This is a genomic window from Streptomyces sp. 7N604, assembly GCF_052245475.1.
Lineage (GTDB): Bacteria > Actinomycetota > Actinomycetes > Streptomycetales > Streptomycetaceae > Streptomyces.
Genome location: NZ_JBQQBX010000008.1, coordinates 1 through 114,084, shown reverse-complemented (window position 1 = coordinate 114,084; position 114,084 = coordinate 1). Strand labels below are relative to the sequence as shown.

The 114,084-nt window shown below is 70.8% G+C and carries 99 protein-coding genes, 1 tRNA gene and 8 pseudogenes; 68 read left to right on the top strand and 40 right to left on the bottom strand.

Annotated features, from left to right (window positions below; genetic code table 11):
* Positions 1-604: 604 nt before the first annotated feature.
* The gene (locus ACTWP8_RS11145) at positions 605-1,054 is read right to left on the bottom strand and encodes a nucleoside deaminase (RefSeq protein WP_443321966.1); all 450 of its coding nucleotides are present in this window, start codon (positions 1,052-1,054) and stop codon (positions 605-607) included.
* A gap of 90 nt (positions 1,055-1,144) precedes the next feature.
* On the opposite strand from ACTWP8_RS11145, the gene ACTWP8_RS11140 reads away from it, so the two are divergent.
* Together ACTWP8_RS11140 and ACTWP8_RS11135 are read left to right on the top strand one after the other, a co-directional pair.
* Positions 1,145-1,597, top strand: a complete 453-nt coding sequence (locus tag ACTWP8_RS11140) for a hypothetical protein (RefSeq protein ID WP_443321965.1) — start codon at positions 1,145-1,147, stop codon at positions 1,595-1,597.
* 530 nt (positions 1,598-2,127) lie between these two features.
* A complete protein-coding gene (locus ACTWP8_RS11135; protein ID WP_443322064.1) occupies positions 2,128-2,454 on the top strand; it encodes a GYD domain-containing protein in 327 nt (108 codons plus the stop codon).
* 243 nt (positions 2,455-2,697) lie between these two features.
* On the opposite strand, the gene ACTWP8_RS11130 is transcribed toward ACTWP8_RS11135, so the two are convergent.
* Positions 2,698-3,066: a hypothetical protein gene (locus tag ACTWP8_RS11130; RefSeq protein ID WP_443321964.1), complete on the bottom strand. Its 369-nt coding sequence runs from the start codon at positions 3,064-3,066 to the stop codon at positions 2,698-2,700.
* 278 nt (positions 3,067-3,344) lie between these two features.
* Here ACTWP8_RS11130 and ACTWP8_RS11125 point away from each other — a divergent pair, with 278 nt between their 5' ends.
* Positions 3,345-3,842, top strand: coding sequence for a lamin tail domain-containing protein (locus ACTWP8_RS11125; RefSeq protein WP_443321963.1), 498 nt, complete (start codon positions 3,345-3,347; stop codon positions 3,840-3,842).
* Between the two features lie 187 nt (positions 3,843-4,029).
* On the opposite strand, the pseudogene ACTWP8_RS11120 reads toward ACTWP8_RS11125, so the two are convergent.
* Positions 4,030-4,251: pseudogene (locus ACTWP8_RS11120) on the bottom strand (DUF4158 domain-containing protein); the annotation flags it as partial.
* Positions 4,252-4,580: 329 nt separating this feature from the next.
* Between ACTWP8_RS11120 and ACTWP8_RS11115 the strand changes: the two are divergent.
* From ACTWP8_RS11115 to ACTWP8_RS11105, 3 genes are all read left to right on the top strand, one after another.
* Positions 4,581-5,192: a TetR/AcrR family transcriptional regulator gene (locus ACTWP8_RS11115; protein ID WP_443321962.1), complete on the top strand. Its 612-nt coding sequence runs from the start codon at positions 4,581-4,583 to the stop codon at positions 5,190-5,192.
* A 41-nt stretch (positions 5,193-5,233) separates the two neighbouring features.
* Positions 5,234-5,905, top strand: a complete 672-nt coding sequence (locus ACTWP8_RS11110; RefSeq protein ID WP_443321961.1) for an enoyl-CoA hydratase-related protein — start codon at positions 5,234-5,236, stop codon at positions 5,903-5,905.
* A gap of 175 nt (positions 5,906-6,080) precedes the next feature.
* A complete protein-coding gene (locus ACTWP8_RS11105; RefSeq protein WP_443321960.1) occupies positions 6,081-8,318 on the top strand; it encodes a molybdopterin-dependent oxidoreductase in 2,238 nt (745 codons plus the stop codon).
* A 186-nt stretch (positions 8,319-8,504) separates the two neighbouring features.
* Here the strand turns inward: ACTWP8_RS11105 and ACTWP8_RS11100 are convergent, their stop codons facing one another.
* Both ACTWP8_RS11100 and ACTWP8_RS11095 read right to left on the bottom strand, forming a co-directional pair.
* On the bottom strand, positions 8,505-9,347 hold the full coding sequence (locus ACTWP8_RS11100; RefSeq protein ID WP_443321959.1) for a GNAT family N-acetyltransferase: 843 nt from the start codon (positions 9,345-9,347) through the stop codon (positions 8,505-8,507).
* 93 nt (positions 9,348-9,440) lie between these two features.
* Positions 9,441-10,559, bottom strand: a complete 1,119-nt coding sequence (locus ACTWP8_RS11095; protein WP_443321958.1) for an SMP-30/gluconolactonase/LRE family protein — start codon at positions 10,557-10,559, stop codon at positions 9,441-9,443.
* A gap of 130 nt (positions 10,560-10,689) precedes the next feature.
* On the opposite strand from ACTWP8_RS11095, the gene ACTWP8_RS11090 reads away from it, so the two are divergent.
* Positions 10,690-11,133: a MarR family winged helix-turn-helix transcriptional regulator gene (locus ACTWP8_RS11090; RefSeq protein ID WP_443321957.1), complete on the top strand. Its 444-nt coding sequence runs from the start codon at positions 10,690-10,692 to the stop codon at positions 11,131-11,133.
* Positions 11,134-11,246: 113 nt separating this feature from the next.
* Here the strand turns inward: ACTWP8_RS11090 and ACTWP8_RS11085 are convergent, their stop codons facing one another.
* Positions 11,247-11,534: a hypothetical protein gene (locus tag ACTWP8_RS11085; protein ID WP_443321956.1), complete on the bottom strand. Its 288-nt coding sequence runs from the start codon at positions 11,532-11,534 to the stop codon at positions 11,247-11,249.
* 794 nt (positions 11,535-12,328) lie between these two features.
* Here ACTWP8_RS11085 and ACTWP8_RS11080 point away from each other — a divergent pair.
* Positions 12,329-12,508, top strand: a complete 180-nt coding sequence (locus tag ACTWP8_RS11080; protein ID WP_443321955.1) for a hypothetical protein — start codon at positions 12,329-12,331, stop codon at positions 12,506-12,508.
* On the opposite strand, the gene ACTWP8_RS11075 is transcribed toward ACTWP8_RS11080, so the two are convergent.
* Both ACTWP8_RS11075 and ACTWP8_RS11070 read right to left on the bottom strand, forming a co-directional pair.
* Positions 12,487-13,728, bottom strand: coding sequence for an acyltransferase family protein (locus tag ACTWP8_RS11075; RefSeq protein ID WP_443321954.1), 1,242 nt, complete (start codon positions 13,726-13,728; stop codon positions 12,487-12,489). The genes ACTWP8_RS11080 and ACTWP8_RS11075 overlap by 22 nt on opposite strands.
* On the bottom strand, positions 13,725-16,085 hold the full coding sequence (locus tag ACTWP8_RS11070) for a glycosyltransferase (RefSeq protein WP_443321953.1): 2,361 nt from the start codon (positions 16,083-16,085) through the stop codon (positions 13,725-13,727). Before ACTWP8_RS11070 ends, ACTWP8_RS11075 begins: the two co-directional genes overlap by 4 nt.
* Before the next feature lie 1,493 nt (positions 16,086-17,578).
* Here ACTWP8_RS11070 and recQ point away from each other — a divergent pair.
* Positions 17,579-19,426 carry a DNA helicase RecQ gene (recQ, locus tag ACTWP8_RS11065; RefSeq protein ID WP_443322063.1) on the top strand — a complete coding sequence of 616 codons (1,848 nt, stop codon included), beginning with the start codon at positions 17,579-17,581 and terminating at the stop codon, positions 19,424-19,426.
* Positions 19,427-19,549: 123 nt separating this feature from the next.
* Here recQ and ACTWP8_RS11060 read toward each other — a convergent pair whose 3' ends face one another.
* Entirely contained in the window at positions 19,550-20,050 is a 501-nt protein-coding gene (locus tag ACTWP8_RS11060) for a MarR family winged helix-turn-helix transcriptional regulator (RefSeq protein WP_443321952.1), read from the bottom strand.
* 108 nt (positions 20,051-20,158) lie between these two features.
* On the opposite strand from ACTWP8_RS11060, the gene ACTWP8_RS11055 reads away from it, so the two are divergent.
* The gene (locus ACTWP8_RS11055; protein WP_443321951.1) at positions 20,159-20,962 is read left to right on the top strand and encodes a dioxygenase family protein; all 804 of its coding nucleotides are present in this window, start codon (positions 20,159-20,161) and stop codon (positions 20,960-20,962) included.
* Between the two features lie 158 nt (positions 20,963-21,120).
* Here the strand turns inward: ACTWP8_RS11055 and ACTWP8_RS11050 are convergent, their stop codons facing one another.
* A complete protein-coding gene (locus ACTWP8_RS11050; protein WP_443321950.1) occupies positions 21,121-21,693 on the bottom strand; it encodes a GNAT family N-acetyltransferase in 573 nt (190 codons plus the stop codon).
* Between the two features lie 131 nt (positions 21,694-21,824).
* Here ACTWP8_RS11050 and ACTWP8_RS11045 point away from each other — a divergent pair, with 131 nt between their 5' ends.
* The 4 genes from ACTWP8_RS11045 to ACTWP8_RS11030 all read left to right on the top strand — a co-directional run bounded on the left by ACTWP8_RS11045 (position 21,825) and on the right by ACTWP8_RS11030 (position 27,053).
* A complete protein-coding gene (locus tag ACTWP8_RS11045; protein ID WP_443321949.1) occupies positions 21,825-22,832 on the top strand; it encodes a sigma-70 family RNA polymerase sigma factor in 1,008 nt (335 codons plus the stop codon).
* A 289-nt stretch (positions 22,833-23,121) separates the two neighbouring features.
* Positions 23,122-23,883, top strand: a complete 762-nt coding sequence (locus tag ACTWP8_RS11040; RefSeq protein ID WP_443321948.1) for a DeoR/GlpR family DNA-binding transcription regulator — start codon at positions 23,122-23,124, stop codon at positions 23,881-23,883.
* The gene (pfkB, locus tag ACTWP8_RS11035) at positions 23,880-24,827 is read left to right on the top strand and encodes a 1-phosphofructokinase (RefSeq protein ID WP_443321947.1); all 948 of its coding nucleotides are present in this window, start codon (positions 23,880-23,882) and stop codon (positions 24,825-24,827) included. Before ACTWP8_RS11040 ends, pfkB begins: the two co-directional genes overlap by 4 nt.
* Positions 24,828-24,983: 156 nt before the next feature.
* Positions 24,984-27,053, top strand: a complete 2,070-nt coding sequence (locus tag ACTWP8_RS11030; RefSeq protein WP_443321946.1) for a PTS fructose transporter subunit IIABC — start codon at positions 24,984-24,986, stop codon at positions 27,051-27,053.
* Between the two features lie 120 nt (positions 27,054-27,173).
* On the opposite strand, the gene ACTWP8_RS11025 is transcribed toward ACTWP8_RS11030, so the two are convergent.
* A complete protein-coding gene (locus ACTWP8_RS11025; protein ID WP_443321945.1) occupies positions 27,174-28,184 on the bottom strand; it encodes a GNAT family N-acetyltransferase in 1,011 nt (336 codons plus the stop codon).
* Positions 28,185-28,466: 282 nt separating this feature from the next.
* On the opposite strand from ACTWP8_RS11025, the gene ACTWP8_RS11020 reads away from it, so the two are divergent.
* The 6 genes and pseudogenes from ACTWP8_RS11020 (at position 28,467) to ACTWP8_RS10995 (ending at position 33,440) form a co-directional block, all read left to right on the top strand.
* On the top strand, positions 28,467-29,531 hold the full coding sequence (locus ACTWP8_RS11020) for an MFS transporter (RefSeq protein ID WP_443321944.1): 1,065 nt from the start codon (positions 28,467-28,469) through the stop codon (positions 29,529-29,531).
* 14 nt (positions 29,532-29,545) lie between these two features.
* Positions 29,546-31,720: pseudogene (locus ACTWP8_RS11015) on the top strand (molybdopterin oxidoreductase family protein); the annotation flags it as partial.
* Between the two features lie 7 nt (positions 31,721-31,727).
* Positions 31,728-32,327, top strand: a complete 600-nt coding sequence (locus ACTWP8_RS11010) for a 4Fe-4S dicluster domain-containing protein (protein ID WP_443321943.1) — start codon at positions 31,728-31,730, stop codon at positions 32,325-32,327.
* Positions 32,324-32,950 carry a Rieske (2Fe-2S) protein gene (locus tag ACTWP8_RS11005; RefSeq protein WP_443321942.1) on the top strand — a complete coding sequence of 209 codons (627 nt, stop codon included), beginning with the start codon at positions 32,324-32,326 and terminating at the stop codon, positions 32,948-32,950. Before ACTWP8_RS11010 ends, ACTWP8_RS11005 begins: the two co-directional genes overlap by 4 nt.
* Positions 32,944-33,204 (top strand): annotated as a pseudogene (locus ACTWP8_RS11000) (hypothetical protein); the annotation flags it as partial. The gene ACTWP8_RS11005 and the pseudogene ACTWP8_RS11000, both read left to right, overlap by 7 nt.
* A 35-nt stretch (positions 33,205-33,239) precedes the next feature.
* Entirely contained in the window at positions 33,240-33,440 is a 201-nt protein-coding gene (locus ACTWP8_RS10995; protein ID WP_443314186.1) for a hypothetical protein, read from the top strand.
* Positions 33,441-33,576: 136 nt separating this feature from the next.
* Here ACTWP8_RS10995 and mscL read toward each other — a convergent pair whose 3' ends face one another.
* The 5 genes from mscL to ACTWP8_RS10970 form a co-directional block, all read right to left on the bottom strand.
* Complete coding sequence (gene mscL / locus ACTWP8_RS10990; protein WP_443322062.1) at positions 33,577-34,017, bottom strand: large conductance mechanosensitive channel protein MscL; 441 nt, start codon at positions 34,015-34,017, stop codon at positions 33,577-33,579.
* Between the two features lie 572 nt (positions 34,018-34,589).
* On the bottom strand, positions 34,590-35,438 hold the full coding sequence (locus ACTWP8_RS10985) for an S-methyl-5'-thioadenosine phosphorylase (RefSeq protein ID WP_443321941.1): 849 nt from the start codon (positions 35,436-35,438) through the stop codon (positions 34,590-34,592).
* Between the two features lie 122 nt (positions 35,439-35,560).
* Complete coding sequence (locus ACTWP8_RS10980) at positions 35,561-35,941, bottom strand: FmdB family zinc ribbon protein (protein ID WP_443321940.1); 381 nt, start codon at positions 35,939-35,941, stop codon at positions 35,561-35,563.
* A gap of 66 nt (positions 35,942-36,007) precedes the next feature.
* Entirely contained in the window at positions 36,008-37,342 is a 1,335-nt protein-coding gene (locus tag ACTWP8_RS10975; protein WP_443321939.1) for an MFS transporter, read from the bottom strand.
* A gap of 461 nt (positions 37,343-37,803) precedes the next feature.
* Positions 37,804-39,303 (bottom strand): potassium/proton antiporter, encoded by a 1,500-nt coding sequence (locus ACTWP8_RS10970; RefSeq protein WP_443322061.1) that lies wholly within the window; start codon positions 39,301-39,303, stop codon positions 37,804-37,806.
* Between the two features lie 194 nt (positions 39,304-39,497).
* Between ACTWP8_RS10970 and ACTWP8_RS10965 the strand changes: the two genes are divergently transcribed.
* A complete protein-coding gene (locus ACTWP8_RS10965) occupies positions 39,498-42,260 on the top strand; it encodes a penicillin acylase family protein (protein ID WP_443321938.1) in 2,763 nt (920 codons plus the stop codon).
* A gap of 9 nt (positions 42,261-42,269) precedes the next feature.
* Here the strand turns inward: ACTWP8_RS10965 and ACTWP8_RS10960 are convergent, their stop codons facing one another.
* Positions 42,270-42,869 carry a 5-formyltetrahydrofolate cyclo-ligase gene (locus ACTWP8_RS10960; protein ID WP_443321937.1) on the bottom strand — a complete coding sequence of 200 codons (600 nt, stop codon included), beginning with the start codon at positions 42,867-42,869 and terminating at the stop codon, positions 42,270-42,272.
* A gap of 82 nt (positions 42,870-42,951) precedes the next feature.
* On the opposite strand from ACTWP8_RS10960, the gene galU reads away from it, so the two are divergent.
* The 7 genes and pseudogenes from galU to ACTWP8_RS10925 all read left to right on the top strand — a co-directional run bounded on the left by galU (position 42,952) and on the right by ACTWP8_RS10925 (position 48,535).
* A complete protein-coding gene (gene galU / locus ACTWP8_RS10955) occupies positions 42,952-43,854 on the top strand; it encodes a UTP--glucose-1-phosphate uridylyltransferase GalU (protein ID WP_443321936.1) in 903 nt (300 codons plus the stop codon).
* A gap of 42 nt (positions 43,855-43,896) precedes the next feature.
* On the top strand, positions 43,897-45,264 hold the full coding sequence (glp, locus tag ACTWP8_RS10950; RefSeq protein WP_443322060.1) for a molybdotransferase-like divisome protein Glp: 1,368 nt from the start codon (positions 43,897-43,899) through the stop codon (positions 45,262-45,264).
* Between the two features lie 54 nt (positions 45,265-45,318).
* Positions 45,319-45,798: pseudogene (gene moaC / locus ACTWP8_RS10945) on the top strand (cyclic pyranopterin monophosphate synthase MoaC); the annotation flags it as partial.
* Between the two features lie 131 nt (positions 45,799-45,929).
* Positions 45,930-46,424, top strand: a complete 495-nt coding sequence (locus tag ACTWP8_RS10940; RefSeq protein ID WP_443321935.1) for a MogA/MoaB family molybdenum cofactor biosynthesis protein — start codon at positions 45,930-45,932, stop codon at positions 46,422-46,424.
* A gap of 2 nt (positions 46,425-46,426) precedes the next feature.
* Positions 46,427-47,050: a GNAT family N-acetyltransferase gene (locus tag ACTWP8_RS10935; RefSeq protein WP_443314209.1), complete on the top strand. Its 624-nt coding sequence runs from the start codon at positions 46,427-46,429 to the stop codon at positions 47,048-47,050.
* Positions 47,051-47,201: 151 nt separating this feature from the next.
* The gene (gene sepX, locus ACTWP8_RS10930; protein WP_443321934.1) at positions 47,202-48,356 is read left to right on the top strand and encodes a divisome protein SepX/GlpR; all 1,155 of its coding nucleotides are present in this window, start codon (positions 47,202-47,204) and stop codon (positions 48,354-48,356) included.
* 105 nt (positions 48,357-48,461) lie between these two features.
* Positions 48,462-48,535: transfer RNA gene (locus ACTWP8_RS10925), tRNA-Ala, on the top strand.
* Here ACTWP8_RS10925 and ACTWP8_RS10920 read toward each other — a convergent pair.
* The 5 genes and pseudogenes from ACTWP8_RS10920 to ACTWP8_RS10900 all read right to left on the bottom strand — a co-directional run.
* The gene (locus ACTWP8_RS10920) at positions 48,527-48,898 is read right to left on the bottom strand and encodes a hypothetical protein (protein ID WP_443321933.1); all 372 of its coding nucleotides are present in this window, start codon (positions 48,896-48,898) and stop codon (positions 48,527-48,529) included. The genes ACTWP8_RS10925 and ACTWP8_RS10920 overlap by 9 nt on opposite strands.
* Before the next feature lie 102 nt (positions 48,899-49,000).
* On the bottom strand, positions 49,001-49,408 hold the full coding sequence (locus ACTWP8_RS10915) for a hypothetical protein (protein WP_443321932.1): 408 nt from the start codon (positions 49,406-49,408) through the stop codon (positions 49,001-49,003).
* A gap of 104 nt (positions 49,409-49,512) precedes the next feature.
* Complete coding sequence (locus ACTWP8_RS10910) at positions 49,513-49,755, bottom strand: hypothetical protein (protein ID WP_443321931.1); 243 nt, start codon at positions 49,753-49,755, stop codon at positions 49,513-49,515.
* Entirely contained in the window at positions 49,752-49,931 is a 180-nt protein-coding gene (locus ACTWP8_RS10905; protein WP_443321930.1) for a DNA-binding protein, read from the bottom strand. Before ACTWP8_RS10905 ends, ACTWP8_RS10910 begins: the two co-directional genes overlap by 4 nt.
* Positions 49,928-50,530: pseudogene (locus ACTWP8_RS10900) on the bottom strand (replication initiator); the annotation flags it as partial. The gene ACTWP8_RS10905 and the pseudogene ACTWP8_RS10900, both read right to left, overlap by 4 nt.
* A gap of 789 nt (positions 50,531-51,319) precedes the next feature.
* Here ACTWP8_RS10900 and ACTWP8_RS10895 point away from each other — a divergent pair.
* From ACTWP8_RS10895 to ACTWP8_RS10870, 6 genes and pseudogenes are all read left to right on the top strand, one after another.
* Complete coding sequence (locus tag ACTWP8_RS10895; protein ID WP_443321929.1) at positions 51,320-53,665, top strand: N-6 DNA methylase; 2,346 nt, start codon at positions 51,320-51,322, stop codon at positions 53,663-53,665.
* Between the two features lie 120 nt (positions 53,666-53,785).
* Positions 53,786-54,019: a hypothetical protein gene (locus ACTWP8_RS10890; protein ID WP_443321928.1), complete on the top strand. Its 234-nt coding sequence runs from the start codon at positions 53,786-53,788 to the stop codon at positions 54,017-54,019.
* Between the two features lie 291 nt (positions 54,020-54,310).
* Positions 54,311-58,867 (top strand): RHS repeat-associated core domain-containing protein, encoded by a 4,557-nt coding sequence (locus tag ACTWP8_RS10885; protein WP_443321927.1) that lies wholly within the window; start codon positions 54,311-54,313, stop codon positions 58,865-58,867.
* On the top strand, positions 58,848-59,252 hold the full coding sequence (locus ACTWP8_RS10880; protein WP_443321926.1) for a hypothetical protein: 405 nt from the start codon (positions 58,848-58,850) through the stop codon (positions 59,250-59,252). Before ACTWP8_RS10885 ends, ACTWP8_RS10880 begins: the two co-directional genes overlap by 20 nt.
* A 276-nt stretch (positions 59,253-59,528) precedes the next feature.
* Positions 59,529-60,707, top strand: a pseudogene (locus ACTWP8_RS10875) (PIN-like domain-containing protein).
* Positions 60,708-60,857: 150 nt separating this feature from the next.
* On the top strand, positions 60,858-61,832 hold the full coding sequence (locus tag ACTWP8_RS10870) for an adhesin (protein WP_443321925.1): 975 nt from the start codon (positions 60,858-60,860) through the stop codon (positions 61,830-61,832).
* Positions 61,833-62,003: 171 nt separating this feature from the next.
* On the opposite strand, the gene ACTWP8_RS10865 is transcribed toward ACTWP8_RS10870, so the two are convergent.
* On the bottom strand, positions 62,004-62,219 hold the full coding sequence (locus tag ACTWP8_RS10865; protein ID WP_443321924.1) for an acyl-CoA carboxylase epsilon subunit: 216 nt from the start codon (positions 62,217-62,219) through the stop codon (positions 62,004-62,006).
* Positions 62,216-63,868, bottom strand: a complete 1,653-nt coding sequence (locus ACTWP8_RS10860; RefSeq protein ID WP_443321923.1) for an acyl-CoA carboxylase subunit beta — start codon at positions 63,866-63,868, stop codon at positions 62,216-62,218. The genes ACTWP8_RS10865 and ACTWP8_RS10860 overlap by 4 nt, the downstream gene beginning before the upstream one ends.
* Positions 63,869-63,976: 108 nt before the next feature.
* On the opposite strand from ACTWP8_RS10860, the gene ACTWP8_RS10855 reads away from it, so the two are divergent.
* Positions 63,977-65,017, top strand: a complete 1,041-nt coding sequence (locus ACTWP8_RS10855; protein ID WP_443321922.1) for an acyltransferase domain-containing protein — start codon at positions 63,977-63,979, stop codon at positions 65,015-65,017.
* On the opposite strand, the gene ACTWP8_RS10850 is transcribed toward ACTWP8_RS10855, so the two are convergent.
* Complete coding sequence (locus tag ACTWP8_RS10850) at positions 64,978-67,389, bottom strand: multicopper oxidase domain-containing protein (protein WP_443321921.1); 2,412 nt, start codon at positions 67,387-67,389, stop codon at positions 64,978-64,980. The genes ACTWP8_RS10855 and ACTWP8_RS10850 overlap by 40 nt on opposite strands.
* Positions 67,390-67,744: 355 nt before the next feature.
* Here ACTWP8_RS10850 and fabG point away from each other — a divergent pair, with 355 nt between their 5' ends.
* The 10 genes from fabG to ACTWP8_RS10800 all read left to right on the top strand — a co-directional run bounded on the left by fabG (position 67,745) and on the right by ACTWP8_RS10800 (position 75,125).
* A complete protein-coding gene (fabG, locus tag ACTWP8_RS10845; protein WP_443321920.1) occupies positions 67,745-68,491 on the top strand; it encodes a 3-oxoacyl-ACP reductase FabG in 747 nt (248 codons plus the stop codon).
* A gap of 10 nt (positions 68,492-68,501) precedes the next feature.
* Positions 68,502-70,019, top strand: a complete 1,518-nt coding sequence (locus tag ACTWP8_RS10840; protein WP_443321919.1) for a peptide MFS transporter — start codon at positions 68,502-68,504, stop codon at positions 70,017-70,019.
* Between the two features lie 157 nt (positions 70,020-70,176).
* On the top strand, positions 70,177-70,497 hold the full coding sequence (locus ACTWP8_RS10835; RefSeq protein WP_443314148.1) for a TcmI family type II polyketide cyclase: 321 nt from the start codon (positions 70,177-70,179) through the stop codon (positions 70,495-70,497).
* A 148-nt stretch (positions 70,498-70,645) separates the two neighbouring features.
* Positions 70,646-71,071 (top strand): cupin domain-containing protein, encoded by a 426-nt coding sequence (locus ACTWP8_RS10830; protein ID WP_443314147.1) that lies wholly within the window; start codon positions 70,646-70,648, stop codon positions 71,069-71,071.
* Positions 71,068-72,345 (top strand): beta-ketoacyl-[acyl-carrier-protein] synthase family protein, encoded by a 1,278-nt coding sequence (locus ACTWP8_RS10825; RefSeq protein ID WP_443321918.1) that lies wholly within the window; start codon positions 71,068-71,070, stop codon positions 72,343-72,345. The genes ACTWP8_RS10830 and ACTWP8_RS10825 overlap by 4 nt, the downstream gene beginning before the upstream one ends.
* Positions 72,342-73,553: a ketosynthase chain-length factor gene (locus ACTWP8_RS10820; RefSeq protein ID WP_443321917.1), complete on the top strand. Its 1,212-nt coding sequence runs from the start codon at positions 72,342-72,344 to the stop codon at positions 73,551-73,553. Before ACTWP8_RS10825 ends, ACTWP8_RS10820 begins: the two co-directional genes overlap by 4 nt.
* Positions 73,554-73,629: 76 nt before the next feature.
* Complete coding sequence (locus ACTWP8_RS10815; RefSeq protein ID WP_443321916.1) at positions 73,630-73,884, top strand: acyl carrier protein; 255 nt, start codon at positions 73,630-73,632, stop codon at positions 73,882-73,884.
* Between the two features lies 1 nt (position 73,885).
* Positions 73,886-74,353 carry an SRPBCC family protein gene (locus ACTWP8_RS10810; protein WP_443321915.1) on the top strand — a complete coding sequence of 156 codons (468 nt, stop codon included), beginning with the start codon at positions 73,886-73,888 and terminating at the stop codon, positions 74,351-74,353.
* On the top strand, positions 74,350-74,673 hold the full coding sequence (locus tag ACTWP8_RS10805; protein ID WP_443314142.1) for an antibiotic biosynthesis monooxygenase family protein: 324 nt from the start codon (positions 74,350-74,352) through the stop codon (positions 74,671-74,673). The genes ACTWP8_RS10810 and ACTWP8_RS10805 overlap by 4 nt, the downstream gene beginning before the upstream one ends.
* Positions 74,674-74,690: 17 nt before the next feature.
* Positions 74,691-75,125, top strand: coding sequence for an SCP2 sterol-binding domain-containing protein (locus tag ACTWP8_RS10800; protein ID WP_443314141.1), 435 nt, complete (start codon positions 74,691-74,693; stop codon positions 75,123-75,125).
* Positions 75,126-75,208: 83 nt separating this feature from the next.
* Here ACTWP8_RS10800 and ACTWP8_RS10795 read toward each other — a convergent pair whose 3' ends face one another.
* Together ACTWP8_RS10795 and ACTWP8_RS10790 are read right to left on the bottom strand one after the other, a co-directional pair.
* The gene (locus ACTWP8_RS10795; RefSeq protein WP_443321914.1) at positions 75,209-75,949 is read right to left on the bottom strand and encodes a SchA/CurD-like domain-containing protein; all 741 of its coding nucleotides are present in this window, start codon (positions 75,947-75,949) and stop codon (positions 75,209-75,211) included.
* Positions 75,950-76,008: 59 nt separating this feature from the next.
* Entirely contained in the window at positions 76,009-76,455 is a 447-nt protein-coding gene (locus tag ACTWP8_RS10790; RefSeq protein ID WP_443314139.1) for an anthrone oxygenase family protein, read from the bottom strand.
* Positions 76,456-76,680: 225 nt separating this feature from the next.
* On the opposite strand from ACTWP8_RS10790, the gene ACTWP8_RS10785 reads away from it, so the two are divergent.
* The 5 genes from ACTWP8_RS10785 (at position 76,681) to ACTWP8_RS10765 (ending at position 79,743) form a co-directional block, all read left to right on the top strand.
* Positions 76,681-77,148 (top strand): anthrone oxygenase family protein, encoded by a 468-nt coding sequence (locus ACTWP8_RS10785; RefSeq protein ID WP_443314138.1) that lies wholly within the window; start codon positions 76,681-76,683, stop codon positions 77,146-77,148.
* Between the two features lie 45 nt (positions 77,149-77,193).
* Positions 77,194-78,246, top strand: coding sequence for a methyltransferase (locus ACTWP8_RS10780; protein WP_443322059.1), 1,053 nt, complete (start codon positions 77,194-77,196; stop codon positions 78,244-78,246).
* A gap of 117 nt (positions 78,247-78,363) precedes the next feature.
* A complete protein-coding gene (locus ACTWP8_RS10775; RefSeq protein WP_443321913.1) occupies positions 78,364-79,113 on the top strand; it encodes an SDR family NAD(P)-dependent oxidoreductase in 750 nt (249 codons plus the stop codon).
* A gap of 1 nt (position 79,114) precedes the next feature.
* A complete protein-coding gene (locus ACTWP8_RS10770) occupies positions 79,115-79,426 on the top strand; it encodes an antibiotic biosynthesis monooxygenase family protein (RefSeq protein WP_443314136.1) in 312 nt (103 codons plus the stop codon).
* Positions 79,426-79,743 (top strand): antibiotic biosynthesis monooxygenase family protein, encoded by a 318-nt coding sequence (locus ACTWP8_RS10765; protein WP_443321912.1) that lies wholly within the window; start codon positions 79,426-79,428, stop codon positions 79,741-79,743. Before ACTWP8_RS10770 ends, ACTWP8_RS10765 begins: the two co-directional genes overlap by 1 nt.
* A 101-nt stretch (positions 79,744-79,844) precedes the next feature.
* On the opposite strand, the gene ACTWP8_RS10760 is transcribed toward ACTWP8_RS10765, so the two are convergent.
* The 4 genes from ACTWP8_RS10760 to ACTWP8_RS10745 form a co-directional block, all read right to left on the bottom strand.
* Positions 79,845-81,008: a helix-turn-helix transcriptional regulator gene (locus tag ACTWP8_RS10760; protein WP_443321911.1), complete on the bottom strand. Its 1,164-nt coding sequence runs from the start codon at positions 81,006-81,008 to the stop codon at positions 79,845-79,847.
* Positions 81,009-81,948: 940 nt separating this feature from the next.
* Positions 81,949-82,950: a beta-ketoacyl-ACP synthase III gene (locus ACTWP8_RS10755; RefSeq protein ID WP_443321910.1), complete on the bottom strand. Its 1,002-nt coding sequence runs from the start codon at positions 82,948-82,950 to the stop codon at positions 81,949-81,951.
* A 51-nt stretch (positions 82,951-83,001) separates the two neighbouring features.
* Positions 83,002-84,162 (bottom strand): hypothetical protein, encoded by a 1,161-nt coding sequence (locus ACTWP8_RS10750; protein ID WP_443321909.1) that lies wholly within the window; start codon positions 84,160-84,162, stop codon positions 83,002-83,004.
* Between the two features lie 194 nt (positions 84,163-84,356).
* Positions 84,357-84,812: a MarR family winged helix-turn-helix transcriptional regulator gene (locus tag ACTWP8_RS10745; protein WP_443322058.1), complete on the bottom strand. Its 456-nt coding sequence runs from the start codon at positions 84,810-84,812 to the stop codon at positions 84,357-84,359.
* 230 nt (positions 84,813-85,042) lie between these two features.
* Here ACTWP8_RS10745 and ACTWP8_RS10740 point away from each other — a divergent pair, with 230 nt between their 5' ends.
* Complete coding sequence (locus ACTWP8_RS10740) at positions 85,043-85,465, top strand: DUF6069 family protein (RefSeq protein WP_443321908.1); 423 nt, start codon at positions 85,043-85,045, stop codon at positions 85,463-85,465.
* A gap of 271 nt (positions 85,466-85,736) precedes the next feature.
* A complete protein-coding gene (asnB, locus tag ACTWP8_RS10735; RefSeq protein ID WP_443321907.1) occupies positions 85,737-87,560 on the top strand; it encodes an asparagine synthase (glutamine-hydrolyzing) in 1,824 nt (607 codons plus the stop codon).
* A 79-nt stretch (positions 87,561-87,639) separates the two neighbouring features.
* Here asnB and ACTWP8_RS10730 read toward each other — a convergent pair whose 3' ends face one another.
* Positions 87,640-89,457: an AfsR/SARP family transcriptional regulator gene (locus ACTWP8_RS10730; RefSeq protein WP_443321906.1), complete on the bottom strand. Its 1,818-nt coding sequence runs from the start codon at positions 89,455-89,457 to the stop codon at positions 87,640-87,642.
* Positions 89,458-89,727: 270 nt separating this feature from the next.
* Here ACTWP8_RS10730 and ACTWP8_RS10725 point away from each other — a divergent pair, with 270 nt between their 5' ends.
* Together ACTWP8_RS10725 and ACTWP8_RS10720 are read left to right on the top strand one after the other, a co-directional pair.
* The gene (locus tag ACTWP8_RS10725) at positions 89,728-91,368 is read left to right on the top strand and encodes an MDR family MFS transporter (RefSeq protein ID WP_443321905.1); all 1,641 of its coding nucleotides are present in this window, start codon (positions 89,728-89,730) and stop codon (positions 91,366-91,368) included.
* A gap of 199 nt (positions 91,369-91,567) precedes the next feature.
* On the top strand, positions 91,568-91,972 hold the full coding sequence (locus ACTWP8_RS10720; RefSeq protein ID WP_443314207.1) for a holo-ACP synthase: 405 nt from the start codon (positions 91,568-91,570) through the stop codon (positions 91,970-91,972).
* Here ACTWP8_RS10720 and ACTWP8_RS10715 read toward each other — a convergent pair.
* Together ACTWP8_RS10715 and trxA are read right to left on the bottom strand one after the other, a co-directional pair.
* Positions 91,923-92,231 (bottom strand): DUF6059 family protein, encoded by a 309-nt coding sequence (locus tag ACTWP8_RS10715; protein WP_443322057.1) that lies wholly within the window; start codon positions 92,229-92,231, stop codon positions 91,923-91,925. The genes ACTWP8_RS10720 and ACTWP8_RS10715 overlap by 50 nt on opposite strands.
* Positions 92,232-92,603: 372 nt before the next feature.
* Positions 92,604-93,002 (bottom strand): thioredoxin, encoded by a 399-nt coding sequence (gene trxA / locus ACTWP8_RS10710; protein ID WP_443321904.1) that lies wholly within the window; start codon positions 93,000-93,002, stop codon positions 92,604-92,606.
* A gap of 243 nt (positions 93,003-93,245) precedes the next feature.
* On the opposite strand from trxA, the gene ACTWP8_RS10705 reads away from it, so the two are divergent.
* Positions 93,246-94,691, top strand: a complete 1,446-nt coding sequence (locus ACTWP8_RS10705; protein ID WP_443321903.1) for a dihydrolipoyl dehydrogenase family protein — start codon at positions 93,246-93,248, stop codon at positions 94,689-94,691.
* 100 nt (positions 94,692-94,791) lie between these two features.
* Here the strand turns inward: ACTWP8_RS10705 and ACTWP8_RS10700 are convergent, their stop codons facing one another.
* Positions 94,792-95,262, bottom strand: coding sequence for a GNAT family N-acetyltransferase (locus ACTWP8_RS10700; RefSeq protein ID WP_443321902.1), 471 nt, complete (start codon positions 95,260-95,262; stop codon positions 94,792-94,794).
* A gap of 75 nt (positions 95,263-95,337) precedes the next feature.
* On the opposite strand from ACTWP8_RS10700, the gene ACTWP8_RS10695 reads away from it, so the two are divergent.
* From ACTWP8_RS10695 to ACTWP8_RS10685, 3 genes are all read left to right on the top strand, one after another.
* On the top strand, positions 95,338-96,141 hold the full coding sequence (locus ACTWP8_RS10695; protein ID WP_443321901.1) for an exodeoxyribonuclease III: 804 nt from the start codon (positions 95,338-95,340) through the stop codon (positions 96,139-96,141).
* A 37-nt stretch (positions 96,142-96,178) separates the two neighbouring features.
* A complete protein-coding gene (locus tag ACTWP8_RS10690) occupies positions 96,179-96,691 on the top strand; it encodes a DUF309 domain-containing protein (protein ID WP_443321900.1) in 513 nt (170 codons plus the stop codon).
* Between the two features lie 135 nt (positions 96,692-96,826).
* Positions 96,827-97,135 (top strand): antibiotic biosynthesis monooxygenase family protein, encoded by a 309-nt coding sequence (locus ACTWP8_RS10685; RefSeq protein WP_443321899.1) that lies wholly within the window; start codon positions 96,827-96,829, stop codon positions 97,133-97,135.
* A 172-nt stretch (positions 97,136-97,307) separates the two neighbouring features.
* Here the strand turns inward: ACTWP8_RS10685 and ACTWP8_RS10680 are convergent.
* Positions 97,308-97,616 (bottom strand): annotated as a pseudogene (locus tag ACTWP8_RS10680) (MFS transporter); the annotation flags it as partial.
* Between the two features lie 87 nt (positions 97,617-97,703).
* Here ACTWP8_RS10680 and ACTWP8_RS10675 point away from each other — a divergent pair.
* On the top strand, positions 97,704-97,952 hold the full coding sequence (locus tag ACTWP8_RS10675; RefSeq protein ID WP_443321898.1) for a sigma factor-like helix-turn-helix DNA-binding protein: 249 nt from the start codon (positions 97,704-97,706) through the stop codon (positions 97,950-97,952).
* A gap of 39 nt (positions 97,953-97,991) precedes the next feature.
* Positions 97,992-98,421, top strand: a pseudogene (locus ACTWP8_RS10670) (DUF6596 domain-containing protein).
* Positions 98,422-98,473: 52 nt separating this feature from the next.
* On the opposite strand, the gene ACTWP8_RS10665 reads toward ACTWP8_RS10670, so the two are convergent.
* The gene (locus ACTWP8_RS10665; protein ID WP_443322056.1) at positions 98,474-99,409 is read right to left on the bottom strand and encodes an NAD-dependent epimerase/dehydratase family protein; all 936 of its coding nucleotides are present in this window, start codon (positions 99,407-99,409) and stop codon (positions 98,474-98,476) included.
* 273 nt (positions 99,410-99,682) lie between these two features.
* Complete coding sequence (locus tag ACTWP8_RS10660; RefSeq protein ID WP_443321897.1) at positions 99,683-99,910, bottom strand: DUF2277 domain-containing protein; 228 nt, start codon at positions 99,908-99,910, stop codon at positions 99,683-99,685.
* 138 nt (positions 99,911-100,048) lie between these two features.
* Here ACTWP8_RS10660 and ACTWP8_RS10655 point away from each other — a divergent pair, with 138 nt between their 5' ends.
* Together ACTWP8_RS10655 and ACTWP8_RS10650 are read left to right on the top strand one after the other, a co-directional pair.
* A complete protein-coding gene (locus tag ACTWP8_RS10655; RefSeq protein ID WP_443321896.1) occupies positions 100,049-101,260 on the top strand; it encodes a helix-turn-helix domain-containing protein in 1,212 nt (403 codons plus the stop codon).
* A 513-nt stretch (positions 101,261-101,773) separates the two neighbouring features.
* On the top strand, positions 101,774-102,283 hold the full coding sequence (locus tag ACTWP8_RS10650) for a glycine-rich domain-containing protein (RefSeq protein WP_443321895.1): 510 nt from the start codon (positions 101,774-101,776) through the stop codon (positions 102,281-102,283).
* A 269-nt stretch (positions 102,284-102,552) separates the two neighbouring features.
* On the opposite strand, the gene ACTWP8_RS10645 is transcribed toward ACTWP8_RS10650, so the two are convergent.
* Entirely contained in the window at positions 102,553-103,317 is a 765-nt protein-coding gene (locus tag ACTWP8_RS10645; RefSeq protein WP_443321894.1) for a MerR family transcriptional regulator, read from the bottom strand.
* Between the two features lie 162 nt (positions 103,318-103,479).
* Here ACTWP8_RS10645 and ACTWP8_RS10640 point away from each other — a divergent pair, with 162 nt between their 5' ends.
* From ACTWP8_RS10640 to ACTWP8_RS10625, 4 genes are all read left to right on the top strand, one after another.
* On the top strand, positions 103,480-105,126 hold the full coding sequence (locus tag ACTWP8_RS10640) for a flavin-containing monooxygenase (protein ID WP_443321893.1): 1,647 nt from the start codon (positions 103,480-103,482) through the stop codon (positions 105,124-105,126).
* Positions 105,123-106,139, top strand: a complete 1,017-nt coding sequence (locus tag ACTWP8_RS10635; protein WP_443321892.1) for an alpha/beta fold hydrolase — start codon at positions 105,123-105,125, stop codon at positions 106,137-106,139. The genes ACTWP8_RS10640 and ACTWP8_RS10635 overlap by 4 nt, the downstream gene beginning before the upstream one ends.
* Entirely contained in the window at positions 106,136-107,032 is an 897-nt protein-coding gene (locus ACTWP8_RS10630) for an SDR family oxidoreductase (RefSeq protein WP_443321891.1), read from the top strand. The genes ACTWP8_RS10635 and ACTWP8_RS10630 overlap by 4 nt, the downstream gene beginning before the upstream one ends.
* A gap of 135 nt (positions 107,033-107,167) precedes the next feature.
* Positions 107,168-107,422: a hypothetical protein gene (locus tag ACTWP8_RS10625; RefSeq protein WP_443321890.1), complete on the top strand. Its 255-nt coding sequence runs from the start codon at positions 107,168-107,170 to the stop codon at positions 107,420-107,422.
* 112 nt (positions 107,423-107,534) lie between these two features.
* On the opposite strand, the gene ACTWP8_RS10620 is transcribed toward ACTWP8_RS10625, so the two are convergent.
* Positions 107,535-110,852: a S41 family peptidase gene (locus ACTWP8_RS10620; RefSeq protein ID WP_443321889.1), complete on the bottom strand. Its 3,318-nt coding sequence runs from the start codon at positions 110,850-110,852 to the stop codon at positions 107,535-107,537.
* Positions 110,853-111,021: 169 nt separating this feature from the next.
* Here ACTWP8_RS10620 and ACTWP8_RS10615 point away from each other — a divergent pair, with 169 nt between their 5' ends.
* Complete coding sequence (locus ACTWP8_RS10615) at positions 111,022-111,621, top strand: TetR/AcrR family transcriptional regulator (RefSeq protein ID WP_443321888.1); 600 nt, start codon at positions 111,022-111,024, stop codon at positions 111,619-111,621.
* A gap of 185 nt (positions 111,622-111,806) precedes the next feature.
* The coding region (locus ACTWP8_RS10610; RefSeq protein ID WP_443321887.1) for an MMPL family transporter at positions 111,807-114,084 on the top strand (2,278 nt) is incomplete at its 3' end.

Genomic DNA, 114,084 nt, shown 5'->3' with positions numbered 1-114,084 from the left:
ACTTCGGTGGGCTACGTCGAATTGGCCCAGCCCCTGGGAGACCGCACATTGCTGCACGCTTCCGAGACCGACATAGAGGCCCTGCTCCCGCCGGACGCGATAGTGCCGTCGGGCACCGACTCGGAGCGGCCACTCCTGCCGAACGACCGCGGGAGTGTCGGTATTCCGTAACGGCGCACTTTTCCAAAGCCCAGCACGCGGCAGGCACATGGCCGCTGGTTGGGGCCCGGCGCTGGTCCTCCACTCGTTCGCGACGGTGGGGAGATGTGCCGCCGAGGACGCGCTCACCCGGGCAAAAAATGGTCTGAGTGCAGCGCTCTGGGTGGTGAAGCTCGAAGGGCCCTCTGTCATCGCTGACAGTGCTGGGAGTGTGTCCTCACTTACCTACGAACTCAGGCAGGTTCTGGATGCCCAATCCAGTACAGATGACCTTTCCCTCTGACATCCACGGCTGACATCAACGACGCCGGACGGGGGCGTACACGAGCCCTCTGTCTGGCCGCAGCACTGCGAGGCCACGCCGCCATGGCCAGCTCTCGATCGAACTTACAAAGCAGAGGTCGGGGGCCGAGGCCACCAAGCACTCCTCGGCGCGTGCACACGCCTACTCCCCAATGTCTTCGTGCCAGAGTTCCGGACGAGCCTCGATGAAGTCGCGCATCATCGCCACGCACACAGGGTCATCCACCACGACGATCTCGACACCATGGTCGGCAAGCCAGTCTTGCCCACCGCTAAAGGTCTTTGCTTCACCGATGACGACGCGTGAGATGCCGAACTGGCGGATGAGTCCGCAGCAGTACCAGCAGGGAGAAAGCGTCGTGACCATTGTCGTCCCGCGATACGTGCGCTGCCGTCCCGCCGCCCGAAACGCAGCCGTCTCCGCATGCATCGAGGGATCCCCGTCCTGCACGCGCCGGTTGTGCCCCCTCCCGAGCAGGATGCCATCCGCGCCGTACAGCGCCGCCCCGATCGGGATGCCACCTTCCTCCAGCCCGGTCCGGGCCTCCTCCATCGCGACGTCGAGCAGTTCCCGTTCCCGGATCAGATCCATGGCCCCATTGTGGTCTTCGGGGGTTCGGTGCTCAATAGAGGATGCGGCTGGAAGGGGGACAACGCTATGTGGCAGCCGAGCAGGCATCTGGTGTCCTGGCTTCTCCAAGGGACATATCGCGGGAACGACTTACCCCAGCATCTTGCTGCGATCCGACGGCTTGAGCCTCGGAAGGAAGAAGTCTACGAACATGAGTACTTGTATTCGTGCCTCAGCGTCCTCGACGCGAAAGCACAAGTCCTTCTCGGCTACGACGCGCTCCTGATGGCCGCTGCGTCCATCGTGCTCTCCGTTTTTCCGGACGGGGCGCCCCTCGGGAGAGGGCTGATCGTTGCAGCACTCGCCGCAAGTGGCGCCTCCTCCGTGCTCTGCCTCCCAGTCGTATGGGTTCAGTGGACAGACACCACTGAGTTCGAGAGACCAGAGCACTCCTTCAAACGGTTGCTCCTGATCAGGAACAAGCGCACGATCAGTTACCGGGTCGCCTGGGTGATAGCTCACCTCGCGGCCGTGCTCCTGATCGTGGGCGCCCCACTCCAGTAGTCGCCTCACATGTGCGCACTGAGAAGATGGCAAGCGCTGGTCACCCGTGAGGCGATTTCAGAGTGACTGATGTGATCACGGCACCGCAGCCTCAGGCCACTGGTTCGATGGTGAGGTGGACAGGGCTTCCAGGTTGTTCAGGCTCCCAACCTTGGCTCAGTGCGGTACGGATGCCAAGAGCGACGGCCGCCGGCCTGAGCGGGGTTGCGGGCAGGCCCATCCAGTTCCCCGGGTGCGGATGAGGCAAACGAAGCGCCAGGACGGATCTACGAGTTCGAATCTCGTATCCACCGCAGCCGCCCACCAGGGCATAAGCAAAACTCCGACCGTTCACCTGTCGGGGGCCTTCGTCGTGCTCCATCGGAAAGCTTCCGCCCAAAGCCTCTCCACACCGCCTGGGTGGGTCTCTCATCCGCCGACTGTCGCCCTGCCGCTTCATGGTCCCCGGCCGTTTGGGGGATACGCGGGCCGCCGCCGGCGGGTTTCCCGCCCCGCAGGGGCATCCCTTGATGGAACGAAAGGGAGACATGATGCCGCTCTATCTATCGAGGTTCAGCTACACGCCGGAGACTTGGGCGAGGCTGATCGGCCATCCGGAGGACCGCGCACAGGCCGCTCAGTCGTACATCGAGTCCGTCGGCGGGAAGCTCCATGGCTTCTGGTACGCCTTCGGCACGCACGACGGCTACAACCTGTGGGAGGCCCCGGACAACGTGTCCATGGCCGCGGTTGCGCTGGCGATTAGCGGAGGCGGCGCGCTTAGGTCGTTTGAGACGACTGTTCTCCTGACCGTCGATGAAACACTGCAGGCCCTGCACACAGCCGAGCAAGTCCAGTACCGGCTTCCTGGCGCGTAGCGGGAGGCACCCACGGGTGCCCGAGAGGGCGACTGACCTTCCCGGTCAGGGAGAGCGCCGCGGCAGCGCGAGGTGTTTCCCGCGGCGGGGACGCGACGGGCGGCTGGGGATGGGCCGGGGTTCAACTCCGCCCGTTGCCAGCCGCATTGTGCTTCAGGCAGGCCTCGCTGTCCGCCCGTATCCGGTGCCGCTGACGGGGCGAGGGCGTGCCTCTCCGCGCGGCCGTAGGGCCCGGCCACCGGTTCAGTTCACGATCTCGACCGCGAAGGTGTCCGCCACCCCGCACTTACCGATGTCGGTGAGGTGGACGACGCGAGGCGAGATGCCGTAACGCAGCCAGTCCAGGTCGAAGAACCGGGTGGCCAGCGCGGCCCCCAGCGCACCGGCGAGATGGTGGCGCCGCTCGCTCCAGTCGACGCAGTAACGCACCAACGGGCGCCGCCCCCGGGCCAGCTCCCCCATGTCGATGCCGAACGCGGCGAAGCGCTCGGTCCCCGCGGCCGTCAGATCGTACGTGGCCTCCCTGCCGTACGAGCCGGGCTGATCGGACCGGTCCGGCGCGGGTTCGCTCTGACCCCGCCGCAGCAGCCCCTGGTCGAGGAAGGCGCACATGAGCGCCACTCCCAGGGACCCCGCCAAGTGGTCGTAACAGGTGCGCGAGCGACGACGCGGGCCGCTTCCGGGGCAGTCACTCAAGGGCCCTCCGGGAGCCGTGTGCGTCGACGGCAGTCTGGGCAAGGGCGTTGCCGTCACAGGTGCACAGCAGTTGGGGCCTGCATTCCGTAACATGTTGGCAACCCTCCGTATGATTGCTGTTCCTCCCTTTGTAACCTTGGGTCTCCGCCGCGCATAGGGGAGGCGCGGCCCGTTCAAGTAGGGGGGACCCTTCGTTGAAGAAGCGTTTTCGTGTCACCGTCGCGACCGTTGCCGTCGCAGGCGCCGCCGTCCTCGCCGCCACGCCGGCTCAGGCCACCGAGTACCACTCGGCATTGAAAATCCGCGGAGTCCAATACGACGCGCCAGGCCGGGACTCCAACAGCTGCTCCAGCGGCAACACCGACGAGGAATATCTGACGATCAAGAACTACTCGTCCTCGGCGACCATCAACCTCAAGGGCTACCTCGTCAAGGACGCCACTGGCAATCCCTTCACCTTCACCGCCAACCACTACCTCCAGCCCGGTGACTACGTGAAGCTCCGTGGCGGCTACGGCACCGATTCCGACGCGAACAACGTGGTGTACCGCGACAACTGCAACTTCATATGGAACAACGACCGCGACACGATCTACCTGTACAAGCCCTCCGGCAGCGGCTCGGATTCGCACTCCTACACCAAGAGCGGATCTGACCCCGACGGCAACGGCTACATCCGCTTCCACAGCTGAGCCGGATACGCGCGGGCCCCATCTCCTGAACGGAGGTGGGGCCCGTCCGTTGACATCCACGGCTGAACACCAAGTCCGCACGCCGCCGGCGCGGCAGCGTCCGTCAGCAGACCACCGCCCTGACCGACCGGGAGCAGAGCCTCCTGCGGAAGTGGCTCGACCGCATCACCGACCCGCCCCGGTAGACCGTCCCGTCTCTCTCGTCGTACTCCTTCAGGCACGACGCATCAGCGATGCCGAGTTGCTCGGCCAGGTACTCGGTGACCTCCGCCGGAACCTGCCGCGGGTCCGGCATGAACCGGCCCAGATGCCGCACGCTCGTCAGCTGGACGGCGAATCCGAGCCGGTTGTGCGCACGCCGCCTGGCCTGCACCTTCCCCGGGTCCGCGTCGTCCATGAAGGAGTACCGCCACGGCCCGGCCCCCCGGAGATCGACAGCATCGGCCCTCGAAAGGCTTGCCGCACGATCAGTCCAGGTCGAAGCGACGGTCGGAGCAGCGCAGGCTTGGCGTGCGAACCGGCACGGATGTTCCTCAGCCCCGGGCCCGTTCAGAAAACCGTTCAGGAACCCTTGCAAGAAGCCTTGCAGGTTCTATGCCATACAGCCTAAGTTACCGTCTAGTAGTTACCTGTGGGCGCCTCTTGCGCCTGGGTTCGGAGGGCGGCATCCGGTATGTCCGAAGGTTCGAGCCCTGAAGCTGCGGCCGTCTATCGCCCGGTGGTCGAAGTGGTGGGCGCGTGAGCCCGCGCAGGAGCGACAGCCGGAACCGGATGGTCCTCAGCGCCGCGGTGCTGCTGCGGGAGTACGGTGCGAGCGCCACGAGCATCGACCGGGTGCTCGCGCACAGCGGTGCCCCGCGCGGCTCGGTGTATCACCACTTTCCCGGCGGGCGGGCGCAGTTGATCGACGAGGCGGTGGCGCTTGCGGGCGACTTCATTGCCGGTCTGATCGACGCGGCGACGCAGGCCGATGACCCGGTGGAGGCGGTCGACGCGTTCTTCGCGCTGTGGCGTGACCGGCTCGTCGAGAGCGACTTCCGGGCCGGCTGCCCGATTGTGGCGGTGGCGGTGGAGACCAACGACGACGCCCCGCAGCTGGCCCGGTCCGCCGCCGCGGTCTTCGCCCGCTGGCAGGAGGCTCTCGCGGCCCTGTTCGTCCAGCACGGCCTGCCGGAGGAGCGGGGCAAGAGGCTGGCCGCCTTCATCATCGCCGCGGTCGAAGGCGCGGTGATCATGTGCCGGGCCGAGCAGAGCACCGCTCCGCTGGACGCTGCCGCGGCCGAGATCCATGACCTGCTGGTCTACGTGCTGCGTACCCGGCCCGAGACCGGTCCCGGTCCACGACCGTGACCTGCCATCACCCCCGATGCCACCCCATGTGAGGAGCAGCTATGCCCACGCTCGACCGCCAGGACAACGTCTTCGTCCTCGACCTCGGGGACGGCGAGAACCGTTTCCACCCCGACTGGCTCACCTCCGTCAGCGCCGCACTGGACGAGGTGGAGAAGGCGGAAGGGCCGCGGGCCCTGGTGACGGCCGCGACGGGGAAGTTCTACTCCAACGGCCTGGACCTGGAATGGCTGTTCGCCAACGCCGACCAGCACCAGAACTACGTCGTAACCGTCCAAGAGCTCTTCGCGCGCATGCTGTCCCTGCCGGTGATCACCGTGGCAGCGCTGCAGGGGCACACCTTCGCCGCCGGCGCGATGTTCTCCCTCGCCCACGACTTCCGCGTCATGCGAGCCGACCGGGGCTACTGGTGCCTGCCCGAAGCGGACATCAACATCCCCTTCAGCCCAGGCATGGCCGCCCTCATCCAGGCCCGGCTGGCTCCTCAGACCGCGCACGAGGCCATGGTCACCGCCCGCCGCTACGGCGGGTCCGACGCCGCGGCCGCCGGCATCGTCGACCAGGCGGTCGCGGAGGACGCCGTCCGGTCGACCGCCATCGAGATCGCCCAGGCACAGGTGACCAAGGCGGGCGACACCCTCGGCACCATCAAGGCCCGCATGTACGCCCCCTCGCTGGCCACCCTGCGCGACACCACCAACCCCCTGGGCTGAGACCGGCGCGGCAGACGACGACGGGCTGGGACCGGCGCAGTAGACGACGACGCCGAGCCCTCGAGCCTCAGGTGCCCGGGCCCACCGCAGATCCACCCACTGACAGATAGCGCAGATCCACCCACGGACAGATGCCGCGCGCCGGGACGGCGCACACCAGACGGAGGAGCAGCAGATGACAGCCGACGCCACCTGGCACAAGAGCGCGTGCATCCTGTGCGAGAACAACTGCGGCATCCGGATCCAGACCGACGGTCGCGCGTTCGCGAAGATTCGCGGCGACAAGGAGCACGTCGCCACCGCCGGCTACACCTGCAACAAGGCCCTGCGCCTGGACCATTACCAAAACGGCGGCGTCCGGCTGACCACGCCGCTGCGCCGGGAGGCGGACGGGAGCTTCACCCCGATCGACTGGGACTCCGCCATCAGCGAGATCGCCGCCCGGCTGGAGACGGTGCGCGACACCCACGGCGGCAAGTCGATCTTCTTCTACGGCGGCGGCGGGCAGGGCAACCACCTCGGCGGCGCCTACAGCGGCGCCCTGATGCGCGCCCTCGGCGCCCGCTACCGCTCCAACCCTCTCGCTCAGGAGAAGACCGGTGAGGGTTTCGTCGACGCCCACCTGACAGGCGGGCACACCACCGGCGACTTCGAGCACGCCGAGGTCGCCGTCTTCGTCGGCAAGAATCCCTGGCAGTCCCACGGCGTGCCCCGGGCCCGTACGGTCCTGAAGGACATCGCCAAAGACCCGGACCGCGCCGTGATCGTCATCGATCCGGTGCGCACCGAGACCGCCGACCTCGCCGACATCCACCTCCAGGTGCGGCCCGGCACCGACGCCTGGTGCCTGGCCGGCATCCTCGGCGTCCTGGTCCAGGAAGACCTCGTCGACCACGCCTTCCTGACCGACCGCACCACCGGCGCCGAGACCGTGCTGGAGCAGCTGAAGACGGTGGACATCGCCCGCTGCGCGCAGACCTGTGGCCTGGACGAGGAGCAACTGCGCACGGCGGCGCGGCGGATCGGCACCGCATCGAGCGTGTCGACGTATGAGGACCTGGGGGTGCAGCAGGGCCCCAACAGCACGCTGGTGTCCTACCTCAACAAGCTGATCTGGCTCCTGACCGGGAACTTCGCCAAGCGCGGTGCCATGCAGCCGCACTCGTGGATCGCCCCGCTGGCCCACTACTCGACCCGTCCGCGCCGCACCCCGGTCACCGGCGCCCGCATGCCCGGCGGGCTGGTGCCGTGCAACGTCATCGCCGAGGAGATCCTCACCGACCACCCCGACCGGTTCCGCGCGATGGTCATCGAGTCGTCCAATCCTGCGCACTCCCTGGCCGACTCCGCCGCCTTCAGCGAGGCACTGGCCGCGCTTGATGTGGTCGTGGTCATCGACATCGCGCTGACCGAGACCGGCCGTCAGGCCGACTATGTGCTGCCCGCCGCCTCCCAGTTCGAGAAGTGGGAAGCCACCTTCTTCACCTTCGAGTTCCCCCGCAACACCTTCCACCTGCGCGCCCCGGTCCTCGACCCGCTTCCCGGCACCCTGACCGAACCCGAGATCTACGCACGCCTCATCCGCGAACTCCACGCCGTCCCCCACAGCCGCCTGGCGCTGCTGCGCGCCGCGGCCCGCATGGGCCGTACGCCCTACAAGCTCGCCTTCGCCGCCCTGGCCGCCATCGACAAGAGCACGACCGGCATGGCCCCGTACCTGCTGTACGAGACCCTCGGTCCGACCCTGCCGGATGGCGCCCGGTCTGCCGCCGTGCTGTGGGCGCTCGCTCAGCGCATCGCCAAGGAGTACCCCTCCGCCATGCGCCGCGCCGGACATGCCGACGCCGACTCTCTGTTCGCCGCGATGCTGGCCGGCCGCTCCGGCGTCACCTTCACCCAGGATGAGTACGACGACGCCTGGCGGTACGTGTCCCACCCCGGACACCGCATCCCGCTGCCCATCCCCGAACTCCTGGACCTGCTGACCGGTCTGGACACCACCCAGGCCGTGCACACCACCGAGGAGTTCCCCATCGTCCTGGCCGCCGGGCAGCGCCGGGCGTTCACCGCGAACACCATCTTCCGCGACAACACCTGGCGCAAGCGCGACCAGGAGGGCGCCCTGCGCATCAGCCGCCACGATGCCGAGCAACTCGGCCTGGCCGAGGGCGCATTCGCGCAGATCACCACCCAACGCGGCACCGCCCAGGCCACCGTCGAGATCGACGACCGCATGCAGGCGGGCCATGCCGCGCTGCCCAACGGATTCGGCCTCGACCTGCCCACCGCGGACGGCACCGAGCGCACCGGCGTCGCCCTGAACACCCTCACCGACCTGCACTGGCGCGACCCCATCGCCGGCACTCCCTGGCACAAACACGTCCCCGCCCGCATCGAACCCCTCCCGGCCTGACGCACACCCCCGACCCTGCCGCCGGCACCAGCACCACATAGGAGAAGGGCCGCCGCACTGCCACCGCCGAAGGCAAAGCGCTGGAAGGCCAAGGCAAGCCCATCGCCCACGCCACCACCACCTGCTTGAGCTTGTAGCACGCGTTCCCAGCACCACAGAGGCCTCTGGAACCCTGCCCACGAGTCGCTACTCGACGGGTTCGGCGATCAGTGCGGTGGCCACGCGGCGGAAGCCGAGCCGGGCATAGATCCGAGCGACATCGTCGTCGCCCGCGGACAAGAACACCGTCTCGACACCTCGCGACCGGGTGTCGGCCACCAGCACCGCGGTGACCGCGAGCGCAAGGCCACGACGGCGTGCGGTCGGCAGGGTTCCCACCCCGACGATTTCACTCACCTTCCCGACCGGCTGGTGCTGACCGGCGCAAAGCGCCGTTCCGTTCTCCACCGCGGCGGCAACACACGTCAGACCGGCCCGGATGCGTGCCGCCGCGCCGTCCACCGACCCGTCACCGGCGCGGTCCCGCACCGCCCCGCCCAGTTCCGCCACACCGGCCTCACCGACACCGGTTCCGGGATCGGCGAAGGCCAGGTGTGGGACGGCCAGCGCGCTCGGCAGCACGGGATCGTCCGGCCCGACGGTCCGCAGCACCACATCGTCAGCCCGTTCGGGCACGGCGGGGGTCGGTACGTCCGAGCCCAGCACCATCAAGGGGTGCTCGCGCACCGCAAGCCCCGTCTGCTCGACCGCCGCCCTCAGCGCGGGTGTCGTCTCGGCAATCCACTCGAAACTCTCCGGGACGCCCAGTTCCCGCTGTCGGACGCGCACCCGGGTGACATCGGCGGCACTCACCGCTCCGGACCGCCTCAGGGCCGGGCGGGCGTAGAAGGGCCATCCCTGCCCCTCCCGGATGAACAGCGTGAGCGGCCCGAAGTCCTCGGCCCGGGCAACGGATCGGGGAACAGCGTCGTAGTACTGCTCGAGCCGGTCCAGCAGCTCACTGCGATCATCAAGATCCACAGACGTCACACCGCGCATCCAAGCAGCAGGTCGCGAACCGCTGCCACCGCATTACGCCCTGGCACGCGGCTCTGGGGCCGACAGAGTCAGCGGCATCGGGGGCTAGATGCCGTGCACGGACGCGATGGTGAAGGGAATCTGCGGTGTGCCCGGTCCCATCGGGCCGCCCTTGTCGAACTGCGAGCGGACGACGTACAGCGTCCCGTGCCGACGTACCAGCGTGGTCGGCAGCTGCAGCGCCTGGTCGGTGACCCGCCGCTCCGCACGCGCCGCGAAGCCGTCCCGGGTGACGCGCCACCGGCTGATGGCGTGGTCGGTGTTGTGCACCGCCCACAGCCTGCCGTGGCGCAGTTCCAGCCCGTCGGCGTGCAGCATGTCGCCTCCGTGAAGGGCGACTTGGCGGATTCCGCCCGAGGCGAGGTCGAGGCGGTAGAGGTCGCCGCCGGTCATGTCCACAGTGAGCAGATAGCGCCCTGACGGGTCGGCGACGATCCCGTTGAGGCTGTACGCGTCGGGCGCGTGCGGTTCGAGAACCGTGCTCAGGTCGAAGCGGGGGGTGAGCGTCGCGCGCCCGCCGTTCGCTTGGGCCTGCGCCAACTGGTGGGGGGTGACACGGTATACGACGGCGCGGCGGCTGTCGGTGAGGTAGGCGGTGCCGTCCTGGGTAAGGGCGAGGTCGTTGACGAAGATCGCGAGCTGACCAGAGCTCTGACCGGAGCTCTGATCGGAGCTCTGACCGGAGCTCTGACCGGGACGGTGGCCGGGACTCTGACCGGGGACGTCGAAGCGGGCGAGAAGACGGCGGCTGCGCACGTCGTACACGGAGACTCCGGAGGTGGAGTCGATCACCCACAGCCGCCCGGACCGGTCCACCTTCAGCCCGTTGGTGGTCCTGCGCCCGTCCGCGCCCGCGGGCAGGAACTCCTCCGCCACCCGCCGGCCCGGCGTCATCTTGAAGACCGTGCCGTCGGCGTACGACCCGGCGTAGAGGTCTCCGGTTCGCGGGTCGGCGGCGATGCCCTCGGGGTAGACGCGGTCACCGGGCAGTTCGTACGCGGTGGAGATCCGTGCATGTGGTTCGGCGGCTCGAGAGGCTGTCGGCTCGATGGCCTGCGTGGTCTGTGCGGTGGAGGTGAGGGGGACGGCGGCGACGAGGGCCGTGATCGCGGCCGTGACCACTAAGGCGAGGGAAACGGGGCGGTGCTGAGGTACGCGGGGCATGGTGCCTCTCTCTCCGGCGGCTGCTTCTGGGCAATGAGTAGAGCCCTAGCTTTAGATTGAGTACACATACTAGTTAGAACTCTAATATTGGGCAAGGTTCGAATCCTTGTCGGCTCGTTAGCATGCGCAGATGACGTCAATGCCCGTTCACGAGCGCCTGGGTTCTCATCTCAAGCGCGCTGAGCAAGCGCTCAACGCGACCAAGCACGCTGTGCTGAAGCCGTCCGGCCTGACGGTGTCGCAGTACGCGGCCCTGCTGTATCTGTCGGAGAACCCCGGCATCTCGGCCGCCGCACTGGCCAGGGCGTGCGGCGTTACCCCGCCGACGATGAACACCGTGCTGAAGAACCTCCAGGAGCGCCGCCTGATCGAGCGCAGCCCTCACGAGTGGCACAAGAACGTCCTGGAGACACGGCTCACGGGGAAGGGCCGGGAGGTGATGGCCGACGCGGACGCCCGCGCCGTACGCGTCGAGCGGGGGCTCGCCGCCGAGTTCACCGCGGAGGAACGGGAGACGCTGGTCGCCCTGCTGGCCCGCTGCATCGACTTCCTCGACTCCGCCCGGCCGTCCTAGGCGTGTGGCGCACCCTCCACCGCCTGGACATGGGCCGCCTGCCGGCCTCTCAGCGGTATAAGCGCCACGGCCGCAGATGGGGCCGACTCGTCGCTGTGCCGGTCGAGCGTCGCTCAGGAGGACTTTGCCCGCCCGCCCCCGCGACGTCGCTTCGAGGGCGGGGTGGAGCAGGTCGGGCACCAGTAGCCGTCGCCCTGGATGAAGGTCCATCCGAGCTCCTCGATGTGGGGAGCGGCGGTGCTGGCGCTGTGGAGGAGGTGGCCGATGAGATCTTCGTCGATTGACGGCCCCGGGTCGGAGATGACCATGTCGAAGACGGCGCGCACCTCGCAGTCGCGGTGGTCGCACAGCAGGTAGAACCGCACGGGTCCCGGGGGCTTGCCGCTGGTCGTCAGGCTCATGCGACCACTGTGGACCGTACTCATCAGTCGGCATGCGGGTTCCGGCACACATACCCGAAGGGGCGAGAGCAGTTGCGCTCGGCCCGCGTCCCGCAATCCCCACCATGCCTCGCTTTTGAGGCGTTCGCGATCCCCAACTGGCCGAGCCTGGCGGCGTCATCGATGGTGGAGCACACCCACCACTGGGTCTCCGAACGCGGCAGGTCAGGGGTCGAGCCGCTGGAGAGGGTGGCGAGGCCTGTGGCGAGTAGCTTCGCCGTCAACCCGTCGGTGCCACCCGCCTGTTGGAGGGATTCGGTCAGGGCGTCGCGATCGTGGTTGCTGTACCGCACCAGGCGTGCCAACAGGCTCGGGCGCGAGTAGGGCAGGTCGTTGAAGGCGCGCCGTGGCGTCGTCGTTGAGGCCCGTCACCGGGTCGCGGGCGTCGAGACGGGAACTGGACGAAGCACGCCAGGGCGGTGCGCCGGTCCTGGCGCCCGGTCCGGGGAGCGGCCAGCTCACCGCGTACGACCAGTGGCCAGCCGGGGTCGGAGACCAGCCGCCGGTGGCCGGCGCCGCCACTGCCGCCGAGACGCGCCGTGGTGTCGGGCGTCGTCGTGGCGCACGGCGCCGCCCGCCGGGTCTGCGGGCGGGGCTGCGGCCGGGCGGAGGTCCGCCCGGGCTCCGCGGCGGGCGGCGGAGCGCTGCCCTGCCGCGGCCTCGGGATCCGCGACCACGCGGCTGCGGTTCCCGCGACGGCGGCACCGGAAGTGAGCAGGAAATGACGGCGGTTGTCGGCGGACACGGTCCCGGCCATGGGGTCCTCCGGCGCCGTTGCCGGTGTCACCGGCAACGGCGCTGATGCGCTGGTGCCCAAGCGGCCCGAGATCATTGGCTGGTGTGCCGACAGCCAGAAGCCCCTCCGTCCGCTCGGACGGAAGGGCTTCGTGGCTTCGCGGGACGGCGGCAACGCCTACCGCGCCGGCTCCGGGTAGAACTCGCGCGGTTTGCCGGTTTTGTCCTTGAGTCGCCCGAGCATGCTCGACGGATACTCGATCACCCAGTAGCTCGCCACCGCCGCGGGCACCGCCACCGCCAGCACGATCGCCGTGGCCAGCGGATAACCCGCCTGCCCTGTCGGCAGCAGCCCGGACTTGTAGAGCTGGAGCATGATCGGCTCGTGCCAGATGAAGAGGCTGTAGCTGATCAGCCCGATGTAGGTGAGCCAGCGGGCCCGCAGCGCGCGGTGCCACTGCCCCTGCTTGCGTACGTGGATCGTGCTGAACAGCAGCAGCACCCACAGCAGACTGGCCAGCGGGTGGAAGAAGGTGAACAGGGCGTTCTCCGGGGCCGACAGCAGCGACAGCAGGTACAGGCTCACCAGTACGGCCGCCCGCAGCGCCCACGCCGACCCCGTACGCATCCGTCCCCGCTCGCCGAGCCCGACCATCAGCACGGCCAGCCCCATGCCCGCCGCGAACCCGCCGAAGCGGGCCTGCGGGCCGAAGTACACGGGCCAGCTGGTGTGCGGCACCCCGAACGCGTAGTGCGCGAGCGCGATCCAGACGAGCGGCCCCACGAACAGCAGCAGGCAACCCGCGGCGCACACGGCCACCCGCGTGCTCCGCTGCCGCAGCGGTCGGCAGGCACGCACCGCCAGCGGTCCGAGCGCGACGAGCGCCAGGTAGAACATCATCTCCAGCGACAGAGACCAGGTGGGGCCGATGGTGAAGAAGATCTGCTCCCGGTCGAAGACATGGGTGAAGGTGAGATGCTCGACCAGGTCCAGCCAGTTGCCCGGCAGGGTCGGGTTGCGGGTCGCCCAGACGACCAGGACCGCGAGGAAGTACAGCGGTACGATCCGGATCGCCCGGCGGAACAGGAACACCCGGGCGGGCCGTATCGGACCTCCGTCGATCGCCGCGCGCGCATACGTCAGGGTCAGCAGATACGCGGACATCACGAAGAAGAGGTCGATGACCTCGAGGGAGATTGCCGCTCCCACGAACGGGTTGTCCACCGGCGGGTGGGAGCCCCCCGCGTCGTACCGGAAGTACTGCTGCCAGACGTGGAAGATGACCGTGCTCAGCGCGGCGAGACCCCGGTAACCCTCGATCTCACGGGCGCGGCTGCTCGCGGGTGCGCCCTCCGGCGGACGCGGCGAGGGCCCGGCGGCGGACCCGGGCTCCGCAGTACGGGCGGTCGGAGCGCTCACGGCTTGGCCACCGCCTTCTTCGCGGCGGCGGCCCGCGGCGTGACCCGCCACTGCCGGTCTCCCAACGCCTCCTTGAGGAACGCCAGCCGCGCGAGCATGTTCTTGAAGTGGGAGTAGAAGAACGTCGACACCAGCACGTACCGCCAGAACCACCCGCGGCGCCTGCGCAGTTCGGGTACGGCGAGACGCCAGGCGAACGCCGCCTGCACCAGCCCGGCCGACACCGTGAACAGGGTGGCCAGCAGGCAGACCGGCACCGCCCAGTCGAGCTTGGTCAGGCCGCCCGACCGCCAGGCCGAGTACAGCAGGATGGGCAGGATCTGCAGCGTCAGCCAGGGCTGCACCTCGCGCCAGCCGAGCAGCACGAAGAGCCCGAGCTTCTGGCGGGCCGTGAAGACCGGGGAGCGCAGGCTTCGCCACAGGTACTTGAGCGAGACCTGGAGCCAGCCCTGCGCCCACCGCGACCTCTGGTTCCACAGCGACTTCAGCGTCGTGGGCGCCAGCTCGTGGGAGATGAGGGTGCGGTCGACGGCGAACCGTGCGCCCTCGTTCAGGGCGCGCATCGTGGAGTCGATGTCCTCGGTCAGCATCGAGCCGTGCATCCGGGTCCGGGCGAGCAGGTCGGTGCGCCAGAAGCCGTTGGAGCCGCCGAAGACGCCGAATCCGTACAGCCGGGTACGGCCGGGGTGGCTCACCGCGTAGATCGTCTCGAACTCCACCCCCACCAGCCTCGAGACCCAGGTGCTGTCGCCGTTGCGGATCACGCAGTGGCCCTGGACGACGTCGTAGCCGTTCGACAGCCAGTGCCAGGCGTGCTGGAAGGCGCCCGGAGCCGGGTGGTGGTCGGCGTCGAAGATGCCGACCATCTCGCCGCGCACGCGGGTGACCGCGGCGTTGATGTTCTGGGCCTTGGAGGTGCTGCCCTGCACCGGGAGGAGTACGAGACGCGGGTCGCGGCGGGCGATCTCGCGGAGCGTGTCCTCGACGGGCAGCGGGTGCGGCGTGTTGTACGCGAGCACGATCTCCAGGTCGTTCGGGTAGTCCAGGCGCAGGAACGATTCGACGGTGTCGACGATGGTCGCCGCCTCGTTCGGCAGATACGCGGCGATGACCGCGCTCGCGGGTGGATACGGCTGCGCGGGCCGGTCCGGCCGGGGCACCGAATCGAGCGAGAACAGGCACTCCACCACGATGAGCGCCGCGGACGCCAGGAGGCCGCCCACCACCACCCAGTACATGGCCGAGCCGAGGTCCCAGCCCAGCTCGTACATCTGCTGGTACAGCAGGAAGGGCACGCCCACGCCTAACAGGACCACGACAACCGGGGACAGCGCGGACAGCAGGCCGCGGACGGCGGCTCCGAGGGAGGCGAGGGAACCGAGGAAAGGGCGCCGGTGCCGCTGTGGTGAACGCATCCACGGGGCGTACTTGACCGGACGCAGATCGCGGTGACGGGTCGCTTCGGCCGCCGCGTCCCGGGCCTTCTCGACGGCCTGCGTGTGGTCGCCGCAGTCGGCCAGCGGAGTCCATCCGATCGCCGGGGTCAGCCGGACGTTCTCGTCGGCGACGATGAACCGGGTGCCCGCGACCGTGTTCGCGAACTTCTCGAGGCTGCGGCGCGCCGCCTCCTCGTCCACGCCGGGCATCAGCATGAGCAGGCGGCCGTGGTCGTCCCACCCGAGCCGGTCACAGACACTGCCGAGCTTCTCCGCCACTCCGGCCAGCCGCTCGGCGACCTCCCGGCGTACGCGCGGGCCGAGCCGGGATTCCAGGGCGCTCATCTCGGCCACGGCGACCGTCGCCACGACGCCGCCGCGGCGTGCGGGCTCGGGACGCTGCAGTTCCCGGTCGAGTTCGTCGAGGAAGTGCGGCTCGGAGTAGAGGCCGGTACGGGGGTCGAGGAGCAGGTTCTCGACGGGGACGGGGACGCGGCGCAGCTTGGCCTCTATACGGGCGGACAGCTCGACCGGGTCGGAGGCCTCGGGTATGCAGTCGTCGGCACCGTGGCGCAGCATGTCCGCGACATCGGCGGAGGCGGGGTTGGCCGCGACCATGAGCAGCGGCAGCGCGCGGCCGGCGGGGATGGCGCGGACTTCGCGGATCACGTCGAGCCGGTCGGGTCGGCCGGGTGCGCCGGGAGTGCCGGGGGTGCCGGGGGTGCCGTGGGTGCCGTGTCTGCTGGAACTGTCCGGTCCGTGGGGCCCGCTGGATCCGTCAGGGCCGACGGCCCTGCCGGATCCGTCCGGGCCGCCGTCCAGGGCGACGATCGCGTCCAGAGGGGCCTGCTGGACCTCCAGGTTCACCCGGCCGGGCTCGGCATGGCTGACCTCGTGCCCGGTCGACACCAGGGTCTGCATCAGCCGCTCGAGCCTCGGCCCCGGCGGACCGACCGCCAGCACCCGCCCGCGGGTGGGGGCGGGGGCGGGGGCGGGAGCGGCGGGCTCGGATCTGGATGAGTCGGGTCGCGGGCCGGGAGCAGCTACGGATGTATTCGGCGAACCTGGCTGGTGCGAAGTGAGCACCTGAGGATTTCCTTCCTTACAGGAGGGCTTAGGCGGGGGCATGCGACAACCGGTCTGGCCACGAAGAGCGTTGGAGGCTGGACCGGGTTGCGCCGAGCGTCGAAGGGCCTGCGGACTGCGGTCGGTTCAGGACAGCTGTGCTGCCCCTGCGCGGGAGCGAGGCCGGACCGACTGGTGCCGCGGCTTTCGGCGGCTTGGTGCCGGGTCCGCAGGCTGCGCTTGCACTGGTCGGCACGGCGCACGGCCGCCCGCGCGGCGGGCTGCACGGCCGGTCCGGGCGGGACGCTCTATGGGCCGGTTCTTCGGCTGGGTGCGCAGCGCGCGCGGCGTACGGAGAATCCGCGGCAGGGGGACGCGCAGGAAAGCGGCGCTGGGGGAGAGGGGCGACCGTATCGCGGCCGCCCTTCCGATGCGTGTCGTGAAACCATCGGAACGACCGGGGCCGGGCGAACGGCTGAATCCATCCGGCGGTCCGTGGTGTCCGTGGCGCGCCGATGACGCTCCATCAACTTCCCGGCCGGACGGGCGAGTTTACGACGAGAGCGCTGTACGGCCCCCGTGCCCGATAAGGAGATCAATCGGGAGCCGGGTCGACCGCTGGCCGAGGCCGGGGCGCACGGGGCCACCCCGTCCGTGAACCGCCCGAACTCGTCGGTGCACGCGCCGGCGAGGCCCCGAAGCGCGAGAGCGCGCTTCAGTGGATTCTGCATCTATGGGGTCCCATCCTGGTCGGATCGTGGGGGAGGACCGAAATGTCACGACAGCATCTGACCACGCACCTTGACCGTGTGCGTCAGCCTCATCAGCCTCAACGATCACTATGACATCACACCTACATGGGCGTAACGCGATGATTAAGCCCCAAACACGGACTCGACCCAAGGGGACGGACCGTGGCCGATGTGGGCCCTGGCCTCGGCGTCGTCGGAGAAAAGCGAGGAGCTCGAGGCAGGGGTGCAGGTGGTGGCTCCCGGCGTCGTCTGCGCCGCCCCGCTCGGAGGATCCCCCGGCGGACGAGGAGCCGGTCTACGACGAAGGAGACGGTTCCGGTGCTGGCGAGGGTGTGCCGGGTGGGGAACCTGGGCCGGTGAGCGAAATAGCGATCTCGTCTTGATGGGCCGGCGACCTCCATTGCCGGTCCGGGCCGGTCCGTGGAGGCCGTCGTCGGTCGGCGGCCTCCCTCGGAGGCGCGGTTGCTCGGGAACGGCCCATCGAGCGCCGGGAGGTCCTCCTAGGATGGTCGGATGGCAGACCCCGAGACGACCGGTCCCGCGGTGAGCGACGCGAGCGACACGAGCAACGCGAGCGACGCAAGCGGCGTGAGTGACATGAGCGCCACGAGTGACGTCAATGGCGCGAGCCCCGCTCTGCAGGTGCTGCATCGCGTCTTCGGGTACGACGCCTTCCGCGGCGAGCAGCAAGAAATCATCGAGCACGTCGCCGCCGGAGGCGACGCGCTCGTGCTCATGCCGACCGGCGGCGGGAAGTCGCTCTGCTACCAGATCCCCGCGCTCGTACGAAAAGGCGTCGGGGTCGTCGTCTCGCCGCTCATCGCGCTCATGCAGGACCAGGTCGATGCGCTGCGGGCCCTCGGGGTGCGGGCCGGGTTTCTCAACTCCACGCAGGATCCCGACGAGCGGCGGCTCGTCGAGGCCGAATTCCTCGCGGGCGAGCTGGACTTGCTCTACCTGGCGCCGGAGCGGCTGCGCGTCGAGTCGACCGCACGCCTGCTGGACCGCGGTACGGTCTCGCTCTTCGCCATCGACGAGGCCCACTGCGTGGCGCAGTGGGGCCACGACTTCCGGCCCGACTATCTCGCCCTGTCCGAGCTGCATGAGCGCTGGCCCGACATCCCCCGCATCGCGCTGACCGCGACCGCCACGCCCGCCACCCACGCCGAGATCGCGTCCCGGCTCAAGCTGCAGGACGCCCGCCACTTCGTGGCGAGCTTCGACCGGCCCAACATCCAGTACCGGATCGCGCCGAAGGCGGAGCCGAAGAAGCAACTGCTGCGGCTGTTGCGCGACGAGCACCCCGGGGACGCGGGCATCGTCTACTGCCTGTCGCGGGCCTCCGTCGAGAAGACCGCCGAGTTCCTCGTACGGAACGGGATCGAGGCGTTGCCGTACCACGCCGGTCTCGACGCCCGTACCCGCGCCGCGCACCAGGCGCGCTTCCTGCGCGAGGACGGCGTGGTCATCGTCGCCACCATCGCCTTCGGCATGGGCATCGACAAGCCGGACGTACGGTTCGTCGCCCACCTCGACCTGCCCAAGTCCGTCGAGGGCTACTACCAGGAGACGGGGCGCGCGGGCCGCGACGGGCTGCCCTCCACCGCCTGGCTGGCGTACGGCCTCCAGGACGTCGTCCAGCAGCGGAAGATGATCGCCGACTCCGAGGGCGACGAGGCCCACCGCCGCCGCCTCGCCACCCACCTCGACGCCATGCTGGCTCTCTGCGAGACGGTCGAGTGCCGCCGCGTGCAGCTGCTGGCCTACTTCGGGCAGAAGAGCACCGCGTGCGGCAACTGCGATACGTGCCTGGTGCCGCCCGAGTCGTGGGACGGCACGGTCGCCGCCCAGAAGCTGCTCTCGACCGTGGTCCGGCTCAAGCGCGAGCGCGGCCAGAAGTTCGGGGCGGGCCAGATCATCGACATCCTGCTCGGGAAGAAGACGGCGAAGGTCATTCAGTTCGACCACGACGCGCTGAGCGTCTTCGGCATCGGTACGGAGCTGCGCGAGGCCGAGTGGCGGGGCGCGGTGCGGCAGTTGCTGGCCCAGGGGCTCCTCACCGTCGAGGGCGAGTACGGCACGCTCGTGCTGACGGACGAGAGCGCCGACGTGCTGCGCGGCGAGCGCAAGGTCCTGCTGCGGCGCGAGCCCGAGCGGGCCGCGGCGCGAGCCGCGAAGCCCTCGAAGACCGACGCGTCCCGGCGCAGCGCACCCGTGGAACTGCCCGAGGAGGCCGTACCGGTCTTCGAGGAGCTCCGTGCCTGGCGCGCGGCCACGGCGAAGGAACAGGGCGTGCCCGCGTACGTGATCTTCCACGACGCGACGCTGCGGGAGATCGCCACGACCTCACCGTCGACGCTGGCGGAACTCGGAACGGTGGGCGGCGTCGGCGAGAACAAGCTGGCGAAGTACGGCCAGCAGATCCTGGATCTGCTGGCCGCCTAGCGGTTCCGGCGGTTTCGGTCGGTCGGCCATGCGTCCGGCCGGGACGTCGGCGGACCCGAACCCGTACGCCTCAGCGGACCCGTACGCCTCACCGGACCCGTAGCGTCACCGAATCCGTACGCCTCACCGCCGCCAGGGGAGGTCCGCGCCGCGCTCCGGCTGGAGGCCTTCCGCGATGATTCCGCAGATCTCGCCGAGCTGCCGGACCTGCTGCGGGGTGAGGCGGTCGAAGATCGCGCCGCGTACGGCGGCGACATGGCCGGGCGCGGAGTTCTCCAGGACCGCGTAGCCCTCGCCCGTCAGGACCGCCAGCTGGCCGCGCCGGTCGGACGGGCAGTCCTCACGGCGCACCCAGCCGTTCTTCTCCAGGCGCGCGACGGCGTGGGAGAGCCTGGAGCGGGTGATCTTGGCGTTCTGGGCGAGCTCGGTCATCCGCATACGGCGCTCGGGCGCGCGCTCGAGCGTGACCAGCAGGCCGTAGTAGACATGGGGCATGGCCGCATCGCGCTGCAGCTGGCGGTCGAGGTGGTCCTCCAGGAGTGCGGTGGCGTGCAGATACGCCTGCCAGGTGCGCTGTTCCTCGTCGGTGAGCCAGCGCGGCTCGTCGTCGGGTGCCGTCGTCATGTCTCCCACTGTACGGATAGTTCTTGAAACCTAAACAAAAACTTGCTAGCGTCTGCATCGACCATATTTCTTGAATTTTCAAGTTTGTGAAGAACCGAGGGGATGCTCATGTCCGCTCACCCCACCCCCGCCCCCGGCGGGCGTATGCCTGCCCTCTATCTCAGCCACGGCGCCCCGCCGCTCGCCGACGATGCCGTCTGGCCCGGCCAGCTCGCGGCCTGGTCCACCGAACTGCCCCGCCCCGCCGCCGTCTTGGTGGTCTCCGCGCACTGGGAAGAGGCGCCGCTCGCGCTCGGCGCGACCGCAACCGTGCCCCTCGTCTACGACTTCTGGGGCTTCCCCGAGCGCTACTACCGCGTGCGGTACGCGGCCCCGGGCGCCCCGCACCTCGCCGAACGGGTGCGCAAGCTGCTGCGCTCCGCCGGCACCCCGGTCCAGGACGTCCCGGACCGCGGCCTCGACCACGGTGCGTACGTCCCGCTCGTCGAGATGTTTCCGGCAGCCGACATCCCCGTACTCCAGGTGTCGATGCCGACCCTCGAGCCACGGAAGCTGCTCGAGATCGGCCGCAGGCTGGCGCCGCTCCGCGACGAGGGCGTGCTCATCGTCGGCAGTGGCTTCTTCACCCACAACCTGAGCGCGCTGCGGCACGCGGGCGGCGGTACGCCGAGCTGGTCGGCGGAGTTCGACGACTGGGGGCGGGAGGCGCTCGAGGGCCGGGACGTTGACGCGCTGCTCGACTTCGAGCACAAGTCCCCGGCCGGACACCTCGCCCACCCGCGCACCGAGCACTTCGCCCCGCTCTTCGTCACGCTGGGCGCCGCCGATGCCGCGGGCGACCTCGACCGCGGGCGGAGTGTGATCGACGGCTTCTGGATGGGGCTGGCGAAACGATCGGTGCAATTCGCGTGACCGCCTGGTTCGGGTAGCGGGGCCGCTCACGGGGGAGACGGCTTGGGCGCGGCGCAGGTTCTATGGGCACAGGTTCTATGCGGTACCGGTCCGATGCGGCACCGGTTCGATGAGGTCGCGGGCGCGCGGGGCCGCCGATAGCCGCGTGGCCCGCGCTGCTACGCGTCCCCGGCCCGCGCCCCGATCGGCTTCTCGTACCACGCCACATCCCAGTAGCGGCCGAACTTCCGGCCCACCTCCCGGTACGTCCCGACGAGCTCGAAGCCGAAGCGGACGTGCAGCCGGCCCGATGCCTCGTTGGGCAGGGCCACGCCCGCGTACGCCCGGTGCAGGTCCTCGCCCTCCAGCGCCTCGAACAGCGCCTTGTAGAGCAGCGTGCCGATGCCGCGCCCGCCGGCGTCGGGCGCGCAGTAGACACTCGTCTCGACCGAGGTCTCGTAGGCGGGTTTCGGCCGGAACGGGCTGCTTGTCGCGTAGCCGAGAATCCGGCCATTTGCCCGCTCCTGTGCAACCAGAAGGCGGTGCGGGCCGTCTTCGGGGTGGGAGAGCAGCCACGGGCGGCGCTCCTCGGCTGTGAAGGGCCGGGTGTCGAAGGTGATGGCCGTCTCGCGGACGTAGTGGTTGTAGAGGTCCGTCAGGGCCTCGAGGTCGTCCTCCGCGCCTGGCCTGACCTGCACTTCCGATGATGCCGACACTATGTCGCCTCCGTGTGGCGAGACAGGGTACTGCATGATCACAAAAATTGTCGTACGGCTTGGGAATTGTGTCCGGATTCCAGTCGTTGTTCCCATCGGAGCGGGCACCCGAGGCAGGGTGAACGTCCCCCACTGACCCGCGACCGACTCATCGCAAGGGAGCACGCATGGCAACCCGCGCCGTGGCCCGTCGTCAGTCCGACAGCACCACCGCCGAGACCGACCGGGCAAACAGCGCTCGCGCCTTTGGCGGAGAGATCGCCGACCGCGACCTGGTCGGCATGTACCTCGACGAGATAGCGCGTACCCCCCTGCTCGACGCCGCCAAGGAAGTCGAACTTTCCCAGGCCATCGAGGCGGGAGTCTACGCTCAGCAGATTCTCGGCGGCGAGGTCGACGAGGCCCGTGCGGCAGGCGCGACCCGCGAGGAGCTGGTGACGCTGGCGCGCGAGGGCGAGCGAGCGAAGGACGTCTTCATCCGCTCCAACCTCCGTCTTGTCGTCGCTGTGGCCCGTCGTTATCCGCGCAGCGGGCTGCCGCTGCTCGACCTGATCCAGGAGGGCAACGCGGGCCTGGTGCGCGCGGTCGAGAAGTTCGACTACACCAAGGGCTTCAAGTTCTCGACGTACGCGACGTGGTGGATCCGGCAGGCGATCACCCGGTCCATCGCCGACCAGTCCCGTACGATCCGGCTGCCCGTCCACCTGGTGGAGGAGCTGGGCCGGATCCGGCGGGTGCAGCGCGAGTTCAACCGCGAGAACGGCCGGGAGCCGGAGCACGCGGAGATCGCGAAGGAGCTGGGCTCCACGACCGAGCGCGTCGGCGACGTGCTGGACTGGGCGCGCGACCCGGTGAGCCTCAACATGTCGGTGGACGACGAGGGCGAGACCCAGTTCGGCGACCTGCTGGAGGACACCTCCGCGGCCACGCCTGAGCAGTCGGTGCTGGTGATGCTGCGCCGCGAGGGCCTCGACCAGCTGATCGGCAGGCTCGACGACCGGACCGCGTCGATCATCAAGATGCGGTACGGCATCGACGACGGCCGGGAGCGCACGCTGACCGAGGTCGGCAAGCAGCACGGCCTGACGCGCGAGCGGATCCGCCAGATCGAGAAGCACGCGCTGCTCGAGCTGAAGAAGCTCGCCCGTGACACGGGTTTTGATGAGGCGGCGTAATGCCCGCGAGGGCATTGCGCCCTCCTCCTGAGCAGAGCCCCCGGCGCCGGGGCTCCTTTCTGTCCGGTGCCGGTTCCGGTGCCGGTGGCAAGCGCCGTTGGCAGGTGCCGGTTCGGTGGCAGGTTCCGGGGCCGGTCCCGCTCCGTTCCCGGTCGCGTTCCGGTTCCCCGTGCCGGTTGCGTGCCCGGCTCTGCCCGATTCCTTGCCCGGATCTGTTTACTTTGCTCGATCTGCGCCGTAGCGTGGGGGCGGAATCACAGGTTCGGGCATGGAACGGATGTAAACCCACATGTACGCAGCGGAGCGCCAGCAGGAGATCCTCCGCCTCGCACGCGAGAGCGGCCGGGTCGACGTGCTGTCGCTCTCCGAGGAGTTCCAGGTCACGGCCGAGACCGTACGGCGCGACCTGAAGGCCCTCGACCGGGCCGGGCTGCTCCGCCGCGTCCACGGCGGCGCCATCCCCGCAGGCCGTCTCGACTTCGAGCCCGACCTCGCCGAGCGCGACACCGTCGCCGCCGACGAGAAGGAGCGCATCGCGCGCGCCGCGCTCGCCGAGCTACCCGCCGACGGCAGCGTGATCGTCGACGCGGGCACCACGGCCGCCCGGCTCGTCGCGGCCTTCCCGCTCGAATCCGCCCTGACCGTGGTCACCCACGCGCTGCCCGTCGCCGCCCGCCTCGCCGACCACCCGGGCATCTCCCTCCATCTCGTCGGCGGTCGCGTGAGGCACCGCACCCGCGCCGCCGTCGACGCATGGGCGCTGCGCGCGTACGGCGAGATCAAGGCGGACGTCGCCTTCATCGCCACCAACGGCTTCTCGGTCGACGGCGGCCTCACCACACCCGACCTCGCCGAGGCCGCGGTCAAGCGGGCGGCCATCGCGGCCGCCCGCCGGGTCGTCCTGCTCGCCGACTCGTCGAAGTTCGGCAAGGAGCACTTCGCCCGCTTCGGCGATCTCTCCGACGCCGACCTGCTCGTCACCGACACCGGGCTCGGCCCCGAGGACGCCCGCGCCATCGAGCGCCAGGGCACGGAAGTAGTGCGCGCATGATCCTCACCGTCACCCCGAACCCGAGCCTCGACCGGACGTACGAGCTGCCCGCGCTCGAACGGGGCGCGGTGCTGCGCGCGACGGCCGACCGGGTCGACCCGGGCGGCAAGGGCGTCAACGTCTCGCGAGCGGTCGCCGCCGCCGGACACCGTACGGTCGCGGTCGTACCGCTCGGCGGGCCCGAGGGCGCGCTGCTCGCCCGGCTGCTCGGCGAGCACGGCATCGAGGCCGCCGGGGTGCCGGTCGCCGGCTCGACCCGGGTCAACGTCACACTCGTCGAGCCCGGCGGCACGTTGACCAAGGTCAACGCGGCCGGGCCCGAACTGTCGGCGGATGAGGCCGAGGCGCTGCTGGATGCCGTACGGGACTGGTCCGCGGCCGCCGACTGGATCGCCTGCTGCGGCAGCCTGCCGCGCGGCCTTCCGCCCGAGTGGTACGCGGAGCTGGTGGCCCGCGCGCACCGGGCGGGCACCCGGATCGCGCTTGACACGTCGGGGCCCGCGCTGATGGCCGCGCTGCGCGAGCGGCCGGATGTCGTGAAGCCGAACGCGGAGGAGCTGGCCGAGGCGGTCGGGCGGCCGATCGCCACCGTCGGTGACGCGGTCAAGGCGGCGGAGGAGCTGCGCGACCGCGGCGCCCAGGCGGTGCTCGCGAGCCTCGGGGCGGCCGGGCAGCTGCTGGTCGACGGCCTGGGCACGTGCTTCGGCACTGCGCGGGTGGCCGCGGTCCGCAGCAATGTCGGGGCGGGGGACGCGTCCCTCGCGGGTTTCCTGGCGGCGGGTGGCGTCGGCGAGGCCGCGCTGGCCTCGGCCGTGGCCCACGGCTCGGCTGCGGTCCAACTGCCGGGAAGCGCCATGCCGACCCCCGCCGACCTCGCCCCGTCATCGGTCACCACGACCTCGGACATCCCCCTGGATCGCGTACTCGAGGAGCCGACGCCATGACTGCCGTCCCGTTCGCCCCGACGGGTGTGTCTCATCCCACGCTTGCTGTCCCCACGTTTGCGGCCCCCGCACTCCCCGTCCCCGCATTCCCCCCCGACCCCACTCTCCCCTTCCCCTCCGCCCCCTCGGGTGGCGTCGCGAGCAAGGAGCCACGCGATGAGTGAGCTGATCACCGCGGATCTCGTCGACCTCGACCTGTCCGCCGAGACGAAGGAAGCGGCCGCGCGGTCGCTCGCCGAGCGCATGGTCCGTGCGGGCCGCGTCACCGACCTCGACGGCTTTCTCGCGGACGTGGCCGCCCGCGAAGCCCAGATGCCCACTGGCCTCGACGGAGGCATCGGCATTCCGCACTGCCGCAGTGCGCACGTCGCGGAGCCGACCCTCGCCTTCGGCCGCAGCGGCCGGGGCATCGACTTCGGGGCGCCGGACGGCCCGGCGGACCTGATCTTCCTGATAGCCGCCCCCGCCGGTGCCGACGACGACCACCTGACGATTCTGTCGAGCCTCGCCCGTCGGCTGATGGACGGGGGGTTCACGGGTGCCCTGCGGGCGGAGGGCGATGCGGCGCAGGCCGCTGCCCTGGTCCGCGGTGAGGACGTGCCTCCGGCGGAGGACGTGCCTCCGGCTGAGGATGTTCCTCCGGCTGAGGAGGCGGCTTCGGCTGAGGAAGCTGCTTCGGCTGAGGATGCGGCCGCCTCCGATGCGGACGAAGCCCCCACCCCGCCGCCGTTCAAGATCGTCGCTGTGACGTCCTGTCCCACCGGGATCGCGCACACCTATATGGCCGCCGAGTCCCTGCAGAAGGCCGCCGAGTCCGAGGACGTTGAACTCGCCGTCGAGACCCAGGGGTCGGCCGGGTTCAGCAGGCTGGACCCCGCCGTCATCGCCTCCGCCGACGCCGTGGTCCTCGCGCACGACGTGGAGGTACGGGACAAGGCCCGGTTCGCGGGCAAGCCGACCGTCGACGTCGGCGTCAAGGCAGCGATCAACCGGCCCGGCGAGCTCATCACCGAGGCCAGGGACAAGGCCGCGCGCGGCGAGGCCTCCGCACCTGTCGCGGCCGGTGCGCCGATGGACCGCGGCGGTGAGCCCGGCGACGGATACGCCACCCGGCTGCGCAAGTGGCTGATGACCGGCGTCAGTTACATGGTTCCGTTCGTCGCCGCGGGCGGTCTCCTCATCGCGCTCGCCTTCGCCATCGGCGGCTACGAGATCAACGAGGCGAAGTCCGTCGCCGACCACTTCGTCTGGACCGAGGTCGCGAGCTGGGCCGCTCTCCTCTTCCAGATCGGCGGAGTCGCCTTCGGGTTCCTCGTCCCGGTCCTCGCCGGCTACATCGCGTACGGCATGGCAGACCGACCGGGCCTCGTCCCCGGCTTCGTCGGCGGCGCCATCGCCCTCACCATCAACGCCGGTTTCCTCGGCGGCCTCATCGCCGGTCTGATCGCGGGCGCGGTGGTGATGGCGATCCAACGGGTGCGCGTCCCGGCGCCGTTGCGCGGCATCATGCCCGTCGTCGTCATCCCGCTCATCTCGTCGGCCGTCGTCGGCTTCCTGATGTTCCTGGTGGTCGGCAAGCCCGTCGCCTCCCTCCAGTCCGCCCTGACCGACTGGCTGGGTGGCCTCTCCGGCGCCAACGCGATCATCCTCGGGGCCGTCCTCGGCCTGATGATGTGCTTCGACCTCGGCGGCCCGCTCAACAAGGTCGCGTACACCTTCGCCGTCGGCGGCCTGGCCAACCCCAACGAGGGCAGCCTCAAGGTCATGGCCGCGGTGATGGCCGCGGGCATGGTCCCGCCGCTGGCGATGGCGCTGGCCACGACCGTCCGCGGCAGGCTGTTCACCAAGGCCGAGCGCGAGAACGGCAAGGCGGCCTGGGTGCTCGGCGCGTCCTTCATCACCGAGGGTGCCATCCCGTTCGCCGCGGCCGATCCGCTGCGCGTCATCCCCTCCGCGATGGCGGGCGGCGCGGTCACCGGCGCCCTGTCGATGGTCTTCGGCTGCACGCTTCGGGCCCCGCACGGCGGTGTCTTCGTCATCCCGCTGATCGGCCAGCCGCTGCTCTACCTGGTGGCGATCGCGGCCGGTACGGCGGTCACGACGGGCCTCGTCGTCCTCCTCAAGGGCGCCCGTGGGGCGGTATCCGGGGACACGGGGAGCCCGGCGGGGCCGGCGGAGGCGACGACCGGGGCGGACGCCGACCGCAAGGTCCCGGTCGCGGCCTGACCGGCCGAACGGGCCCGACGGGCCGAACCGGCCTGACCGGCCGAACGGGCCTGACCGGCCGAACCGGCCTGACCCGACCTCGCCTCGTCCAACCAGTCCCGAAAGTCGAATGCCAAGCGCTCAGTTGGCTATCAGTACGCCGAGGACCGCGAGCCAGCACAGCGCCACCAGACCCGGCAGGAGCGTCATGATCGCTCCGGTCGGCGAGACCTTCAGATAGCTGTTGCTGGGGTCCGCGGCGTGCCAGGTCACGATCCGCTGGCCGCCGTGCCAGGCCATGTGCTCCTCGAGCTCGGTCACCGCAGCCTTGCGCGCCAGCAGATACCGTCGGCCGAAGCGCAGCATCTGGGAGAAGGCGACCGACACCCCGAAGCCGATGATCGAAATGATCAGGGCCAGGCCCTTTCCCAGAGTGCCGCCCGCGCCCTCCTTGCCAAGCGAGAACGCCGTGGCGGCGGCGAGGCCCGCGGTGATGTAGAAGAAGTTGTTCAGCTTCTGCCAGTTGGTGTTGTCCTCATGCTTGTACAGGTCCACGGAGATCGCGTACTGGGCCTGCAGCATCGCCTCGCGCGGTTTGCGCCACACCCACACCACCCGCAGCCTGCCGTCCGGCGGCGTCAGCCGGGTCAGCTCCTGGAAGCCGAGCTTGTGGTGGAAGCGCGAGGACGCGTGGTTGGGCGGGTCGTCGACCACAGCAGCGATCACGGGGCTCTTCTGCCACCGTTCCAGCACGTGGTAGTAGAGCATCGAAGCGATCCCGCGGCGCGCCGCGTCCCGTGCCACGCAGATCTGCTTGATCACGAGGAAGCTGCCGAGCGTGGTCTTGATCCGGCGGTTCAGCCACTCGTCCGGCTCGACCTGGTCGGAGCTGTAGGCGAGCAGGAACGCGAGGACCTCTCCGCCCTTGACCGCCACGTAGAAGTGCTCGGCGGTCGCCAGCCGCGCACGGTAGTCGGCCTCGGTGTATGCGGAGACCAGAAAGCCGCCGTCCACCGTCGCCGCCCCGTCCGCCCCGCCAGCCCTGCGCGACCCGCTCAGGCTCCGCGACTCGGCGAGCCGGGCGATCTGCTCCAGATGCTCCTCGCGCGTCCGTACGACCTCGACCTGTTCACCCTGCGGCGCCTCGCCCATCCCGCTCCCCCATCCGCACCTTCGGCCGCCCTCGCCCACCCTCCGCTTGTTCAACTTACCCTGGCTGCAAGGGGATTGGAGACCAGCCGACCGGACTCCTCAGCCGCGCCCTACCCCATGTGCGGTGAGCATCGCCTCGCGCGGCCTGGGGCCGCCACCACCGCGATGTCCCGCTCGTGATCAGGGGCCGCGCGCAGTACGGCGACGACATCACGTTGTCACCCCTCACTCGCGCGCCCCGCATATCGGGCTCATCACCTCATAAGCCGTTACGGTGACGGTGTGTCCGAGCCCTCAGCCGCGCCCCCGGCAGCGGCGGCGCGGCCCGCCGCCGCCCTGCGGGCGACGACCGTGGCCACCGCCGTCTCCCTTCTGCTCGTGCTCGCCATCGTGTTCGGCAGCCGCTTCCTGCGGACCTTCGACGCCGCCCTGCTGCCGTACGCCGTCGCGACCGTCTTCCTCGCCTTCGGTGTCGCGTACCGCTGCGCGCTCCGGCTCTCGGCACCCGCCTCCCGCGCCCTCCTCCGCCAGCGCCGCCGGGCCCTGTTCTCCACCGCCGCGATCCGCGCGGCGCCAGCGGCCCTGTCCCGTACTCTCATCACCCACCTCGGCCTCCGGACGCCTCCCGGCGCCCGCTCGCGCGCCCGCTGGATCGCGCACCAACTGATCCTCTGGGGCTGCCTGCTGGCCGTACTGATCACCTTTCCGCTGACTTGGGGATGGGTCACCTTCACCGCAACCGGTGCGGCGGGCCCCGGCTACGAGCTGCGCATCTGGGGCTTCAAGGCGGCCGGCTTCGACTCGCTCTCCTTCCTCGGGTGGGCGGTGTTCCACGGCCTGGACCTGGCCGCCGTGCTGGTCATCGCGGGCGCCGGGTACTTCCTGTGGCGGCGCATGCGGGACCGCGGTTCGGCGACCGGCCAGCGCTTCGCGTACGACATGGTGCCGCTGCTCGGGCTGACCGTGATCGCGGTGACCGGGCTGCTGCTCGCCTTCTCGTCGCTCTTCCTGAACGGCGGCGGCTACGGGTTCCTGGCGGTCCTCCATATGGTCTCGGTGGTCTTTACTCTCATCTGCCTTCCGTTCGGGAAGTTCTTCCATGTCGTGCAGCGGCCCGCGGCGGCCGGCGTGCAGCTGCTGACTGACACGGCCCGGCGGACCGGGCAGGTCGTGGCCTGCCGCCGCTGCGAGGAGCCCATCGGCACGGCCCCCTTGGCCGCCGGTCTCCGAACCACCATGCGGGACCTGGACCTCCGCCTCGAAGAAGCCGCGGGGTACTGCCCGCGTTGCAAGCGGCTGCTGCGCGGCAGCGCGTACCTCACCGAGGTGAAGAAGGGCTTCACGTGACACCGCCCGGCACCGGCGAGACGCTCGTGCCCACCCACTGCTGCTTCTGTGGAGTGCAGTGCGGGATGTATCTGCGGGTGGACCGGCGCGGCAAGGTCTTCGGCATCGAGCCGCGCGACCACGACATCAACCGGAAACGGCTGTGCGCCAAGGGCATTGACGCCTATCAGCAGCTGAGCCACCCCGACCGGCTCACCACCCCACTGATCCGGAGCTCCCGGGAAGCCCCGTTCCGCCGGGCCACTTGGGAAGAGGCCCTGGACTTCACCGCCTCCGAAATGCGACGCATCCAGGGGGCCTACGGGCGTGACGCCTTCGGCGTCCTCGGCGGCGCGAGCCTGTATGCGGAAAGGGCCTATCTCCTCGGGAAGTTCGCCCGGGTCGCACTGAAGACCCGGCACCTGGACGGCAACGGCAGGCTCGGCACGGCCGGTGCCGCCGCGGCCAACAAGCTGGCCTTCGGCATCGACCGGGCCGCGAACCCCTTCTCCGACATCCTCCTCTCCGACTGTCTGCTCCTCGCGGGCTCGAATCTCGGCGAGTGCTTCCCCGTCCTCACGCAGTACGTGTGGGGCGCACGGGATCGCGGCGCGAGCCTGATCGTCGTCGACCCGCGCGAAACGGCCATCGCCCGTACCGCCGACCTTCATGTCGCCCTCCGTCCCGGAACCGACTCGGCCTTCTTCAACGCCCTGCTGCACGTCGTCGTACGCGACGGGCTCACCGACCGGGCCTTCCTCGCCGGGCACACCACAGGCTGGGACGAGGTGAGGCAGACCGTGGAGGCGTACCCGCCGGAGCGGGCGGCCGCGATCTGCGGTATCCCCGTCGCGCAGGTGGAACAGGCCGGCAGGATCTTCGGGCGGGCCCGCAACGCCATGGCTTGGCATGCGCGCGGCATCGAGCAGCACACCCAGGGCGTCGGGAACTGCCTGTCCGTCATCAACCTCTGCGTCGCCACCGGCAACATCGGCCGCCCCGGCGCCGGGTACGGCACCCTCGCCGGGCAGGGCAACGGCCAGGGCGGGCGGGAGCACGGCCAGAGCGCGGACACGCTGCCCGGCGGCCGGTCCATCACCGACCCGGAGCACCGCCGCGAGATGGCCCGCATCTGGGGCATCGAGGAGTCCCAACTGCCCGAAGCAGGCACCTCGATGACCGAAATGGTCCGGCAGATGAGCCGCGGAGAGATCCGCGGGCTTCTCGGTGTGTGCAACAACCCCTTCGTCTCCCTCCCCCATTACGCGGCCGTCAAGGACGGCTACGACGCCCTCGACTTCCACGTCCAGTGCGATGTCTTCCTCTCCGAGACCGCCGCGAACGCCCATGTGGTCCTGCCCGTCACCAGCTGGGCGGAGGACGAGGGCGTCATGGCCAACGCCGAGGCCCGGGTGGTCAAGCACAACAAGGCGCAGGAGCCGCCCCCCGGGGTGCGCACCGACACCTGGGTGCTGTGCCAGCTGGCGCTCCGGCTCGGCTCGGGCGACAAGTTCGCCTTCGCCGGATCCCGCGAGCTCTTCGACGAGCTGCGCGCCGCCTCGGCGGGCACGGCGGTCGACTGCTCGGGCATCACGTACGAACGGCTGGCGGAGACCGGCGGGATCGCCTGGCCCTGCCCCTCCACCGACCACCCCGGCACCCCGCGCCTCTTCGAGGACGGCCGCACCTACCACCCGGACGGCAGGTTCCATCTCCAACCCGTTGAGTGGCACGAGCCCGCCGACCCGTACGACGAGGCCTACCCGCTGTCGCTCACCACGGGCCGTACGGTCGCGCACTTCCTCTCGGGCAACCAGACCCGGCGGCTCGCCGGGCCGTCCGAACAGGCCCCGGCCCCCTGGGTGGAGGTGCACCCCTCGCACGGCTGGCGCACAGGGGATCCGGTACGGGTCCTCACCCGCCGCGGGGCGGCCGTACTGCCCGCCGTGGTCACGGAGGCCATCCGCCCCGACACCGTGTTCGTGCCGTACCACTGGCCGTTCCCGGCGGCGGCGAACGTCCTGACGGCCGACGCACTGGATCCGCGCTCCCAGGTCCCCGCGTACAAGGTGTGCGCGTGCCGGATCGAAGCCGCCGAAGCCCCCGACCACGTGCCTGCCCCGCCTGCCGTGCCCACCGCGCCCCGCGCCGCCCGGCCCGCCCAAGCGCCCGCCGCGCCCCGGGACCCCTCCACCGCCGAGGGGAGCTGAGCCACCGATGATGGGCAGGACGATCTTCATCGACCCCGGCCGCTGCACCGGCTGCCAGGCCTGCGTCTCCGCCTGCCGCCAGTGCGACTCGCACCGCGGTACGTCGCTCATCCATGTCGACCACCCCGACGAGGGTCACAGCGCCGCCTCCCTTCCCACTCTGTGTCTGCACTGCGAGGACCCGGTCGCGCCGTGCGCCCAGGTGTGCCCGGCCGACGCGATCCGCGTCACCCCGGACGGTGTCGTGCGGCAGGCCGACGCCACGCGCTGCATCGGCTGCTCGAACTGCGTGAACGCCTGCCCGTTCGGCGCCACCGAGATCGATCTCCGGACAAGGCTCGCCATGAAGTGCGACCTCTGCCACGACCGAACGACCCAGGACCTGGCCCCTCTGTGCGCCGCCGTCTGCCCGACGGGTGCGCTGTTCTACGGAACGCTCGAGGAGCTGCGGGCCGAGCGCCCCGGAGTCCAGGTCGCCGACTCCTTCGCCTTCGGCGACGCGGTGGTGAAGACCGGCGTGGCGACGGTCGTCCCCGCGGACAAGGTGCAGTGGCCCGTGCCCGGCGGGCTGCCGGTCGTCGAGGTGAACGGAGTGGACGTGGGATGAGCGTGACGGAGGAAGCGGACCGGCGGGCCGCCCCGCCCGCCGGGCCCGGCAGGACCGGCGCGGGCTCCCTGTCCACCCGCCGCGACTATCTGCGCATCGTGACCGTCGTCTCCGGCGGCCTCGCCCTCGGCGGAGCCGGCGTCGCCGGCGGCATGCTGCACCGCGAGGGCGACTCCGAAGGCTCTCCCGGGCCCAAGCGCATCGCCGCCCGGCTTGCGGTCGGCGAGGCCGTGGCCTTCCGGTATCCGGGCGCCGAGGACCGGGCCGTCGCGGTACGCCTCTCCGACGGCTCCCTCGTCGGCTACTCCGCGGTCTGCACCCACATGGCGTGCGCGGTGCTCTGGCGCGAGAACCGGGGCAGCGAGGGCGAGTTGTACTGCCCGTGTCACGAGGGAGTCTTCGACATCCGCACCGGCGAGGTCGCCGCCGGGCCGCCCCCGCGCGGACTGCCGAAGGTGGTGGTCGTCGAGCGCCTCGACGGCAGCGTCTGGGCGATCGGCACCGCCCGCTCCGGCGAGAGTCTCGAGGAAGGGTTGTGCCGCCAACTGCTCAAGGACTACCCGGAGACGGCCCGCGAGATCGGCTGCCCCGGTGCTCCGCCGGTGGGGAGCGAAGAGGCATGACGGACCCGCGGGTTCGGCACAGCGGCCCCGGTCCGGGCTCGGACGCCGAGCGGCAGTCCGGGCGCTCCTCCAAGCTGTCGGGACGGCTCGCCCTGGCCATGGCCGTGGTCGTCGGGCAGATGTGGGCACTGACCGTCGCCGTCGATGCGTGGATGGAGGGGAGCACGCGTACCGCCTGGTGGTGCGCGGGCTTCCTCGGGCTGTCGTTCGCGGTCGTCCTCGTGCTGTGGCTGCTGGATCCGGAGGACCGCTGACACGGCTGGCGGCGCCACCGCCGTACCCTGGACGAATGAGCACAGCCCCGACGCCCGAGCGGCCCGAGTCCGCCGACGGCCCCGCCGACCCGGCCGCCAGGCTGGACTTCGACGATCCCCTCGGCCGGCAGTCCACGGACGACACGGACCGAGGCTGGGGCGAGCGGCCCTCGGCCGGCGACAGCGCTGCCGACCTGGCCCGCTTCCTCGACGAAAAGCCGCCGCACCACATCTGACCCGGCCGCCACCCGGCCACGGCTTCCCGCGGCCGCACGCCTGCCGCCTGCCGCACGCCTGCCGCCTGCCGCACGACTGCCCGCGGTCGTACGGCTCCCGGCGGCCGTACCGCTTCCGGCAGCCGTACGCGTACGCCTACGGCTGCTGCTTCTGCGTCGGCAGGCGTCCAGGCGCCGTCCCGTTCCGCTGAGCCGCCAGCAGATCGCGGATCTCGGCCAGCAGCTCGATCTCGGTCGCCTCGGCAGAGGCGTCCTCTGCAGCGGCCTTGGCCGCCTGCCGTTCCTTGTAGCGGTTCATGGGCAGGATCATGAGGAAGTAGACGACGGCCGCCGTGATCAGGAACGTGATCGTGGCGCTGACGACCGAGCCCCAGAGGAAGTAGAGGCCTTCGGTGACCTCGCCCGCGTCGTTCTTCAGGCACCGGTCGCTGAGACACAGCGTGTAACGGTCGAGGTTCTTCGAACCGAAGGCGCCCACGACCGGGTTGATGACGCCCTTCGCCACGCTGTTCACGATGTTCGTGAACGCTGCGCCGATCACCACGGCGACCGCGAGGTCTATCACGTTCCCGCGCATCAGGAACTGCTTGAAGCCGTGCAGGACGCCCTTGCTCTCCTCGCTCACTCCGGAGCCTCTCTCTGCGCGCACGATGAATGGAACAGACGGCTCCGCAATGTACGGCAGGGTGGGAGAGGGCTGTCCAATCGCCTCCGCCGGGAGTGGCAGCCGCAGCGGCGAAGGCCGCTGCGGTGACGGCGAGGGCGGCCGCCATCGCGCGTCGGCGTCGGCGGACGGTTCTCAGCAGGCGGTAGCGGGCGCTGCCCGGTCGCAACGGGCCGAAGAGAGGGACCTCGCGCGGCGGGGGAGCGGGGAGAGCGTCGCCGGTGTGGCCGACGGTGGGGGAAGGGCGGGGCATGCGGGACATGACGACACCACCTGTCGCGAAGAGCTGAAGCCGGAGTGCGGAGACGCGAGAGCGGATCTGCTCCCGTTTCCGCTCATCACGATGCACGGCTTCGCCCGGCCCCGCTGAGGCCTGTGGACTACTCCCCGGTTGTGGACAAGTCCGTCACCCACACGCGCAGCAAACCTCTCGCCCGCTACCGCAGCAAGCGCCTCCGCCCGCTACCGCACCGCAGCCATGGCAGCTACGGCAGATCCAGCCCGGTGTCCAGCCCGTCCAGCGCCCTCGCGCACAGGCAGTCGCGGTCCGCCGAGTCCGGGAGTCCCGCTACCGCGTCGAAGAGCACCGTCCGCAGCCGCGCCACGTTCTTCCCGAACACCTGCAGAACTTCCTCCATGGAGACGCCCTCGCCGGTCTCCGCTCCCGCGTCCAGGTCCGTGACCAGCGTCAACGACGAGTAGCAGATACCCAGTTCGCGGGCGAGCACCGCCTCCGGGTGCCCCGTCATGCCGACGACCGACCAGCCCTGCGCCGCGTGCCAGCGCGACTCCGCCCGGGTCGAGAAGCGCGGTCCCTCGATCACCACCAGCGTCCCGCCGTCCACCGGCTCCCAGCCGCGCCCGCGCGCCGAGGTCACCGCTGCATCCCGCCCCACCGGGCAGTACGGGTCGGCGAAGGCCACGTGCACGACGTTCGGCACCTTCCCGTCCGGCAGGGCCTCCCCGTCGAAGAAGGTCTGCGTTCGCGCCTTCGTACGGTCCACCAGCTGGTCCGGTACGAGCAGCGTGCCCGGCCCGTACTCCGCCTGCAGACCGCCCACCGCGCACGGCCCCAGCACCTGCCGGACCCCGAGCGAGTACAGCGCCCACATGTTGGCGCGGTAGTTGATGCGGTGCGGCGGGAGGTGGTGCTTGCGGCCGTGCCGGGGCAGGAAGGCGACCCGGCGGCCCGCGACCTCCCCCAGGAACAGCGAGTCGCTCGGCGGCCCGTACGGGGTGTCCACCGCGATCTCGGTCACGTCATCGAGGAAGGAGTAGAACCCCGAACCGCCGATGACTCCGATGTCCGCCTGAGGGCTGCTCGTCTCGACCATGCGGCCACTCTATGCGGGGCCGGGAACGCGCCGGACCCCGTCGCCTCGACTCGGGGCGACGGCGTCCGATGCGCGCGTGTGGCCGCCGGTCTGCGCCCGGCCTGTAAGCGGGGTGATCCCCGTCAGGCCGCGCTGCTCGACGACGGGGAAGACGAAGACGAGGAGGAGCCGCTCGACGACGAAGACGACGAAGACGAGGAGGACGAAGACGACGAGGACGACGTCGACGAGGAGGACGAGGAAGACGAGCCGTTGCTGTCGCTCTTCGACTCCGAGGACGCCCCCGACGACGACTTCGCCGCGCTGCCGGCCGAGCCGGACGCCGAGCTCCGGCTGTCGTTCCGGTAGAAGCCGGAGCCCTTGAAGACGACACCGACCGCCGAGAACACCTTGCGCAGGCGCCCCTCGCAGCTGGGGCACTCGGTGAGCGCCTCGTCGGTGAACTTCTGCACCGCCTCGAGGCCCTCGCCGCACTCGGTGCACTGGTACTGATAGGTCGGCACTTGCTCCTCCTGGCACTCTCACTCAATGAGTGCTAACGACGCACCATAGTGCAGCATTCCTCGGGATCAGTCCACTGCAACGGGCATACGGTGATCGACCCCACGTGCCCCGCGCGCCGCGACGCGCCCCGCGACGCGCCCCGCGACCGGACCCCCGAGATCCCCTGCCGACCGCGGTACGAGCCGCCCGCGCAACGCCACCACCGTCAGCAGCGCCAGCGCCGTCCCGGCCAGCGGCACCGTGAATCCGGCGCTCGCGCCGAAGCCGTCCGCCAGCTGCCCGGCCGCCGTCACCGCCGCGGCCTGCCCCAGCGCGACCGATCCGGTCAGCCAGGTGAAGGCCTCCGTACGGGCGGTCGGCGGGACCAGGGTCTCCACCAGCGTGTAGCCGGTGATCAGCGCGGGGGCGATGCACAGGCCCGCCAGCAGCCCGAGTCCGCCCAGCAACAGCGGCGAGTGCGCTGCCCACAGAACCGAGCAGGCCAGCGCCAGCGCGCCGTACGCGATCAGCAGCCGCCGCCGGACTGGCCTGCGCCAGGCGATGGCGCCGCAGGCCACACCCGCGAGCATGTTGCCCGCGGCGAAGATCCCGTACAGCAGGCCGTTCATGCCCGGCTGCCCGATCTCCTGGGTGAAGGCGGTCAGCGAGACCTGCATGCCGCCGAAGACCGAGCCGATCCCGAGGAAGGCCGCGGCCAGCACGCGTATGCCCGGCACGGCGAGGGCGGAGGTGTGCGGCTCGCGCAGGCCTCGGCGCGCAAGCCGGTTCGCGGGCGGTGCGGTGCGGCGCTGGGCCGCGAACAGCAGGCCGCCCGCCAGGGTCAGCGCGGCCTCCGCGACCAGGCCGGACGCCGGGTGGACCCCGGTGCACAGCGCGGTCGCGAGGACCGGCCCGATGACGAACGTCAGCTCGTCCGTGACGGACTCGAAGGCGGCCGCGGTCGACATGAGCGGGGTGCGGTCCAGCATGGCCGCCCAGCGGGTCCGCACCATGGGGCCGATCTGCGGGACGGAGGCGCCGGTCGGCACTGCGGCGGCGAACAGCGCCCACAGGGGCGCGTGCGCCAGCGCGAGCGCCGTGAGCAGGGCTCCGGACGCCGCGTGGATCAGCACGCCGGGCACCAGGACCGCGCTCTGCCCGAAGCGGTCGGCGAGCTTCCCGCTCTGTGGAGCGAACAGGGCCATGGAGACGCCGGTGACGGCCGCGACCGCGCCAGCGGTGCCGTACGAGCCCGTGGTGTGCCCGACCAGCAGCACGATGCTGATGGTGAGCATCGCGAAGGGCTGCCGGGCGGCGAAACCGGGCAGCAGGAACGTCCATGCGCCGGGTGTGCGCAGCAGCTGTCCGTATCCGGGACGCTGCACGGGAGCGGGAGGTGCGGTGGTGACCGCGGATGCCACGGCCGTTGCCTTTCTGCCGCCTGGTAGCGCACCCGCGTGGGTCCTCACGGAGCGCGCCGAGAGCTGTCCTCTCGCGCTGGACCGGGGTAGATACCGGGGTCCGCACCGATCAGGTGGCAGGGGGACCGCGGCCGCCGAGCGGTCGCGCCAGCTCTGCATCAGGCAGAGTGGGTCGTCGGTTGCTGCTTGATTGTATAGGGAAAATGGGGCCAAGATCCTGTGATTTGCGTGACCGCAGGCCGCTCTTCCCTGTGATTGACCAGCGACGCGGTAACGCCCCACGGGAGTGGACGCCCCGTCGGCCACGCGCGCGCAGGCCGGCGACCCGGCACGCGCGCGTGCACGCCAAGCGGATCCGCCCACGCGCGCGTGCAGGCCCAACGGCCCGCCCACGCGCGCGTGCAGGCCCAACGACCCGCCCACACGCGCGTGCAGGCCCAACGGCCCGCCCACGCGCGCGTTCAGCGCGCCCCGTTGCCGCCGAGGCCCAGCCAGCCCGCCAGCTTGCCGCCCTCCGCCACGGCCCGGAGTCGTTTCTCCGCCGCGTCCCGCACCGGGTCCGTCGCCACGACGAGCAGCTCGTCCCCGCGCCGCAGCACGGTCGTCGGCGATGGTACGAAGCTCTTCCCTTCCCGTACGACCAGGGTGACTGCGGACCCCCTGGGCAGCCGCAGCTCACCGACCTCCACGCCGTGCATCCGGGACTTCTGCGGGACGGAGACCGACAGCAGGTGTCCGCCGAGGCGCTCCAGCGGCGCCGACTCGATCCCCAGGTCCGCCGCCGTCTCGCCGTTGCCCAGCCGCAGCCGCTTGGCGACCCAGGGCAGCGTCGGGCCCTGCACCAGCGTGTAGACGATCACCAGCATGAAGACGATGTTGAAGATGTCCTCGCTGGCGTCCACCTCGTACACCATCGGGATCGTCGCGAGCACGATCGGCACCGCGCCGCGCAGCCCGGCCCAGGACAGCAGCGCCCGCTCCCGCCAGGGCGTACGGAACGGCGTCGTGCTCACCACCACCGACAACGGACGCGCGACCACGGTCAGCACCAGGCCGACGATGACCGCCCGCACGATGTCGTCGCCCAGCTCGTGCGGCGTGACCAGCAGCCCCAGCAGGACGAACATGCCGATCTGGGCGATCCAGCCGATGCCTTCGGCGAAGCCCCGGGTGGCGGGCCAGTGCGGCAGCCTGGCGTTGCCAAGGATCAGGGCCGCGATGTAGACGGCGAGGAATCCGCTGCCGTGCGCGAGCGCGCCCCCCGCGTAGGCACCGACCGCGATGGCCATCACGGCGATCGGGTAGAGGCCGGAGGCGGGCAGCGCCACATGCCGGAGCCCGAAGGCGCCGAGCCATCCCACCGCGAGGCCGACCGCGGCTCCGATCGCCAGCTCCAGGACGATCTTGCCCAGGAGCGCGTACCAGGAGTCGATCGGCCCTGCCGTCGAGAAGGCGACCACCAGGATCACCACGGGTGCGTCGTTGAAGCCCGACTCGGCCTCCAGCGCGCCCGTCAGCCGCGGGGGCAGTGGCACCTTCCGCAGCACCGAGAAGACCGCCGCCGCATCCGTGGAGGACACCACCGCGCCGATGATCAGCGCTTGCCGCCACTCGAGACCTACGAGGTAGTGACCCGCCGCCGCGGTGATCCCCACGCTCACCGCGACGCCCACCGTCGACAGCACCGCCGCAAGCGGCAGCGCCGGCTTGATCTCCCGCCACTTGGTCCCGAGGCCGCCCTCGGCCAGGATCACCACAAGCGCGGCATAACCGAGCACCTGGGTCAACTGGGCGTTGTCGAAGCCGATGCCGATGCCGTCCTCGCCGATGGCGACGCCGATCCCCAGATAGATGAGCAGGCTGGGCAGCCCGCTGCGCGAGGAGATCCGGACCGCCGCCACCGCGACGAGCAGAAGGATCGAGCAGACCAGCAGGAGTTCGTTCAGGTGGTGGACAGTCAGGGGCCGGACCCTTTCTCACGTTATGGCCGGAACGTTCCTGCTCACCGACCGGAAGTTCATTGCCTTACCTAATATTTTACGGGTTCTTGACGCCGGCCATCGTCGCGCCCCGACTCCCCGTACGGGCCGGTCAGGCGCTGCGCCTATGGTTGCTCCAGCACTCCCAGGTCCACCCTGCCCCTCTAAGGACAGCGATGCCCGCCATCAAGACCGGCCCCTCGGGCAAGAAGAAGGGTCGACGTGCCCGCCTCCTCGTGATCGCAGTCGTGCTGCTGCTCGTGGCGGGTTTCGGCTACGGCACGTACTGGAGCGTCAGCACCGTGCGCGCCTCCTTCCCGGAGACCACCGGCTCGCTCAAGCTCAAGGGCCTCTCCGGACCGGTCGAGGTCAAGCGGGACGGCCACGGCATCCCGCAGATCTACGCGGACTTCGACGAGGACCTCTTCCGCGCGCAGGGCTTCGTCCAGGCACAGGACCGGTTCTGGGAGATGGACGTCCGCCGCCACATGACCGCGGGCCGGCTGTCCGAGATGTTCGGGGAAGAGCAGGTCGAGTCCGATGCCTTCCTGCGGACGCTGGGATGGCACAGGGTGGCCAAGCAGGAGTACGACACCAAGCTCTCGGCGCGCACGAAGAAGTACCTCCGGGCGTACTCCGAGGGAGTCAACGCCTACTTGAAGGACCACGAGGGCTCCGCCCTGTCCGTGGAGTACGCGGCGCTGGGCCTGAGCAACGACTACACCCCCGAGAAGTGGACCCCGGTCGACTCGGTCGCCTGGCTCAAGGCCATGGCCTGGGACCTGCGCGGCAACATGCAGGAGGAGATCGACCGTTCGCTGATGTCGAGCCGCCTCACCCCGCAGCAGATCGAGGACCTCTACCCGGACTACCCGTACGACCGCAACCGGCCGATCGTCGGCGCCGGCTCCGTGAGCGGCGCCACCAAGACGTTCGACCCCAAGGGCACCGCCACCCGCTCGCAGAGCGGCGCGGACGCGGACGCGGACACCGCGGCAGGCGTGGCCGCGCAGGGCACCAGGACCCAGCTGTCCTCGCTCTCGAAGACCCTGGAGGACATCCCCGCGCTGCTCGGCCCCAACGGCAACGGCATCGGATCGAACTCCTGGGTCGTCTCCGGCAAGCACACCGCCACCGGCAAGCCGCTGCTGGCCAATGACCCGCACCTGGCGCCGCAGATGCCCTCGCTCTGGTACCAGATGGGGCTGCACTGCCGCAGCGTCAGCGAGTCCTGCCGCTTCGACGTGGCGGGCTACACCTTCTCCGGCATGCCGGGCGTCGTCATCGGCCACAACCAGGACATCGCCTGGGGCTTCACCAACCTGGGCGCTGACGTCTCCGACCTCTACCTGGAGAAGGTCACCAGCGACACCTACCTCTCCGACGACAAGCAGGTCCCGTTCACCACCCGCAAGGAGACGATCAAGGTCGCGGACGGCTCCCCGCGCGAGATCACGGTCCGCTCGACCGGGAACGGGCCCATCGTCTCCGACCGCAACGGCGAGCTGAGCAAGGTCGGACGGCAGGCACCGGTCGGCGACGCCGCGCCCGACCGCGGCAGCGGCTACGCCGTATCGCTGCGCTGGACCGGGCTCGCGCCGAGCAAGTCCATGGACGCGGTCCTCGGACTGAACGCCGCCTCCGACTGGACGAGCTTCCGCAAGGCCGCCCGCGATCTCGCCGTCCCCTCCCAGAACCTCGTCTACGCGGACACCCAGGGCAACATCGGCTACCAGGCGCCGGGCCTGATCCCGGTCCGCGGCAAGGGCGACGGCCGTCACCCGGCCGACGGCCGCTACCCGGCACCCGGCTGGGACTCCCGCTACAAGTGGACGGGGTACGTCCCGCAGTCCGCGCTGCCCTGGGAGTTCAACCCCTCGCGCGGCTACATCGTGACCGCGAACCAGGCCGTCATAGACCAGAGCACCTACCCCTACCTGCTGACCGAGGACTGGGGCTACGGTGCGCGGAGCCAGCGGATCACCGATCTCATCCAGTCGAAGATCAAGGACGGCGGCAAGATCTCGACGGACGACATGCAGACCATGCAGCTGGACAACAGCAGCGAGATCGCCGAGCTGCTCACGCCCTATCTGCTCAAGATCGACGTCAAGGACCCGTACGTCCGTGAGGCGCAGAAGCTGCTGGAGGGCTGGGACTACACCCAGGACGCCGACTCGGCCGCGGCCGCCTACTTCAACGCGGTCTGGCGCAACACCCTGAAGCTGGCGTTCGGCAACAAGTTGCCCAAGGAGCTGCGGGTCGAGGGCCAGTGCCTGCGCGTGCGCCCGGCGGACGACTCGGGCCCGCTGGAGGACCTGGACGGCAACGCGCGGACGGTGCGGGAGTGCGGCGAGCGCGCCCCCGACGAGGCCCAGCCGGACGGCGGCGACCGCTGGTACGAGGTGATCAGGTCGATCCTCAGGGACGAGGACAACGACTGGTGGAAGACCTCCGGCACGGTCCGCAACCCCGGGGACCGCAGCCGTGACGAGCTGCTCGCCCACGCCATGAGCGACGCCCGCTGGGAGCTCACCGCCAAGCTGGGCAAGGACGCCGACACCTGGAGCTGGGGCCGTCTGCACCAGCTGACGCTGAAGAACCAGACGCTGGGCACCGACGGACCCGGCATGGTCCAGCACCTCCTCAACCGGGGGCCGTGGAACCTGGGCGGCGGCGAGGCGGCGGTCAACGCCAGCGGATGGAACGCGGCGGGCGGCTACGACGTGATCTGGGTGCCGTCGATGCGGATGATCGTCAACCTGGGGGATCTGGACAAGTCGCGCTGGATCAACCTCACCGGCGCGTCAGGGCACGCGTACAACGACCACTACAGCGACCAGACCGACAAGTGGGCCAAGGGCGAGCTGCTGCCCTGGGCCTTCAGTGGCCGGAAGGTCGAGGACGCCACGTCCGACACGCTGGCGCTGACACCCTAGCGGCGGCGCTCAGTCCCGGTGCCGGAAGCGCCTGACACCGTCGGGCGTCACCACCGCGTCCACGGGGTGGTCGTGCGGCTCCTCAGGAACCCGGACGACCACCTCGTTCGCATACAGCAGCACCACCAGGGCCGGGTCCGCGCCGGCGGCGGCCAGCCGGGCCAGGACGCGGTCGTAACTGCCCCCGCCGCGGCCAAGCCGCATGCCCCGCTCGTCCACCGCGAGTCCGGGCAGCAGCACCGCGTCCGCGGCCGTGATCGCGCCGGGCCCCAGCCGTGGCCCGTCCGGCTCCAGCAGCCCGCGCCGGGCGGCCACGAGCCGCTCCCGGCCCTCGTACGCGCCCCAGTCGAGGTCGTTGTCCTCGAGCAGCACCGGGAGCAGGACCCGTACGCCACGCGCGCGCAGTGCGTCGAGGAGCGCGCGCGTCCCCGGTTCGCGGCCCACCGAGACGTACGCGCCGACCGTGCGGGCCCCCGCGAGCTCCGGAAGCTCCAGGGCCTGCCGCGCCAGAGCGGCCTCTGTTCCCGAGACGTCATCCACTGTCAACCCGGCTCTTACCGCCAGGAGATCCCGCCGCAACTCGGCTTTCCTAACCTGGCTTCGATTCACAGTGGGTACAAACCTCTCTGTATGAGAACGTATTTACCGGGACCACATCTTCCACTCATACGTACCGGTTATGGTTCTCCGCATGACTGAATCGCGCTCCCGGATCAGCAAGGCTGTCATCCCTGCCGCCGGACTCGGCACCCGTTTCCTGCCGGCCACCAAGGCCACTCCCAAGGAAATGCTGCCAGTGGTCGACAAGCCCGCGATCCAGTACGTCGTCGAGGAAGCCGTCACCGCCGGTCTGCCCGACGTTCTGATGGTCACCGGCCGCAACAAGCGGCCGCTCGAGGACCATTTCGACCGCAACTACGAGCTCGAAGAGGTGCTGCGCCGCAAGGGCGACGACTCCCGCCTCGCCCGCGTCCAGGAGTCCAGCGACCTCGCCACGATCCACTACGTCCGCCAGGGCGACCCCAGGGGCCTGGGCCACGCTGTCCTCTGCGCCGCTCCGCACGTCGGCGAGCAGCCCTTCGCCGTCCTCCTCGGCGACGACCTGATCGACCCCCGTGACCCGCTCCTGGCCCGCATGATCGACGTGCAGGAGCAGCACGGCGGCAGCGTCGTCGCCCTCATGGAGGTCGACCCCGCCCAGATCCACCTCTACGGCTGCGCCGCCGCCCAGCCCACCGGCGAAGACGACGTCGTCCAGGTCACCGACCTCGTGGAGAAGCCCGATCCGTCGGAGGCGCCCAGCAACTACGCCATCATCGGGCGCTACGTGCTGGACGCCGCCGTCTTCGATGTGCTCCGCAAGACCGAGCCGGGCCGCGGCGGCGAGATCCAGCTGACCGACGCGCTCCGCACGCTCGCCGAGACGCCCTCCCTCGGCGGTCCCGTCCACGGCGTCGTCTTCAAGGGCCGCCGCTATGACACCGGCGACCGTGGCGACTACCTGCGTGCCATTGTCAGACTCGCGTGCGAACGTGAAGACCTGGGGCCGGACTTCCGGGCCTGGCTTCGCAGTTATGTCACCGAGGAGATGTAGCGATTGAGCAACACCGCTGACCGGGCCGCCGCGCCGGACGGGCTGGGGGACACACCCCGTACGGGCCCGGACCCCGGTGCGGCGGGGGAGGCGCGGGACGACGACCGCGTCTGGACCGTGACGGAGCATCTGCAGGACATCCTCAGGCACGTCCGGCCGCTCGAGCCGATCGAGCTGCAACTCCTCGACGCCCAGGGGTGCGTCCTGGTGGAGGACGTCACCGTCCCCACCGCCCTGCCGCCCTTCGACAACAGCTCCATGGACGGCTATGCGGTCCGTACGGTCGACGTCACCGGCGCGTCCGAGGAGTACCCGGCCGTCCTGACCGTCATCGGCGACATCGCGGCCGGCTGTGGCGAGCTGCCCGTCGTCGGGCCGGGCGAGGCCGCCCGCATCATGACCGGCGCCCCGATCCCGCCAGGCGCCGAGGCGGTCGTGCCGGTCGAGTGGACCGACGGCGGTACGGGCGGCGGCCCGGCCGCCGGAATGCCGGCCGCGGCCCAGGCGCCCGAGGGCTCAGGTGGGGAGGTCCGGGTCCACCGCTCCGCCGAGGCAGGGGCGCACATCCGCGCCCGCGGCTCGGACGTCACCGTCGGAGAGCTGGCCCTCACGGCCGGTACGGTTCTCGGACCCTCGCAGATCGGCCTGCTCGCCGCCATCGGCAGGGGCTCGGTCAGGGTCCGGCCGCGGCCGCGGGTCGTGGTCGTGTCGACCGGCAGCGAACTCGCCCAGCCGGGCGAGGTGTTGACCACCGGCCGGATCTACGACTCCAACAGCTTCGCGCTCACCGCCGCTGCCCGCGACGCCGGGGCCATCGCCTACCGCGTCGGAGCCGTCGCCGACGACGCCGCCACCCTCCGCTCCACCATCGAGGACCAGCTGATCCGCGCCGACATCATCGTCACCAGCGGCGGCGTCAGCGTCGGCGCGTACGACGTGGTCAAGGAGGCGCTCTCCCCGTTCGAGGTGGCCGGGGAGGACGGCTCCCCGGCCGCGGGCGCGGTCGGCCGGGTCGAGTTCCGGAAGCTCGCCATGCAGCCCGGCAAGCCCCAGGGCTTCGGCCGCATCGGCCGCGACCGCACCCCGCTGCTGGCCCTGCCCGGCAACCCCGTCAGCTCCTACGTCTCCTTCGAGCTCTTCGTACGACCCGCGATCCGCAGCCTCATGGGGCTCGATCCGGTCGAGCGCGAGACGGTCCGGGCGGTGTGCCCCCAGGGGATCCGGTCATCCCCGAAGGGGAAGCGCCAGTTCCTGCGGGGGCGGTACGCGGACGGGGTGGTCACTCCCGTCGGCGGCGCGGGCTCCCACCTGGTGAAAGCCCTCGCCCATGCCAACGCACTGATCATCGTGGACGAGGAGACCACGTCCGTGGAGCCGGGCGCCGAGGTCGCCGTGGTCCTCCTCGACTGATCGGCGGCCGCTGCCGGTACGGTGTCTGCCCACAGGGACCGGACCAGGAGAACGATGAGCAGCGGCAAGCAGCACCTCACGCACCTCGACGACGCGGGCGCGGCCCGTATGGTCGACGTCTCCGGGAAGGACGTCACCGCGCGCACCGCCCGGGCCTCCGGCCGTGTGCTGGTCTCGCCCCGCGTCGTGGAGCTGCTGCGCGGGGAGGGCGTGCCCAAAGGCGACGCCCTCGCCACCGCCCGTATCGCCGGGATCATGGGAGCCAAGCGGACACCGGACCTGATCCCGCTGTGCCACCCGCTCGCCGTCTCCGGCGTGAAGGTGGACCTCGCGGTGGCCGATGACGCGGTCGAGATCACGGCCACCGTGAAGACCACGGACCGGACGGGCGTGGAGATGGAGGCCCTCACCGCGGTCACCGTCGCCGCCCTCACCGTGATCGACATGGTGAAGGCCGTGGACAAGGCCGCGGTCATCACGGATGTCCGGGTCGAGGAGAAGACCGGCGGGAAGTCGGGCAGTTGGCAGCGGTCTTCCCGAGAGGCGCAGGGCGGCTCCGAAGGGTCCGGAGCAGAGCCGGGCGGTTCCGAGGAGCCTGGAGCAGGGGCGGGCGGTTCCGAGGAGCCTGGAGCAGGGGCGGGCGGTTCCGAAGAGCGGGGCCAGGCATGAGCCGCTACCGCGCCCTCGCCGTCACCGTCTCCAACCGGGCCGCAGCCGGCGTCTACGCAGACAAGGGCGGCCCCCTCCTCGTCGAGGGCCTGACCGCCATGGGCTTCGAGGCCGACGGGCCGCGCGTCGTCCCGGACGGCGAGCCCGTCGAGGCCGTGCTGCGCGAGGCCGTCGCCGCCTCGTACGACGTCGTGCTCACCACCGGAGGCACCGGCATTTCGCCCACCGACCGCACCCCCGAGATGGTCCGCCGGGTGCTCGACTACGAGGTCCCCGGCATCCCCGAGGCGATCCGCGCCGCCGGCCTGGCCAAGGTTCCCACCGCCGCGCTCTCCCGTGGGCTCGCAGGCGTCGCCGGGACTACCCTGATCATCAACCTCCCGGGTTCCACCGGTGGCGTCCGGGACGGCCTGGCCGTCCTGGAGCGCCTGCTCGTCCACGCCGTCGACCAGATCCGCGGCGGCGACCACCCCAGACCCGCGGGGAGCTGAAGCTGAACGTCCCCTGGCCCGTGGTTCTGGCGGACGGCGATGTCGCCCTCCGTCCCATAAAGCTGCGCGACCAGCGCACCTGGCGCGAGGTCAACCGGCGCAACCGCGACTGGCTGCGGCCCTGGGAGGCGACCATCCCGCCGCCCGCCCCCGGCAGCCCCGTCGCCCACCGCCCCTCGTACCGGCAGATGGTGCGCCACCTGCGCGCCGAGGCGCACGCGGGCCGGATGCTGCCGTTCGTCATCGAATACCGGGGACAGCTCGTCGGGCAGCTGACGGTTGCCGGGATCACCTGGGGCTCGATGTGCTCGGGCCACATCGGTTACTGGGTCGACGAGGCGGTGGCGGGCCGCGGAGTTATGCCGACGGCCGTCGCACTCGCGGTCGACCATTGCTTCCGTACGGTCGGGCTGCACCGCATCGAAGTGTGCATCCGGCCGGAGAACGGACCGAGCCGCCGAGTCGTGGAAAAACTCGGATTCCGGGAGGAAGGGCTGCGGCCGCGCTACCTCCATATCGACGGGGACTGGCGTGACCACCTCGTCTACGCGCTGACGGCGGAGGAAGTCCCCGAGGGCCTGGTCTCGCGCTGGCACCGGGTGAGGCCCCACACAGCCCATAAATGAAATACATGTTCGAAATTGGGGCAGGTGCGATCAGATTCGCAGGATGCTGATCTCAACAATCACAAAAAAGGTTCGAGATATCAGCCAGATCGTGCGACACACCGCGCCAATTGGCGGATGGCCTCCCGCGAACCCCTCTACCGTGTGAGGCGTGAGCAGCAGTGGCCTCATCTACGCAGTCATCGTCGGGGCCTGGGCCGCCTACTTGGTGCCGATGTGGCTCCGTAGGCAGGACGAGCTCAATGAAGCCCGTCCGACGGAACGCTTCAGCACCGCCATCCGGCTGCTGGCCGGACGGGCGGGAATGGAGCGCCGTTACGCCAAGGACCTGGAGAAGCGCAACTCCGACGAAGGGGAACCCGAGCGGAGTGCCGCGGACCCGGACGCCGAGACCGACTCGGTCGACGTCCGGGCTTTCGCCGTCTCCGCGTCCGGACCCGGCGCGCAGCGCCGTTCCGCGGAGGTCGACGAGGCATCGCAGCGGCGCGATCGGCGCGATGAGGCACCGCAGGGGCGCACGGAGCGCGCGGCGCCCCGGCCCGCACAGCGACCCGCCCCGTCCGCGGCCCAGCGCGCCCGGCGCTCCAAGGCCTTCGCCCGCCGTCGGCGCACCACCATGGTGCTGTTCCTCGCCTTCACCCTCGGCTCGGTAGTCGCCGCGGTCGGTGGCCTCGCCTTCCTGTGGGCTCCGGCCGTTCCCGCCGTCCTGCTCAGCACGTACATCGCGCATCTGCGCCGCCAGGAGCGCCGCCGCTTCGCCTTCACCATGGATCAGCGCCGCGCGGAGGCCGCCGCCCAGCGGCTGCGCGAGCGCCGCCCGCGGCCGTCCGCCCGCCCCGAGAAGGGCACGGGGGACGCCGCCGCGGACGGCGACCCCGCGGCGCCCGGCTCCGACGGCGCGGCCGCCGACGGCGCAGGCCCCGCCTCCCCGCACGCCGCGGGGAGGCGCGCGCTGGTCGAGCAGACCGACCACGCGGAGTGGGTGGACCAGCAGCGCCGGCGCGGCGCGGCCGAGGGGGACAGCTGGGACCCGGTGCCGGTGCCCCTGCCCACGTACGTCACCGCGCCCGTCGCCCCGCGGGCCACGGGCAGCCTGGACCTCGACGCACCGGACGCCTGGAGCTCGGCCCGCTCCAGCACCGCCGAGCCGAACGCGAGCGCTCAGCCGGCTGCTGAGGCGGCGCCCCCGGCCGACCCGGGCCCCGCGGTCCGGCGCCCCCCGGGCCGCCGTGCCCGTGAGCGCGGCCGCACCCCGCTCTTCGACCAGTACGCAGAGCAGGACCGGCCGCGCGCGGCCAACGAGTGACGGGAGCGGTAGAGGGGGGCGGCGCCGGGGCAGGTCACCGGCCCGCCCCCGGGGAACGGATTTCCAAGCACTCCGGCCGGAGTGCTAAGGTTTCACCCGTTGCAAGGGCCTGTAGCGCAGTCCGGTAGCGCACCTCGTTCGCATCGAGGGGGTCAGGGGTTCAAATCCCCTCAGGTCCACAGCAGCTCAAAGCCCCTGACGGAGATATCCGGCAGGGGCTCTGTCGTGCCGTACAGCAACGAAGTACAGCAACTAGTTTCGATCTTGCCCGTCGAGGTGCTTGCCGAGCTTCCGCAGCGCCTTGCGTGTCGCCTCGGACGGAACGTGTGTGTACTCGGCACACCTGCGGATCGCTGCTCGCCGCGCTGGATCTTGCGCACGCCCGCTTTGACGGACCGGGCAGCGAACTCACGGTTGAAGTTTCGGGGATCAATCGGAGTGCCGTACCGCGTGGTGAACACGAAGCCGGACTTGGTCCACAGCTCCCGAGCCGCTTGTTTGGTGGCCTCCTGTGTCTTCTGCCGCAGTTGCAGCGCGGTCACGCAGATCTGAGGCCGGGGAGCGTTGCGGTCGACGCCTGAGTCTTGGTCTCGTCGTGCACTAGGCGGCGGTTGATGCGCTGCAACTGGTGCTCCAGCGTGATCTCACCCGCGTCTAGATTCACGTTGTCCCATATGAGCCCGAGCACCTCCCCGGCGGAAGCCCAGGACGAGGATCAGTACGTACGCCGGGTACAGCGGATCACCGGCCTTGCGCGCGGCCTCCAAGAACGTCCGGGCTTCCTCGACCGACCACGGCTCGCGCTTCCGCTTCCGGCCCGACCGGACCTTGACGAGACCCGCGACGTTCTCGGTGATCAGCTCTTCCGTCATGGCGTTAGTGAGCGCCGACCGGAGTACGGCCCGTGCATCCTGCACCGTGCGGCGGGACGGGACCTGTTCGCAGCACCGCCCGATCGCGCAGCAGCGCCGCTCGTCCTTTGACCGCTTGGCGTCCTTGCCCTGTGCGCAGCACTGGCACTGATCCATCAACTTGTTGACCCACGCACGCACGTCACGCACCGTGAGCTTGTCCAACCCTTATCGCCGAGGCCGGGCGCGATGTAGAGGCGGACGTGCATCGCGTACGTCTCGGCGGTCTTCGGCTTCAGATCCGGCTACACGACGTTCTTGAGCCAATACGCGAGGTACTGAGCGAGCGTTGGCGAGCTGGTGGCCACCGGTCCCTTGCTCGCTTCAGCATGGAGCTTGACCCACTTCTCATGCACCACAGGGCGCGTTGGGCCGTAGACGTATTTGCGCTTGCGCTCACCGACCGGAGTCGTAACCCAGACGTACGCTGCGAAGCCGTTCTTGTACGGGTAGATGGAACCCTCTCCGTTACCGCGTTTCCCGCTCATGCGGACCACCCCTGCTCGACCTCACGGGCGCGGCGCTCTACGTACTCGTCAACCCAGCGCGGCCGTATGCGTCGGTTGCGGCCATCCTTGACTGAGCGGATCTCTCCGCTGAGCACGAGCATCTTGGCAACCTCGGCGGTGGTGTACCACTTCCTCTCCACCAGAGCGGTGGTCATGCCGTATCTCCTTCCGTGGTGTCGTGGGTGAGTGCGGCGGCGAGCCATTCCTCACCCCGGGTGAGGCCGGTTCCGGCGAAGGTCCACTGCGCGAGGACGAGCGTGGTTTCGTCGCTGTCTGCGTCGGTCGGCATGGGGGTCTCGTCACCGCATGCGATCGCAGCTTGCAGGCGTCGCCAATCGGCACGGGCGGCGCGGAGGGCGCCGAGGGTGGTGGAGTAGCGGCGGGTTTTGGTGGAGAAGTGGCCGCGGAAGCCGAGCATGTGGGCCCAGGCCCGCAGCCGGAGGTCTGCCAGTTCGGGGCGGGCGCCGAGCTGCCAGGCCCTGCGGATCAGTCGCCGGGCATGGTCGGAGAGGTTCATCCGGGCTAGCTCGGCGAGGAACTTCAGCGGCCGGTCCAGGGTGCCGGTGGTGGTCTGGGCGCCTTTGGTGGCGTACTTGGCGATGTACGCGGCGACAGCGCGGGCAGTCAGCGCGGTGCCGCCGTCGAGATCGGCGGAGCGGATCGGGCGGATGTCGAGCTGAGTGCCGAAAGCGAAGGTGTGGACGCGGCCGTCGACCACAGGGCTGGGCACCTCGGCAGCCTTGACCGCCTGGCGGTACGGGACGACGGCTGGCCGCAGGAGTGATCGGGTACGCGTCTATCTGGCCGGGGAGGCCGCCTCGCCTGCAGCAGCACCGCGAACTGACCGCACGGGCCACCAAGGCTCGCCGAGGCCAGGGACAGCCATCTGCACACCGTCCACACCCGGAGGGACGGTGGTCACTCGGCACTCCGACGGCGACGTGCGCTGGTGGACCTGGGCGGGGCACCGGGCCAACGCCACCCTGGCGGCCTCCTTGTCGTCCTGGTGATGACGAACCGTCCGGACGAGCGACCGGTGGGTTCTGCGGCGTGACGGCCTCCACGGGGACGTCTGGCGCGTCGCTTTGGTGGAAACCGGCGCAACGCTGTGTCTGCCCGAGGTAGACGACCGCACAGTCGCGGACTGAGGTTCGGGGAGACGTTGCCACCCCTCCTGGCCAGGCCACCCTCGCCGCTCGACTAGCGGATGAGAAGGGCGCGACCCACGTCCTTGCGGAGCCGGTTCGCTTCGTCAGCCTCAACGGGGATTAGTCCCAGCTGGCGCGCACGCCAAGGACTCTTGATCGCCGCACTGTCTTCGTATCCCCCTTCATGTCTGAAGTCGGCAATGGGTGACGCGTAAGGCGTAAGAGAGTGTCACATGGCACGCTGTACAAGCGGCTGGATGCATGTCGTGCCCGCCACGTTGCATGCAGGTGGACGAATGAGCACTCCCAGTGCTCACTCTCGTAAGTCAGTCATCTTTCCTATTCTCGTGGTCATCCGGACGCCGAAGGCGCACCCCGAGAAATGGAGTTGAGCGATGCTCAGCGCACCGCACGAAGGACGACTGCTCACACAGGCACAGATCGGCTCCCTCGCCGGTGTTGCCAGAACGACCGTCAACTACTGGAGGAAAATGCCCGGTTTCCCCGCAGCCGAGCGGGCCGGCGACATGGAGCTGTTCCGGCAGGACGCGATCCTTGCCTGGCTTGACGACCGGGCGATCCCCGGGCGGTCGCGCGGCGCGTCGGAGCCGGACGGTGCCACCTACGGCGATCGGATGCGCCGCGCACTGCGGACGGCGGCCGACGCCACCGGCGGCACGCCGGAGTTCCCGTTGACCCGACCGACGCCACGTCTGAGCCCGGCCGAGCGGAGCTCGCGAGACGTGCAGCGGGTGCGCGAGCTTATGGGGGAGCAGGTCGAGCGGGTACGGGGTGCCGGCTCGGTCGTCGACTACATGAACCTGCTGCTTTGTTTGCTCTTCCTGCGCGGAGCCGACGATCCGCACTGGGGTCGGGTGATGGAGCAGGCGGGCACGGGCAGCGGATCGGACGGCAGCCGCCTGCTCCTACGCCACATCGGGGAGGTGGTGGACGAGCTACTGAAGCGCTTGGGGATGGTCCCCGGCATGCAGGAGCAACTCCTGCGACTGGAACCCCGGACTTACGCCGACCTCACGAGCGTCGTGCGACAGGTGGGGCTGCTGGGTCCGGGAGCGTTCCGGCTTGTGCTCGACGAGTACGAGAGGCGGGCAGGGCTGCGCAGCGGCGAGTTCTTCACGCCGCACGCCGTGGCACGAATCATGGTCTCGATCGCTCTGGATGAGCGCGCTCCCGGGACACTCGGGGCGGTCTTCGACCCGTACGCCCGCGGCGGGGAGCTTCTCGCCGCGGCGGTGGAGCACCGCCAGGCCTCGTTCCCAAGAGAGGTGCGCGGGTACAGCCATGCCCATGGCACCGCCCGGCTGGCGAGCATGAATCTGGCGCTGTTGGGAGTGCGCTCCTGGGTGCGGCTCTCCCGCCGGACGCCTTGGTCTCAGGGGCGGGAGCGCGTCGCGTCGCAGTTCTCGCTCGTACTGACCAACCCGCCGTTCAACATGAGCGACTCCACCCGGGAGGCCCGCGCCGAAGGGGACTGGCCGTACGGTGCTCCGCCCGTCGGAAACGACAACCTCGCCTATCCCCAGTACGTCGTCGGTTGCCTGGAAAACGGCGGCGCCGCCGCGGTGGTCATGCCCAACAAGGCTGGCGACTCGGCCAACAGCGCCGAGCAGGCGATCCGCGAGAACCTGGTGGAGCAAGGCGTGGTGCGGTGTGTGCTGGAGCTGCCGGACCGGCTGTTCTCCAGCACATCCGTCCCAGTGTCGGTGTGGTTCCTGGGCTCCCCCGCGAACGCCTGCAAGGACGTGGTCTTCCTCGACGCGCGGGAGGTGGGCACTACGCACAAGGGCAGACGCGTGCTGGGGGACGAGGACGTCCAGGCGGTCGTCGAGGCGTACCGTATGGCCCGCTCGTCCAGGGTGGGAGAACAGCCGTTGGCGGACGGGGGAGTCAGGAACGGTTTGGTGCCCACCGCCGTCGTGTCCCGCGAGGCGATCCGGGAGACGGGCTACTCGCTCCGCCCCACTGTCCACCTCGGCACGGGGCGGCATCAGCCACCGGTCACGGATCGCGCGGTCACCCAGGCTTGGCACACGGTGGAGCAGCTGCGGTGGGAGGTGCAGGAAGCGGACGCCGACGTGGCGGCCGCCGGGATCGGGACGGGTTTCCCGCCCTCGGCAAAGGAGCGGGACGCCACGCTGATCGAGTTGTGCGACATCGCCGCGGGCCCGTCGTACACCAGGCTGCGTGCCGAGCCCCCCGCACCGGACGGCGACGTGCCCATGGTGTACCCAAGCCATCTGCGCAACGGCCGAATCGACCACATCGGCGATAGGTATGTCTCGTTCCGGTTGGCGGACCGGCTGCGCGACTTCCGGGTGGAGGCGGGTGACATCCTCTGCATCCGGTCCGGCGCCATGGGGCCGCCGGCGCTGGTACGGCCGCAGGAGGCCGGCTGGCTCATCAGCACCAACCTCCTGCGGCTGCGGGTGAAGGAGCGGGCGGAGGTCGATCCCGCTTATCTGGCCGCGTACCTCGGCCGCCCCGACGCGGTCGCCTGGGTACGCGACCGGGCCTCCGCGACCGGGGCGCCAACGATCAGCAAGGCGTCGCTGGGCACCCAGCCGGTCGTCCTCCCGCCCTACGACGAGCAGCGGCGCATCGCGGGGGCACTTGCCGCCCTGGAGGCGCAGGCCGCGGCACACCTGCGCTTCGCGACGGCGGTTACGGAGGCCCGCGCCACTATGGCGGACTTGCTGACGGCCTTCGATCAGCTGCGCTGACGGCCTCCACTCGTTACCGACCCTCGCCGACCCGCGGTCGACCGTGAAGCGGACCCCTTCGCTCCGTCCCACCTCGGCGTCGCTCAACTTTCTCCGACACCATTCTGAAGGGAACTCGCCGTGACTCCTCCGGCTCCTCCGACCTCGCCGCGCCCCGCCCACACCTGGGTCCCGTGGCTGCTGGCGATGGCACTCTTCTCGCTCGTCATCGCCATGGCCATCGGCATCCTGAAGTCGCTTGCGGGGGCGGGCCTGGTGGAGGCCGTTCTGGCAGGCGGCACCGCGTTCGGTGCGACGATGGGCACCTGCCTGGTCGCCGTCACCGCGGTGAAGGAACTCCGAAAGATCACGTAGTCGCCACGAGAGCGTGACGCGCCGGTCGGCGCGTCAGGCCGACGGATGAGTCCGCCTCGACTCTCGTCGATACAGGTGCGGCAACGAAGGCGCTGCGGCAGGGGCACGCCGCAGCACCTGCTGCGTCATGTTTCGCAGAGCGGTGGGTGGGGCCCGGGCAGGGAACTGGCCTTTTGGCCCGGCTGGTCGATGTCTGCCTTTCCCCTCGCGCCGCGCGACGGATAGATTCGTACACGCGAGCGTTGCGGTCGCACAGTGGCTGACCTTTGAGGTAACGGGGGGTTGCTCGGGGTGGGGAATCGGCCGACGGATTGGCATGTCCTTGACCTGGAGTCGGATCCGGTTCCGGGGGATCCGGAGCGGGTCAAGGGACTGGCGCGGAGGCTGCACGCGTTCGCCGACGATGTCGGGGACGCGCTGCGGCAGATCAAGGGCATGGCCGACGATGACGCGCTGCTGAAATGGGCGGGCAAGTCCGCGGACGCCTTCACGTCCGAGTTCGAGGACGTTCCGAAGAACCTGCGGAAGCTCAAGAAGTCCTACGACCTGGCCGGGGATGCGCTGGCAGCGTACTGGCCGGAGTTGGAGAAGGCGCAGGACGACTCCCGGCGCGCGCTGGAGAAGGGCCGGGAGGCTCGGCGCGACCTCTCGACCGCCAACACCCGGCTGGAGACGGCGAACGACTGGGTGGACCGGGCGGGGAAGAAGGCCAAGGAGTACGAGGACTCGGGCAAGAAGAAGGATGTCCCGCCGCCGGATGAGAAGGAGGTCCGGGCGGCCACCCGTAACCACACCCAGGCCCAGGACTCCCAGCGCGACGCCCAGACCGCGGTCGACAACGCCCAGTCCGCCCTGGACGCGGCCAAGAAGATGGCCGCGGACGCCAAGAAGCTGCGTGAGGACGCGGCGACGAAGGCGAAGAAGAAGCTGGAAGAGGCCTCCGACGCCGGGATTCAGAACCGCAGTTGGTGGGAGGAGGCCGTCGACTGGGTCTCCGACAACTGGGACACCATCGTCGCGATCTGCAAGGTCGTCGTCGCGATCGTCGGCATCATCGCCCTGATCATCGGCGGTCCGATACTCGGCGCGATCGTCCTGATCGCCGCCCTCGTCGTCCTCGCCGACACCCTCCATAAATACGCCAACGGGCAAGCCAGCCTCTGGGACGTCGCCTTCGCAGCCCTCGATTGCATCCCCGGCATGAAGGGCCTGACCACCCTCGGCGGCCTGGCCAAGGGCCTCAAGGGCGGCCTGGCGGCGATGAAGGGTCTCAAGGGCGGTCTGAAGGGCATGGGCCTGGCGGTGCGCGGCCTGGGCAAGAGCGCGCGAGGCATGCTGGACAATGCCGTGGCTGGCGGCAAGGACGCCTTCGGGCGCCTCAAGAACAAGGTCCGCAAGGGCGGCACCGATCCGGTGGACCTTGCTACTGGCAGGATGTTTCTGCCTCAGACGGACATTACGCTGCCAGGACTCCTGCCTCTCGGCTTCGGACGCCGATTCGAGTCCGGGTACCGGGCGGGCTGGTGGTTCGGCCCCTCGTGGTCGTCAACCGTGGACCAGCATCTCGAGATCGACGGACAGGGCGTCATCTTCGTCGCGGAGGACGGTCAGCTTCTCTCGTATCCCCATCCCGAGGGGACCGGTGCTCCTGTGTTCCCGGAAGCCGGGGCACGCTGGCCGTTGCGCCGCCTTGAGGACGGTGGCTACGAGGTCGTCAATCCCCTCACCGGAGTGGGCCGCCGATTCTTAAGGCCGGTCGACGGGACGGCGCTCATATCCCGAATCCACGACCGCAACGGCCACTCGATCGATTTCGAGTACGACGATTACGGCACCCCTGTAGCGATCAAGCACTCCGCCGGCTACGAGCTGAAACTGAGCGCCGAAGACGGTCGGATCACCGCTCTCGCCCTGGCACACGCGGCCGAGGACGGCTCGGACCTGGTCATCCGGCGGTACGGCTACAAGGACGGCCATCTCACCGAGGTCCACAACTCGTCGGGCCGTCCACTGCGTTTCGAGTACGACGATCATGCGCGCGTGACCGCCTGGGTCGACCGTAACGACAGCCGCTACGACTACGCGTACGACGATCAGGACCGCTGCATCGCGGAAGGCGGCGCCGGCGGCCATTTCAAGCTGACGATCGACTACGACGGTGCGCTCGCGGAATACCCCGACATGCGCGTCACCACCGTGACCACCGCGGACGGCCACTCCACCCGCCATGTGGTGGACGGCGCGTTCCAAGTCGTGGCTGAGATCGACCCGTTGGGAAACACCACCAGGTACGCATACGACGAGAACCGCCACCTCGTCGGCCAGACGGACCCCCTCGGTCATACGACCACGCTCCGCAACGACGAGTCGGGCCGGCCCACCCGCATCACCCGGGCGGACGGCCGTACGGTCGAAGCGGAGTACAACGCGCTCGGCCAGCTCACCCTGCTGCGGCTCGCGGACGGTTCCGAGATCCGCCAGCGGTTCGACGCACACGGAAACCGGACACATGTGACGGATCCGTCCGGCGCGACGACGGCCTTCTCGTACGACGATGGCGGCCGCCTGACGGCGATCACGGACCCGCAGGGCAACCCCACCGAGTTCCTCTGTGACGCGGCCGGGCTTCCCCTTGAGGTGCGTGACCCGCTCGGCAGCCGAGTGACGTCCCGGCGCGACGCCTTCGGACGGCTGATCAGCCTCACCGACGCCGAGGGCGCCACCACCCGGATGTGGTGGACGGTGGAGGGCAAACCGCTCCGCAGAGTCGAACCGTCGGGAGCCGAGGAGACCTGGACGTACGACGACGAGGGGAACTGCCTCCTCCACACCAACCCCTCGGGACAGCAGACCCGTTACGAGTACACACACTTCGACCTGCTCACCTCCCAGACGGGCCCGGACGGCGCACGCCAGGAATTCGAGCACGACGCGGCGCTGCGGCTCACCAAGGTGATCGGCGCGCAGGGACTCGCATGGACCTACGAATACGACGCGGCCGGCCGACTGGTGGCCGAGTCCGACTTCGACGGCCACCGTATGACGTACGAACACGACGCGGCGGGTCGCCTCGTGGCAAGGGTCAACGGGCTGGGGCAGCGCGTCGCGTACGAGCACGATGCGCTGGGGCACATCACCGCGAAGGACGCCGACGGCCGGCGCACCGTCTTCGAGCATGACGCGGTGGGACGGCTCCTCAGGGCTGCGGGTCCGGAGGAGACGGTCGCGTTCACGCGGGACGCCATGGGCAGGACGCTCACGGAGACCGTGGGGTCACGGGTGATGTCGTTCACCTACGACGCCCTCGGGCGCCGTCTTCAGCGCGTCACCCCTGTCGGGGCCGAGACCGGCTATGCCTACGATCCCGCCGGGCGCCGTACGTCCATGACCACCGCGGGCCGTACGTTCGACTTCACCCACGACGCGAACGGCCGGGAGACGCTCCGGGTGCTCGACGACGGAGCACTCTCCCTCGCGCAGTCGTGGGACGAGTCGGGGCGTCTGGTCGAACAGTCCCTCATGGGGGGCGGCGGCTCTCTCATTCAGGAGCGGGCCTACAGCTACCGCTCCGACGGCTACCTCACTGGCGTTGAGGACAGGATCAGCGGCCCTCGGCACTTCGACGTGGACGCGGTGGGCCGTGTCACCGCCGTTCGGGCACATGGCTGGACCGAGGGCTACGCCTACGATGCGGCGGGCAATCAGACACACGCCGCATGGCCCGATCGGCATCCCGGAGCCGACGCGCAAGGAGATCGCGCCTACGCCGGAGCGAGCCTCGTACGGGCCGGTCGCGTGCACTACGAGTACGACGCTGCCGGCCGCATCGTCCTCAAGCGCAGGGTGCGGCTGTCGCGGAAGCCCGACATCTGGCGGTACGAATGGGACGCGGAGGACCGGCTCACGCGGGTCACGACGCCAGACGGCACGGTATGGCGCTACCGCTACGACCCGTTCGGCCGGCGCATCGCGAAGCAGCGGCTCGGCGCGGATCACGCCACCGTGGTCGAGGAGACCCACTTCGCGTGGGACGGCGACCTCCTCGTCGAACAGACCACGGCGGCAACGGAACTGCCGTCTCCCATCACTCTCACCTGGGACTACCGAGGACTGCACCCGATCGCCCAGACGGAGCGCCGGGTCGACAGGCTGACACAGGAAGAGATCGACAGTCGTTTCTTCGCCGTCGTCACCGATCTCGTGGGCACACCGGTCGAGTTGGTGGACGAGGAGGGGTCCCTGGCGTGGCGCTCCCGGTCCAGCCTGTGGGGCGGCACGGCATGGAACTCCGATGCATCCACGTACACCCCCCTGCGCTTTCCCGGTCAGTACTACGACCCGGAGACCGGTCTCCACTACAACCGGTACCGCCACTACGACCCCGACACCGGCCATTACGTCAGCCCTGACCCCCTCGGGCTGACCCCCGCACCGAACCATCGCGCCTACGTCCACAACCCGCACACCTGGGCCGACCCCCTCGGCCTCGAAGGCGACTGCGGCACGGACATCGCTCTGGGACTGCAGGAGGCGGACGGCAATCCGATGGCGCTCGACGAGTTCGCCATGGAACGCGGCGCACTCACCTACCACGAGTGGCCTGGCAGTGGATCATGGCACCGGCAGTTGCAGGGCTATCTTGGAACCGAGTCGAACGCGCGGATCCACTTCAATCTCGACGGTATCGATGATCCCGTGGCCTCGGCGCGGGCCGGGGAGAGCGTCGACCCCAGCGGCTTCGAGGGGCTGACGAACTGGGAGCTCTACCAAGCCCGCGAGGCGACACACGCTTGGGATCGGATCACTTGGTACCGAGGAGGTCAAACAGTTGAAAACCCCTTCGCCTGACGATGCCGACGTCGAGGTCCTCTTCCAGTCGCCCCGCACCTTCCGCATGTGGCGTTACGGAGTGGGCCACTCGCAGCTGCTGCTCCGCGCCACCCCCGACGCCGACGAGCCCCACTGCATCGACCTGCACTTCGAGGGGGTCGCCGCTGTCCAGCTCGGGACCCGTTACGTCGCGCCGCAGGTGCGTCTCGGCACCGAGGGGGAGCGTGCCGCACTGGAGGCCCTGGCTCAGTCGGGCGCCGGGCCGCGCCACATCGCCCTCGCCCTGCAGACCGAGACGGGCACCGGCCTCGTACTCTGCCGAAGGGTGCGTGTCCTACGGGGCGGCACTGATCCCCTCGGCGAAATCGAAGACAGCGAGGTGCTGTGGAGCCATCGCACGTGATCGCTGCGGTGTCCGGGCGGGCGTGACGTGACCGGAGCGGTGAACTCCCCGAGAGGGCACTGACGGCTGTTTAATGGGGTACTCCTGCATGAGGAGCTGCTAAGCCTCCGCCGCGTCTCTGCCCAGGTGCCAGACCTTGGCTGGTGGACCACACCTTTCGTGGATCATGGTGAAGCACTGACCCGTAGCCGTACCGGAAGCCACAATGCTGGAAGACGGCCAAGGGGGGTCCTATGAGTCCGGAAGGGACGGCCATCGCTAGTCGCTGGCTGATCGATGGCTCGCGGCCTGTTCGATGGTTTCGCGGAATACCGAACTCCGTCGTTGGATGATTACCGTCGTCTCTTCGACGGCGGCTTGGTCGTTGTAGACACCAATGTCCTGTTAACCCTGTACCGGTCCAACCAGCGCACTCGCGACGATCTCCTCGCCGTGCTGGCACGGTTGCGCGACCGGCTCTGGGCACCCCATCAGGTGCTGGTGGAGTTCTGACGCAACCGCGAGCAGAGCTCGGTCCTCAGGCACCACAGCGCTCGGGCGAGGGAGGCGCAAGAGGCTCCCTCCAAGGCCGGCCGGGCAGCGCACAATGCCCTCGACACATGGTTGAAGCAGGTCCACGTCAGCGGGGACGCCGAAGTCAAGAGGACGCTCACCGAGCACCGCGATCAGCTTGACCACGTCCTGGACGCTCTTCAGGCGCTGATTGGCGAGCAGGCGCGGCAGGACGCGCTGGCAGGTGCCACCGACACCAACACGGACCCGGTTCTCGCACGGCTGGAGCCGATACTCGACGGCAGAGTCGGCCAGCCCCTATCGCCGCAGGAGTACGAGAACGCTCTGCTGGAGGCGAAGCGCAGAGGAGAGGCGCAAAAGCCGCCCGGTTACGAGGACTTCAAGAACAAGCCCGATGAGCAGGCCGCGGGCGATTACCTCGTCTGGGAGCAGACACTCAGGGAGGCCGAGCGGCTCGGGTGCGAGGTGCTCTTTGTGACAGGGGACAGCAAGAAGGACTGGTGGAAGCAGCGGGACGGTGACATACCCGCCCGGCCGCGACCCGAGCTTGTGCGCGAGATGCTGGGCAGGACCGGACACAGACTGTTCATGCTCCAGCCGAGCGGCCTGCTGGAGCAGGCACGGCAGGTGCTCGACCTCCTAGTCGAGTCGGCGTCCGTCCAGGATCTCGAGCAGTTGCAGACCTCGGCCTCCACCGCAGGCGCCGGAGAATGGACCAAGGAGGCGTTGGAGGCGCTCATCGATCTACTGCTCGGCCAGGCTTCTGTCAAGGCGTACTCCATCCTGGAGGCTGCTCTCAACGATGGGTTCGTGAGCCGTGCCACTGTCTACGAGATACGCGCCCGGGCAGTCCTCGGTGGCGAGGAGGTGCACACCGGACGGCACCACGGGTCTACGGCCGTTGGGGGGCGGGCCGTGGCGATGGGCATCGGCGAAGGCTGAAAAGAGTCGTCAACTCCGCCTGGGAGAAGCTGGATTGGGCTACCGGCGGGAAACCTGGGATTGGCCCTTACCTTGGACAACCGCGCTCGTGCATAGTGGTCCCCGCTTAGAGCACAGATGGCTGAAAAGTACACACCAAGGGACCGGTAGATGGCGTGTGAGCGGTGCGGCGGTCAAGACAAGCCGTCGTCGGGGCGGCCCTGCGCGTGCCGTTTCCTCGTCTCGGATCCGTCGGATCCCTGGATCACCCGTGACACGCTCTACGGCCGCTGGACCACGCTCTCGGGCCCGCGCAAGGTGGCCGTCGCGGCGGGCGCTCTCCTGGCGCTGAGCACGCTGGTCGGCGTAGTGCTCCTGACGGAGTCCCCGGCGCCACCGGCGGATTCGGACTCGCGGACGGAGCAGGCGGGGCCGGAGACGGAGCTGGAGGCGCCCAAACCCAGCCTGATCCTGCCGACAGGTGAAGCGGCCGAACCCGCGCCGAGCCCCAGCCGCTCCTCGAAGTCGCCCAAGCCCAAGCCGAAGCCCACCCGCACCCCGCCGTCAACGCCCAAGCCCAGCCCCAAGCCCACGCGGGAAGAGCCGGCCCCACGGCCAGTCCGCATCACGTACTCCGCCTGGGCCGGGCACGGCTGCGCCTCGCCCGAGGGCGGCGGCTACGAGGAGCACGGCAACTGGTACAAGGGCATCGAAGGCTGGTTCACGGTCAGGCCCGGGGGTTACGAGGGAGACTCGTGCGACGGCTCCTTCTCCAGTGTCCCCATGTCGGGGGACCGGGACCGAGATTGGGGCAACGGGGCCGCGTGGTGGTGGTCGGTCGGCGACGACTCGGACCGGTGCGACGTCGGCGTGTACATCCCCCGCGGCGACGACCATTCCGTGGCCGGCAACCCGACGACCTACATGGTGCTCACCGACCTCGACGGCCGGCACGCCGACGTGACCACCTTCCGTATCGACCAGATCGCGCACCGGGGCGAGCTGGTCGACGCGGGCACTTTCCGCGTCGAGGGCGGCCGCATCGTCGTGAAGCTGCTGGACCGCGGCCAGGACTGGGACGAGGACGGGCCCACGTACGCCCATCACGCCGCGGGGCAGATGAAAGTGACCTGCCGGTCCGGCTGATGTGGTTGCGCATGGGGCGTACCCCGCTCCCCGGTTGTCCCCCTCCTGTACTGCCGATCAGCCGAGGTGCTGTGCAATACCCGCGACGACCGACGTCCCGGTCGCCGGTCGTGGTGTGCCCCCCACGTGGCGGACAGCGCGTCCACCAGCAGCAGCCCCCCGCGACCCGCCCTACGCCGTACGCCAGGCCGGAGGCCGGCGGGTGGACCACGCCGGGGCCGGGGGGCACCCGGTCGGGCGGGTCCACGGGGCCGCCGGGGGTGGTGCCGCCGTCACCGCGTCACCCCCGGCGGCGGTCAGCGCGCCCAGGATCGCGACCACGGCCGCCAGTTCCTCCGGCAGCGGCTTGCCGCGGACGATGCGGACCGCGTCGAACGGGCCGCTCATTGGGGCTGGTTCCCGTGCTTGCGGCTGGGCAGCGGGGCGTGTTTGGCGCGGAGCATCGCCAGGGCGCCGATGAGGCGGCTGCGGGTCTCGGCTGGGTCGATCACGCTGTCGACGAGGCCGCGCTCGGCCGCGTAGTACGGGTGCATCAGCTCGGAGCGGTACTCCTTGACCAGGCGGGCGCGGGCCGCCTCCGGGTCGGCGGCGGCCGCGATCTCACGGCGGAAGACGACGTTCGCCGCGCCCTCCGCGCCCATCACCGCGATCTCGTTGCTGGGCCAGGCCAGCGAGATGTCCGTGCCGATGGAGCGGGAGTCCATCACGATGTACGCGCCGCCGTAGGCCTTGCGCAGGATCAGCTGGACGCGCGGCACGGTGGCGTTGCAGTAGGCGTAGAGCAGTTTGGCGCCGTGCCGGATGATGCCGCCGTGCTCCTGGTCGACGCCGGGCAGGAAGCCGGGGACGTCGACCAGGGTGACCAGCGGAAGGTTGAAGGAGTCGCAGGTCTGGACGAAGCGGGCGGCCTTCTCCGAGGCGTGGATGTCCAGCACCCCGGCGAAGGACGCGGGCTGGTTGGCCACGATGCCGACCGTCTGCCCGTCGAGGCGGGCCAGGGCGCAGATGATGTTGGTGGCCCAGGACTCCTGGATCTCGAAGAAGTCGCCGTCGTCGACGATCTCCGCGACCACCGCCCGCATGTCGTACGAGCGGCTGGGGTCGGCCGGGACCAGGTCCAGCAGGGAGTCGGTGCGGCGGCTCGCGGGGTCGGTCGTGGGCTCGGCCGGGGGCAGTTCGCGGTTGTTGGACGGCAGCAGGGACAGCAGATGGCGTACGTCCTCCAGGCACGACTCCTCGTCGTCGTAGGCGAAGTGCGCCACGCCCGAGACCGATGCGTGGGCGTCGGCGCCGCCGAGCGCGTCGTGCGTGATGACCTCGCCGGTCACCGCCTGGACCACGTCGGGCCCGGTGATGAACATCTGCGCCGTGCCCCGCACCATGAACACGAAGTCGGTCAGCGCGGGGGAGTAGGCGGCGCCGCCGGCGCACGGCCCGAGGATCACGCTGATCTGCGGGATGACACCGGAGTTGCGGACGTTCCGGGTGAAGATGCCGCCGTATCCGGCGAGCGCGGTGACGCCCTCCTGGATCCGGGCACCGGCACCGTCGCACAGGCCGACGATCGGGGCGCCCGCCGCCTCCGCGAGGTCCATCAGCTTGTGGATCTTCTCGGCGTGGGCCTCACCGAGCGCTCCGCCGAAGATGCGGAAGTCGTGGGCGTAGGCGAAGACCGTACGGCCGTGCACCTGCCCCCAGCCCGTGACGACGCCGTCGGTGTGCGGGCGCCGGTCCTCGAGGCCGAAGCCGGTGGCCCGGTGCCTGCGCAGCTCCTCGACCTCGGTGAAGGTGCCCTCGTCGAAGAGGAGCGCGATCCGCTCGCGGGCGGTGAGCTTCCCCTTGGCGTGCTGCGCTTCGGTCGCCCGCTCGCTCGGTCCGCGCCGCACGTTCTCGTGCAGCTCGGCCAGTTCGGCGGCGCGGTCGCGCAGGTGGCCGTCCGCGGGAGCCGCTGCGCTCGGGGGCGTGGGGGCCGTGGGGGGCGTCGGGGAGGTCGGGGACGTCAGGGGCCTCAGGGGCGTTTCCTCGGCAACGCTCATGCGGGACAGCGTGCGTGAGGCGGCTCAAGAGGGGCTCGATGGCTCCTGGACATTCGGATGGAGTACGGCTCGACCTGTGACGTCCAGCCTCGCGGTATGACACGCGGTATGACACACCTTCACCGCCGCTCCGTCGTCCTGATGTTCCCGGGGACGGGAGCGCAGCATGTGCAGATGGCGGCCGGACTCTACGGGCACGAGCCGGTCTTCACCGACGCCGTCGACTCCGTCCTGCGCTGCCTCGGCCCCGAGGGCGAGGCCGTACGGGCCGACTGGCTGGCGCAGGTGCCCGCCGAGCCGATGGACGCCGATGTCCGTTCCGCACCCCTGCTGTTCGCCGTGGACTACGCGCTGGGACGCCTGGTCGAGAACTGGGGTGTGCGCCCCGCCGCATATCTCGGGCACAGCATGGGCGAGTTCGCCGCGGCCGTGCTCGCCGGGGTCTTCGGTCTCGGGGACGCGGTCCGGCTGCTGTGGGAACGGGTCCAGATGCAGGAGTCGACCCCGGCGGGCGGGATGCTCGCGGTGGCGGCCGCGCCGGACGAGCTCTCCGCGTACCTGGGCGACGGCGTGGTGGTCGGGGCGGTGAACGCGCCGCGCCACACGGTGCTTTCGGGTCCCGAGGCGGCGCTGGGCGCGGCCGAGCGGAGGCTGGTGGAGGACGGCAGGACCTGCCGCAGGCTCGCCTCCCGCACCCCGTATCACAGCCCGGCGCTGGCACCGCTCGTGCCGCAGACCGAGGCGCTGATCGGCGCACTGCGGCCGGCCCGGCCGCGTATCCCGCTCTACTCCGCCTACACCACGCGGCTGCTCTCCGAGGAGGAGGCGGTCAGCCCGGCGTTCTGGGCGGTGCAGCCGACCGCTCCGGTGCTGTTCTGGCCGACGCTGGAGCAGGTGCTGCGCGACGGCGACCGGCTGCTGGTCGAGGCGGGTCCTTCGCAGAGCCTGGCGGTGCTGGCCCGGGGGCACGAGGCCGTGCGTACGGGCCGCAGCGCGGTGGTGTCCACGCTGCCGCCCCGGGCCATGGGGCCCGAGGCGGACCGGCGGAGCGTGAGCGCGGCGCGCGAACGGCTGCTCGCGGAAGGGCCCTTCACGGCAGGCCCGGAAGATCACTCGGGCAGATTGCCGGTGGACCTTCCGGCTTCGTAGGGGCTCGACACCCCGTCGTAGGCCAGGTGCAGCACCATCCCATCGCGCGCGTGGTCGAGATTGTGGCAGTGGTCCATCCACAGGCCGGGGTTGTCGGCGCGGAAGGCGACCTCGTACCGCTCGCCCGGCTCCACGTTCAGGGTGTCCGTCCACCACGGGCTTCCCGTCGCCCGCTCGCCGTTCCTGGAGAGGACGAGCATGCGGTGGCCGTGCAGGTGCATCGGGTGGTCGTCGAGGCTCCGGTTGACGAAGGTGGTGCGCACCAGGTCCCCCTCGCGTACCAGCAGGGCGGGGATGTCGGGATAGACGGCGTTGTTGATGGTCCACAGCGCCATGGGCCTGCCGTCGAAGAACCCGAAGCTGTTGCCGAGTACGAGATGGAAGTCGCGGTCGAAGCGGGGGGCGGGGCCCAAGGGGGAGCTTGCGCGCTTGCCGTAGTGCAAGGGGTTGAAGATCGGGCCGGTGACGGCTGCCGGGGGGTCGGCGCTGCCGGTGGGGTCCAGCAGCAGGGACGCGGTGTCGGTGGTGTTCTCTCCGTACGCGCCGTCCTCGCCGCACCCTTCGAGTCCCTGGCCGCCGCCTGAGGCGTTGGCGTCGCCGACCACGGTCAGCTGCACGGGCCCGGCGGGCTGCCGGAACGTGACGTCGTACCGGCCGCCGCCCGCGATCCGCAGCCGGTTGTCCCGCAGTTCCGTCGGCCCTGATACCTCGTTGCCGTCGATCGCGGCGACCTTGAAGGGGGTTCCGGCGAGCGAGTAGGTACGGGGGCAGTTGTCGGCGTTGACCAGGCGCAGCCGCACTGGTGTGCCGGCGGCCACCTTCTCGCGGCGCAGCCGGGTGTCGTCGCCGAAGGCGGTACGGAGCTGACCGCCGAGTCCATTGCGGCCGCTGAGGGCGCCTCCGCCTCCGCCGTGGCCACCGCCTCCGCCGTGTCCTCCGCCGCCACCGCGAGGCGGCCCGCCCCCGGCCGCCTTGCTGCCGCCGATGCTCCAGGCGTGCGCGACGACGGTCCGGTCCACACCGGACGGTTCGGCCGCGGGCTCCTCCACGATGAGCGCACCGAACAGCCCGCGCGCCACGGTGCTGCTGGACTGCTGGTGCGAGTGGTACCAGAAGGTTCCGGCGCGGTCCGGCCTGAAGCGGTACACGTGCCGTCCGCCTGGCCGTACCGCGTCCTGTGTGACCCCGGCCACGCCGTCCTCGGCGTTCGGGACGTCCACGCCGTGCCAGTGCAGGGTGACCCCGCCCTCGACGTTCCGGTTGACCAGGACCACCTCGACCAGTTCCCCGCGGCGCACGCGCAACTCAGGTCCGGGGAGCTGCCCGTTGAAGGCGAGGGCGGCCACCTTCTCCCCGGATGCCAGCCGCATCGTGCGCTCCGTCGCGGTGAGCGTGAAGCGCCGGTCGGGCTTGCCCTTGCGCTCTCCGGTGAGAGCCGTGAGGTCCTGTACGGGAGCCTCGCCGGCCGCCGGGCCGCCGCCGGTGTCGTACGAGCGCTGGTGGTGGGACTCCCCCATCCGGCCCGGCAACCGGCTCTGTTCGGCCGCGAGCGAGCACCCGCCGACGGTCAGCACGGTGAGGGTGGTCACCACAGCCGTCGCATGCAGCACGCGCTTCGAGCGGGACGGCGGGCGCCAGTCCTGAGCCTCCATCGCGGCCCTGCGCCGCTGCTGGAGCAGGAGCAGTGCGCCCGAGACCACGCCCAGCAGGGCCAGTTCGAGGACGAGCACGCCGGTGAACGGGGGTGCGGGCGGGTGGAGGGTAAGGGCGGCGCCCGCGAGAGCCGCGGCACAGCCGGCCTGGACCGGAACGACCAGCCGCGGGTCGGCCGCGGCGCGGCGCAGGGGCGGCAGGGTGACGTCCTGCGGCGCCGTGGGCCCTCCGACGGGCCCGGGAATCTCGGACGGCCCGGCCGCCGCGGGGGGCCTGTCCGGCTCGGGCAGCGCAGGAGGCGCCGACGGCTCCGGCTGCGCGCCGGCCCCGGTCGGCGCGGCAGCGCCGACGCGGGAGCGCACGGCCGCCGCGCCCGCGCCCGCCACCAGCACACCGCGCCGGGCCAGGCGCCAGTACGCCGGCACTGCCAGCCCGGCGGCCGCCGCTCCGGCGGCCGCCGCGGGCACTGCCCCGAACAGCACGTAGTCGGCGCCTGCGAGCCACCCCGCCTCCGCCGCGAGCGCGACGGCCAGCGCGGCCCGTACGGCGAGCACCAGCAGGGCGGTGCAGAGCAGGATCAGGCCGAGCCGGGCTCTGCGCCGGATCGAAGCCGCCGTGGGCCGGGTGGCCAGCCGCCGGGTCCCGCGCGCGGCGAATCCCCAGAAGAGCGCCGCCAGTACGGCCCACAGGATGTTCTGTTCGAAGAGGTTCTCCACCATGGCCGACAGCGTGGCGCGGGCCCTTCGAGCCTGCCTCGAGGCCGCTGGACGATGCTCGCGCACGGCCACGGCAGCCGTGCCGCGGCCCTAAGCGGCCCGGAGGAGGTAGGTGCAACGCCCACGCCGCCTGGCACGGCACCTCGCTGCGTTGTCGGAGTCGTCAGAGTAGGCCCTCCCCTGGCCTTCGGCAGGGGGAACCCCAGAGGACGATCTCCCCCGGACTCCGTCCGGGGGTACCCCCACCGCCTTGCGATACCCCCCAGCTACCGCTGGGAGGTGCCCCCTGCACCAGACGACGCGGGACGTCACGCCTACCCCCAGGACCGCTTAGCCGCCACGTGGGAGGGGACACGAGATGCGACAAGAAGAACGGCGCTGCGCGCTGGTGACCGGCGGGTCGCGGGGCATCGGCCGCGCGGTCGCGGTCCGGCTGGCGCGGGCGGGCTACGACATCGGCTTCTGCTCGCGGTCCGCGGACGAGGCGGCCCTGGAGACCGCCCGCCTGGTGGCCGAGGCCGGTGCCACGGCCCACCATGTGACCTGCGACGTCACCGACGCCGAGGCCGTGAAGAGGTTCGTCGGCCAGGCGGAGGAGAAGCTCGGCCCGCCGTACGCGGTGGTCAACTCGGCCGGGGTGCTGCGGGACCGCCCGATGGCGCTGATGGCCGCCAAGGACTGGCAGGCCGTGGTCGGCACCAGCCTGGACGGCACCTTCAACGTCTGCCGTACGGTGCTGCGCGGTCTGATCACCCGCCGGTCGGGCGCGATGGTGAACGTCTCGTCGGTCATCGGGGTGTACGGCAACGCCGGGCAGAGCAACTACGCCGCCGCCAAAGGGGGGTTGAACGGCCTCACGCGCGCGTTGGCCAAGGAGGTCGCCCCTTACGGGGTGCGGGTGAACGCCGTGGCCCCGGGGTTCATCGAGACCGACATGCTCGACGGCATGACGGCCAAGGCCCGGGAAGCCGCCCTCGGGAAGGTCGCCATGGGCCGCTTCGGCAGCGCCGAATCCGTCGCGGAACTGGTCGCTTTCCTGCTGTCCGACGCCGCCGATTACATCACCGGCCAAGTGGTGCAGATCGACGGCGGGATATCGCTGTGAGGAGGCCGGCATGACCTCCGCCGGCACGACCTCCGGCAGCACAGCGGCCCCCGCCACCGGACCGGCTACCGCGCCGGACGGTTCCGGCCTCCCGGTCCGGGCGATGTTCCGCGAGCGCTGGTTCAGCACGCTGTTCATGACCGACATGTGGGAGCGCTTCAGCTTCTACGGCATGCAGGCGCTGCTCTTCCTCTACGCGACGGCGCCGGCGGCCGAAGGCGGCCTCGGGCTGTCCGACGGCACCGCGGGCGCCCTCTTCGGGCTCTACGTCTCCGCGTCGTTCCTGGCCGCCATGCCCGGCGGCTGGCTGGGGGACAGGGTGCTGGGCACGCACCGGGCGATGCTCAGCGGTGCCCTCGTCATCGCGGCCGGCCACGCCTGCATGGCCGTGCCCGCGCACGGCACCTTCTATCTGGGCCTGGTCCTGGTGGCCTGCGGCACCGGGCTGCTCAAGCCCAACCTCCCCGTGATGTTCGACCAGATGAACCCGGGGGCGAGCAGCTCACAGCGCCAGGCGGCCTTCTCCCTCTTCTACATGAGCATCCAGGTGAGCGCGCTGATCGGCCCGCTCGTCACCGGCGCGCTCGGCGAGCGCGTCAACTGGCACCTGGGGTTCGGCGCAGCCGCGGTCGGCATGGCCTTCGGCGTCCTGCAGTACCTGCACGGCGCCTCGTCGCTGCGCGGCGCCGTGACCGGACCCAGCCGCCCGCTGCCGCCCGACGCGCTGCGCCGGCTCGTCCGCCGAGCGTGGGCGGGACTGGCGGGTGCGGTGCTGCTGGGCGGCGGTGTCGCGGCCGCGGGCGGGCTGCCGCTGCGGCCCGTACTGGCGCTGTGCGGGCTGGCCTCGCTGGCCGCGCCCGTCTGGTACTTCCGGCGCCTGCTGCGCAGTACCGAGCTGGACGAGGCCGAGCGGGCGCGGATCCGCGGCTACCGGCGGATTTTCATCCCGTCGGTGCTGTTCTGGGCGATGTACGGCCAACTGGGCTCGGTCTTCAGCCTCTTCGCGCGGGAGCACACGGACCGGGAGATCGCGGGCTTCACCGTCCCGGCCAGCTGGTTCCAGTCCGCTCACCCGCTCTTTCTGCTGCTGCTGGCGCCGCTGTTCGCCTGGCTGTGGCTGCGGATCGGCGCCAGGGCGGGTGTCGGGCGGAAGTTCTCTGCGGGGCTGCTGTGCGCGGGCGCCGGGTTCGCCGTACTGGCGGCCGGGGCCTGGCTCGCGGAAGGCGGGAGAGGCGACGGGGCCACGCTGGTGTCCGCCGCCTGGCTGCTGGCCGCCTTCCTGTGCATGACGTGCGGCGAGCTGGTCTTCGGCCCGGTGGGCCTGAGCACCACCGCGGAGTCGACGCCGGAGGGCCACGGCTCCCGGATGATGGGCCTCTTCTACCTCGGGGCCGCCCTGGGCGCGGGCCTCGGCGGCCAGCTGTCGCACCTCGTGGGCGTCCTGCCGCTCTGGACGTACCTGGCGGGATTCGCCGCCGCAGCCGGATCAACCTCGCTGTTACTTCGCCACAGAACCCCTCAAATCTGACGTCGAGTTGCCCTGGACACGGTCTCAAGCCCCCAGGGCGAGCATCGATTTCGGACAGCTGCCCGATCGCTCCGGGCACGGACGGTCCCACCGCTCAGGGGCCCGACGGCTGCCCGAACTGCCCGACCGCTCCGGGCAATACCGTGAAGGAGTCCCCATGGCGCACCGCACTCTCATTGTCGCGAAGATGGACCACGACGACGCGGACAAGGTGGCCGCGCTCTTCGCCGAGTCCGACGCGACCGATCTGCCGCACATGATCGGCGTCCAGCGGCGCACGCTGTTCCGCTTCCACGGCCTCTACTTCCACCTGGTCGAGGCGGACGAGCCCATCAACGGCAGCCTCTACAAGGCTCGCAGCCACCCGCTCTACATGGACATCAACACCCGGCTCCAGCAGTACATGACGCCGTACGACCCGTCGTGGCAGGAGCCCAAGGACTCCATGGCCGAGCCCTTCTACAGCTGGACGCCCTGACACCGCAGCGCCCGGTGCGCGGTCACACCGCGCACCGCTGTCACGCACTGCCGTATGCATCGCCGCCCCGCTGTACGCACTTCCAGCACCACCGTACGTACCGCCGCACCCTTCCCCGGCTTTTCCGTCCCCACCTGTGGAGCACCCTATGCAGACCTCCGACCTGACCAAGGTCGCCATAGCCGACGTGCCGCCCAACCGCAAGCGCGGCGGCGATCTGCGTGTCCTGCTCAGCCCCAAGACCTGCGGAGCGACCTCGGGTTTCATGGGCGTCGGCACGCTCGAGCCCGGAGAGTTCGTCTCCGAGCACTACCACCCGTACTCCGAGGAGTTCTTCCACGCCATCCGCGGCCGGATCCTGCTGCGGATCGAGGGCAGGGAGGTGGTGCTGGAGCCGGGCGAGTCCTTCATGGTGCCGATCGGCGTCCGGCACCGCATCGAGAACCCGGGCAGCGAGCAGGCCTTCGTCGCCTTCTTCCTCAGCCCGCTCGCCCCGCGCCCGGACCTCGGCCATGTCGACTGCGAACCGCTGCCCGGCGAGGGCACCCTGCCCGAAGTGGGTGACGTGCGATGAGCGCACGCGCGGTGATCACCGGCATAGGGGTCGTCGCCCCGGGCCAGCCCGGCCGCGAGGCGTTCTGGGAGATGATCGTCAAGGGCCATACGGCGACCCGGCGGATCACGCTCTTCGACCCGGCGCCGTTCCGCAGCCGCATCGGCGCGGAGTGCGACTTCGACCCCGAGCAGGCCGGTCTCTCGTACCAGGAGATCCGGCGCACCGACAGGGCCGGCCAGTTCGCGCTGGTCGCGGCCCGCGAGGCGGTGGCCGACAGCGGGCTCGACCTCGACGCGGAGGACCCGCACCGGATCGGCGTGAGCGTCGGCAACGGCGTCGGCAACGCCATCTCCATGGAGCAGGAGTACCGCACCGTCAGCGACAACGGCCGCCAGTGGCTGGTCGATCAGGGCTACATGGTGCCGCACCTGTACTCGCACGTGATGTCCAGTTCGCTGGCGACCGAGGTGGCGTGGGCTGTCGCCGCCGAGGGCCCCGCGACCGTGGTCAGCTCCGGCTGCTGCGCGGGCATCGACGCCGTCGGGTACGCGGTCGACCTGATCCGCGAGGGCTCGGCCGAGGTGATGGTGGCCGGCGCCACGGACGCGCCGATCTATCCGATCACCGTCTCCTGCTTCGACACCCTGCGGGCCTCCTCCACCAGCAACGACGATCCGGAGCACGCCTGCCGCCCGTTCGACCGGCGGCGCAACGGCCTGGTGCTCGGCGAGGGTTCCGCGGTCTTCGTGATCGAGGAGCTGGAGCACGCCCGCCGCCGCGGCGCGCGGATCTACTGCGAGGTGGCGGGCTACTCGGCCCGCGCCAACGGCTACCACATGACGGGGCTGCGGCCGGACGGGCGGGAGATGGGAGAGGCCATCACGGCGGCGCTCGACGAGGCCCGGATCAACCCGGACGAGATCGACTACGCCAACGCCCACGGCTCCGGCACCAAGCAGAACGACCGGCACGAGACGGCCGCGTACAAGCGGAGCCTCGGCGAGCACGCGTACCGCATCCCGGTGAGCTCCATCAAGTCGATGGTCGGGCACTCGCTCGGCTCGATCGGCTCGATCGAGATCGCGGCGAGCGCGCTGGCCATGGACCGCGGCACGGTCCCGCCCACCGCCAACTACGAGGAGCCCGACCCCGAGTGCGACCTCGACTACGTGCCGGGCACGGCGCGCGAGGCCGACCTGGACGTCGTACTCAGCGTGGGCAGCGGCTTCGGCGGCTTCCAGAGCGCCGTGGTGCTCACCTCGCCGAAGAGAATCGAGGTGGGCGCGGCATGAGCGCACCCGTCATCACCGGCGTGGGTGTGGTCGCGCCCAACGGGCTGGACCGCGAGGCGTGGTGGCAGGCGACCCTGGACGGCACGTCGGGCCTGGGCCGGATCAGCCGGTTCGACCCCGGCCGCTACCCGGTGCAGGTCGCGGGCGAGGCCACCGGCTTCGACCCGGCCGACCACGCGCCCCAGCGGCTCGTCAGCGAGACCGACGCGATGACGCAGTACGCGTTCGGCGCCACGAACGAGGCGCTCGCCGACGCCGAGGTGGACCCGGACTCGATGACCGACCTCGAGATGGCGGTCATCACCGCCAACTCCTCGGGCGGTGTCGAGTTCGGCCAGCGGGAGCTGCAGAAGCTCTACACCGAGGGCCCGCAGGCCGTGGGCGCGTACATGTCCATCGCCTGGTTCTACGCGGCGACCACAGGACAGCTGTCCATCCGGCACGGCATGCGCGGCCCCTGCGGGGTGCTCTGCTCCGAGCAGGCGGGCGGCCTGGACGTCCTGGCGCAGGCCAGACGGGTCCTCGCCAAGGGCACCCGGCTGGTTGTGTCCGGCGGCACGGACGCCTCCCTGTCCCCGTACGGGCTGGTCTGCCAGCTCTCCAACGGCCGGCTCAGCGAGGAGCTCAGACCCGACCGCGCGTACGTGCCCTTCGATCCCGAGGCGAGCGGCTACGTGCCCGGGGAGGGCGGCGCGATCCTCGTCGTGGAGAGCCGCGACGACGCGCGGGCCCGGGGCGCCGGGCGGATCTACGCCGAACTCGCGGGCTACGCGGCGACCTTCGACCCGCGCCCGGGATCCGGCCGCCCGCCCGGCCTCAGGCGGGCCGCCGAACTCGCCCTCGCCGACGCCGAAGTGGCGCCTGCGGAGATCGACGTGGTCTTCGCTGACGGCCACGGCGTACCGGAGCTGGATCGCCAGGAGGCCGAGGCCATCAACGCGGTCTTCGGCCCCGGAGCCGTCCCGGTATCCGTGCCCAAGACCATGACGGGCCGGCTCTACGCGGGTGGCGCGCCGCTGGATGTGGCCGCCGCGGTGCTCGCGCTCCGCGACCAGGTGATCCCGCCCTCGGTCAACGCCCGCCCCGACCCCTCGTACCGCCTCGACCTGATCACGGACCGGCCGCGCGAGGCGTCCTTGCGGACCGCGCTGGTCCTCGCGCGCGGCTACGGCGGCTTCAACGCCGCCGTGGTCCTGCGCTCCGCATGACCGCCATGACCGCCACGACCGTCGTACGGCCGGCACCCCCAGCCAGCACCCTTATCCAGGTATCCAGGAGGAACAGATGAGCAGCATCAGCTTCGACGATCTCAAGGCGATCATGAGCCGGTGCACCGGCGAGCTCGACGGCAGGGAGCTCACCGAGTCCGACCTCGCCACCTCGTTCACCGAGATCGGCTACGACTCGCTCGCGGTGCTGGAGATCGCCAGCCAGATCCAGCGCGAGTACGACCTGCAGATCCCGGACGAGGCCATCGAGGAGATGGACTCCCCGCAGGCCGTGATCGACTACGTGAACACCAGCCTGGCAGCGGTCTGACATGGCCGCCACCGACAACGCGATCGTCATCGCCGCTCCCATGGAGCTGGTGTGGGACATGACCAATGACGTCGAGACCTGGCCCGAGCTGTTCTCCGAGTACGCCAAGGCGGAGATCCTCGGCCGCGAGGGCGCGACGGTGCGGTTCCGGCTCACCCTGCACCCCGACGAGAACGGCGCCGTCTGGAGCTGGGTCTCCGAGCGCACGCCCGACCCGGCCACCCGGACCGTACGGGCGCGGCGGATCGAGACCGGCCCCTTCGAGTACATGGACCTCCACTGGACCTACACCGAGACCGACGGCGGCGTGGAGATGCGCTGGCGGCAGGAGTTCACGGTCAAGTCGGGCCTGCCGTTCGGCGACAAGGAGATGACCGAGCGGCTGAACACCAACACCCGCCGGGAGATGGCCCGGATCAAGGGGCTTGTCGAGAAGGCCGCCGCTGAGCAGGCGGCGGTGAACCGGTGACCCCCGGGCTGCGGGTGCTGCTGCGGATCCGTATCGCCGAGGGGCACGAGACGGAGTTCGAGGAGCTGTGGCGCGCCCACGCCGAGACCGTCCGCCGCTTCCCCGACAACCACGGGCAGCAGCTGCTGCGGCTGGCCGGCGAGACCGGCAGCTACACCGTGCTGACGGACTGGACGGACGAGCCGTCCTTCCGGGCCTTCGAGCAGAGCGCGGAGCAGCAGGCGTACCTCCAGCGGCTCTGGAAGATCCGCGCGGGCGGGGAGATGCAGCTCCTCGAACCGCTCCATGAACTGTCACCGGCCGCCACGGCCGAAGCCTAGGAATCCGGGAGATACGGATGAGCGTGCAGCAGGAACAGGTGACCGAGCTGATCGAGCTGGTCGAGGAGACTCCGTCCAAGGAGCTCGAGGCCGTGGTGGCGCGGCGGGACGGCGGGGTGGACGGCGCCCTGAGCCTGATCTTCGACCTGCTGGTGTCGGAGTTCAACCCCGAGAAGGCGAAGGGGCAGAAGGGCGTCTTCCAGTTCGACATCGCCTCCGCCGACGGCCAGAAGCTCCACTACGTACACGTCGAGGGCGGCACCTGCCGCACCGACAAGGGCCAGCACGAGAGCCCCGACATCACCATCGGGATCAAGCTCCCCGACATGCTGGCGATGGGCGTCGGCAAGCTGCCCGGGGCCAAGGCGTTCCTGACCGGGAAGCTGAAGCTGCGCGGCAGCCCGCTGATGGGCACCAAGCTGGGCGAGTGGTTCGACCATCCCGAGGTGTGACGACCGGGTGAGACACCGCGAAACCGCCGCCGCGCCTCCCCGGCCCGGCGGCGGTTTCGTCAGTGCAGCGTGCGGAAGAGTCGTCAGTCGACGCCCAGGACGGACATGTGCGCGATCGACAGCATGGCCTGCTGGTGGACGACGGCCAGATACGCGTCCGGGTGGTCGGGCAGCTCCGTCCCCTCCAGATAGGGCTGGAGCCACGCTTCCGCGTCCTCGCCGAAGCAGCGGTCCGACAGATAGCCGACCACGTCGTACGGATGGCCGTCGTACTGGACGACCCGGACCAGGGTGTCCTCGTGCAGGAAGAGCGCCGTACGGACGATCGTCGGGTGGCCATCGGACAGCCGCAGGGACGCCTGCCGGTTCGCCGTGGCGCGGGCCGCGGCCAGTTCCGCCCCCGCGCCTCTGCGCAGCGGATAGCGCAGGGCGACCGTGCCGGCCGCGGGCCGCTCGTCCGGGCTGTGCTGCTCGAGCACGGTCATCAGGCTGCGGTGGAAGTGCTCCCGGAAGCCCTCGGGGGTCTCGGTGTCGCGCGACTCGGTGAGGTACGGCAGGATCGCGCGTTCCGCTTCGTGTACCCCCTTCTGTACGGACATGTGCCGGGCGATCTGCGCGGCGCCCGCGCCGTCGTGGTGGATCACCCGGACCAGGGTGCCCCCCTGGACGAACAGCCCGGTGCCCAGCAGCATCCCGACGGTCTCGCCCGACGTGTCCTTGATGACCGGCGAGTCGACCCGGGTGAAGTTGTGCGGTGAGAAGACCTCGGTGAGCTCTTCCTCGTGGCCGGGACGGACGCGGTAGGTGATGGCGTCCAGTGGCATGGCGGTTCCTCCTCTTGGCGGGGCTTCGGCGGGGGCTTCGGCGGTGCTTCAGCGGTGCTTCAGCGGGCGGCGAGCACCGCGACGGTGACGGCGGCCAGGGCGAGCGCCGCGAGGGCCGTACGCAGCCGGTGCCAGGCGCGCCACAGCGGCCGCGGATCCTGCCAGGGGCCGTCCGCGGCGAGACCGCTCAGCGAGCGGTTGATCGGGACGTTGCCGAGGTGCGAGACCGCCTGCACCCCGATGAGCAGTACCGACGCCACCGGGAACAGGGCCTGGCCCGGCGCCTCGGCGAGAAAGCCGAGCGCGAACCCGCTGAGCGTCACGACGTTGACCAGGATCGGCATCAACGGGTGGTAGCCCTTGCCCAGAAGGGCATGGGCTCGCAGGTACTCGGCCCGGCCCATGGCCGACATGGCGGGAGCCACGCTGACCGCCACGGCGACGAAGATGCCGGTGACGGTCCCCGTCCCGATCAGCACGACCCCGCTCAGCACTTCCTCAAGCATCACGACTCCCGGTCGATGGTGGGTGTATCCGCCACCGTGCCGCCACCTGCTCGACTCGCTGTGGAGCGGCGCTCGACGGCGAGCCACCGGGCGATAGCCCCCTTGATCGCCTGCTGCTCGCCTGTTGATCGTCGAGCCGTCTTCGAGTCCGCTTCGACCAGCGGCTCCGACCCTCGTGGCAGCGGTCCGCCGAATCGGGCGGCGGCCAGGTCGGGAGGGTGACTCGTGGTTCAGCTGGTCCAGGTACTGATGCCCGTGGCACTGCTCGCCGGCGGTCTGGCGGCCGGCGGTCTCGCCATCTCCGTGCTCGCGGCCCCGCTGTTCACAACGCTGCCCACCGGGATGTACGTCCCGGTGCACAAGGGCCTGGTCACCCGCTTCGACCCGTTCATGCCGATCTCATTGCTCAGCTGCCTGCTGAGCGACGCGGCCCTGGTCGTCGCCGCGGAGGACGCCGCCGTACGGCTGCTCACGGCCCTGGCCGCCCTGCTGCTGGCGTCCGCGATGACGGTCTCGCTCACCAAGAACGTGCCGATCAACCGGTGGCTGGCGACGCTCGATCCGCAGCGCCTGCCCGCGGACTTCGACCGGCTCGACCCCCGCGAGCGCTGGATCCGCTGGAACCGCGTGCGCGGCGGGCTGGCCGTCGCGGCGCTGCTGGCCAACGTCGGCGCCGCCGCCGTACTGATCTGACAGCCCATCACCCACCCCCTCGGCCTAGGAGAACGTGTGGACACGATGACCGGTGTGGTCGGCCCGGCGATGACCGCCGCGCTGCCGGCCCACGTACGGCTTCTGCTGCTGACGGACGGCAAACGGATATCCCGGGTGCTGCACGTGGTTGCTGAACTGGGCATCGCCGACGAGCTGGCCGACGGCCCGCTCCCGGTGCCCGAACTGGCCGAGCGCACCCATACGCACGCGGACTCGCTGGGGCGCGTCCTGCGGGTGGCCGCCGCCTTCGGGGTGTTCGAGGAGCAGCCCGACGGCAGGTACGCGCTCACGGACCTGAGCGAGGCGCTGCGCTCCGGAGTCCCGGGCAGCCAGCGGGACATGGTGCTCTACAACGGCGACGAGATGCTCTGGCGCTCCTACGGTCGGCTGATGCACACCGTACGCACCGGGCAGCCCGCCTTCGAGGACGCCTACGGCCACGGCTTCTTCGAGCACCTGGAGCAGAACCCGCAGGCAGGCGCCCTGTTCGACCGGGCGATGACGGGCATGAGCCACGCCACGGCCCGGATGCTCATCGACGGCTTCGACTTCGGCCGCTTCGCGCGGATCGCCGACGTCGGGGGCGGGCACGGCTACTTCCTCTCCGAGGTGCTCAGGCACCACCCGGACGTGCGCGGCACGCTCGTCGACCGCCCGTCGGTGGTCGAGGAGGCGCACAAGCTCCTCGATGAGGCCGGGGTCGCGGACCGCGCCGAGGTGGTCCCCGGCGACTTCTTCCAGGAGCTGCCGCCGGGCCGGGACGCGTACGTGCTCAAGGCCGTGCTGCACGACTGGGACGACGAGCGCGCGGTCGCGATCCTCGAGCGGGTCCGCGAGGCGCTCGCGGACAACCCCGAAGGACGGCTGCTGATCTGCGAGTTCCTGGTGGGCCCCGCCAACCGGTGGGACCGGGGCAAGCTGCTCGACCTGGACATGCTGATCCGCTTCGGCGGACGCGAGCGCGGCGAGGACCAGTGGCGGGCGCTGCTGGCGGCCGCGGGCTTCGAGCTGGTGAACGAGCCGGTCCCCGGGCGCTGGGCGGTCCTGGAGTGCCGCCCCGTCCCGGACGGCCGGTGAACGGGCCGATCCGAAGGACCGATCCGAAGGACCGATCCGGCGGAACGGTCCGGCGGCCGGTCCGGCCCAGTCGGCGACATTTCGACCATCGACGCGACGCGAGATGACGGAGGAAGCATGGAACTTCAACTGGTGGGCAAGAACGCCCTGGTCACCGGCGGTAGCCGAGGCATTGGGCGGGCCGTCGTACTGGCGCTGGCCAAGGCCGGCGCCACGGTGGTGACCTGCTACCGGCAGGAGGGCGAGGCGGTGGAGAGCCTGGCCCGTGAGCTGAAGGAGATCGGCGGGGAGCACGCGCTGGTACGGGCGGACGTGAGCACGCCCGCGGGCGTCGAGTTGCTGCTCCAGGAGTGCCAGAGCCGGTTCGAATCGCTGGACGTGCTGGTCAACAACGCCGGCGTGATCAGCCAGATCCCGTTCGCGCAGCTGCAGTTCGAGGAGTGGGAGCGGGTGGTCACCACCAACCTCACCGGCCCCTTCATGGTGATCAGCAAGCTGCTTCCGCTGCTGCGCGAGGGCTCCTCGGCGATCAACATCGGCTCGCGCGGGGCGATGGCGGGCATCCCGCTGCGCGGCCACTACACCGCGTCCAAGGCTGGTCTCGTCGGGCTCACCCGCTCCCTGTGCAAGGAACTCGGGGGCAAGGGCATCCGGTTCAACGTCGTCGCCCCGGGCGTCATCGACACCTCGGAGCCCGACGAGCTGACCGATGAGCAGCGCGCCCAGTACAACGAGCGGTACCTGCGCATGATGGCGCTGGGCCGGTTCGGGCGCCCTGAGGAGATCGCCGGGGCCGTGCTGTTCCTCGCGAGCGAGCTGTCCACGTACGTCAACGGCGAGACGCTGCACGTCGACGGGGGTGTCTGAGGTGGCGGGCCGGCAGGCCGGAGCCTTCCGGGTGCTGCTGACCGTCCAGGTCAAGCCGGGCCTGGAGGCCGACTTCGAGAAGGTCTGGGCGGAGGGCAGCAAGGAGGTCACCGCGCAGTCCGCGAACCTGGGCCACACGCTGGCGCGCAGCGCGAAAGAGGAGTCCGTCTACTACGTGGTCAGCGACTGGACGGACCGGGAGTCCTTCCTGGCCTTCGAGAGCAGCGCCGAGCACGTACGGCACCGGGAGAAGCTGCACCCGTACCGGACCGGCGGCTCGCTGGCGATGATGCACCTGGTGGAGGTGGCGTGATGAGCGCGGCTCCCGGCCGGGTGCGGGTCCTGCTGTATCTGCGGGCCGCGGAAGCGGATGTGCCCGCGGTGGAGGAGGCGTACCACCGGATCAGCAAGGACCTGGCGGGCACGCCGGGCCTGCTGGGCAACGAGCTGCTGCGCGACCTCACAGCGCCGGGCGCCTACGCGGTGCTGAGCGAGTGGGCGAGCCTGGGGGCCTTCCGGGGCTGGGAGGCGGGTTCCGCGCACCGGGGGACGACCTCGCCGCTGAGGCAGTTCCAGGACCGCGAACGCCCCAGCCCCTTCGCGCTGTTGGAGGTGACGGCGGGGTACTGATCCCGTCGGCGCCGTCGACGCCCACACGACTGTGCCGTGGGGAGCTTGTGCTCCCCACGGCACAGTCGTGGCTTGCCCGTTGGGAGGGGCTGTTGGGCGCCTTACGCTGCAATGGCGGCGGCCGTCTCCTTGGCAAGGTGCGAGAGCCATACGGGGGCGCGCGAGTCTCGGTCGATTGCGCGGAGTACCCGTCGGAGAAGGTAGCGGTTTCTTCCGGAGCTGACGGTGTGCAGAAGTGATGCGATGGCCTCCAGTTCAGCTTCTGCCTCGCGCCACGCTCTGCTTTCCGTAAAGGCGGAGAGCAGTCCGATCCGGAGATGCAATGCACTTCGGCCATCCGGAATGGTTACGCCTGCCAGGGAACCCTGAATTGTGGGGGTGGCTTCCTGTGGGACGCCCAGGTCCAGCAGTGCTGCGCCCGTATGCCACTTCACTTCGGTTTCATCCACCCACCATGCCCACCCCGGGTCGCGCGGACTGATGGACTCCTCGGCTCCGCCACGCGCCGCGTCCAGAAAGGTCAGGGTGCGTTTCTGCTCGCCCATTTGGGCAAGCGCCCGGCCACGTCGTACCCGCGCCAAGAGCGCGACTCTCGGCGGAATGTGGGGCTCGCACATGAGCTCATCGGCAATGCGCAGCGCTTCCGCTGGCCGCTCGCGCTCAATGTCCAGCATGGCGAGCATGTCCAGCGCGAACCACTGCATTGACCGGTCTCCGGCATGTCGAGCCAGCATGTGCGATTCCAGGAATGCGGCGCGGGCGGCATCCCATTGCCCGGCATCGAAAAGGAGCCATCCGGCGACTTCGGCTGATTCCGCTACAGCGGCCAGGTAGGCGCGCTGATCATTTTCTCGAACGGAGCCAGTGTCGAGTTTCCGCTGTGCGGATCGCCAGACTTGGACCGCGGCAGGTGCCACCAGGTCACCGCCGTGCCTGTCGGCATGCTTCAAGAGATGCGCGGCGCTGGCCTTCATATGCGCGATATCGGCGTCAAGGCCGCGCGGTTCTTCGGTATTCGCAGGAGAAGCGAGCGTCGTTGCCGGCGACGCCAGACCGTCATGGGCGCCCAGTATTTCGTCAAGTTGTGCGCGTGTAAGGTCCAACAGCTTGGCCATTCTCGGCCGCTGATGTGGTTGGGGATCAACCTCGCCGCGCTCCCAGCGTTGCACGGTGGTGCGGTCCACTCGGAGGACTTCGGCAAATGCCTCCTGGGTGTAGCCGCAAGCCTTCCGGCGTTGTGCCAGGGCCTGCCGTTTGAGTGCCATGTCCGTACTCCGTCCGGCCGCCGTCTGCCCAGGTCAGAGTATCCCCTGCGGCCAAGATGCCGCATGAGTACGGCAGTTCTGCCGTGGTGCGGCCCAACCACGCCCGGAAGCGTGGCGGGAGCAAGAGACCCCGGCGACGGCGGGCACCGTCCCGGGGCATGGCCGACGCTGCAAAGGAGCGCCGACAATGGCAGACCTTATCCGCCACGCACTCGAACGGGTGAGAACGGTCCTGCGCGGGGCGACGTACGCCCGGTCAGGAATCCCCCGCCGGACGGTAGGGGGCGGCGCATTGACGAACAACTGCGAGGAGTGCACGACGCTCACGACGGTCATGTCGGCGACCAAGGACAAAAGCGTGATCACCGATTGCGTCGTCTTGATCCGCCGCCACCCGAATCACACGCCGCCCCCCGCATCCGTCGTGCAGTCCCTGCGGGCGTTGCAAAGGGGGGAGCAATGAGTGTCAGTCGTCTACGTGATGGCTCGCAGGGCGCGTGGCGGGCGTACCTGGAGCACGGGGTGACCTGTACCGCATGCCGGACGCAGGAAGAGAGTTGCGCAACGGCCGTCCGACTGGAGCAGGCGTTCAAGGTGGCTCGTCAGACAGAGCGATCTGCCGCAGCACACGCGACGCTCACGCCCTGCGTCAAGGTGATCGCATGGCCATGACGATCAAGGTGTACCGGGTGAGCAGGGACGGTCAGCGCTCCGCTGTCCGTCATGTACTGGTCCCCGTGGAGCCGGACCCCAGCCCGTTCGATCCTGCTCGATGGCCGCCGTGCACATGCCGACGCTGCCGTGACTCCCGCTCGTCTGTGCGTCGCTGACGCGCCACCGCGTACCCCCAACACGTGGCTAGGGAGGCGAGCCAGGGGAAGATGAAGCGGGCACCCGGGCCGCTGTGGCAGCCGGGTGCCCGCTCCGTACGGGGCCGCGGTCAGGGGAGTCGGACCACCTGGCCCGCGTAGACCAGCCCCGCGCCGAATCCGACCAGCAGGGCGAGTCCGCCGCTGGGCGCCCGGCCCCCGGCCAGCAGCTCCTCCATGGCCAGCGGTATCGAGGCAGCCGAGCTGTTGCCGCTCGTGACGATGTCCCGGGCGACCGCGGTCCGTTCCGTCAGGCCGAGCTGATCGACGACGAAGTCGGTGATGAGCATGTTGGCCTGGTGCGGGATGAAGGCGTCGAGCTGGTCCACGGTGACGCCGGCCAGCTCCAGCATCCGGCGGGTGGCGGGGATGAGTTCGCTGGTCGCCCAGCGGTAGACCTTCCAGCCGGACATGGTGATGGCGGGCCGTGCCTCCGGCCGTTCGCCCGTCCCGTCGTGCCAGGGCGAGGTCATCTTCAGGGCCGCGTTGCGCGAGCCGTCCGCGCGCCACACCACAGGGCCGATCCCGGGCTCCTGCGAGGGTCCTACGACCACGGCGCCGGCGCCGTCGGCGAAGAGGAAGGCCGTGTCGCGGTCGGAGTGGTCGAGGATGTCCGTCATCCGCTCCGCGCCGATGACCAGGACGTGGTCGGAGCGGCCCATCCGTACGAGGTCGCTCGCGAGCGCCACGGCGTGGCAGAAGCCCGCGCAGGCCGCCGAGACGTCGAACGCGGCGGCCTGCGTTGCGCCCAGCCGGTGCGCGACCTCGACGGCGACGGCGGGCATCTGCTCCATGGAGGTGATGGTGGCGACGATGACCGTGCCGAGCTGGTCGGCGCCGATGCCCGCGGAGGCGAGCGCCTTCTCGGCGGCCGACGTCGCCATCGTCGGCAGGGTCTCGGCGGGAGAGGCGTAACGGCGGGAGCGGATGCCCGAGCGGCGCTCGATCCAGTCCGGGTCGAGGCCGGTCCGCTCCGCGATCTCGGTGTTGGGCACGGACCGCTCCGGCCGGTAGGTGCCGACCCCCAGCAGGCGGCTGTGGCGCAGGACTTCGGTGTCCCGGATCGCTGTCATGGTTGTCCTTTCATGGCGTACGGGACGGGGCCCGGACGGACGTCTCACGGTTTATCGGGTGGCTTCGGGGGAGCGCCGGTGACCCCGGCGTCCCCAGCGGGTGGGACCCCAGGGCTTGTACGTGGACACGGCCGTCATGAAGACCAGGGACAGCAGCGCCAGGGCGGCGGCCCCGGCCATGGACCAGCCGACGGTGTCCAGTTCGCCGCCGCGCACCGGGGCGTCGGCGTCGACCAGTTCGTTGGCCTTGAGGATCAGCTGGTGGATGACCGAGAAGCCGAGCAGCATCACGCCCATGGTCGTGAAGAACTTGACGGCCACCCATCTGCGCTGCAGCAGGCCCCACTTGGTGCCCGCACCGACGACGATGCCGGTGATCAGCGCGAACATGCTGGTCATGCCGAGGAAGATCTCGTCCAGCATGGACATGGTGCGGTACATCGCGGCCTGCTGCTCGGCGCTGTGCGTGGTGGCGCCGGCCACGGACATAGCGAACATCCCGGTCACCAGGCCCAGCCAGCCGACCGAGATGGCCACATGGGCCGTGAGCACGGCCTTGCGCAGCCGCTGCGGGATCGTACGGCTGCCCTGGCGCACGGCCGCCATCCAGCGGTTGACGGAGGGGACGAAGAGCAGGACCAGGCCGACGACGGAGGTCACGAAGCTGATCACGGCGAGGCTCGCCTGCAGCGGCCCCACCAGCGGCCGCCCGCCGAGACCGGCGAGGCCGAGACCGGTGAACAGCAGCCCCAGGGAGGTGAACACGGTGAGCAGCACCCGGCCCCACTGGCGGCCGGCCCTGAGCATCTCGGCGAAGAAGCCGAACAGCGCGCAGAACGCGATGGTCAGGACCAGATCGCCGGTGGTGGCGGCGCCCGCGACGCCGGTCTCGACCTGGTGGGCGATCTCGAAGACGTTGCTGGCGATGGCGGCGAGCGTCGCCACGATCACCATCGCGTAGGCCCAGGCGATGGCGGCCGGTCGAGCGGGCGGCGGGGCCGGGGGGTCTGCTGGAGGGGCGGCCTTCGCAGGGTTCCCGGGACTCGCGGGGTCCGCGGGGTCAGCGGGGTTCGCGGGATTCGCGATCTCCGCGGCCTTCCCGGGCTCCGCGGCCTCCCCGGCCGGACGGGCGGCCTCCGCGAGCGGGCGGCCGCCCTTGGCGGCCTTCGCCTTCGCGGCAGGCCGTTGGTCCGTCTGGTCTGTCGTACTCACCGTCGCGCCTCCTTCAAGACAGGGCGCGGGCGGTCCCGCGGCAGCGGGGCTCTGACGCGCCGTCGGTTGCGGGGTTCTGGCGCGATCAGCCTCGCCGGGCGGGCTCGAAGGTCACTCGAAGGGCGGTGGACGGGGGTGGGGCGGGTGTGCGGCGGCGGGAGGCCGGTGGAGGCCTCCGAGCGGGTGGGCGGCGGTCAGCCGCGGGTGGCGTCGTCCAGGGACCGTACGAACTTGGTGAGCAGCCGGGCGAACTCCCGCTGCTCGTCCGGGTCCCAGCCCTCGAGTACATCGGAGTAGAAGGACTGCCGGGTCCGGTGCGCGGCGGCCACGGCCTCGCGGCCCGACCGGGTGAGCTCCAGGCAACTGCGTCTGCCGTCCTCCTGCGAGGCGACGCGGCGTACGAAGCCCGACTTGACGGCGTCGGCGACGATCCGGCTGGCCCGGGAGGGGTCGATGGCGAGCCGGTCGGCGACGAACCCCACCGTGACGTCCCGGCCTTCCTCGCTCGCGCCCTCGTCGACGGCGTCGATGACGGTGAGCGTGTTGAGATCCACCGGCTCCGCCATGCCCTGAACCACGGGCCGGGCAAGGCTGCGCCGGGCCTGTCGGCGGCGGATCCGGATCATCGCCAGCTCGACGGCGGTGAGCACGGTCTCGTCGACCGGGGCACCGCGCTCCCCTTCATGGGCCCTGTTGTGAGCTTTCGTCCCGATTGTGTCTGCACCATTCACGCTTCGAGGTTACTTGCACACGACTGGACTCAGCATTCCTGGGTGTGCGACCATTATATGCGTAGGTCATGAATATGTGTTGCGCACAGTATGAAGCAGCATCGAACCCAAGACCGGACCCGCGTATCCGTGGTCCGAAGGAGACCGAGATGCCCGCAACCCCCGCAACCCCCGCCACCGCCCGCACCGGAAGCCCGGTGCGCATCCGTGCCCTCGCCGCCCTGGGAGCCGTCCTGGCCGACACGTTGATCTGGATCGTCGCCAGCACCGCGCTCGACGTCGATCTGAGAGTCCCGGAGGGCCCCGGCTCCACCAGCACCAGCGAGCTCGCCCTGCCTGCCGTGGTCATCTCGGTGGCGGTCGTCTCGCTCGTGGCGTGGGGCCTGCTGGCCGCCCTGGAGCGGTTGAACCGCCGCGCCCGCGCCCTGTGGACCGCTGCCGCGGCCGGAGTGCTGGTGCTCTCGCTCTTCGCGCCCCTGTTCTCCGCGGGCCTGACGGCCGGGAGCCGGATCACCCTGGTCTGCCTGCACCTGGCGGTCGGCGCGATCCTCATACCCGCCTACCGCCGCTGACGCCCGGCGATGGGGGCACCCCCAGCCAACGCTGGGGGTGCCCCCACCCGTGCCCTTAAGGCTGCGGGGGAGACCGCGGACGGCGCCGTTCCAGCGCCTCTCCAACCCGCTTCGAGCGCGCCGGGAGATCTTGGATCTCCAGGCACCGACAGGCCACGGAAGGAGATCCCGTATGTGCGGCATCGCAGGCTGGGCCGTCCGCGAGGGCGGTCAGGCCCGGGTGGGGGCACCCCCAGCGTTAGCTGGGGGAGAACCCGGACTCGCCGAGAACATGGCGCGCACGATGGCCTGCCGGGGCCCGGACGACCAGGGCGTGTGGACGGACGGGCACGCCACGCTGGTCCACACCCGGATGGCGGTCATCGACCTGGCCGGCGGCCGCCAGCCCATGGTCGCCGGGGAGGGCGGGGCAGCGGCGGGCGGGGATCCGGCGGGCGATGAGCCGGCCGCGGCTCTCACCTACTCCGGGGAGATCTACAACTTCCGGGAGCTGCGCACCGAGTTGGCCGGCCGCGGTCACCGCTTCCGGACCCGCAGCGACACCGAGGTGGTGCTCCACGCCTATCTGGAGTGGGGCGAGCGCTGTGTCGAGCGGCTGGAGGGCATGTTCGCCTTCGCCATCTGGGACCCGCGCCGCCGCAGGCTGTTCCTGGCCCGCGACCGCTTCGGCATCAAGCCGCTCTACTACGCGGAGAGCGGCGGAGGGCTCGTCTTCGGCTCCGAGCCCAAGGCCCTCCTTGCCCACCCCGCCGTCCGGCCGGTGGTCGACCTCGACGGCATGCGGGTGCTGTTCTCGATGGCCCGCGCCCCCGGTGAGTCCGTCTACCGCGACCTCCGCGATCTGCCGCCCGGGCACACACTGGTGTACGGCCCGGGCGGCGTATCGCTGCGCCGGTACTGGCAGTTGGAGGCCCATCCGCACGAGCACGGTCTGGACGAGACCGTCCGCACCGTGCGCGAGCTGCTGGAGAGCAGCGTGGCCAGGGAGCTCGTCTCCGACGTGCCGCTGAGTGTGATGCTTTCCGGGGGCCTGGACTCCAGCACCGTCGCCGCGCTCGCGGCGCGCGCCCTGGCCCGTGAGGGCGCGGGCCGGGTCCGCACCACCACCGTCACCTACAGCGGCTACAGCGACAACTTCCAGCCCGACCTGGTGCGCAGCGCCCCTGACTCCCCGTACGCACGGGCCGTCGCCGAACACATCGGCGCCGACCACCGGGAGATCGAGCTCACCACGTCGGACCTGATCGACCCCGTCGCGCGCCGCACGGTGCTGCGCGCCCAGGACGTCCCGGCCCCCTTCGGGGACATGGACACCTCGACCTACCAGGCCTTCGCGGGCGTGCACCGGCACTCCAAGGTCGCGCTGACGGGGGAGAGCGCCGACGAGATCTTCGGCGGCTACAGCTGGGTGCACATACCGGACCTGGCCTACGAGGAGCAGTTCCCGTGGGTCGCCTTCGAGCAGTGGCACCCGGGAACCCGGGAGGGCCTGGGTCAGGGGCTGCTCTCCCCGGCCTTCAAGTCCCGGCTGGACATGGGCTCGTACTATGCGGAGCGGTACGCGCAGGCGATGGCGGAGATCCCGCGGCTGCCCGGCGAGGACGCAGCGGAGCGCCGCGCCCGGGAGATCTGCCATCTGCATCTGACCCACTGGCTGCCCCGGCTGCTGGAGCGCAACGACCGGCTCAGCATGATCTCGGGGCTCGAGGTGCGGGTCCCGTTCTGCGACCACCGCCTCGTCCAGTACGCGTACAACATCCCGTGGGAGATGAAGACCTTCGACGGCCGGGAGAAGAGCCTGCTGCGGGCGGCCGCGGGGGACCTGCTGCCGGAAAAGGTCCTGGAGCGGCCCAAGGCGCCCTTCCCGGTGAGCCAGGACGCGACCTACACCAAGGCCCTGCACCAGGAGTTCGCCGAGGTGCTGGCCGACCCGGCGTCACCGGTCCTGCCACTGCTGGATCTTGAGGCGTCACGCCGGGCCGTCTCTCCGCAGGGTCAGGCCGCCGCGCAGGACTGGCTGCACCGGATGAACATCGAGATGGTGCTCCAGGTCAACAGCTGGCTCCTCGAGCTCGGGGACTGCCTGGAGCTGTGACCGCAGGGGACAGGGTGGAAGAACGGCTGAAGGGGCCGCCCCGCGGGGCGACCCCTTCAACCGCGTGCCACCAGACCCGTCAGACCCCGGCTCGTACAGGCATCGCGCGTAGCGCCGTACGCACCAGGGGCGGCAGCCGGTACTGGAAGAACCGTGCCGTCGCCGGATCGCTCGCCATGTCGACACCGAGGAGGAAGAACTCGACGAGCTCCTCCAGGAGTTCCTCGGTCTCGTCCGGGTCCCGGTCCAGGATCCCCGCCGCCTGCTCCACCGTCAGGGTGCCGGTGGCCTCCCAGGCCAGCTTGGCCAGCGTGTCCCGGAGCCGGGGCTCCAGCCTGCCGCAGCGCCGCACCACGTGGTGGAACGGATGCGGCCGCTGATGGGCCACGGCGGCGGGACGGTCCCGGCTCAGCCAGTCGATGAGCTGCCGGATCGACCAGTGAGGCCGCAGTGCCAGCAGGCCCACGGCCTCGAGCATCGGGCCGGGCAGGTCACCACACAGGTCGAGCATCATGTGGAGACCTTGGGCGTCGTCCAGCGTACGGTCCCTGCCGAGGGCGCTCAGGAACAGTTCGAGCGACCGCTCGGAGCCGAGCGGTGGCAGATCCACCCGAACCTTGAACTGGCTGCCGTACAGCCGCCGGTAGCCGGAGGCCAGGACGGCGGATCCCGCGTCGGCCGGCAACAGGTCCGTGACCTGGTCGGCGGAGGCCACGTCGTCGACGACCAACAGCACCCGGCGGCCGGAGGTCCATGCGCTGAACATCCGGGCCCGGTCGGCGCGGTGCGGCGGCAGGTCGGAGCGCCGGTACCCGACCGCCTCGAGCAGACAGGCGAGCACCTCCTCGACGCACACCGGGTCCGCCGGATCCCCGAAGGACACATACAGCCGTCCGTCGGGGAAGGCGTCGCCGAGGCGGTGGGCGAGATGCACGGTGAAGGCCGTGGTGCCCGCACCGGGCGGGCCTGCCACGGCCACGCACCGCGGACCGTCCGTGCCCCCGTACGCGGAGCCCACGGAACCCGCGGCTTCCGAGAGCATTCTGCCGACGTGCAGCAGATCGGCCTCCCGGCCCACCAGCGGGACGTCCGCGGGGAGCGTCACCGGCGGTCCGCCCGCCGGTGCGCCGTGCACGGTCGTCTGGCCGCCGGGCAGGTCGAGCCCGCGGTCACCGGCCAGCACCTGCTGGTGCAGCCGCTGGAGTTCCGAGCAGGGCTCCAGGCCCAGCTCCCTGGTGAGCACCCGGCGGATGCGCTGAAAGACCTCCAGCGCCTCCGGTCTTCGGCCCGCCCGGTAGAGCGAGAGCATGAGCTTGGCGTGCAGCCCTTCTCGGGTGGGATTGTCGGCGGCCAGCGCCGTCAGCTCGCTGATCAGACGGTGGTGCCGGCCGAGGAGCAGGTCGGCGTTGATCCGCTCCTCCAGGACCTCGTAGCGCTGTTCCTCGAGCCGCAGGGCGTCGATGCCGACGATCGGGCCGGGGGCCAGATCACTGAGAGCGGGCCCTCGCCAGACAGTGAGGGCCCGCTGCAGCAGGTCGGCGGCTTCCGCCACAGTGCCTTTCTCCATCGCCTGTCTGCCGCGCATGGCGAGTTCGCCGAACTCCTGGGCGTCCAGGCAGTCCGAGGGCACCGAAAGCCGGTAGCCGCCCGGCGTGGTGAGCAGTGCCCGGGTGCCCACAGAAGGGCCGGAAAGCTGCGGATCGCACAGGCCCGGCAGCTTGCGCAACTGGTAGATGTACGTCTGAAGGGTCGTGGCCGCGCTGGACGGCGGGCGCTCCTCCCAGAGTTCCTCCACCAGTTGATGCAGCGGGACTGTGGTGTTGGCCCTCAGGGCCAGCAAGGCGAGAACTTGTCGGACCTTCGGGGCGGATGGCGTGACATGCACGCCGTCATGCACGACTTGCAGGGTTCCAAGTAACCCGATCTGCAGCACTGGCCCTCCCGTTGGTTTGCATCATTGATACGGCCTGATGCACTTCGTGAGCGTGAGGTCGATTACTTGACTTCTGCTTGAGCGGTACTCGACCGGGGGCGGCGATCTGGTCACGGTCACGGAAACCCCCCGGTCGCGGAGCAACCTTCTGGCGCCAGGCTACACAAGACATCTATATGCGTATGGCATACAATTGCCAAAAGTCTTTATGTGTGGCCCGACGAGGAGGACCCGATGACCGAAACCGGCTCAGGCCGTCCGCAAGGACCGGCCACCGCGCCCCCGCCCCCGCGCCCGCGCCCGCCCCGATTCCCCCTGCTCCTCGCCGCCCTGCTGCTCACCAGCGCGATGTCGATGCTCGACCAGTCGATCGTCGCGACCGCGGGCCCCAGCCTCACCTCCGACCTGGGCGCCCTCGACCTCTACAGCTGGACGTTCACGGCGTACATGCTCACGTTCAGCGTGGCCATGCCGGTCTACGGAAAACTGGGCGACCTCTTCGGCCGCCGGGCCGTCTACCTGACCGCCGTCGTGACCTTCCTCGCCGGGTCCGCGGCCTGCGGCGCGGCCGGCTCGATGGGGCAGCTCATCGCGTTCCGCGCGCTCCAGGGACTCGGCGGCGGCGGGCTCCAGGTGAGCGCCTTCTCGGTGCTCGGCGACCTGATGCCGCCCCGGCAACGGGCCAAGTACCAGGGGTGGTTCGCCGGGGTCATGGTCATCGCCAACCTGGCGGGGCCGCTGGCCGGCGGCTTCCTGACCGACCAGCTCGGCTGGCGCTGGATCTTCTACGTCAACCTGCCGCTCGGCCTCCTCGCCATGGCGGGCATCTGGGCCCTGCTGCCGGGCTCCGCCCGCGGCGCGGCCCGGCCCCGTATCGACTACCTGGGAACGGCGCTCCTCACCGGGGTCATCGTCTGCCTGGTCCTGGTGACGGACCTGGCGGGCCGTTACGGATGGGGGCACTCCGCGGTCATCGCCCTGGGGGCGGGCGCGCTGCTGCTGGGCGCGGTGTGGCTGCGGCAGGAGCGGCGCGCGGATGAACCCGTCGTCCCGCTCGGGCTGTTCGCCGACCGGACGTTCACCATCTGTGTGGTGGTGGCGTTCGCCGTCAGCTTCGCCTTCTTCGGCTGTGTCAACTTCGTACCGCTGCTCTTCCAGACGGTCGAAGGCGTCAGCGCCACCCGTACCGGCCTGCTGTTCCTGCCCGCGATGATCGGCATGGCGGTGGCGACGGTGGTGGCCGGGCAGGTGATCGCGAAGACCGGGCGCTACAAGTGGTTCCCGGTGGCCAGTACGGGGCTCGCCGCCGTGGCCGCCGGATTCATGTCGCTGACCTCCTCGGACACCGGAGCCGCGACCGTCAGCGCGCTGCTCGCCGTGATGGGTGTCGGCGTCGGGCTGTCGTCGCAGGTGACCACGCTCGTCGCCCAGAGCACGGCCCCCCGGGAGCACATCGGGGTCAGCACGTCCACCGTGGGCCTCGCCCGCAACATCGGAGTGGCCTTCGGCGCCACGGTCTTCGGCTCGCTGCTGAACGCGCGGCTGGCGACCGAGGCCGTACGGCTGCTCCCGGCAGATGTGGCCGACCGGGTCGTGGGCGGCACCCTCGAGCCGCGTCAGCTGGACTCCCTCGACCCGTCCACCGCCGCGGCCGTGGCCGACGTCTACAGCGGAGCGCTGTCCACCGTCTTCCTCTCCGCCGTTCCCGTGCTGGCGGTTGGTTTGGTGCTCGCGCTGATGCTGAAGGACATACGGCTGGAGGCGCGCGGCCCCGGCGGGCCTGGCGGGCCGGGCGGGCCCGGTGGCGCGGGTGGGCCTGGGGGTCCTGGTGCTCCCGCTGGACCGGGGGGTCCTGGGGAGCGGCGCGGAGGGTGAGGGGGCGGCTGGGAGGAGGGCTGGGTCGGCCGGGCCGCGGCTGGCCCGGCCGGGTTCGCCGGTTCGCCGCGCTCGCGGACTCTTCGAGCAGGCGTCGAGCCGGTGGTGCCAGCCTCACCGCATGCGAAGCGACGACACCACCGCACCGGGTCTTCTCGGCGGCATCCTGACGGGCCTCGGCCAATGGCTGACCTGGCTCCTGCCGCCCCCGCTCGTCACTCCGCCCCTCCCTCCGCAGGTCGTCGGGGTCGGGATCGATGTGGCGGCGATCGGGCGGTTCGCCCTGGCCCTGGAGCGCAACCCCGGCCTCGCCGACCGGCTCTTCACCGGGGCGGAACTGGCCCTTCCGTCCGGCGCCCGGCGCGGTACGGCCTCCCTGGCGGCGCGATTCGCCGCCAAGGAAGCCGTGGCCAAGGCGCTCGGCGCGCCCGGCGGGCTCCGCTGGCACGACACCGAGGTCCGGACAGCGCCGGGGGGCCGTCCCATGCTGCACGTACGCGGCACCGTCGCCGCGGCAGCGGCCCAACGCGGCGTCACCTCATGGCATCTGTCGCTCACCCACGACGCGGATGTGGCCTCCGCCGTCGTGATTGCCGCGTCCTGACCCCCGGCTCCGGCTCCGCGCGCTCCCACACTTCTTCCAGCTGCCGCCAGATCGCCCGTTCCGACGCGGGCGGCGCGGCGAACGGGACGAGGCGCTCGGGATGGCCGGGCCCGGGAACACGTTCACCGGCCGATGGGCCGACCGGTGGACCGGCCGCTGGACCGGCCGCTGAACCGGCCGCCGGACCAGCCAGGGAACCGGCCCCCGGCACGAAGCCGTAGCACTCGGCGGACGTATAGGCGCCGAGGCACTGCCCCACCGCCGTCAGCCCCGTTCCCAGATCCCGCAGCACCCGCCGCAGCCACACCCGTGAACGCCTCACGCCCGGCCTCCACTCCGCCGTCCTAGCCGTCCTCCGGTATTCCGGAGAGTCGCCACGAGGCTAGGGAGCCCTCCTCGAAGGAGAGTTGAGGAGAAAAACCGACGGAGCGTCAGCGTTCCAGCGGCTGACCAGCGTCTCTCGAGTCGTCACCGGCACAGTGGTCTCCGGGGGTCGCGCCCACGGCCTGGCGTGCCCTCCGTCGGCGGGCGGAGCGCAGTGTCTTCCCCCGTGGCGCAGTACTCCGCCCGCCGCCCAGCCTCCTCCACAGGGGGGCCGAGCGAATCAGGACGACCAGGCGGGGCAGCCGGGTCAGGCGGAGGAGCCGGGCGTGCTGTCCTGCCGCTGAGCGGCCTGCTGTTCGGCGACGGACTTGTGGACCTGCTCCATGTCCAGGGCGCGCGCCTGCCCGATGACGTCCTCGAGAGCCGTCTCCGGCAGCGCGCCGGGCTGGGCGAAGATCGCCACGTTCTCCCGCACGATCATCAGCGTCGGGATCGACCGGATGTCGAAGGCCGCCGCGAGCTCCGGCTGCGCCTCCGTGTCCACCTTGCCGAAGACCAGATCCGAGTGGCGCTCGGAGGCCTGCTCGTAAACCGGTGCGAACTGACGGCACGGGCCGCACCAGGAGGCCCAGAAATCGATGAGGAGGAAGTCGTTCTCGGAGACGACCTCGTCGAAGTTTTCCTTGGTCAGCTCGACCGTGCTCATGTGCTCTACCTGCTTCCGGATGTCGTCGGCGGCTGTCCGCTCGGGGAACAGGGGGGAGCCTGTCCGTATTCCAGCGATTCATGTGGCCGACTTCGCGGAGCGGCGAAAGGATGGGACGAGCCCCCAGGGCCACCTTCCGAACCATCCTGAATCCCCCCGAAACGCCCCAGGACCACTCACGAACCACCCCCGAACCATCCCCGGAATCACCCCGCAGCCACCCCGAGCCGAGAGGCGGAGCCCATGCAGCCCACGCAGGAGGACGCGTACGACGTGATCGTGCTCGGCGCAGGCCCGGTCGGCGAGGTGCTCGCAGGGCGGCTCGGCGAAGCCGGTCTCGGCGTCGCGGTCGTCGAGGACGAGCTGGTCGGCGGCGAGTGCTCGTACTGGGCGTGCATGCCGAGCAAGGCGCTGCTGCGCCCGGTCGCAGCGCTCGCCGAGGTCCGGGCCGTCGACGGCGCACGGCAGGCCGTGGACGGCGGCCTCGACGCGTCCGCCGTGTTCGCCCGCCGTGACGGCTTCGCCTCGCACTGGAAGGACGACGGCCAGGTCCGCTGGCTGGACTCGGTCGGCGCCCAGCTCGTACGTGGCCGCGCGCGCTTCGACGGACCGCGCCGGGTCGCCGTGGAGACGCCGGAGGGCGGCACGCGGCTGCTGACCGCGCGGCACGCCGTGGCCGTGTGCACCGGCAGCAGGCCGATCGTGCCCGACCTTCCGGGCGTCGCGGACGCCCGTCCCTGGATCAGCCGGGACGCCACCAGCGCCCGGGCGGTCCCGCCGCGGCTCGCCATCGTGGGCGGCGGCGTCGTCGGCGTGGAGATGGCCACCGCGTACCAGGCGCTCGGCTCCGCCGTCACGATGCTCGTCCGCGGGGACGGGCTGCTGCCGCGTATGGAGCCGTTCGCGGGCGAGCTCGTCGCCGAGGCGCTGCGGGAGGCCGGGGCGGACGTCCGTATGGGCACGTCGGTCACCGGCGTACGGCGCGAGGCCGCCGCGGGCGGCCCCGTCACCGTCATGCTCGACGACGGCGGGCAGGTCGTCGCCGACGAGGTGCTCTTCGCCACCGGCCGCGCCCCGCGCACCGACGACCTCGGCCTGGAGACGATCGGCCTGGAGCCGGGGTCCTGGCTGGAGGTGGACGACACCTGCCGGGTGAAGGCGCTGGACGACGGCTGGCTGTACGCGGTGGGCGACGCGAACCGCCGGGCGCTCCTCACCCACCAGGGGAAGTACCAGGCCCGGATCGCCGGCGGGGTGATTGCCGCACGCGCGCGTGGAGCGGCGGAGCTGGAGACCGGGCCATGGGGCGCGCATGTCACCACGGCCGACTCGGCGGCGGTGCCCCAGGTGGTGTTCAGCCTGCCGGAGGTCGCCGCGGTCGGGCTCACGGCGGCCGAGGCGGAGCGGCAGGGCCGCAGGACGCGCGTGGTCGACTACGAGATGGGGCAGGTGGCGGGCGCCTCGCTGTTCGCGGACGGCTACCGCGGCAAGGCCCGTATGGTCGTCGACCTCGACCGGGGCCATCTGGTCGGTGTCACCTTCGTCGGCCCTGGGGTGAGCGAGCTGCTGCAGTCGGCGACGGTGGCGGTGGCCGGTGAGGTGCCGGTCGAACGGCTGCACCACGCCGTCCCGGCCTACCCGACCATGAGCGAGGTCTGGCTGTGGCTGCTGGAGGCCTACCGCAGCTGACCGTCCTGCTGGGGCCGACCGTCCTGCCGGAGCCGACCGTCCTCCCAGAGCTGACCGCCCTGCCGGAGCCGACCGTCCGCCCGGGCCCGCCCGTCCTGCCTTACAGGACCTTGGCGAAGCAGCGGCTGTCCTCGTAGCAGCGGTAGAGGCCGAACTTCTCGGCCGGGGCATAGCCGGACGAGGTGTAGAGGGCGATGGCCTCGGGCTGCTTGATGCCGGTCTCCAGCACCATGCGGGTCCGGCCGGCCTCCCGCGCGCTGTCCTCCAGGGCGGCGAGGATCCGGCGGGCCAGCCCCCGGCCACGAGCCTCGCGCACGACGTACATCCGCTTGATCTCGGCGTCGCCGTCGGCGTAACCCTCGCCGTTCGCCTCCTGGGCGCGCCAGCCGCCGGAGGCCACCGGCTCCGTGCCGTCGTACGCGACGAGGTAGAGCCCCTGCGGCGGGTCGAACTGGGCCGGGTCCATGGGCGTGATGTCGCCGTCGCCGTAGCGCTCGGCGTACTCGAGCTGCACCAGGTCGCTCAGCTTCATGGCGTCGGGGTGGTCGAAGCGCACGGGACGGATCTGCATGTCCGCCATCGTAAGGAGGTCCGGAGGCCATACGACTGTCGGCCGGGGGACTCCCGGCTCCCGTATGGTGCCGGAGTGCTCTGTGTGACAAGCGTGAACGTGAACGGGCTCCGCGCCGCCGCCAGGAAGGGCTTCGTGGAGTGGCTGGCGGACACCTCCGCCGATGTGGTCTGCCTCCAGGAGGTCAGGGCCGAGCCCGGCCAGATGCCGGAGGAGGTGCGGGAGCCGGCCGGCTGGCACGCGCTGCACGCCCCGGCCGCGGCCAAGGGCAGGGCCGGCGTCTCCGTCTACGCACGGCGCGAGCCGGAGCGCCTGCAAGTGGGCTTCGGCTCCTCGGAGTTCGACGGCAGTGGACGGTACGCCGAGATCGACCTGCCGGGCGTGACGGTCGCCAGCCTCTACCTCCCCTCGGGCGAGGTCGGCACGGAGCGGCAGGACGAGAAGGAGCGCTTCATGGGCGAGTTCCTGCCGTACCTGAAGGAGCTGCGCGAGCGGGCCGCGGCGGGAGGGCGCGAGGTGCTCGTCGTCGGCGACTGGAACATCGCGCACCGCGAGGCCGACCTGAAGAACTGGAAGGCGAACACGAGGAAGGCCGGTTTCCTGCCCGAGGAGCGGGCGTGGCTGACCCGCGTCTTCGAGGAGGCGCAGTACGAGGACGTGGTACGGCAGCTCCACCCGGACGCGGAAGGCCCGTACACCTGGTGGTCCTACCGCGGGAGGGCCTTCGACAACGACAGCGGCTGGCGGATCGACTACCACGTCGCGACCCGGGGGCTCGCGGCCCGCGCGGTGAAGGCGGTCGTGGAGCGGGCGGCGAGTCACGACCAGCGCTGGTCGGACCACGCGCCGGTGACGGTGACGTACGAGACGGGCCGCTGAGGCGCGGCCGGTGGACGCGCGCGTGCACCATGGAGCCGTGAGCGAGAGCGAGACGAACTCCAACGGGGCAGGCCGGGACCGGGACCCGGACGGGCGCGCCCGCAGTGCCCGGCCGCGCGATGGGCTGGGCCGGCCGCTGCCCCGTGGCGCCGAAGGCGTCGCACGGCAGCCGGAAGGCGTGCTGCGCACCCCAGGCGAGACGCTCGCCGAGGCGCAGCAGCTGCTCGACGACGGCATGCCCTTCCACGCGCACGAGGTCTTCGAGGACGCCTGGAAGTCCACCGCGGAACCCGGCGAGCGGGCGCTGTGGAAGGGCCTGGCGCAGCTCGCCGTGGGCGTGACGCACGCCGCCCGCGGCAACGCGCGCGGCGCCGAGTCGCTGCTCCGCAGGGCGGCGGAGGCGATCGCGCCGTACGGCAGGGAGCGGCCGCACGGCATCGACGCCGGCGGTCTCGCCGGCTGGGCGCGGCAGGCGGCGGAGGAGATCGCGAGCGGAGCATCCGCCGGCGCCGCCACCCTCAGCCCGCCGCGGCTGCGGGGGCGCGACTGAGTCCGCCATACGGCGGTCATACGGCGGTCATACGGCGGTCTGCCTGCACTGTCCCGCACGGTCAGCAGGGCCCGAGGCTGCCCGTCTCGTAGGGTTCGAACGCGAATCGCGACGAATAGGGACGAGGTGGGCACGATGCCGGAGGAGAGCAAGCACTGGGCCTCGGGGAACTGGCGGGTCGCCGAAGGGAAGGCCGATGAGTTCGTCGACCGCTGGACGGAGTTCCTCACCTGGACCCGGGAAGCGAACCCCGGTTTCGTGCGAGCGCGGCTCATCCGGGACGCGAACGACCCGAGCCACTTCGTGTCGTTCGCGGCGTGGCGGGACGGCGAGTCGCTGAACGCGTGGAGCCAGAAGCCCGAGTTCGCGGAGCGGGTTGCCGCCTGCCGGGCGCTCTGCGCGGACATGCAGAGCAGTTTCTACGCGTTGGTCCGCGCCATCTGAGACGTCGCGGAGTGGGCGACCGGACCGGCCTTCCCGACCGGGTGAGAGGACCGCCCCGGGGGGCCGGCAGCGCCGAGACGATATCGGCTGCCGCCAGGCCCGCGCCGACCCACTGGGCGGGCTTGGAGGCGTCGACGAAGGCGTGCGGCGACCTGTAGACGGCCGGTCCTGTGAAGACGGCCGCGAGGACGGCGACACCGAAGACGCCGCCGAGTTCTGCAGTGCGCTTCGTGCCGGACGCGACTCCGGCCTCTTCGCGCGGAACCGAGCCCATCACCGCGTTGGCGACGGTCGGGAAGCACATCGACGTCCCGATACCGGCCACGGTGAGGGCGACGCTCAGCTGCGTGTACCCCATCCCGGGCTCGGCGATCGCCGCGACCCAGCCGAGCCCGATCGCCTGCAGCGCGAGGCCGATGGCCATGAACGGCCGGTTACCCCAGCGGTCCGCGAGGGCACCCGCCACGGGTGCGATCAGCATCGGCGTCGCGGTCCACGATCGAGACGCGGCCGTGGGCCGAAGCTCTCGGTCAGCCGGGCCGGCGCGAGCGGGACCATCGCCAGGCCGATGGGGCGTTCTCGACGAGGAGGCCGCCTCCGGCTCCGCGCCCGGACCGGGCCTCGGGCCGCGGCGGAGGAGACGCCGGAGGAGTTCCCCGACGACCGGCTGCGGCTGATCTTCACGTGCTGCCACCCCGCGCTGGCGGAGGAGGCGAAGGTCGCGCTGACTCTGCGGCTGCTGTGCGGCCTGAAGACGGCGGAGGTGGCGCGCGCGTTCCTGGTGACCGAGCCGGCCATGGCCGCCCGTATCACCTGAGCGAAGAAGAAGATCGCGGCCGCGCGGATCCCGTACCGGGTGCCGCCCGCGGACGAACTGCCCGCCCGTATCGACGCGGTCCTCACGGTCGTGCACCTGCTCTTCACCACCGGGCACACCGCGCCCGCGGGCGACGACCTCGTCCGCCGCGACCTGGTGGAGCGCGCGCTCGACCTCGCCCGGATGCTGCGGGCGCTCCTTCCGGAGGACGCCGGGGTCGCAGGACTGGGCGCTGATCCTGCTCACCGACGCGCGGGGCGGCACCCGCTCCGCGGAGGACGGGCGGCTGCTGCTGCTCGCGGAGCAGGACCGTACGCGGTGGGACCGGGGAGAGATCGAGGAGGGGATCGCGCTCGTCCACGAGGCGCTGCGGGGCAGGCCGCCCGGCCGGTTCGCGCTGATGGCGCGATCGCGGCGGTGCACGCCGAGGCGCCGAGGTGGCAGGACACGGACTGGCGGGAGGTGGTAGTAGGCGATCGCGAACGGCAGCGGCCGCAGCGCCTCGAACTCCTCGGTCCTGGTCACGCGAGGCTCTCCCGGAAGCCCTGGCGCCACGACGGATAGCGCAGCTCCCAGCCGAGTTCCCGCTTGGCCTTGGCGTTGGAGAAGCCGCGCCCCTCGGTCATCATCGTCACTACCAACTCCCCGGCCAGCAGTCGGGCCAGCCACTTGGGGACCCGCATCGGTGGCTTCGCCCCCGCGCACGCAGCCAGATAAGGCAGCCACTCGCTGGCCGGTGCAGGCTCGTCGTCGACGATGTTGAACACCCCCTTCGCCTGCTGCTCCACGGCCAGGACGGTAGCGCTCGCCGCGTCGTCGAGATGCACCCATGACATATAGCCGGTGCCGCCCCCTACGAGCGGGAACTGCCGCTTGCGCACGAGCTCGACCTGATCGTCGGTGGCGCCCGGCCCGTAGAACCCGCCGTAGCGCAGGGCCACGCCACCAGCCTTGACGACCACGTCCTCGAGGTGGCGGATCGCCTCCGCCGCCGTGCGGAACTTCCCCGTTTCCCGGGGCAGCGGGTCCTCCTCGGTCTTCACCCATCCGCCCTTGCGGATTCCGTTCCAAGAGGCGTGGCTCTGCGCGACGACGTGGGAGACACCGGTTGCCTCGGCGGCGGCCAGCAGATGGTCCGTCCCCTCGGAGCGCAGCCGATTGGTGGCGGCGAAGAATCGATCGAAGTGCTTCATATTGGGCTTGCCGGCGTGCGGCGCGGAAATTGCCGTCATCTGGTTCACGATTGCGTCCGGCCGGGCGGCCGCCACCGCTTCACCGACCGACACCGCATCCAGCCCGTCCATCACGACGCCATCCGCGCCCAGCTGCTCCAGCAAGCCCAGCTTGGCCGCGCTCGTCGTCGAAGCCGTCACCTGGTGCCCCCGGGCCACGAGCTGCGGCACCAGCCGCCGCCCCATGACCCCGCTCCCGCCTGCCACGAAAACCCGCATGACCATCACCTTGATTCCAGAGTCTCTCTGAGATCTGAGACGAGACAGCCCGGCCGTCTGTGACATGGGCGGAAGACCGTCGGAGCGTCACGGGAAGGCGTCACACGGTGACGCCTGCTGAACGCGAACGTCGGGGCCATGCCTCCCGCCCGGCCGTGCGGGCCAGGGCCGGTCATTCCAGGTGCTCGTCGGCGTGCTCCGGCAGGCCGAGGGAGAAATCGCACCGCCGGTCTGCCCCGCAGGGCTTTTCGCCGTTGAGGCGGGAAGAAAATGCCCGCCCTACGCGCTGCGGCGTGTTCCCGTGCCGCGGATTACCAGGTTCGCCAGGAGCTGGGTGGTGGCCGCGGTTACCGCGTCCACCGCCTCGTCGAACGCGGCCTGGTTGTGGGCGGCCGGGTGGTGGAAGCCCGAGACCTTGCGGACGTACTGCAGGGCGGCGGCCCGGATGTCGTCGTCGCCGACCTGCTCGGTCACCGGCGGGCGGAGTGTCTTGATGCTGCGGCACATGCCCCCAGTGTGCGCCCTCAGCCCTCCGTCGCGCCCACCGTCCCGGGCAGGACGTGGTGCTGCGGCGAGAACCGCCGCCAGCGGTACGCCCTGGTACCGCCAGAGACGGCTATGCAGCAACCCGGTACCTTCGACAGCATGGCTGAGCACCTGGGCGACCGAATTGCGCGTCTCCGGCGACTGGCTTACCTGACCCAAGAAGGGCTGGCCGAGCGGTCCGGCATCTCAGCGGATGTAGTGCGCAAGCTGGAGCAGCGGCGCAAGCACTCCGCGCGGCTGCCCACGCTGCATGCACTAGCGAAGGGTCTGGGCGTCGAGCTGACGAGCCTGCTCGGCGACCCGCCCGGTGTGCCGTCGAACGGTGATGCCGAACCCCCCCAACTCGTCGCCGTACGCCGCGCCATCATGCCTCCGCTGTTCGCTCCGCCAGCCGAGCCGACCGGGCCTGAGAAGCTGTCAATGTCCTTGCTGCGAAGAGAGATTGCCGAGGGCTGGACGCTTTACCACGATGCCGAGTTCGGCCGTCTCATGGAGACGCTTCCGGGAATCATCGCCGACGCCAGGTTCGCGGCTGCGGTCGGCAACGCTGACCAGCGCGCGGCAGGCCAGGTCGCCTTGGGCAAGGCACTCCAACTCGGCGGCCATCTCGCGATCCGTTTAGGCAAGACCGACTTGGCGCTCTCCAGCCTTGAGCGCGCCATGGCCGCCGCCGGTGAGTCGTCCGACCCGCTGCTGGCCCCCATGATTTCCAACTCCGTCGCCTGGGCGTACCAGCGGCAGAACCGTCTCGACGACGCCCAGAACCTCGCCGTCTACGCTGCCGACGGAGTGGAGCGCGAACACGTCGGATCGGCCGAGGGGATGCGCGTCTGGGGCGGCCTGCTCATGTCGGCGGCGACCAGCTACGCCCGTAGCGGCGACTACGACCAAGCCAGCGGCATGATGCTCGCGGCAGAGGAGGCCACCGAGCGGCTGGCCAAGATGCCACCGCCTGTCGACGGAAAGATGCTGAGCATCTTCAACCGGTCCTCTGTGCGCATCGAGCGGGTACGGCTCGCCGTCCAGCACGCCCGGCCCGCGGAGGCGTTGAATCTCGCCCGAGGGATGCGGCTTTCCAGGGACACGCCGCCGTCGTGGCGTACCTGGCTCCTGCTGGACGTGGCTCGGGCGTACACCGACGTGGGGGACGCCGGAGGAGCTGTGAAGGCCCTGGAAAGGCTGCGGCGGGTCGCTCCGGCTTGGATGCGCCATCACACGCTGGCCGTGGCCATCGTGACCGACCTGTGGAACGGCCCAGCTCGGCCGCCAGGCCTGCGAAAGCTCGCCGAGTTCCTGGGCGTCGCCAACTAACCGTTAATAACTGGGACGTTGCGTCCCTGTAATCGCCCGCTGGTCCGCGAGACCTTTCAGGCATGGTCACCGACAGCGAGCGAGAGATCACAAACAGCGTTAGCAGTGACACCGGAGCCCGCTCCCTGATGACTCTTCGAGTCAGCAGGGACAGCGGCCAGACGTACGGACCCACTCGGGTTGTTCGTGCCGATGACGCCGTGACGGCCCTTGAGAGTCCCGTTGCATTCCCGCTATGCGAGTGCCCCCGGCACCGAGCGGATCGAGACTCCGAGCAACGGCAATGGTGCCCGTCCGTGACCTCCGAATGGCCCCCGCTCCGGTCGCGTCCGAGCCCTGCACAGGTCGCGCGGCCGGAGCGGGTCAACCTCCACTCAGAGAATGGAGATCACTCATGAGTATCCCCGGACCGGACCCGTCTCCGATCCCTGGCCCTCACCCCGGCGCACGGTCGTTACTCACAGAGGAGCAGTTCGCGAGCGTCCGAGGCACCGTCATGGACGCAACCCGGACATGTCCGAGGAGGTGGCGGGGCGCATCGTCGAGGAAGGCATCAAGTTCGTCGTGGCCTGCTCGAGGTTCCCGGACCTCGCCCTGGCCCCGTCGCGCATCGTCGACGAGGGCTGGCACGCGCTGCTTCTTCACTCGAAGCTGTATGCCGACCTGTGCGCGCGGTTCGGCGAGTTCGTGCACCACTACCCGGGCTGCGACCCAACGCACTACGACCCGCCCATCCTGGAACGAACTCGCGCAGTGATCAGCGAGCTGGGCTATGCCGCCGACGAGGGGCTGTGGGGGTCGCCGGACGACAAAACCCTCGTCTCCGTAGCGGCAGTGCCAGCACGCCCCGGAGTGCCAGATCCGGCCCATGCCGAAGCCTCAGTGGCCAGTGGCGAGTGGCCTGACGGACTTGGCGCAGCACGCCTAGGGTGGCCGCATGACCGAAGACGAAGCCCGGCACGTCGAGAAGATGCTTCGGCTGTGCGGCCTGCCCGGCGTCGCGGCGGCGGCGGACCCAGCTGACCCATCCGAGGACTGGCGGATCTACGACCGGGTCGACGCGGACACGCGCAGGGACACCACCGACGAGTCTCGGCGAGCCCTGTACACCGACGCCCAATCGGGCTCGGCCGCTCCCGCAGAGCCTAGGGCGGTTCGAGGGTTCATCGTCCCGGGTCGTTGATCGACCACAGACCGAGCCCCGGCCCTCCGCTTCCCCCGTGGCGGAGGGCCGGGGCTTCGCGGTCACTCGGCGTCGCGCCCGAAGGTCTCCTCCGGTGCCCAGTGCGCCCTCAGCCCTCCGCCGTGTCCCCCGCCGTCTGCTCCTTCAGCCAGGGGCCGAGCTCGGACCGTATCCGGCGGTCCATCGCCATCGACAGCTCCGCTTCGACGACGGCCATCGAGACCGGGCGGAGGCGTCCGATCGCTGCGGCGGCGTCCTCGGTGCCGGGCAGGACATGGCTGCCGATGAGCCGGGTGAAGAGCTCGGCGAGCGCGTCGGCGTGGGCGCGGACCTCGTCGGCAGCGGCGAGGACGGCGGCAAGCGGCACGCCCTGGCCGACCAGCGCGCTCGAGGCGTCCAGCAGGCGGCGGCTGACGTGCACGATCTCGTCCCCGTCCACGGCCACGTAGCCGAGGTCGAGGGCGGTCGCGAGGTTCTCCGGGGTGACCTGGCCGGTGAAGTAGTCGGCCAGCTCCTCCGGGGTGAGGCGGACCGGGGTCTCCTCGGACCACGGGACGGTCACCGTGCTCTCCAGGCCCTCCAGGCCGAGGAGTTCGCCGACGTCGCGGCCGCTCTCGAAGGCCGCGATCAGCTCGGCGATGCCGCCGAGGGTGTGGCCGCGGTCGAGCAGGGCGGTGATCGTACGGAGCCGGGCCAGGTGGTGGTCGTTGTACCAGGCGATACGGCCCTCGCGACGCGGCGCGGGGAGCAGTTTGCGCTCGCGGTAGAACCGCAGGGTCCGGACGGTGATGCCGGCCTCCCGGGCCAGCTCCTCCGCGCGGTACTCGCGGGCTTCGTCCTGTGCTTTCTCGTCTGGTTCCTGGTCCTTCGCCACGGCAGCAGCCTATGTCGGCGGAGGCGGGCGACGGGCGGGGCCGCCTGCGACCCGCGGTAACTTCCCGCTGCGCGACCCCTACCCAGGGGTACCGTCCTGCTCTACCCTCCGGACGACGCCAGTGATTGCTGGCACGGTTGTTCTGAGCTGGGAGGCGGCGGCATGGCCGAGCGCGAGCATGACCACGGGAGCGGCGGGCAGGGGAGCGCCGGCGGGCGCCGGAACGGACAAGGGCAACGGCGCGGGCGCGAGCACGTACGGGTCGCGGTGATCGGATCCGGATTCGGCGGCCTCGGCGCCGCCGTCCGGCTGCGCCGTGCCGGCATCACCGACTTCACCGTCCTGGAGCGGGCCGACGCGGTCGGAGGCACCTGGCGGGACAACAGCTACCCCGGCTGCGCCTGCGACGTGCCCTCGCACCTCTACTCGTTCTCCTTCGCGCCCAACCCCGAGTGGCCGCGCGCCTTCTCGGGCCAGCCGCACATCCGCGCGTACCTGGAGCGGGTCACCGACACCTTCGGGCTGCGCCCGCACATCCGCTTCAACTCCGAGGTGCACAGCCTGCGCTGGAACACCGACGGGCTGCACTGGGAGGTCGAGACCGCGACCGGCGCACTCACCGCCGACGTCGTCGTCTCCGCGACCGGGCCGCTCTCCGACCCGAAGATCCCCGACATCCCGGGCCTGGATTCGTTCCCTGGCAAGGTCTTCCACTCCTCGCGCTGGGACCACGACTACGACCTGCGCGGCAAGCGCGTCGCGGTGATCGGCACGGGCGCGTCGGCGATCCAGATCGTGCCCGCGATCCAACCGGACGTGGAGCGGCTGACGCTGTTCCAGCGCACCCCACCCTGGGTGCTGCCGCGCATGGACCGCAAGATCGCAGCCGTGGAGCGCTGGCTGCACACCAGGCTGCCCGCCACGCGCGCGTTGCGCCGCGGACTGCTCTGGGGCATCCGCGAGCTCCAGGTCAGCGCCTTCACCAAGCGGACGACCGAGCTGGAGCTCGTCCAGGCCATCGCCAAGTCCCATATACGCAAGGCCATCAAGGACCCCGCCATGCGGGCCAGGCTCACCCCCGGCTACCGCATCGGCTGCAAGCGCATCCTGCTGTCCAACGACTACTACCCGGCCCTCGCCCAGCCGAATGTCGGGCTGGTCTCCTCCGGCCTCAAGGAGGTCCGCGGCTCGACGCTGATCGCCGCCGACGGCACCGGGACCGAGGCTGACGCGATCGTCTTCGGCACCGGTTTCAACGTCACCGACATGCCGATCGCGCAGCGCGTGACCGGCGCGAACGGCACGACGCTCGCGGAGGAGTGGAAGGACGGGATGGAGGCGCTGCGCGGCACGAGCATGGCCGGCTTCCCCAACTTCCTGACCATCATCGGGCCCAACACCGGGCTCGGGAACAGCTCGATGATCCTCATCATCGAGGCCCAGCTGAACTACATGACGGACTTCATCGAGCAGCTCGACACCCTGGGCGGCAAGGTCGCGCTGGACGCCAGGGCCTCGGCCGTCCACGCCTGGAGCCGGCACATCCAGGAGCGCATGAAGCGCACGGTCTGGAGCACCGGCGGCTGCGATAGCTGGTACATGGACGCGAATGGCCGCAACACCACCATCTGGCCGGGCACGACGGGCGAGTTCCGCCGCGTCACCAAGCGAGTCGACCTCGCCGAATACGCGGTGCTGCGCGCCCCCGCGGACCGGGCCCCCGCGGACCAGGCCGCCGAGACGGCCGAATCCGCACACGCCGAATCGACGCATGCCGATTCCGCGACTGCCGAGGAGGCCCACGCATGAGCAGGCTCATGCACGTCGTCTCCGGGCCGTACGCCCCGCCCCCGGCAGCGCGCGAGCTGACCGCCGTCTCCGCCGACGGGGCCTGGCTGCACGTCGAAGTGCACGGCTCCGAGGACGCGCCCGCCATCGTCCTCGCGCACGGCTGGACCTGCTCCACCGCCTTCTGGGCGCCGGTCGTCCGCGCGCTGGCAGCCGACCACCGGGTCGTCGTGTACGACCAGCGCGGGCACGGCCGCAGCCCGGCACCGGGCCCCGGCGGCTACAGCACCAGCGCGCTCGCCGACGACCTCGAGGCGGTGCTCGGTGCGGCGCTCGCGCCGGGCGAGCGTGCGGTGCTCGCCGGGCACTCCATGGGCGGCATGACCCTTATGGCCGCCGCGGACCGGCCCGCGCTCCGCGATCACGCGGCCGCCGTCCTGCTGTGCAGCACCGGCAGTTCGGGGTTGGTGTCCGGGACGATGGTGGTGCCGCTGCGCCGGGAGCGGATCCGCGCGCGGGTGCATCGCGCGCTGCTCGGCACGCGCGCGCCCTACGGCCCGGTCACGCCCCTGGCGAAGCGGATCCTCAAGTACGCGACGATGGGCAGGGCTTCGACCCCGGAGATGGTGGAGGCGTGCGCCCGTATCGTGCATGCCTGCCCGCGCACCGTACGCGCGGCGTGGGCGCATGTCCTCGGCGAACTCGACCTCGACGCGCAGCTCGAGCGGCTGACCGTGCCGACCGTGGTGATCGCGGGCACGGCCGACCGGCTGACCCCTGCGGTGCACGCCCGGCGCATCGTCGCGGCCCTGCCCAACTGCGTCGGGCTCACCGAGCTGGCCGGGCTCGGCCATATGACCCCGGTGGAGGCGCCGGACGCCGTCACCGGCGCGATCCGCGACCTCGTACGCGACCACCTCGCCGTACGCGACCACCTCGCCGTACGGGACCACGACGGCACACGCGATCGCCCCACGGCCGCTCCAGCAGTGCCCGCGGAAGAACCGGCCAAGGTAAAGGAGGAGACGTCGTGAGCGCACGCAGGAGCCTGGAGGGGCGGGTCGCGGTGGTGACCGGCGCGGCGCGCGGTGTCGGCGAGCTGCTGGCCCGCCAACTCGCCGCGCGCGGCGCGCAGATCGCGCTGATCGGCCTGGAACCGGAGGAGCTGAGCCAGGTCTCGGACCGGCTGCCCACCGAGTCCGCGTACTGGCACGCCGACGTCACCGACGCCGAGGCCATGGAGCAGGTCGCACGGGAGGTCCTGGAGCGCTTCGGCCGGGCCGACATCGTCGTGGCCAACGCCGGTGTGGCGCAAGGAGGTCCGTTCCTGGACTCCGAGGCGCGGTCCTGGAACCGGGTCATCGAGGTCAACCTGCTCGGCAGCGCCACGACCGCCCGCGCCTTCCTGCCCGCGCTGCTGGAGAGCCGCGGCTATCTGCTGCAGATCGCCTCGCTCGCCGCGATCACCCCGGCGCCGATGATGACGGCGTACTGCGCGTCCAAGGCGGGCGTCGAGGCGTACGCCCACTGCCTGCGCGGCGAGGTGGGCCACAAGGGCGTCAAGGTCGGTGTGGCGTACCTGAGTTGGACCGACACCGACATGGTGCGCGGCGCGGACGAGGACGAGGTGATGCGCGAGCTGCGGCAGCGGCTGCCCTGGCCCGCCAACCGCACGTACCCGCTGGGCCCCGCCGTCGGCCGGATCGTCGCGGGCATCGAGCGCCGCTCCGCGCATGTCTACGGGCAGTGGTGGCTGCGCGGCATGCAGGCGGTGCGCGGCTATCTGCCCGGCGCCATCGGGATCGTGGGGCAGCGCCAGATGCGGCGATTCGAGCCGCGTCTCGCCGCGACCCGCGGGACGCGCGGCGGACTGGTCGGCGCGGGCGGTGCGGCGGACGAGAAGTCCCGCGCGGAGCGGCCCGGGTAGCGCTGCGTGCACGCCTGCTGAGCTGCGCCTTGTCACTCTCCGCACCGGGCGTTGGGTTCTGGAATGCGAAGAGTGTCCGCTCATGTAACGCTTGGTCGGGGCTCAAGCCCCTTCACCCAGCAAGGAGTGACACTGATGGGCATCAAGGACCAGTTCCAGGACAAGGCGCAGCAGATGCAGGAGCGCGCGAAGCAGAACATGAAGGGCAGCAGCAGCCAGGACGAGAAGTCCGAGCGCGAGCGCCGTCAGAACCCGCAGCGCGGTGGGCAGCAGCCGCAGCGCGGCGGCCAGCAGCGGCCCCAGGACAAGCCGCGCGAGCGCTCGCAGCCGAATCGCGAGCAGGGGCGGCAGGGCTCCCTCGACGAGATGAGCGACGACATCGACCACTGACGTCGCCGCGCACACCTGCGCATCGCACGGCGCACGCGGAAGGGGCGCACCCCACGAGGGTCCGCCCCTTCCTCCGGCTCGCGGCCTCCGGCCTCCGTAAGCCTCAGCAGCCTCAGTCCCGGTTGCGCGGCGGCAGTTTGGGGCGGCGCAGGTCCGGCACGTCCGAGTAGTCCGGCGGGTTCTTGGCCGGGTGCTCCTCCAGCAGTTTCAGCGCGAGCTCGACCGCGTCGTCGAGCTGCTTGTGCCGCCCCTCCGCCCAGTCCAGCGGCGTACGGTCCACCTCGATGTCCGGTTCCACGCCGTGGTTCTCGACGCCCCACCCGTAGCCCTCGAACCAGGCCGCGTTCATCGGCACCGTGATGACCGTGCCGTCGCCGAGCGGGTGCCGCCCCGTCATGCCGACCACCCCGCCCCACGTCCGCAGCCCCACCACCGGCCCGAGACCGAGCAGTTTGAAGGCCGCGGTGATCATGTCGCCGTCGGAGGAGGTCATTTCGTCCGCGAGCGCGACGACCGGCCCGCGCGGCGCGTTGGAGGTGTACGACACGGGCTGCGCGTCGCGCGTCAGGTCCCACCCGAGAACCGTCCTGGTGAGCTTCTCTATGACCAGCTCGCTGATGTTGCCGCCCGCGTTGCCCCGCACATCCACGATCACGGCGTCCCGCGCCATCTCCATCCGCAGATCACGGTTGAACTGCGCCCAGCCCGAGCCGCCCATATCGGGGATGTGCAGATAGCCGCACCTGCCGCCGCTGGACTCCCGTACCACCTCGCGGCGCTTGGCCACCCAGTCCTGGTAGCGCAGCGTCCGTTCGTCGATCAGCGGCTGGATCGCGACCCGCCGGGTCGGGCCCTCGCCCTCCGCGGGCAGGAAGGTCAGCTCCACGGTCGTCCCGCCCGCCGCCGTGAGGAGGGGGTACGGCCCGGCCACCGGGTCCACTGGACGCCCGTCGACGTGCGTGAGGATCGCGCCCTCGCGGATGCCGGAGCCCGCGAGCGGCGAGCGCGCCCTGGAATCGGAGGACTCGCCGGGCAGGATGCGGGTCACGGCCCACCGCCCATCCTTGGTGCGCGCGAAGTTGGCGCCGAGCAGGCCGATCGGCCGCTGGTAGTGCGGCGGACCCTCGTTGCGGCGGGCAGGGGTGACGTACGCGTGGGAGGTGCCCAGCTCGCCCATCACCTCGCGGAGCAGATCGGCGAACTCGTCGGGGGACGCGACCCGTTCGACCAGGGGCCGGTACTGGTCCAGCACCCCGTCCCAGTCCACACCACACATCCGCGGCTCCCAGAAGTACGCCCGGACGATCCGGCCCGCCTCCTCGTACGCCTGCCGCCACTCCGCCTCCGGGTCCACCTGGTGCTGGATCCGCCGCAGGTCGAGGTAGACGGTCGAGTCGCTGTCGCCCGGCTCGATCGCCGGGATCGCCCGCAGCTCGTCGTCGTCGGCCACCACCAGCCGGGTGCCGTCGACGCTGAGCGCGAACCAGTCGAGGTGCGTGACCAGTTCGGTGCGCCTGGCCCGCGCGAGGTCGAAGTGCTCGAGCGTCGGCTTGCCCGTGATGTCGGCCGGGTTGGCGAAGGTCTCGCCGAGCGCGCCGGAGATCGGCCAGCGCAGCCACACCAGGCCGCCGCCCGCGACCGGACGGAGCGAGGAGTATTTGGAGGCCGTGACGGGGAACGGCGTGACCCGGCTCGCCAGGCCCTCGACCTCGACCATCACATGCCCGTCGCCCTCGCCCGCCTCACCGCGGTCGCCGGGGTCGAGGCCCCCGGCCGCGGGCCGGCCCTCGGCGGAGAGCGCGAAGGGCGAGGGAGTCGCCGACGACAGCGGTACGAGATAGGGGCGGCAGCCCAGCGGGAAGGACAGGTCGCCGGTGTGCACGTCGTAGACCGGGTCGAAGCCGCGCCAGGAGAGGAAGGCGAGGTAGCGGCCGTCGCGGGTGAACACCGGCTGCTCGTCCTCGAAGCGGCCGTTGGTGACGTCGATGATCGTGCGGTCCGCGAGCCGCGCCAGCTTGATCTGGCGGAGCGTGCGCCCGATGCCCGGGTGGGACCAGGTGATCCACTCGGAGTCGGGGGAGAAGGCGAGGTCGCGGACCGGCCCGTTGATGGACCGGATGACCTCGGTGACTCCGCCCTCCGGACCTTCGCCCCCGCCCTCGACTTCGCCCTCGACTTCGCCCTCGCCGTTCTCGGCCGTGTCGAGGATCAACAGCCGCCCGTCGTGCGTCGCCACCGCAAGCCGCTCGCCGTCCGGTGATGCCGCCAGCGCGTGCACCCGGCCGACCGCGCCCGCCGCGATCCGCCGCGGCTCGCGCGCCGCCCCGGCCCGCGGCAGGTCCGCGATCTCGATGGCGTCCTCGCCCTCCGCGTCCGTGACGTACGCGATCCGGCCCGACGAGCCCAGCATCTCCGGCCGCCTGACCCGTACGCCCGGGGTGTCGGTGATCGTACGGGCCGGGCCGTCGCGGTGGGTCAGCCAGTACAGGCTGCCGCGCACGCACACCGCGCTCGCGCGCCCCGTTGTGTCCACGGACAGCGAGGCGACGTGCGATGCGGCCGGGATCTGGTACGTACGGCGTCCCGTGCGCGCGCCGCCCAGCCGGACCTCCAGCTTCCGCGGGGCCCCGGAGTCCGCGCCGCCCGTCAGGTCCTCGGCCAGCCACAGGTCGCCCGCGCACTGGTAGACGACGCGCGAGCCGTCCGTGGACGCGTGGCGGGCGTAGAACGCCTCGTGGTCGGTGTGGCGCCGCAGATCGGAGCCGTCGTGCGCACAGGAGTAGAGATTGCCGATGCCCTCGTGATCGGAGAGGAAGGCGATCCGGTCGCCCACGAACATCGGGCAGTCCAGATGGCCGTTCAGCTCGGGGAGCAGCCGCTCGCACTGCAGATACAGCCGGCCCGTGGCCCCGCCCCGGTAGCGCTTCCAGGAGGCGGGCTCGTGCGGCGGCTTGCCGGTGAGGAGGAGGGTCAGGTGCTCGCCGCCGACGTCGGCGATCGCGATGTCGGCGATCGGGCCCCAGGGCAGGCGGCCGCCGGGGCTGCCGTCGGTGGGCACCTTGTAGCCCCAGGAGAAGTACGAGAAGGGCTGGCCGTGCGAGGCCACCGCCAGGATGTGGTCGTCCGGGCTCCAGCCGCAGACCCGGGTGTCGGTGGAGCCCCAGTAGGTGAGGCGGCGTGCGGGCCCGCCGTCGACGGGGGCGAGGTGGATCTCGGGGTCCAGGCTGCGCCAGGTGGTGAAGGCGATCTGGGTGCCGTCGGGGGAGAAGCGGGGGTGGCCGATCCGGGTCCGGTCGACGGTGACCCGCCAGGCCCGCTCGGCCGGGGCGCCCGGCGCGGCGACGGGAGCGACCCAGAGGTCGTCCTCGGCCGCGAAACAGAGCAGATCCTCGTGGATGTGCGGGAACCGGAGATACGCGCCATCGCTCACTACTCCAATGTCCCGGGCGTGTCCGGGCCGTGGCAACTTGTGGGCCGGGAGCGCGCGCATCGCCATGGTCGTGGCGCGAGGCACATAGCGAAACGTTTGCGTTTCGATCGGACGCAGGGATACTCTCGCATGTGTACGAAACCGTTTCGTTCGTAGGGGAGGTCATGAGATGCCCGCCGAGGCACCGCGCACACCGCCGCGCCGCACCCGGCTCACTCCGGAGCGGGAGAGCGAGCTGTACGAGGCGGTACTCGACCTGCTGCGGGAGCTCGGCTACGAAGCACTGACGATGGACGCCGTCGCGGCCCGCACGCGCTCGAGCAAGGCGACCCTCTACCGCCAGTGGAAGGGGAAGCCCGAGCTGGTCGCCACGGCCCTGCGGCACAACAAGCCCGTATCGCTCGAGGACGTCGACACCGGCAGCCTGCGGGGCGACGTCGCGGAGATGCTCCGCCTCTCCGACGACGACCGGATGCAGAAGGACACCGCCCTGCTGCGTGGTCTCGCCCAGGCGGTCTACCGGGACCCCGATCTCCACCAGGCGCTGCGCGAGCTGCTGATCGAGCCCGAGATCGCCGGTCTCCACGCGATGCTGCAGCGCGCGGTGGGCCGGGGTGAAGTCCCCGCCGGCACACCGGCGTTGGAGTACGTCCCGCACATGCTGATCGGCGCCTTCATCGTGCGGCCGCTGATCGAGGACCGGCCGGTCGACACCGCGTACCTCACCCGATTCATCGACGCCGTGGTCTTCCCCGCCCTGGGCGTCTGACCTTTCCGTACCTCCGGTCCGTATCTTCCGGATCTTCCGGGAACTCAACGGATCTCCCGGGACCGCAACCCGCACACCTCCCCGGTTCACCACCGCACAAAGTCCTGCCCGACGCGCCGCTCTCGTCGTCGGGACGGCACCGCACACCCACGTTCGGCCTCATCACACACGGGAGCAGACCCTTCATGGCCACCTTCCTCTACAAGCTGGGCCGGTTCGCCTTCCGCAGGCGCCGGTTCGTCGCCCTCATATGGGTGGCGCTGCTGGCGGTCGTCGGTATCGGCGCCGCCAGCGCCCCCGCCGCGACCTCCAACTCCTTCTCCATCCCGGGCACCGAGGCCCAGAAGGCGTTCGACCTGCTGGACGAGCGCTTCCCGGGCGGCAACGCCGACGGCGCCACCGCGCGCGTGGTCTTCAAGGCCCCCGACGGCGAGAAGATGACCGACCCGGCCAACAAGTCGGCGGCCCTGAAGGTCGTCCGCGAGCTGCGGTCCGGCGACCAGGTCGGCCAGGTCACCGACCCGTACCAGGCCAGGACCGTCAGCAAGGACGGCACGACCGCCTTCACCCAGGTCTCGTACGAGGTCTCCGGCTTCGAGCTGGAGGAGTCCACGCGTGAGGCGCTCGAGGACGCGGGCGAGGGCGGGCGCGACGCGGGCCTCACGGTCGAGATCGGCGGTGACGCGCTGCAGACCGTGCCCGGGACCGGGGCGTCCGAGGTCATCGGCATCGCCGTCTCCGCCGTCGTCCTCGTCATCACCTTCGGCTCGCTGGTCGCCGCAGGAATGCCGCTGCTCACCGCGCTGATCGGGGTCGGCATCGGGGTCTCCTCGATCACGGCGCTGAGCAGCGCACTCGACCTGTCCAGCACGACGGCCACCCTGGCGACGATGATCGGCCTCGCCGTCGGCATCGACTACGCGCTCTTCATCGTCTCCCGCCACCGCGCCGAGCTGGCCGAGGGCCGCGAGCGCGAGGAGGCGGCGGGACGGGCCGTCGGCACGGCGGGCTCTGCGGTCGTCTTCGCCGGACTCACCGTCGTCATCGCCCTGGTCGGCCTCTCGGTCGTCAATATCCCGATGCTGACGAAGATGGGCCTGGCCGCGGCTGGAACGGTCGTCATCGCCGTGCTCATCGCGCTCACCATGATCCCGGCGCTGCTGGGCTTCGCGGGCGGACGAGTGCTGGGCCGCAGGGCGCGCAAGGGCGGTGCCGGGCAGGCGGAGGAGAGGCTGGGGGAGAAGCCGGGGGCGAGGCTGGGGGAGAAGCCCAACATGGGCACCCGCTGGGCGCGTTTCGTACTGCGCCGCCCGGTCCCGGTGCTGCTGGCGGGCGTGATCGGACTCGGTGCGATTGCCGTCCCCGCGACCTCGCTGGAGCTCGGCCTCCCGGACGACGGCGCACAGCCGACCAGCACCACCCAGCGCAAGGCGTACGACCTGCTGGCCGACTCCTTCGGCCCCGGCGTCAACGGGCCGCTGATGCTGGCCGTGGACGCCGAAGGCAGCGACGACCCGAAGGCGGCCGCCCGGCAGGTGGCCAGGACCGTCTCCGGCCTCGACGACGTCGCCGCCGTCACTCCGGCCACCTTCAACAAGGCAGGCGAAACGGCCATGCTGAGCGTGGTCCCGGACTCCAAGCCGAGCAGCACGGAGACCGAGGACCTGGTCTCGAACATCCGGGACGCGGCCGGTGACATCGAGGCGGACACCGGCGCCGAGGTCCTGGTGACCGGCACCACCGCGATGAACATCGACGTCTCGCAGAAGCTCAACGACGCGCTGCTGCCGTATCTGGCGCTGGTGGTGGGCCTGGCGTTCCTGCTGCTGACGGTGGTCTTCCGGTCGGTCCTGGTCCCGCTGAAGGCGGCGCTCGGCTTCCTGCTCTCGGTGGTCGCCGCGCTGGGCGCGGTCGTTGCGGTCTTCCAGTGGGGCCGGCTCGGAGACCTCTTCGGCGTCGAGCAGACCGGGCCGATCATGAGCATGATGCCAATCTTCATGATCGGGGTCGTCTTCGGCCTCGCGATGGACTACGAGGTCTTCCTGGTGACCCGGATGCGCGAGGCGTACGTCCACGGGGAGCGGCCGGGCCAGGCGATCGTCACCGGCTTCCGGCACGGCGCCAGGGTCGTCACGGCGGCCGCGGTCATCATGATCAGCGTCTTCGCGGGCTTCATCGGCTCGTCCGAGTCGATGGTGAAGATGATCGGCTTCGGCCTGGCGATCGCCGTCGCCTTCGACGCGTTCGTGGTGCGCATGGCGATCGTCCCGGCGGTGCTCGCCCTTCTCGGCAGGTCCGCGTGGTGGCTGCCGCGCTGGCTGGACAGGCTCCTGCCGAACGTGGACGTCGAGGGCGAGCAACTCCGGAAGCGACTGGGGGCCGACGCGGGGCCCGCGGCGGGCGTGCCCGCCGCGGGCGGAGGCGGCGCCGCCGGTGACCCGGACGCGGAGCCCGACCCTGAGC

Coding starts and splice junctions, on each gene's coding strand:
- ACTWP8_RS11145 (WP_443321966.1), bottom strand. CDS start 1,054: ATGGATCTGATCCGGGAACGGGAACTGCTCGACGTCGCGATGGAGGAG.
- ACTWP8_RS11135 (WP_443322064.1), top strand. CDS start 2,128: ATGCCGCTCTATCTATCGAGGTTCAGCTACACGCCGGAGACTTGGGCG.
- ACTWP8_RS11130 (WP_443321964.1), bottom strand. CDS start 3,066: ATGTGCGCCTTCCTCGACCAGGGGCTGCTGCGGCGGGGTCAGAGCGAA.
- ACTWP8_RS11110 (WP_443321961.1), top strand. CDS start 5,234: ATGCCCACGCTCGACCGCCAGGACAACGTCTTCGTCCTCGACCTCGGG.
- ACTWP8_RS11105 (WP_443321960.1), top strand. CDS start 6,081: ATGACAGCCGACGCCACCTGGCACAAGAGCGCGTGCATCCTGTGCGAG.
- ACTWP8_RS11095 (WP_443321958.1), bottom strand. CDS start 10,559: ATGCCCCGCGTACCTCAGCACCGCCCCGTTTCCCTCGCCTTAGTGGTC.
- ACTWP8_RS11090 (WP_443321957.1), top strand. CDS start 10,690: ATGACGTCAATGCCCGTTCACGAGCGCCTGGGTTCTCATCTCAAGCGC.
- ACTWP8_RS11085 (WP_443321956.1), bottom strand. CDS start 11,534: ATGAGCCTGACGACCAGCGGCAAGCCCCCGGGACCCGTGCGGTTCTAC.
- ACTWP8_RS11080 (WP_443321955.1), top strand. CDS start 12,329: ATGGGGTCCTCCGGCGCCGTTGCCGGTGTCACCGGCAACGGCGCTGAT.
- ACTWP8_RS11070 (WP_443321953.1), bottom strand. CDS start 16,085: ATGCAGACCCTGGTGTCGACCGGGCACGAGGTCAGCCATGCCGAGCCC.
- recQ (WP_443322063.1), top strand. CDS start 17,579: ATGAGCGCCACGAGTGACGTCAATGGCGCGAGCCCCGCTCTGCAGGTG.
- ACTWP8_RS11060 (WP_443321952.1), bottom strand. CDS start 20,050: ATGACGACGGCACCCGACGACGAGCCGCGCTGGCTCACCGACGAGGAA.
- ACTWP8_RS11055 (WP_443321951.1), top strand. CDS start 20,159: ATGTCCGCTCACCCCACCCCCGCCCCCGGCGGGCGTATGCCTGCCCTC.
- ACTWP8_RS11050 (WP_443321950.1), bottom strand. CDS start 21,693: ATGCAGTACCCTGTCTCGCCACACGGAGGCGACATAGTGTCGGCATCA.
- ACTWP8_RS11045 (WP_443321949.1), top strand. CDS start 21,825: ATGGCAACCCGCGCCGTGGCCCGTCGTCAGTCCGACAGCACCACCGCC.
- ACTWP8_RS11040 (WP_443321948.1), top strand. CDS start 23,122: ATGTACGCAGCGGAGCGCCAGCAGGAGATCCTCCGCCTCGCACGCGAG.
- pfkB (WP_443321947.1), top strand. CDS start 23,880: ATGATCCTCACCGTCACCCCGAACCCGAGCCTCGACCGGACGTACGAG.
- ACTWP8_RS11030 (WP_443321946.1), top strand. CDS start 24,984: ATGAGTGAGCTGATCACCGCGGATCTCGTCGACCTCGACCTGTCCGCC.
- ACTWP8_RS11025 (WP_443321945.1), bottom strand. CDS start 28,184: ATGGGCGAGGCGCCGCAGGGTGAACAGGTCGAGGTCGTACGGACGCGC.
- ACTWP8_RS11010 (WP_443321943.1), top strand. CDS start 31,728: ATGATGGGCAGGACGATCTTCATCGACCCCGGCCGCTGCACCGGCTGC.
- ACTWP8_RS11005 (WP_443321942.1), top strand. CDS start 32,324: ATGAGCGTGACGGAGGAAGCGGACCGGCGGGCCGCCCCGCCCGCCGGG.
- ACTWP8_RS10995 (WP_443314186.1), top strand. CDS start 33,240: ATGAGCACAGCCCCGACGCCCGAGCGGCCCGAGTCCGCCGACGGCCCC.
- mscL (WP_443322062.1), bottom strand. CDS start 34,017: ATGCGCGGGAACGTGATAGACCTCGCGGTCGCCGTGGTGATCGGCGCA.
- ACTWP8_RS10985 (WP_443321941.1), bottom strand. CDS start 35,438: ATGGTCGAGACGAGCAGCCCTCAGGCGGACATCGGAGTCATCGGCGGT.
- ACTWP8_RS10965 (WP_443321938.1), top strand. CDS start 39,498: ATGCCCGCCATCAAGACCGGCCCCTCGGGCAAGAAGAAGGGTCGACGT.
- galU (WP_443321936.1), top strand. CDS start 42,952: ATGACTGAATCGCGCTCCCGGATCAGCAAGGCTGTCATCCCTGCCGCC.
- ACTWP8_RS10940 (WP_443321935.1), top strand. CDS start 45,930: ATGAGCCGCTACCGCGCCCTCGCCGTCACCGTCTCCAACCGGGCCGCA.
- ACTWP8_RS10910 (WP_443321931.1), bottom strand. CDS start 49,755: ATGAGCGGGAAACGCGGTAACGGAGAGGGTTCCATCTACCCGTACAAG.
- ACTWP8_RS10905 (WP_443321930.1), bottom strand. CDS start 49,931: ATGACCACCGCTCTGGTGGAGAGGAAGTGGTACACCACCGCCGAGGTT.
- ACTWP8_RS10895 (WP_443321929.1), top strand. CDS start 51,320: ATGCTCAGCGCACCGCACGAAGGACGACTGCTCACACAGGCACAGATC.
- ACTWP8_RS10870 (WP_443321925.1), top strand. CDS start 60,858: ATGGCGTGTGAGCGGTGCGGCGGTCAAGACAAGCCGTCGTCGGGGCGG.
- ACTWP8_RS10865 (WP_443321924.1), bottom strand. CDS start 62,219: ATGAGCGGCCCGTTCGACGCGGTCCGCATCGTCCGCGGCAAGCCGCTG.
- ACTWP8_RS10860 (WP_443321923.1), bottom strand. CDS start 63,868: ATGAGCGTTGCCGAGGAAACGCCCCTGAGGCCCCTGACGTCCCCGACC.
- ACTWP8_RS10855 (WP_443321922.1), top strand. CDS start 63,977: ATGACACACCTTCACCGCCGCTCCGTCGTCCTGATGTTCCCGGGGACG.
- ACTWP8_RS10850 (WP_443321921.1), bottom strand. CDS start 67,389: ATGGTGGAGAACCTCTTCGAACAGAACATCCTGTGGGCCGTACTGGCG.
- fabG (WP_443321920.1), top strand. CDS start 67,745: ATGCGACAAGAAGAACGGCGCTGCGCGCTGGTGACCGGCGGGTCGCGG.
- ACTWP8_RS10840 (WP_443321919.1), top strand. CDS start 68,502: ATGACCTCCGCCGGCACGACCTCCGGCAGCACAGCGGCCCCCGCCACC.
- ACTWP8_RS10835 (WP_443314148.1), top strand. CDS start 70,177: ATGGCGCACCGCACTCTCATTGTCGCGAAGATGGACCACGACGACGCG.
- ACTWP8_RS10830 (WP_443314147.1), top strand. CDS start 70,646: ATGCAGACCTCCGACCTGACCAAGGTCGCCATAGCCGACGTGCCGCCC.
- ACTWP8_RS10825 (WP_443321918.1), top strand. CDS start 71,068: ATGAGCGCACGCGCGGTGATCACCGGCATAGGGGTCGTCGCCCCGGGC.
- ACTWP8_RS10820 (WP_443321917.1), top strand. CDS start 72,342: ATGAGCGCACCCGTCATCACCGGCGTGGGTGTGGTCGCGCCCAACGGG.
- ACTWP8_RS10815 (WP_443321916.1), top strand. CDS start 73,630: ATGAGCAGCATCAGCTTCGACGATCTCAAGGCGATCATGAGCCGGTGC.
- ACTWP8_RS10810 (WP_443321915.1), top strand. CDS start 73,886: ATGGCCGCCACCGACAACGCGATCGTCATCGCCGCTCCCATGGAGCTG.
- ACTWP8_RS10800 (WP_443314141.1), top strand. CDS start 74,691: ATGAGCGTGCAGCAGGAACAGGTGACCGAGCTGATCGAGCTGGTCGAG.
- ACTWP8_RS10795 (WP_443321914.1), bottom strand. CDS start 75,949: ATGCCACTGGACGCCATCACCTACCGCGTCCGTCCCGGCCACGAGGAA.
- ACTWP8_RS10790 (WP_443314139.1), bottom strand. CDS start 76,455: ATGCTTGAGGAAGTGCTGAGCGGGGTCGTGCTGATCGGGACGGGGACC.
- ACTWP8_RS10780 (WP_443322059.1), top strand. CDS start 77,194: ATGACCGGTGTGGTCGGCCCGGCGATGACCGCCGCGCTGCCGGCCCAC.
- ACTWP8_RS10775 (WP_443321913.1), top strand. CDS start 78,364: ATGGAACTTCAACTGGTGGGCAAGAACGCCCTGGTCACCGGCGGTAGC.
- ACTWP8_RS10765 (WP_443321912.1), top strand. CDS start 79,426: ATGAGCGCGGCTCCCGGCCGGGTGCGGGTCCTGCTGTATCTGCGGGCC.
- ACTWP8_RS10760 (WP_443321911.1), bottom strand. CDS start 81,008: ATGGCACTCAAACGGCAGGCCCTGGCACAACGCCGGAAGGCTTGCGGC.
- ACTWP8_RS10755 (WP_443321910.1), bottom strand. CDS start 82,950: ATGACAGCGATCCGGGACACCGAAGTCCTGCGCCACAGCCGCCTGCTG.
- ACTWP8_RS10740 (WP_443321908.1), top strand. CDS start 85,043: ATGCCCGCAACCCCCGCAACCCCCGCCACCGCCCGCACCGGAAGCCCG.
- asnB (WP_443321907.1), top strand. CDS start 85,737: ATGGCGCGCACGATGGCCTGCCGGGGCCCGGACGACCAGGGCGTGTGG.
- ACTWP8_RS10725 (WP_443321905.1), top strand. CDS start 89,728: ATGACCGAAACCGGCTCAGGCCGTCCGCAAGGACCGGCCACCGCGCCC.
- trxA (WP_443321904.1), bottom strand. CDS start 93,002: ATGAGCACGGTCGAGCTGACCAAGGAAAACTTCGACGAGGTCGTCTCC.
- ACTWP8_RS10705 (WP_443321903.1), top strand. CDS start 93,246: ATGCAGCCCACGCAGGAGGACGCGTACGACGTGATCGTGCTCGGCGCA.
- ACTWP8_RS10700 (WP_443321902.1), bottom strand. CDS start 95,262: ATGCAGATCCGTCCCGTGCGCTTCGACCACCCCGACGCCATGAAGCTG.
- ACTWP8_RS10685 (WP_443321899.1), top strand. CDS start 96,827: ATGCCGGAGGAGAGCAAGCACTGGGCCTCGGGGAACTGGCGGGTCGCC.
- ACTWP8_RS10675 (WP_443321898.1), top strand. CDS start 97,704: ATGGGGCGTTCTCGACGAGGAGGCCGCCTCCGGCTCCGCGCCCGGACC.
- ACTWP8_RS10665 (WP_443322056.1), bottom strand. CDS start 99,409: ATGGTCATGCGGGTTTTCGTGGCAGGCGGGAGCGGGGTCATGGGGCGG.
- ACTWP8_RS10660 (WP_443321897.1), bottom strand. CDS start 99,910: ATGTGCCGCAGCATCAAGACACTCCGCCCGCCGGTGACCGAGCAGGTC.
- ACTWP8_RS10655 (WP_443321896.1), top strand. CDS start 100,049: ATGGCTGAGCACCTGGGCGACCGAATTGCGCGTCTCCGGCGACTGGCT.
- ACTWP8_RS10650 (WP_443321895.1), top strand. CDS start 101,774: ATGTCCGAGGAGGTGGCGGGGCGCATCGTCGAGGAAGGCATCAAGTTC.
- ACTWP8_RS10640 (WP_443321893.1), top strand. CDS start 103,480: ATGGCCGAGCGCGAGCATGACCACGGGAGCGGCGGGCAGGGGAGCGCC.
- ACTWP8_RS10635 (WP_443321892.1), top strand. CDS start 105,123: ATGAGCAGGCTCATGCACGTCGTCTCCGGGCCGTACGCCCCGCCCCCG.
- ACTWP8_RS10625 (WP_443321890.1), top strand. CDS start 107,168: ATGGGCATCAAGGACCAGTTCCAGGACAAGGCGCAGCAGATGCAGGAG.
- ACTWP8_RS10615 (WP_443321888.1), top strand. CDS start 111,022: ATGCCCGCCGAGGCACCGCGCACACCGCCGCGCCGCACCCGGCTCACT.